The 90,348-nt window shown below is 58.9% G+C and carries 73 protein-coding genes and 1 pseudogene; 55 read left to right on the top strand and 19 right to left on the bottom strand.

Translation table 11 applies throughout. The features are described from left to right. On the bottom strand, positions 1-516 hold a 516-nt coding region (locus BQ8794_RS25005; RefSeq protein WP_210189862.1), incomplete at its 3' end, for an ABC transporter transmembrane domain-containing protein. A 149-nt stretch (positions 517-665) separates the two neighbouring features. Beyond that, the gene (locus BQ8794_RS25000) at positions 666-1,811 is read right to left on the bottom strand and encodes a nucleotidyltransferase family protein (protein ID WP_167378833.1); all 1,146 of its coding nucleotides are present in this window, start codon (positions 1,809-1,811) and stop codon (positions 666-668) included. Positions 1,812-2,129: 318 nt separating this feature from the next. Here BQ8794_RS25000 and BQ8794_RS24995 point away from each other — a divergent pair, with 318 nt between their 5' ends. From BQ8794_RS24995 to BQ8794_RS24965, 6 genes are all read left to right on the top strand, one after another. Continuing rightward, positions 2,130-2,405: a hypothetical protein gene (locus tag BQ8794_RS24995; RefSeq protein ID WP_077381270.1), complete on the top strand. Its 276-nt coding sequence runs from the start codon at positions 2,130-2,132 to the stop codon at positions 2,403-2,405. A gap of 171 nt (positions 2,406-2,576) precedes the next feature. Next, the gene (locus BQ8794_RS24990; RefSeq protein ID WP_174654535.1) at positions 2,577-3,944 is read left to right on the top strand and encodes a site-specific DNA-methyltransferase; all 1,368 of its coding nucleotides are present in this window, start codon (positions 2,577-2,579) and stop codon (positions 3,942-3,944) included. Then, positions 3,941-4,768 carry a DUF5681 domain-containing protein gene (locus BQ8794_RS24985; protein ID WP_077381268.1) on the top strand — a complete coding sequence of 276 codons (828 nt, stop codon included), beginning with the start codon at positions 3,941-3,943 and terminating at the stop codon, positions 4,766-4,768. The genes BQ8794_RS24990 and BQ8794_RS24985 overlap by 4 nt, the downstream gene beginning before the upstream one ends. Positions 4,769-5,782: 1,014 nt before the next feature. Continuing rightward, complete coding sequence (locus BQ8794_RS24980) at positions 5,783-6,871, top strand: acyltransferase family protein (RefSeq protein ID WP_167378832.1); 1,089 nt, start codon at positions 5,783-5,785, stop codon at positions 6,869-6,871. 826 nt (positions 6,872-7,697) lie between these two features. After that, complete coding sequence (locus BQ8794_RS24970) at positions 7,698-9,938, top strand: AGE family epimerase/isomerase (RefSeq protein ID WP_077381265.1); 2,241 nt, start codon at positions 7,698-7,700, stop codon at positions 9,936-9,938. A gap of 120 nt (positions 9,939-10,058) precedes the next feature. Beyond that, positions 10,059-10,517: a hypothetical protein gene (locus BQ8794_RS24965; RefSeq protein ID WP_143744678.1), complete on the top strand. Its 459-nt coding sequence runs from the start codon at positions 10,059-10,061 to the stop codon at positions 10,515-10,517. Positions 10,518-10,630: 113 nt separating this feature from the next. On the opposite strand, the gene BQ8794_RS24960 is transcribed toward BQ8794_RS24965, so the two are convergent. Further along, positions 10,631-11,539: an MBL fold metallo-hydrolase gene (locus BQ8794_RS24960; RefSeq protein ID WP_077381263.1), complete on the bottom strand. Its 909-nt coding sequence runs from the start codon at positions 11,537-11,539 to the stop codon at positions 10,631-10,633. Positions 11,540-11,664: 125 nt separating this feature from the next. Between BQ8794_RS24960 and BQ8794_RS24955 the strand changes: the two genes are divergently transcribed. The 12 genes from BQ8794_RS24955 (at position 11,665) to BQ8794_RS24900 (ending at position 24,733) form a co-directional block, all read left to right on the top strand. Further along, positions 11,665-12,249 carry a biotin transporter BioY gene (locus tag BQ8794_RS24955; RefSeq protein ID WP_077381674.1) on the top strand — a complete coding sequence of 195 codons (585 nt, stop codon included), beginning with the start codon at positions 11,665-11,667 and terminating at the stop codon, positions 12,247-12,249. Positions 12,250-12,678: 429 nt separating this feature from the next. Next, positions 12,679-13,227, top strand: coding sequence for a transcription termination/antitermination protein NusG (nusG, locus tag BQ8794_RS24950; RefSeq protein WP_167378831.1), 549 nt, complete (start codon positions 12,679-12,681; stop codon positions 13,225-13,227). 141 nt (positions 13,228-13,368) lie between these two features. Beyond that, complete coding sequence (locus BQ8794_RS24945; protein WP_077381261.1) at positions 13,369-14,688, top strand: UDP-glucose dehydrogenase family protein; 1,320 nt, start codon at positions 13,369-13,371, stop codon at positions 14,686-14,688. 39 nt (positions 14,689-14,727) lie between these two features. Beyond that, entirely contained in the window at positions 14,728-16,005 is a 1,278-nt protein-coding gene (locus BQ8794_RS24940; RefSeq protein WP_244555092.1) for a sugar transferase, read from the top strand. 335 nt (positions 16,006-16,340) lie between these two features. Further along, the gene (locus BQ8794_RS24935; RefSeq protein ID WP_167378830.1) at positions 16,341-17,243 is read left to right on the top strand and encodes an FkbM family methyltransferase; all 903 of its coding nucleotides are present in this window, start codon (positions 16,341-16,343) and stop codon (positions 17,241-17,243) included. Between the two features lie 68 nt (positions 17,244-17,311). Then, a complete protein-coding gene (locus tag BQ8794_RS24930; RefSeq protein ID WP_077381259.1) occupies positions 17,312-18,841 on the top strand; it encodes a hypothetical protein in 1,530 nt (509 codons plus the stop codon). Next, positions 18,805-19,860 carry a Gfo/Idh/MocA family protein gene (locus tag BQ8794_RS24925; RefSeq protein WP_077381258.1) on the top strand — a complete coding sequence of 352 codons (1,056 nt, stop codon included), beginning with the start codon at positions 18,805-18,807 and terminating at the stop codon, positions 19,858-19,860. Before BQ8794_RS24930 ends, BQ8794_RS24925 begins: the two co-directional genes overlap by 37 nt. A gap of 3 nt (positions 19,861-19,863) precedes the next feature. Beyond that, positions 19,864-20,946, top strand: coding sequence for an NAD-dependent epimerase/dehydratase family protein (locus BQ8794_RS24920; RefSeq protein WP_077381257.1), 1,083 nt, complete (start codon positions 19,864-19,866; stop codon positions 20,944-20,946). 122 nt (positions 20,947-21,068) lie between these two features. Continuing rightward, positions 21,069-22,214 carry a glycosyltransferase gene (locus tag BQ8794_RS24915; RefSeq protein WP_077381256.1) on the top strand — a complete coding sequence of 382 codons (1,146 nt, stop codon included), beginning with the start codon at positions 21,069-21,071 and terminating at the stop codon, positions 22,212-22,214. Continuing rightward, positions 22,211-23,152: a glycosyltransferase family 2 protein gene (locus BQ8794_RS24910; protein WP_077381255.1), complete on the top strand. Its 942-nt coding sequence runs from the start codon at positions 22,211-22,213 to the stop codon at positions 23,150-23,152. The genes BQ8794_RS24915 and BQ8794_RS24910 overlap by 4 nt, the downstream gene beginning before the upstream one ends. A gap of 13 nt (positions 23,153-23,165) precedes the next feature. Beyond that, positions 23,166-23,909, top strand: coding sequence for a class I SAM-dependent methyltransferase (locus BQ8794_RS24905; RefSeq protein ID WP_167378829.1), 744 nt, complete (start codon positions 23,166-23,168; stop codon positions 23,907-23,909). Beyond that, complete coding sequence (locus BQ8794_RS24900) at positions 23,906-24,733, top strand: FkbM family methyltransferase (RefSeq protein WP_077381253.1); 828 nt, start codon at positions 23,906-23,908, stop codon at positions 24,731-24,733. Before BQ8794_RS24905 ends, BQ8794_RS24900 begins: the two co-directional genes overlap by 4 nt. Before the next feature lie 67 nt (positions 24,734-24,800). Here BQ8794_RS24900 and BQ8794_RS24895 read toward each other — a convergent pair whose 3' ends face one another. The 3 genes from BQ8794_RS24895 to BQ8794_RS24885 all read right to left on the bottom strand — a co-directional run bounded on the left by BQ8794_RS24895 (position 24,801) and on the right by BQ8794_RS24885 (position 29,061). Then, positions 24,801-25,841, bottom strand: coding sequence for a glycosyltransferase family 4 protein (locus BQ8794_RS24895; RefSeq protein ID WP_077381252.1), 1,041 nt, complete (start codon positions 25,839-25,841; stop codon positions 24,801-24,803). A 125-nt stretch (positions 25,842-25,966) separates the two neighbouring features. Then, complete coding sequence (locus BQ8794_RS24890) at positions 25,967-27,493, bottom strand: hypothetical protein (RefSeq protein ID WP_143744676.1); 1,527 nt, start codon at positions 27,491-27,493, stop codon at positions 25,967-25,969. A gap of 378 nt (positions 27,494-27,871) precedes the next feature. Then, positions 27,872-29,061 (bottom strand): IS3 family transposase gene (locus BQ8794_RS24885; protein ID WP_143744675.1). Its coding sequence is split into 2 segments (ribosomal slippage): positions 27,872-28,812 and positions 28,812-29,061, totalling 1,191 coding nucleotides; the frame shifts between segments, so codons are not numbered across the junction. A 165-nt stretch (positions 29,062-29,226) separates the two neighbouring features. Between BQ8794_RS24885 and BQ8794_RS24880 the strand changes: the two genes are divergently transcribed. Beyond that, the gene (locus BQ8794_RS24880) at positions 29,227-29,934 is read left to right on the top strand and encodes an O-methyltransferase (RefSeq protein ID WP_167378828.1); all 708 of its coding nucleotides are present in this window, start codon (positions 29,227-29,229) and stop codon (positions 29,932-29,934) included. Between the two features lie 109 nt (positions 29,935-30,043). Here BQ8794_RS24880 and BQ8794_RS35105 read toward each other — a convergent pair whose 3' ends face one another. Then, positions 30,044-31,006, bottom strand: coding sequence for a hypothetical protein (locus BQ8794_RS35105; protein ID WP_210189861.1), 963 nt, complete (start codon positions 31,004-31,006; stop codon positions 30,044-30,046). A gap of 88 nt (positions 31,007-31,094) precedes the next feature. After that, positions 31,095-32,450 (bottom strand): hypothetical protein, encoded by a 1,356-nt coding sequence (locus BQ8794_RS35100; RefSeq protein WP_143744673.1) that lies wholly within the window; start codon positions 32,448-32,450, stop codon positions 31,095-31,097. Between the two features lie 399 nt (positions 32,451-32,849). Here BQ8794_RS35100 and BQ8794_RS37455 point away from each other — a divergent pair. The 6 genes and pseudogenes from BQ8794_RS37455 to BQ8794_RS24840 form a co-directional block, all read left to right on the top strand. Then, positions 32,850-32,971: pseudogene (locus BQ8794_RS37455) on the top strand (IS630 family transposase); the annotation flags it as partial. A gap of 605 nt (positions 32,972-33,576) precedes the next feature. Then, on the top strand, positions 33,577-35,583 hold the full coding sequence (locus BQ8794_RS24860; protein ID WP_210189860.1) for a bi-domain-containing oxidoreductase: 2,007 nt from the start codon (positions 33,577-33,579) through the stop codon (positions 35,581-35,583). After that, complete coding sequence (wecB, locus tag BQ8794_RS24855; protein ID WP_077381246.1) at positions 35,580-36,683, top strand: non-hydrolyzing UDP-N-acetylglucosamine 2-epimerase; 1,104 nt, start codon at positions 35,580-35,582, stop codon at positions 36,681-36,683. Before BQ8794_RS24860 ends, wecB begins: the two co-directional genes overlap by 4 nt. 6 nt (positions 36,684-36,689) lie before the next feature. Next, complete coding sequence (locus BQ8794_RS24850) at positions 36,690-38,324, top strand: heparinase II/III family protein (RefSeq protein WP_077381245.1); 1,635 nt, start codon at positions 36,690-36,692, stop codon at positions 38,322-38,324. Between the two features lie 115 nt (positions 38,325-38,439). Further along, a complete protein-coding gene (locus BQ8794_RS24845; RefSeq protein ID WP_077381244.1) occupies positions 38,440-39,711 on the top strand; it encodes a glycosyltransferase family 4 protein in 1,272 nt (423 codons plus the stop codon). Beyond that, positions 39,708-41,066, top strand: a complete 1,359-nt coding sequence (locus tag BQ8794_RS24840; RefSeq protein WP_077381243.1) for a nucleotide sugar dehydrogenase — start codon at positions 39,708-39,710, stop codon at positions 41,064-41,066. Before BQ8794_RS24845 ends, BQ8794_RS24840 begins: the two co-directional genes overlap by 4 nt. Before the next feature lie 59 nt (positions 41,067-41,125). On the opposite strand, the gene BQ8794_RS24835 is transcribed toward BQ8794_RS24840, so the two are convergent. Further along, on the bottom strand, positions 41,126-41,821 hold the full coding sequence (locus tag BQ8794_RS24835; protein WP_077381242.1) for a class I SAM-dependent methyltransferase: 696 nt from the start codon (positions 41,819-41,821) through the stop codon (positions 41,126-41,128). Positions 41,822-42,992: 1,171 nt separating this feature from the next. Between BQ8794_RS24835 and BQ8794_RS24830 the strand changes: the two genes are divergently transcribed. From BQ8794_RS24830 to BQ8794_RS24760, 15 genes are all read left to right on the top strand, one after another. Further along, positions 42,993-44,171, top strand: a complete 1,179-nt coding sequence (locus BQ8794_RS24830) for a CgeB family protein (RefSeq protein ID WP_077381241.1) — start codon at positions 42,993-42,995, stop codon at positions 44,169-44,171. A gap of 94 nt (positions 44,172-44,265) precedes the next feature. After that, positions 44,266-45,087: an FkbM family methyltransferase gene (locus BQ8794_RS24825; protein ID WP_077381240.1), complete on the top strand. Its 822-nt coding sequence runs from the start codon at positions 44,266-44,268 to the stop codon at positions 45,085-45,087. Positions 45,088-45,106: 19 nt separating this feature from the next. Next, on the top strand, positions 45,107-46,297 hold the full coding sequence (locus BQ8794_RS24820) for a glycosyltransferase family 4 protein (RefSeq protein ID WP_077381239.1): 1,191 nt from the start codon (positions 45,107-45,109) through the stop codon (positions 46,295-46,297). A gap of 34 nt (positions 46,298-46,331) precedes the next feature. Continuing rightward, positions 46,332-46,694, top strand: a complete 363-nt coding sequence (locus BQ8794_RS24815; RefSeq protein ID WP_077381238.1) for a hypothetical protein — start codon at positions 46,332-46,334, stop codon at positions 46,692-46,694. 321 nt (positions 46,695-47,015) lie between these two features. After that, on the top strand, positions 47,016-47,531 hold the full coding sequence (locus BQ8794_RS24810) for a hypothetical protein (protein ID WP_077381237.1): 516 nt from the start codon (positions 47,016-47,018) through the stop codon (positions 47,529-47,531). Positions 47,532-47,910: 379 nt separating this feature from the next. Then, positions 47,911-48,720 carry a tyrosine-protein phosphatase gene (locus BQ8794_RS24805; RefSeq protein ID WP_077381236.1) on the top strand — a complete coding sequence of 270 codons (810 nt, stop codon included), beginning with the start codon at positions 47,911-47,913 and terminating at the stop codon, positions 48,718-48,720. Continuing rightward, the gene (locus BQ8794_RS24800; RefSeq protein WP_077381235.1) at positions 48,720-49,499 is read left to right on the top strand and encodes a polysaccharide biosynthesis/export family protein; all 780 of its coding nucleotides are present in this window, start codon (positions 48,720-48,722) and stop codon (positions 49,497-49,499) included. The genes BQ8794_RS24805 and BQ8794_RS24800 overlap by 1 nt, the downstream gene beginning before the upstream one ends. A gap of 51 nt (positions 49,500-49,550) precedes the next feature. Continuing rightward, positions 49,551-51,929, top strand: coding sequence for a GumC family protein (locus tag BQ8794_RS24795; RefSeq protein ID WP_077381234.1), 2,379 nt, complete (start codon positions 49,551-49,553; stop codon positions 51,927-51,929). Beyond that, complete coding sequence (locus tag BQ8794_RS24790) at positions 51,817-53,073, top strand: tetratricopeptide repeat protein (RefSeq protein WP_077381233.1); 1,257 nt, start codon at positions 51,817-51,819, stop codon at positions 53,071-53,073. Before BQ8794_RS24795 ends, BQ8794_RS24790 begins: the two co-directional genes overlap by 113 nt. Further along, positions 53,070-54,383, top strand: a complete 1,314-nt coding sequence (locus BQ8794_RS24785; RefSeq protein WP_077381232.1) for an O-antigen ligase family protein — start codon at positions 53,070-53,072, stop codon at positions 54,381-54,383. The genes BQ8794_RS24790 and BQ8794_RS24785 overlap by 4 nt, the downstream gene beginning before the upstream one ends. A 245-nt stretch (positions 54,384-54,628) precedes the next feature. Continuing rightward, positions 54,629-55,534, top strand: coding sequence for a sulfate adenylyltransferase subunit CysD (gene cysD / locus BQ8794_RS24780; protein ID WP_077381231.1), 906 nt, complete (start codon positions 54,629-54,631; stop codon positions 55,532-55,534). A 2-nt stretch (positions 55,535-55,536) separates the two neighbouring features. Continuing rightward, positions 55,537-57,474, top strand: a complete 1,938-nt coding sequence (gene cysN / locus BQ8794_RS24775; RefSeq protein ID WP_167378827.1) for a sulfate adenylyltransferase subunit CysN — start codon at positions 55,537-55,539, stop codon at positions 57,472-57,474. A gap of 10 nt (positions 57,475-57,484) precedes the next feature. Further along, positions 57,485-58,273, top strand: a complete 789-nt coding sequence (gene cysQ / locus BQ8794_RS24770; RefSeq protein WP_167378852.1) for a 3'(2'),5'-bisphosphate nucleotidase CysQ — start codon at positions 57,485-57,487, stop codon at positions 58,271-58,273. Between the two features lie 123 nt (positions 58,274-58,396). Further along, positions 58,397-58,633: a type II toxin-antitoxin system VapB family antitoxin gene (locus BQ8794_RS24765; RefSeq protein ID WP_077381228.1), complete on the top strand. Its 237-nt coding sequence runs from the start codon at positions 58,397-58,399 to the stop codon at positions 58,631-58,633. Then, entirely contained in the window at positions 58,633-59,064 is a 432-nt protein-coding gene (locus BQ8794_RS24760; protein WP_244555090.1) for a type II toxin-antitoxin system VapC family toxin, read from the top strand. Before BQ8794_RS24765 ends, BQ8794_RS24760 begins: the two co-directional genes overlap by 1 nt. Before the next feature lie 140 nt (positions 59,065-59,204). Here BQ8794_RS24760 and BQ8794_RS24755 read toward each other — a convergent pair whose 3' ends face one another. The 4 genes from BQ8794_RS24755 to BQ8794_RS24740 all read right to left on the bottom strand — a co-directional run bounded on the left by BQ8794_RS24755 (position 59,205) and on the right by BQ8794_RS24740 (position 63,199). Further along, positions 59,205-60,347, bottom strand: a complete 1,143-nt coding sequence (locus BQ8794_RS24755; protein ID WP_077381227.1) for a DegT/DnrJ/EryC1/StrS family aminotransferase — start codon at positions 60,345-60,347, stop codon at positions 59,205-59,207. A 255-nt stretch (positions 60,348-60,602) separates the two neighbouring features. Further along, positions 60,603-61,526, bottom strand: a complete 924-nt coding sequence (locus BQ8794_RS24750) for a carbohydrate kinase family protein (RefSeq protein ID WP_077381226.1) — start codon at positions 61,524-61,526, stop codon at positions 60,603-60,605. After that, positions 61,523-61,969: an RbsD/FucU family protein gene (locus BQ8794_RS24745; protein WP_077381225.1), complete on the bottom strand. Its 447-nt coding sequence runs from the start codon at positions 61,967-61,969 to the stop codon at positions 61,523-61,525. The genes BQ8794_RS24750 and BQ8794_RS24745 overlap by 4 nt, the downstream gene beginning before the upstream one ends. A gap of 3 nt (positions 61,970-61,972) precedes the next feature. Next, positions 61,973-63,199, bottom strand: a complete 1,227-nt coding sequence (locus tag BQ8794_RS24740) for an ROK family transcriptional regulator (protein WP_077381224.1) — start codon at positions 63,197-63,199, stop codon at positions 61,973-61,975. A gap of 268 nt (positions 63,200-63,467) precedes the next feature. Between BQ8794_RS24740 and BQ8794_RS24735 the strand changes: the two genes are divergently transcribed. The 10 genes from BQ8794_RS24735 to bglA all read left to right on the top strand — a co-directional run bounded on the left by BQ8794_RS24735 (position 63,468) and on the right by bglA (position 79,666). Continuing rightward, complete coding sequence (locus BQ8794_RS24735; RefSeq protein ID WP_236388945.1) at positions 63,468-64,445, top strand: sugar ABC transporter substrate-binding protein; 978 nt, start codon at positions 63,468-63,470, stop codon at positions 64,443-64,445. Between the two features lie 158 nt (positions 64,446-64,603). Then, entirely contained in the window at positions 64,604-65,668 is a 1,065-nt protein-coding gene (locus tag BQ8794_RS24730; protein ID WP_023802795.1) for an ABC transporter permease, read from the top strand. Positions 65,669-65,670: 2 nt separating this feature from the next. After that, entirely contained in the window at positions 65,671-66,453 is a 783-nt protein-coding gene (locus BQ8794_RS24725; RefSeq protein ID WP_023802796.1) for an ATP-binding cassette domain-containing protein, read from the top strand. A gap of 316 nt (positions 66,454-66,769) precedes the next feature. After that, complete coding sequence (locus tag BQ8794_RS24720) at positions 66,770-69,232, top strand: glycogen/starch/alpha-glucan phosphorylase (RefSeq protein WP_077381222.1); 2,463 nt, start codon at positions 66,770-66,772, stop codon at positions 69,230-69,232. A 58-nt stretch (positions 69,233-69,290) separates the two neighbouring features. Further along, positions 69,291-71,504, top strand: a complete 2,214-nt coding sequence (gene glgB, locus BQ8794_RS24715) for a 1,4-alpha-glucan branching protein GlgB (RefSeq protein ID WP_077381221.1) — start codon at positions 69,291-69,293, stop codon at positions 71,502-71,504. Positions 71,505-71,540: 36 nt separating this feature from the next. Next, positions 71,541-72,809, top strand: coding sequence for a glucose-1-phosphate adenylyltransferase (gene glgC, locus BQ8794_RS24710; RefSeq protein WP_077381220.1), 1,269 nt, complete (start codon positions 71,541-71,543; stop codon positions 72,807-72,809). Further along, positions 72,810-74,255, top strand: a complete 1,446-nt coding sequence (gene glgA / locus BQ8794_RS24705; RefSeq protein WP_077381219.1) for a glycogen synthase GlgA — start codon at positions 72,810-72,812, stop codon at positions 74,253-74,255. A gap of 3 nt (positions 74,256-74,258) precedes the next feature. After that, a complete protein-coding gene (locus BQ8794_RS24700) occupies positions 74,259-75,887 on the top strand; it encodes an alpha-D-glucose phosphate-specific phosphoglucomutase (RefSeq protein WP_077381218.1) in 1,629 nt (542 codons plus the stop codon). A 151-nt stretch (positions 75,888-76,038) separates the two neighbouring features. Further along, entirely contained in the window at positions 76,039-78,051 is a 2,013-nt protein-coding gene (gene glgX, locus BQ8794_RS24695) for a glycogen debranching protein GlgX (protein WP_077381217.1), read from the top strand. Continuing rightward, a complete protein-coding gene (gene bglA, locus BQ8794_RS24690) occupies positions 78,041-79,666 on the top strand; it encodes a beta-galactosidase BglA (protein ID WP_077381216.1) in 1,626 nt (541 codons plus the stop codon). Before glgX ends, bglA begins: the two co-directional genes overlap by 11 nt. 10 nt (positions 79,667-79,676) lie before the next feature. On the opposite strand, the gene BQ8794_RS36750 is transcribed toward bglA, so the two are convergent. Both BQ8794_RS36750 and BQ8794_RS36745 read right to left on the bottom strand, forming a co-directional pair. Next, positions 79,677-79,889, bottom strand: coding sequence for a hypothetical protein (locus tag BQ8794_RS36750; protein ID WP_244555089.1), 213 nt, complete (start codon positions 79,887-79,889; stop codon positions 79,677-79,679). A 92-nt stretch (positions 79,890-79,981) separates the two neighbouring features. After that, positions 79,982-80,239 carry a hypothetical protein gene (locus BQ8794_RS36745; RefSeq protein WP_244555088.1) on the bottom strand — a complete coding sequence of 86 codons (258 nt, stop codon included), beginning with the start codon at positions 80,237-80,239 and terminating at the stop codon, positions 79,982-79,984. A 495-nt stretch (positions 80,240-80,734) separates the two neighbouring features. On the opposite strand from BQ8794_RS36745, the gene BQ8794_RS24680 reads away from it, so the two are divergent. From BQ8794_RS24680 to BQ8794_RS24665, 4 genes are all read left to right on the top strand, one after another. After that, positions 80,735-82,327 carry a peptide ABC transporter substrate-binding protein gene (locus BQ8794_RS24680; RefSeq protein ID WP_077381215.1) on the top strand — a complete coding sequence of 531 codons (1,593 nt, stop codon included), beginning with the start codon at positions 80,735-80,737 and terminating at the stop codon, positions 82,325-82,327. Positions 82,328-82,488: 161 nt separating this feature from the next. Beyond that, the gene (locus BQ8794_RS24675; RefSeq protein ID WP_077381214.1) at positions 82,489-83,412 is read left to right on the top strand and encodes an ABC transporter permease subunit; all 924 of its coding nucleotides are present in this window, start codon (positions 82,489-82,491) and stop codon (positions 83,410-83,412) included. After that, positions 83,405-84,526 carry an ABC transporter permease gene (locus tag BQ8794_RS24670; RefSeq protein ID WP_077381213.1) on the top strand — a complete coding sequence of 374 codons (1,122 nt, stop codon included), beginning with the start codon at positions 83,405-83,407 and terminating at the stop codon, positions 84,524-84,526. Before BQ8794_RS24675 ends, BQ8794_RS24670 begins: the two co-directional genes overlap by 8 nt. Position 84,527: 1 nt before the next feature. Further along, positions 84,528-86,147, top strand: a complete 1,620-nt coding sequence (locus BQ8794_RS24665; RefSeq protein WP_077381670.1) for an ABC transporter ATP-binding protein — start codon at positions 84,528-84,530, stop codon at positions 86,145-86,147. 178 nt (positions 86,148-86,325) lie between these two features. Here the strand turns inward: BQ8794_RS24665 and BQ8794_RS24660 are convergent, their stop codons facing one another. The 4 genes from BQ8794_RS24660 to rnk all read right to left on the bottom strand — a co-directional run bounded on the left by BQ8794_RS24660 (position 86,326) and on the right by rnk (position 88,726). Further along, positions 86,326-86,772 (bottom strand): SRPBCC family protein, encoded by a 447-nt coding sequence (locus BQ8794_RS24660; RefSeq protein WP_077381212.1) that lies wholly within the window; start codon positions 86,770-86,772, stop codon positions 86,326-86,328. 46 nt (positions 86,773-86,818) lie between these two features. Further along, positions 86,819-87,262 carry an SRPBCC family protein gene (locus tag BQ8794_RS24655; protein ID WP_077381669.1) on the bottom strand — a complete coding sequence of 148 codons (444 nt, stop codon included), beginning with the start codon at positions 87,260-87,262 and terminating at the stop codon, positions 86,819-86,821. Between the two features lie 51 nt (positions 87,263-87,313). Then, positions 87,314-87,793, bottom strand: a complete 480-nt coding sequence (locus tag BQ8794_RS24650; RefSeq protein ID WP_077381211.1) for a VOC family protein — start codon at positions 87,791-87,793, stop codon at positions 87,314-87,316. A gap of 471 nt (positions 87,794-88,264) precedes the next feature. After that, on the bottom strand, positions 88,265-88,726 hold the full coding sequence (rnk, locus tag BQ8794_RS24645) for a nucleoside diphosphate kinase regulator (protein WP_077381210.1): 462 nt from the start codon (positions 88,724-88,726) through the stop codon (positions 88,265-88,267). Positions 88,727-89,301: 575 nt separating this feature from the next. On the opposite strand from rnk, the gene BQ8794_RS24635 reads away from it, so the two are divergent. Next, positions 89,302-90,348, top strand: a 1,047-nt coding sequence (locus tag BQ8794_RS24635; RefSeq protein WP_210189859.1) for a DUF6600 domain-containing protein, incomplete at its 3' end; no start/stop codon positions are given.

Here is a 90,348-nt window from a genome sequence, read left to right as displayed (position 1 = left end):
TTTAAGCAGTAGATAGAGCAATGGAATAATGATTGCAGCGAACATGGCGAGAAGAGAATCGATTCGGAACATTAAAGCCAATGCGCCGCTGACGGTGAAGAAGAGCGGCAAGGCCGCAAGTGCGGTGACGCTGATGTAGTCGCTGACGACATACACATCATGAGTAAGTAACGCGAGCGTATCGCCGTGACGCCGCCGGTGGGAGAAAGCAAGCGGCAAGGCCTGAAGATGGTCGTAAACTCGGATTTTCAAGTCCGCCAGTATTCTTGTGGTCGTCCCGCCAAGCAGGTATATGTTGCTGAATTTCAAAACAGCCTGAACCGCGAACAGCGCCAATGCACCTAGAAAAAGTACCTGAATATCAATCGTGCTGCTGCCTGCGCGTTCCTGGAGGAACGTTTCAGCAAGCCTGCCACCAAGCCAGGGCATAACCAACAAAGCTGCGCTTTCGCATAGCATCAATATCAGGCCGACGGCCAACGCCAGGCGATAAGGTGCCGCTAATGTCAGCAGCATGTTTGTCTCACTAATTTTCGACAATCTGTTCATAGTTCCACAAGAGATCGATCGAGGTGATCTGCTGGAGTGAGCACCAAGATGCACGCTGCATCCTCAACCGCGGTAGAATTTCCTACGATTTCGGAATCACGCGCCCGCAGAGAGACTCAACTATCCCGGCTGCGTAAATACTTCAAAGACCCGGCCAGGGCCCGACGTACGTAGAGCCAAGGCAGCCACGATAGGTTTGCTTGGCGATATTTTTGCCGCATATAGACTGCCGGCGGGAAGAGGAGTTCGGTCAGGAAACCGGACCTGTTTCGCAAGCCTCTCGCGGCCCGGAAGTCCATCCATATTCGGTACCACCTGGGTCCGCTGAGATAGCCAGACGCGGTTTCTGTCGGTCCAGGACGGGAAAGCGCGCCAGGTACGGCTTCGGGTATAGTGGTATGAAAACGGGCTCGGGTCGCCTCGATGCCGTCCAGGCAGGTCGCCCGCAATCCTTTACGCTCGGCAAGTTCAACAAATTCTTTGCGTTGCGACGGCGATAGCATCGAAAACAGAAGCTGAATGTCGTAAAACCAGATCAGTCGATCGCCGCCATAACGGGCGACGTCATCGACGTTATACAAAGTGTGTTTGTGGACCGCTCGATGCATGCAGGCGAGCACGAGCGCGTGCACTGGATCAGCTGCGAGGGCATTCGCGCCTAGGTTCGGCAGTGGCCGGGCCTCGGAACGCAATTCTTCATACGAGAACAGATTTGACAGGACTGTGGAATTGGCGATCCGCCAATGCAAATCGAGGGTGTGTTCCTGATTGGAGGCGGGGTCGGTCCAGCTATAGCTTGTCTGACCGCTAATGACATCCGCTCTTATTCCCAGTTCACGAAACCCCAGGGTCTCTAAGGCTTTGGCTACCCGATCTCGCGTGTCCGACGGCACGAGCAGGTCCGTGTCACCTCTTGTACGCAGGAAAGGCGCCGGATAGACATCGTAGGCTAGGGCCGTGCCTTTGAACAGAATTGGATGGATGCCAATAGCCACGAGCCGGTCCAGTACTTGATTCAGCATGTACTGGTGGCGCATCTCCCACATTGCTTGAGCGGTGGCCTGCTGACGACAAGTAGCCACGATAACGTCCGGCCAACTCAGATCAACGTGATCTGCAATATAGTGATCAAGTAACGCCTGTACCCCGTGATAAGCACTTCGCTCGATGAAACGGTCCACGAACTTATTGTCGCCGTATTCCGGCCAAGGCGGATTTTCGCGACGTAGGGTAGCACAAAGCAGTTCTTCAATTCCCTGCATGACTAGAGCTCCGTTGCAGAGATCCAACCACGCCCTTGGGACCCGGCGCTCTGCTGGCAGATCGTTGTCATTCGTTCGGGCCTGGCCATCTGTTCGCTGCTGCGTTCGCCGCAAGCTTTGACATGTCTGATGGGCATTTGGGACGAGGCTGTCAAGTTGGCATCGGCGTAGCTGGGACCGCCAATATTGCATGCTGCCTCACTTGTCGACATGCTGACTGTAGCTGGTGGTAGGGCAGAGCGATAACTAGTTTGGCTACAATGAGACTGGCGGTTTTAACGAGCTTGCCAAGTGGCACCAAGGATTGCCAGAGATGTCATGGACGGCCGCGCTCCATGCGTGGAGGCGCTCGGGACTTGTGACTTTGTCATTTCTTCGAGCATCGTGCGGCTTGCCGCGCTGCATCAGATGGCGACGAAATTGCCCTTGATGGATTTTGTGAAGAACTGTGGAAGCCTCTACGCCGCGAAGCGGACGAACTGGCATCTCGGCTCGAATCAGCTTGACCGGCTGTCAAGCGAAATTAGCCTGGTCCCGCTCATCCAAACTATCCACCACGTGCGTGCCCAAGTCGCTGAACAGAAAATACGATGACGTAGACGCGGGAGAACGAATCACTACAGTTTTTAAGTCAGTTGCCCCCGCGTTGCGCGCTGTCCGCGCTTCGCGTTGGTAGTGACCAACACGTTGTGCAGGCGATCAGTTCCTGCTGAGGATTTACCGCAGACATGAACAAAAGGATTACGGATGGCGAACAAAAATAGTATGTCCAAATCGGGTCAGGATCGTGCTAGGCAAAAGTCGCCCGCTAGCGGCCGGGGCGACAACGAGGATCTGCAGATCGAATATCGCCAGGTCTCCACTCTGAAGCGTTATGCGCGCAACGCCCGAACTCACTCGCGCAAGCAGGTCAAACAGATTGCCGAAAGCATCAAGACATTCGGTTTCGCCAACCCGGTCCTTCTCGATCAGGAAGGCACCATTCTGGCCGGCCATGGCCGGGTCGAGGCGGCCAGCCTGCTCGGCATGGACCGGGTTCCCTGCGTGCGGCTGGATACGATGACCCCGCAACAGAAGCGGGCCTTCGTGCTGGCGGACAACAAGCTGGCACTCAATGCGGGCTGGGACGAAAGCCTGCTTGCTGAAGAACTGCAGGCATTGCTCGATGTCGAGGTCGATCTCGACTTCAGCGCCGAGATCACGGGTTTCTCGATCGCCGAGATCCACCATCACGTCGAAGGGCTAGTTCCGGAGGAGGAAGGCAACCCAAAATACGATGCTTTGCCGCCACTCGAAGAAGGCTCGCCGCGATGCAATCCCGGCGATGTCTGGCAGCTTGGCCGTCACCGCCTGATCTGCGGCAACGCACTCGACGCCGAGGTTGTCGCCACGGTGATGGATGACGAAATCGCAAGGATGGTATTTTCAAATCCGCCCTACAAAGTGGAGATCCAGGGGCACGTCGGCGGCTCGGGAGTAACCAGGCACCGCGAGTTCGCCATCGGCTCGGACGAGATGACCTCTTCCGAGTACACCGATTTCCTGGCCGCCTCGTTTCGCAATCTCGTGCGTCACTCGTGTGACGGCTCCATACATTTCATCTGCATGGACTGGCGCCATATGGGCGAAATGCTCAAGGCCGGCGACGGTGTCTATTCCGACCTGAAGGATCTGATCGTCTGGGCAAAGGACAATGGTGGGACGGGCACATTCTACCGCTCCCGCCACGAACTGATCTTCGCATTCAAGAATGGCGAGGCACCACATATCAACACCTTCGAAGTTGGCCAGCATGGGCACCGCCGCACCAACGTTTGGCAGTACAAGAGCGTCAACACCTCGAAGGCTGGCCGAATGGGCGAGCTTTCTCTCCATCCGAGGGTCAAACCGGTTCAGATGATCGCCGACGCCATCAAGGATTGCTCTGCCCACGGCGACATCATCCTCGATATCTTCGGTGGCTCAGGCTCAACCCTCATCGCTGCAGAAAAAACAAGGCGTCGTGGCTTCCTGTGTGAACTCGACCCGATCTATTGCGATCGCATCATCCGACGCTGGGAGACGTACGCCAGGGACGAAGCGAACCGCATCGTTGAAGGCATCACTTCGAAATTCCAGGAGGCAGCACAATGAGTAAATCACGCAGTGGAGGTAGTGAACCGCCTTCGGACAAGCCGGAGCGGAATTATGAGGTCGGCTATGGAAAGCCGCCTGCCGAGAGAAAGTTCAGGCCCGGCCGTTCCGGCAATCCTGCCGGTCGCCCGCGTGGCTCCAAAAACAAGATCAAGGACAGCGATCTCATTTCGCTCGTCTTGAGCGAGGCTCAACGCGTCATCAAGATCAACGACGGCGAACGCTCTATCAAGACACCAGTCGCCCAGGCCGTGGTGCGCTCCATCGGCATCAATGCGATGAAGGGCGATCCGCGCTCTCAGCGCCAGTTCACGGAGATTCTATTCACCGCTGAAAGGGAACGGGCACGCATCGAACGGGAAAACATTTCAGCACTGATGGACTACAAGATTCGCGCGGAGAAAGAGCTCGAGCGGCGCGCTCGGCTGGGCATAACTGGGCTGCCTGAAATCATTCCGCATCCGGATCAAATTATCCTCGACCTGCGAAATCAGCGGAATGGGGAGGCCTGGATTGTGGGTCCGTTGACTAAGGAAGAGAAGGACAATTCGATAGCCTTTTATGAGGAATTCCGAGACGATTCTCGCCAAATGCTCCAAGTCTTCAAAAACAGACTTGCCGTATCGGAGCAAGCGCTTGCGGAGGAAACCAGGCCTGCGGTGGTGAGACGCCTCAAGAAGGCTATCGAAAGGGACAGAGATGTTATCAAATCGCACAAGAGCAAGTCCGAAGAAATGTGTGGGAAATTTCGGCCGTGGGGTTTCATAGAAACGCGCGACCTTTGGGAGGAGCCGATAGAGCTCAAGTTCCCCTGGGCACCATAACTCCTGCCGTCGAGCCGACGCCAACTTCGACAGTCACGCTACGACCGGTCGAGCGAGATTGCCAGACAGTTCGTGGCGGACCGAAGCTCGCCCTCCCGCCCGAAGGGTCTGCGGGAAGGCGGGGAGGGGAGGCGTAGAATGGTCCTCCGTGTGAAGGGCGTCTCGCGCAAGGCAACGCGTCGAAGTGGTGCGGCTGGTAGTAAACGATCCTGCAGTGCCTGCGCCGTCGGATACGTCGGACGAGCTGTCGAAGCCATTGGCTCGCATCGCCGATCTGCAACGGTCGCACAGGAGACCGTCGATCTCCATTTTTTCAGCAAGCCTTGCAGCACGCTAAGGAAGAACGCCAGCAGAGCGGCGCGCCTGGCGGGACGGCGTCTACACAGCCATTCAAGCTATGATGGCGTCCGGCTGCAAGACGGGATCGGGATCGAGCGGATGTGCCGGCTCGCGGACGTGAGCCGTGCAGGCTACTGCCGCCACTGGCAGGCTTCGTCTCCAGGCCGTGAGGAGGCAGGTCTGCCTGATGTGATCCAGCGCCTGGGCCATCGAGGAGACATGTCCTGCCGGCGTGCTGCCGAGCGAGGAAGCTGTTATTAAGCTCTATGGCCGTGCTCACCCCGGAGGTGCTCTACGCGCAGCGTCACTACTCCCGGCTTTACCCATTGGGTCGCAGTTTTTTTCTTCAATTCTTTGGGCGGTGGTCCGGCGTTTTCCCGGACACGTTTCCACTGCCTGTCTTTGATGTCGTGGCCCACGGTGATGAAGGCCGAGCCACGATACTTGCCCGTTCTCGGATCGGCCAAATAGGCGAATGCCGCCCTGCCATGCTCACGCTTGACACCGAGGAGGTTGAATGGTGCGGCCGCGTCCCGGCCAAAACCCGAAAATGAGAGCCGCAGCTTTCGGCACAACTGGCTATCAGGTTTTCATATTATGGCGGCTGGGTTCTTTTGCCTTTGCACTGAAACCCTGTAAGAAAGGGCGATGGAGACTAGGCTCGAAGGAATCGCAATGCTGGGAAACGAACAACAGATCAAACCCCTCACAAGTCTGCGATTCTTCGCTGCAACGGCAGTCGTATTGCTCCATGTAGGCTCATCTTACATCCGATCAATCGAAGCAATCCCCTCTGCATTTAAAAATATACTTCTAAATGGTGGGACTGCCGTATCATTTTTCTTTACACTTTCTGGCTTCATATTGACCGTTGTCTACTATAATAACTCGTTCAGTGGACGTGAGATATCACAGTTTTTTATCGCTCGTTTCTCACGTATTTACCCGGTGTATTTTTTATGCATATTCGTTTTCATACCTACCGTTAGTAGTTTGGGGTACTTGGACATCCCGCAATTACTTCTTCTGCAGGCGTGGATCCCACTACACTACAATGACGGGATATTTGTTCATAACTGGAACGGGCCGGCCTGGACGCTTTCGGCTGAGATGTTCTTCTACTTAGCGTTCCCATTTTTATTATCCGCGTTGGCTAGATGTTCCATTCGAACACTGGTGGCCCTGTTAATATCAATTGCCGCTATAATCGTAGGCTTCAAGTTACCCGCGTTGACCAATGAACGATTCGTCGTCTATCCAATTTTTGCAATGGTGCCTGTACCAATACTGCGCTTTCCCGAGTTTGCTTATGGCGCCGTATTTGGAATGTTTTACATGCGGAGTTGCCTGAAACCATCTCAGGCTTGGCTTGCTGCCTGCACTTTAGGCGTTATCGCGGTGTCGGCATGTTCAACTTCGTCCTGGGTGCCTCCAGTTCTGTCCATATTATTTGGCCCGATCATCGCATTGACCGCTGTGATGCCTCCAGACTCACTCTTGTCGAGGCTCCTTTGCCGCCGCTGGCTGGTGCATCTGGGAGGAGCAAGCTACGCCCTTTATCTGCTTCACATTCCCGTCCATGGCTTCATACGCATGCTCCTCGGAGACGGCATGGCAGCGCGATTGATCTTCTTTCCGGTCGTTCTGGGGCTCTCCATCGCAGTGTTCCGGTTTTACGAGGAACCAACGAGACGTTGGCTGCGGAGAACTCTGACACCGAGCCATGCCCGCTTCCCGACTAGAGAACAAAGTCAAGCAACCTAGGTGTCGAGCACCTGGTGCCTATGCCCAGACGAATGGCATGACGGTCCCCGTAAATCAAAAAAAGCCCGCCGCACCCTTCGGCGCGGCGGCTCCCCATGTGAGGTTAATCAGGTGGCAGCCTTTCGCCGCCCCGATCTCCTCGCCCGTGGCCGAGCCGCTCGAAGACTTCGAACACGGAAGGGCCGCCGTTGTTGTGCGGAAGGCCGAAAGACTTCTCGACCATCGTGCCGGGGCCGACAGTGCCCGCCTCGACACCCTTGATCTTGATGGTCGAAACATAGTTGCCGTTGGTGTTTAACTTTGATCGTGGTGGTCAGGTGCGGTGTTTCCTTTGGGAGTTTGCCCGGAACCGCCGGGCGCGGATTTAAGGCGCTTCCGGTCCGCATTACGGCTAGCCGCTCGGCCACTTTGAAACCTCGCGTAGGTGGAACGTCACTGTGGCATCCGCCCGTTCGTTTACCGCAGCTTCCAGCACGATTGCGTTCGGTCGCGAGCGGCGGGCGCCAGAGAAAGAGAAGGCGAATCGCCAAGGGGCGAGGACGCTTCGTCACTGTTGGTTCGAGCACTCCGTTGACCGCCGGCCAGATACGCGGCAGCACTCCTTGCATTGTTGAGATTGAACGTTTTAAAAAGCTTCGCCCATTGACCGCGGTTAACAGTGTGGGAATCGTTGCGGAAAACGGCGCGCCTCAGGTAATTAAGCTGGCGTCATCGGACAAACAGGAGCTTGTATTGGGGACTAACGCTGGCAGAGCTTCGAAAGCGTCGATGCGGTGCTGCGCGGCACTGAAGTTGGCACCCCAGACCTTTTGAGCGCGAGAGCCCAATGACCGAGCGGATCGTCAGTTTTGTAATGAGTGGCGGTATTGGCTCACGGCTGTGGCCGCTGTCGCGCGAGGACAATCCCAAGCAGTTCCATGATTTTTCCGGCGATGGCTCGATGCTGGTCAAGACGTTGCGCCGGCTGACGGCGCGGCCGAAGGGCGAAACGCCGATTTTCCTGATTGCATCGGAGCGGCACGCCGACCGCGTTCACGCCGATCTCGCCGGCATCGACCTTTCCGGCGGCGGCCCCTTGTTCGAGCCGACCGGACGCAACACCGCCGCCGCAGTCGCCCTGGCGACGCTGCGCACCCTCTCCGAATTTGGCGACAGCCTGGTGCTGGTGGTGCCATCCGATCATGAGATCACGACGGCTCGGCAATTCTGGCAGAGCGTGGAAAATGGCGCCGGCGCGGCGCGTGCCGGCCGGCTGGTGGTGTTCGGCATCAAGCCCGGCCACCCCGAAACCGGTTATGGCTATATCGAGATCGCCGGCGAGACCGATGGCATCTGCGATGTCTCGCGTTTCGTCGAAAAACCGGACCTCGCGACCGCACAGAATTACCTGGCGGCCGGCAACTTCTACTGGAACACTGGCATCTTCCTGTTTCGCGCCAGCGCCATGCGCGACGCCTTCACGGCTTTTGAGCCTGAGATCTGGAAGGCCACTGAGATTGCCTACCATGCAGCGACATCGGATCTTTCCGGTCTCTATATGCCTCTGGAGCTCTACGCCGCGATTCCCTCGACGTCGATCGACTATGCGATCATGGAGCGCGCCAGCCACATTGCCATGGTGCCGGCCGGCTTCCGCTGGAACGATCTTGGCTCCTGGCAGTCGCTGCTCGATGTCGGTCCCTCCGACAATGACGGCAATGTCATCGTCGGCGATGTCGTCGCCATCGACTGCGAGAACTCCTACATCCGCAGCGACAGTCGCCTGCTCTCTGCCATCGGCTTGAGGGACATTGCCATCGTCTCGACCGCCGATGCCACCTTCGTCGCCCCGGTCAGCCGCAGCCAGAACGTCAAGAAGATCGTCGAGCAGCTCGAAAAGAGCGGCCGGCTGGAAACCAGGTTCACGCCCGCCGGTGACCGCGTCATCGAAAGCGGCGCCTGGCGGCGGCGTGTTCATCACTGGCTGTTTGAAGAGACGGTGCCGCTGTGGTCGACGGTCGGGGTCGATGAGCGCCATGGCGGTTTCCACGAGGCGCTCGGCTTTGACGCCACACCGTTGAAGAAGCCCAAGCGCATGCGCACCATGGCCAGGCAGGTCTACGCCTTCGCTGTCGCCAGGGCGCGCGGCTGGGACGGGCCCGCCGACCGGTTGATCGGCCACGGCCTCGAATTCATGGCCAGGAACGGCCGCACCGACAATGGCGGCTGGGTGCGCACGCTCAATGTCGACGGCACGGTCGCCGACGCAGCCGAGGATGCCTATGATCATTCCTGCGTGCTGCTGGCGCTGGCGCATGCCCATATGGTCGGCAACCCTGATGCGTTGCGGCTTGCCGAAGAAACATTTTCGTTCCTCGACGCGCATCTCGAGGATCACCGCATGACCGGCTTTCTCGAAACGTCGAGCGGCGAGGGCGGACGCCGCTCCAACCCGCACATGCATCTGCTCGAGGCTTTCCTGGCCTGGCATCAGGCGACCGGCGAGCTCGCCTATCTTCGTCGCGCCGCGCGCATCGTCGATCTGTTTCGCAGCCATTTCTTCGATCCGGAAAGCTGGACGCTGGGCGAATATTTCGATGCCGAGTGGAGGCCGGCGGATGGCGAGAAAGGTACATGGACGGAACCCGGCCACCATTTCGAATGGGCCTCGCTGCTGGTCGACTTCACCGGGCGCAGCGGCCAAAGTGACCTGACCGGCTTTGCCAGAAAGCTCTATGCCTCGGCCATCGCCAATGGCCTCAATCGCGCAACCGGCCTTGCCTATGGCGCCGTCTCGCGGCAAGGCCTGCCACTCGACCTTGTCTCGCGCAGTTGGCCGCAGGCCGAAGCGATCAAGGCGGCGATTGCACTGGATGGTTCAGGCGGCCCCGATCTCAAGCCCGAAATCGAAGCGCGTGTGGGCCGCCTCTTCCGTTGGCACATCAATCCGGCACCGCTCGGCCTGTGGATAGACCGGATCGACGAGCGCGGCCGCTCGCTGGCGACCGATGTACCGACAAGCATTTTTTATCATCTGGTTTGCGCGCTGACCCAATATCTCGACAGCACCGTCGGCGAAGCTCGATAGAGAAGTTGACGGAATAGAGGTTTCTTCGATTGAAATGGATGCGACCAGGACGGCGGTGAGTCGTCCGGACGTCTCCGCCAGAGGTAATAGAGACACGTGCTTGGCCGGGAGTGAGGATTTTTGTCGTTCAAGAAACTAAGCTTATTGGCACTCCTTGCCCTGGCGTTTGCGGTTGGCTTCCTTGCCATTGTCGTGAAAAAAGGGACGCCTGTTCGTCCGCCAAAGCCGCAAGCGGCACTTGAGCCGTTTGACGGCAAGCTGACCATCCAGGCAGTCGATGATCTTCGCGTCGCCGGCCGCAAGATCGTGTTGTGCGGCGTGGCGTTTACCAAGCCGCGATCCATGCGCGCCATGGTAACGGACGCGGCGCGCCGGGACTACCAAGGGCTCGCCCTGACCTGCAAGCCGGTCGGCAAGGGGACGCCTTGCGACGGCAATATCGCCTCAAAGCTTGGTGATGCCATCGTTGTGCAATGCCTCACGTCCGATGGCGCGGATTTGGCCGCCAAACTTGCCGAGAATGGCATCTTGTGCGGACAGCCGGCGCAGGCAGGTTCGACCTACAAATCTTGCTTATAAGCTCTCAGGGAATGAACCTACAACCTTGGCGACAATTCGGCCCGCATCGTGGGACTTGCCGAACTGGATCAGAAGTCGCTGGCCAGGTCGGCACGGCCCTGGCCGAGTAGCCCCTACGCGACCGGCGCGAAAATGCCGTCGATCGCCGGGTCGCCGTCGGTGCTCACCAGGCCGCGGGCCACCAGGTCCTCGAGATGGGCAAGCACCGACAGCCCGGCCGCACCGTGCAGGCGCGGGTCGGTATCCCTGTAGATCGCCCGGACCATCTCCTTTATCGTCCGGTCGCCGCTTCTGTTCCGCTCCAGGATCGCTTGCTCGCGCATCCTGCGATGCGTCTTCAACTCGCGCATGAAACTGCGCGGCGCTGTCACCGGCCCGCCATGGCCGGGCAGCAGCAGGCGGTCGTCGCGCTCGATCAGCCGATCCAGCGAGGCCATATAGTCGGCCATGGCGCCGTCCGGCGGCGCGACGATGGAGGTCGCCCAAGCCATGACGTGATCGGCCGAGAACAGGATACCGGTTCCTTCCAGCGCAAAGGCTGCATGATTGGCGGCATGGCCCGGCGTCAGCACCGTTCTGATCACCCAACCGTCGCCGTCGACTATCGTGTCGTCGGGAAGCGCGGTATCCGGATTGAAGGCGGTGTCGGCGCTGGCGTCGAGCGGATTGATTTCGCCCGTGCGTAGCGGCCTCGCCGGCCGATGCCGACCCTCGGCCAGGACAATTGCACCGGTGTGCTGCTTCAGCCGCGCTGCCAGCGGAGAATGGTCGCGATGCGTGTGGCTGACGAAAATGTGGCTGACCGGCCTGTCTGCGATCACCTCGAGCAGTGTCTTGAGATGCGCGTCGTCATCCGGCCCCGGATCGATCACCGCCAGCGTCTCGCGCCCGACGATGTAGCTGTTGGTGCCGTAGAATGTGAACGGGCTGGGATTTTCCGCGGTGATCCGAACCACGTCGGGCGCAACGGTCACGCCCTGGCCGTAGGCCGGATCGAAGTCGGTGTCGAATTTCAGCGCCATGGCAGTTCAGCCCTGTTCCAGAGGCGGCAAAACCGATGTCGGCAAAACCGATTGCCGCATAGCACGGAAGCCAATATAGGAAAACGCAAGGCCGCGATCTGCGGCAGTCCGCAATGAGGAAGACCATGGCAATTGCAACGACGCCGCTTGTTTCTCTCGCTCTGCCTGAAAAGGGCGCGGCCCGCCTGGCGACGCAGCTTTTGCTGGCGATCGGTGGAACGCTGCTGCTGACCTTGTCGGCCAAGACCAGGGTCTTGCTCGGACCGGTCGACATCTCGATGCAGACCTTGGCCGTGTTCCTGATATCAGCTGCATTCGGCATGCGCCTCGGCGTCGCCACGCTGCTTCTCTACATGGCGGAGGGCGCCATGGGCTTGCCGGTCTTCCAGGGCACGCCGGAAAAGGGCATCGGCATTGCCTACATGCTCGGCTCGACCGGCGGCTATCTTGCCGGCTTCGTCGTCATGGCGGCGATCGTCGGCTGGGCCGCCGATCGCGGCTGGGATCGCCATCCGGTCAAGCTCTTCAACGCGATTCTGGTTGCCGAAATCGTCATGATGGCGATGGGCTTTGCCTGGCTCGCGCTGCTCATCGGCCCGGAAAAGTCATGGCAGTTCGGCGTCGTGCCCTTCATCGTCGGCGACCTGATCAAGGTCGGCCTGGCGGCGAGCCTTGTGCCAGCCGTCTGGTCGCTGCTCAAACGTTCCTGAACCCTGGTCGATAGATCGGGCGCAGCACTGATCGAGTCCACGCAACCACAGGACGTGATCGTGGTCCCGTTCAGCGACGGCCTGCCGCGAGTTCTCATCGAAGCAGGCCACCGCCAAGCGGTCGGTAACACTTTGCTAACGATAATCGTCACACAATGTTCAAATCGACCGATTAAGGACCAGAAGAGCCGGCGGTTCGTCGCGAGTCAGCGTAACCAGGCAGCTACATATCGACACAATTGCTCGATACCGCTGCTGGATAGCTGAAAAAGAAAGCGGCGCGATGACTTTAGCTGTAGCTAAAGTAGTGGACAATTAACAGGATTTTTTCGACCAAGCTTGATTCTCGCGAGATGGTTGCTTGCTGGTATCTTCGCGCCGTCGTAACCCTTGCCGTCAACCATGCCGAAAACCGCCGAGAGGGGACGCGTGACCAGCCCGGAAAAAACAACTGTTAAGGCGACTGTAGCGTTGCAGCGGCCCGCGGTCGGCGCCGCAGCGCGCTGGTATGCCGCCAGCGTATTTCCGGGAAAAGAAGACGTCGCCGAACGGCACCTCCGGTTACAGGGGTTTCACCCGTTTATTCCTCGCTGCGAGAAGACCATTCGTCATGCCCGGCGCATCGAGACGCGACCGGCGGCCTATTTTCCAGGTTACATGTTCATCGCCCTCGATGTCGCGCTGCAGCGGTGGCGCTCGGTCAATGGAACGTTCGGTGTGCGCTCCCTCGTCATGCAGGGCGAGCGGCCATTGCCGGTCCCCTCGGGGCTGGTGGAGCGGTTCATTGCCCTGACCGGCAGGGACGGCTTGCTTGATTTCAGCGGAGGCCTCGCTGCGGGCGCATCGGTTCGGATTCTTTCAGGTCCTTTCGCGGAGATGATCGGTCGCCTTGACCGGCTCGATCGGGTTTTGGTTGCCATCATGAATGGCGAGATCCCTGTCGACATGGATTCAAGGGAACTCGTCGCGATCGCGTAGCGCCACCATCAAGGCGGCGCCGTGATGTATATTGTTGTGGTATCCGCTCTCGGGATTCACCCTGGAGTGCGGCGCCGTCGGTTGGTAAGACTTGCGCTCTCTGCGAGATCGTCTCATCGGCGCTGATTGGGAGTACGTGGCATGCGAATAACAATGATTGGTGCCGGCTATGTTGGGCTTGTCTCGGGCGCCTGTTTCGCCGACTTTGGCCATCAGGTCTGCTGCATTGATCGCGATCCAGAAAAGCTTGCCATGCTCAAGGGCGGCAAGATACCAATCTATGAGCCAGGGCTCGAGGAACTCGTCACGACCAACGCTTTGCAAGGTCGCTTGCGTTTCGACGACAATCTGGCGGACGCGGTTTCTCAATCGGATGTCGTCTTCATCGCCGTGGGCACGCCGTCGCGACGTGGCGACGGTTTTGCCGATCTATCATTTGTTTATGACGCGGCGGCCGAAGTAGGCCGGGCGCTGAAGGGATTTACGGTCGTTGTGACGAAATCAACGGTGCCTGTTGGTACTGGTGACGAGGTCGAGCGAATTATCCGCGAGCAGAATCCAGCGGCCGATTTTGCGGTGGTCTCCAATCCGGAATTTCTTCGCGAGGGATCGGCGATCGACGATTTCAAGCGACCTGACCGCATCATCGTCGGGACCGACGCCACAGGGGCAAAGGCAGTGATGGGCGAGGTCTACCGTCCGCTCTCGCTGAATGCCGCGCCGATTTTCTATACGAGCCGACGTACGGCGGAGCTTACCAAATATGCAGGGAATGCATTTCTGGCGATGAAGATCACCTTCATCAACGAAATTGCCGATCTCTGCGAGCGGTTGGGAGCCGATGTGCAGGACGTCGCGCGGGGCATCGGCATGGACAATCGCATCGGCGCAAAGTTTCTTCACGCGGGGCCGGGCTACGGCGGCTCCTGTTTCCCGAAAGATACGCTGGCGCTAGTCAAGACCGCGCAGGACGCGGCAAGCCCCATCCGGCTTATTGAAACGACGGTCTCGATAAACGACCAGCGTAAACGGGCGATGGCGCGCAAAGTGGTCGATGCCTGCGGGGGCTCGGTTCGCGGCAAGACCATTGGTGTCCTCGGCCTTACGTTCAAGCCAAACACCGACGATATGCGCGACGCCCCCTCATTAGCCATCATTCAGGCGCTGAAGGATGCGGGCGCTTCGATCAAGGCGTATGATCCGGTTGGCATGGAGCAGGCGCGCAAGTTGATCGAGGGCATTGAATTCGGGGACAGCGCCTACGCGGTAGCCGACGGCTCCCATGCGATAGTGATCGTCACCGAGTGGAATGCCTTTCGGTCATTGGATCTCAAACGGCTCCGTGCACTCATGGCAATGCCAGTGATGGTTGATCTTCGAAACGTTTACCGAGGTGAGGATGTCGTGAAGGAAGGCATAGCCTATTCGAGCGTTGGCCGAGAGCGGCATCTTGTTAAGTGAACGTCAGGTTTTCGTGGGACCCGGTTTGCGAGCGGCAATTTGAACACCTCCACTATCAACCTGCCCAACCAGAGGCATCTTCTGCTTCGGATGCGCTTTCAGTTGCTTGGCGGATTGACGTTCGCGATTCTGCTCCCCGCGATGGTCCGCATGTCGTTCGATCAACAAGTAATCTGGTCAACGAATATGCAAGCTACGATCTTTGCTGCCTTCATCGCTCACACGTCGGGTTACCTGCTTTACAAGCGCATCGGCAATTTTCCGGGTGTGGCGGCGGCTGGTTACATCCTGCCCACCTTCGCCCTGAGTTACGGCCTCGTATTCATGGCCATCTTCTTTTTCAGGTTCGACTATAGCCGCTTCCAGGCTGCGGCGTCTCTCTTTCAGTCGACATTGTGGTATTTTGGTCTGAGCTTGGCCACGCGACGGCTCGACCCGTACCGGTTGGCAGTAATCCCCGGTGGAGATGTCGATAGGCTGCAAACCATACCAGGCGTTAGTTGGCACCGGATTCATTCGCCCAAGACGATTGTCGAACATGCAAGCGGTGTCGTTGCCGATCTTCGTTCCGATCTTTCGGATGAATGGGAGCGGTATATTGCCGATCGCGCGCTCTCGGGAACGCCGGTCTATCATGTCAAACAGATCAGTGAGTCGCTTACAGGTCGAGTAGAAATAGAGCATCTTTCCGAAAATACCTTAGGATCGTTGAATCCAAACCAGGCTTATTTAAAGGTTAAACAAGCAGTTGACTGGACCGCGGCGCTGCTTATTCTCGTAGCTTTTTCGCCGTTGCTCTTGTTCGTTGCGGCAGCGATAAAATTTGACTCAGCTGGTCCGGCCTTATTCAGGCAAAAAAGAATGGGGTACAGAGGAAAGATTTACGAAGTTTACAAATTTCGAACGATGAAACTCGGCGCGCCGGTTGGCGATGACAAGGAAGAGGCCATCACAAAGGCTGGCGATGCGCGCATTACGCGCGTTGGGCAGTTCTTGAGAAAATCCAGAATTGATGAATTGCCGCAGGCCTTCAACATCCTGCGCGGCGAGATGAGCTGGATCGGACCGCGCCCGGAAGCACTCGTGCTCTCCAAGTGGTACGAGGCCGAGCTGCCATTCTATCGATACCGCCACATCGTTAGGCCCGGCATTACGGGGTGGGCGCAAGTCAATCAGGGCCACGTTGCGGCCGTGGACGATGTTCTGGAAAAACTTCACTACGACTTTTACTACATCAAGAATTTCTCCCCTTGGCTCGACGTGCTGATTGTGTTTCGTACCGTCCGAACCATGCTGACAGGGTTTGGCGCGCGTTGAATCAGGCGGTGAAGATCGTTGATCGTAGTATCAAAGCGAGTCCAGAGGCCGTCATGGCGCAAGGGAAGCCCGCGCTCATTACCGCCATCGCTGATCAAAATCGAGGTTGTCCGGCAAAATTTCCTCGGGCAAAAGCTAATTGGTGTTTCTTGTCATTCAATACCGGTGGCATCGAGGATGCCCCGCGGCTGATCCTCGCGAATGCACCTCATTTAAAGTGCGTACGTGTAGTTCGATGCCTCATCGCTGAACGATGGTGCTTGTTTATTGCAGTTTGATAGCGCAGGCACTAATCAAGCCGCGTGCTATCGCGAGCTCTCATGGAGAACACGTGGATGGATCTCGTTCGCAATGTGCCGCGGTTTCGCGGCCTAGCATGGCGCCTTGGTCGGCGTCTTTACATGCATGCGCGAGGCGAGCAGAAGTCCGGCGATATGCTGTCGAATGGTGAAGCCTGGCTCCAGCGCTCCGTGGTGGGCGCGGTGCCTGTGAATGTGCCCCTTCAGGTCATCGATATAGGCGCAAATCACGGCGAGTGGACTTTCAATCTGACCGACGGTCTGCCTGCCGAACGACGACGGATGGGCAATTGGTGTGTTGAACTTTTCGAACCGGTCCCGTCGACAGCCGACATCCTATCGAAGCGCATTGCCGCGAGTACTGACAAGGGCCACCTTTCGCTCAATCGCATAGCGGTTTCGAGTGGGCCCGGGACCGCTCGTATGGCGGTGATGTCGAGCACAGGCGGCACGAACACGATCCACTTTGACGGACGTGAAGGTGCAGTGCCGCCAGGGGGATGGGTCGACGTTCCCACACGCTCGCTCTCGGATTTCGCCTTTGAGAAAGGTATCGGTCATATCCATCTCGCTAAATGTGATACCGAAGGCCATGACGCCAACGTGCTTGCTGGCGCGAAGGCGCTGCTGGAAAAGGGCGCGATTGACGTAATTCAGTTTGAGTATAATCAACGCTGGGTATTTGCGCGCTCGTTCTTGCGCGATGTCTTCGATCTTGTCGACGGCCTGCCATACCGCGTCGTTCGCGTTGATACGAGGTCTGTGGAAGTTTTCGATGCTTGGCACAGTGAGTTGGAGCGTTTTTTCCAGTCGAACTACGCTCTGGTGCGAGAACCGATCTTAGCTTGGCTTCCATGCAGTCGTGGCAGCTTTGGAGGGAGCAACACCTTCGAACCCGGTGCTGGGGCAAACGCGCACGAGCACACCAGCAACGGTTGATTGCACATCGTTTCAGTCTTCGGTGCCAGCATGTGCACAGATTTTCGAATGTGACGCAGACAAGAACGATGTCTCAACTCAATCGGGTCATGGGGGAACAAGCACTGCAAGTGCTGGCTATAGCAGTCAGCATGTTCGACCGCCTAGTGCTGACCGCGATCCTATACCGTGTCTGGGGGGCGGAGAACTTCGAAGCTTGGACAATCGCTGCGTCGATCGCCGGCATGTCCACCCTTCTGGAGCTTGGGTTCTCGCTCTACATGGCCAACAAGCTGGTTCGGGACGTCGAAACCGGGCAGGACAGGGCCGCCGATCGAACGATCGCGATCGCGAACGTCACGTCGTTGATTTCCGGCATCCTCATGGCGCTGGGTGCGGCGACGCTGCTGCTGTTCTGGACTCTCCCCGAAGAGACCAAGGTACTGCGATCTGAAATCACATGGGGTGCGATTTTGCTGGGTTTGCAGTCTGGGTTACGCGTAACCTCAGCGCCGTCGGGTGCGGTCTATCGCGCTTATCGACAATACAGCCGGTACATCTCACTGATGATGTGCGGGGACTTGATGCGTGTGCTTGTCACTGCGATTGTGGTGATGGCCGGCGGCGGTATCGTCCTAGCAGCACTTTCCGCGACGATGACCGCACTCCTCATCCATGTCGTGGCAGTCAGGGTCGACGCTTATCGACGATTTGGATCGAGGTCGATTGTCTTCGCAATTCCTACGGGAAGCGAGTTCAGGCAGTCGCTCGCGGTATCTGCGGCAATCGGTGCTCAAACAGTGCCTCTGAACACGCTGGCTTATTTGCCTGTACTGGTCCTGAACTCACGTGTGGCAACTGCCGGCGTGATTTCGGCATTCGTGCTTCAGCGCACCTTATCAGGATTGCCGCGAAGTCTCCTGCAATCGTTGGGCACCATTGTGGGTCAAGAGTGTGCGCGGTCGATCGCAGCAAACGACATCCCGGCTGCCATCAATACTCTGCGTCTGGCCTGCAACGCGTTTTCGGTCATGAGCGGACTCGCAGTCGGCATACTTCTAGCGGGCGGGCGGGAATTGATGATCGCATGGACTAATGACGCTTCGATCTTCAATTTCAAGTACATGCTGGTCGCAGCCGCACCCATGTTGTTGGCCTCCGCTTCGGTCGTAATGCACAACGTGCTCGCGTGCACCAACAAGGCGTATTTGCCGGCAGCAGGGCGCATGCTGCAATTGGCGCTTACACTGATGATAGTAGGAATCGCGCCGACCAGATCGCCGACACTCGACATGTTCTTAGCGCTTTCGCTAGCCGAACTGATCGGATATGTGCCGATTGCCTACTACGCTGGAGCAAGACTGCTCCCGGATGCAGGCTTCATGTTTCATCTGAGGCAGGTACTTTTGACAATTATGTCAGCCGTGATTGGAGCTGTCATTACCTTAGCGAGCATTCGTGTGATCGAGCCACAATCAACCCTGGCTATCTTCACAGCCTTTGTGCTCGTTGCTATAGGTTGCGCCGCTTCGTTCTGGGGCTTGGCCCTCACCCCAGCAATCCGCAGGGAAGCCAATAGAAAATGGATCAATCCGATGCTGCGGGCATTCAAGTCTTGAGACTAGACACTGGCAGAACAGTGGTCTCGGGCGCTCAATCCACCGTTGGCGTAGTCGGGGCCGGCAGCATAGCCAACTCCATGCATATCCCCGTCCTGCGCGCGATGCAGAACGTTGAGATCGCCTGGATTTCGGATGCAAATGCAGGGCGCGCTGCTGCGACGGCCGATGCGAACCGCTTGAAGTCGATCGCACTGGACCAGATCGGGAAATCGATTCCGATTCCGGATTTCGTGCTGCTCGCGATTCCTCTGCCGGCGCGCCCAGCGTATTTTGACAAGTTTCAGCTAGGCCGCAGCGCAATAATGGCGGAAAAGCCGTTCGCGCTGGATGGTGCTGAACATAAGCGGCTGTTGGCGAATTTTCCCGTTTGGCGATTGGCCTGTGGTTATCAGCGCCGGTTCTATGCCACAATGATCTGTTTGAGGAATATCGTGCGATCCGGGATTTTCGGAGAGTTGCGCGGCATCAACGTTCAGGAAGGTGGCCGGCTCACGCGTGCGGGCGTTCAAGGTTATATTGATGCCTCGACCATGGACGGCGGGGGTCTGGTCAAGAATCTCGGCTGCCATTCTCTGGATTCGATTCTGTGGATCACCGGCGCCAGCCGATATGAGCTGACCGTCCGGAGCATCGAATGGGATGGCGGGACGGATCGACACGCTTCCGCCAGGTTCCGGCTGGACGATCTGGAAAGCCCATTCGCTGAAAGCTGTGACGTCACCTGGAGGGTGAGCTGGCTCGAGCAGCAGAGCAATCTCTTCCGATTGAACTTTGAAAACGCGAGCTTGAGTTGCCCGATTCGCCCGTCGGAAAGCATCGATCTCAGCGATGGGCAGGGTAACAAGATTGGCGCATTATCCGTGTCAGGTACGGGTGCTGCCTTGACAGCGACTCAGGCATTCTACCTTGAGTGGTTGAACTTCATCGAGTGCGCGGGCCAAGAGAAGGAATCGCTTCTCTCGGCCGCATCCTGCTTGGGGGTGTCCGAATTGATGGACGAATTGCTCCAGAGGTAATCAATGACGAAGCGCATCGTAATTTTGGGAGCGAATGGCCAGGTCGGCAACGAGGTCACACTTCAACTCGCGAACCAGCGAGCGATCGAAGTGGTGCCGGTCGTGCGATCACCGAGCGGATCGGCAGTGCTGCGATACAATGGCGTGGCGGTTCTTCACGGAAGCATCGATGACCCCGCGCAAGCGCGCCGCCTGCAGCAAGGTGCTGACGTCGTCGCTAATTTTGCGCTTCCGGTGGGTACACCCTCTGCGATGATCGAGGAGAGCGCCGCCATCATCGATAACACGATAGCCTGTTCGCCCCCCGGCGCGGTGGTCGTATTCTTCTCCACTTTGGCGGTGCTTGGCGTTCAGGACACGTCGGGACGCAAGCATCGGTCCCTATATGGTAACGTGAAACTGCGCAATGAACAGCAGATCCTCGCTCTGGCGAAGAAGAATGGACGGCGTGCATATGTGCTGCGGCTGGGGCATGTCGCCGGGGTTTTCCAGACGATAACTGGCGGGATCCGCGCCGAGATCGCGGCTGGACCGGTAAGTTTCATAGAAGCCGATCGTCGTTCAAACCTTGTCTACACTGCGACAATCGCGGACGCTCTCTGCGCAATCGCTGAAGGGCGAGCCGGAGAGCCGGGGCTCTACGATCTGGTCAATGAGCCGCAGTGGACTTGGCGGGAAATCTATGAGTTCGAGGCGGCTCGGATTGGCAGTCCACTCCAAGAGGCCGCTCCGATAAGCGTAACTCCCATGCGCCAGACAAGCCATCTGTCGGTGAGCGGTTTGCGCCAGGCCGGGGTGACTGCAGTGCAGCGGCTAGGCTTGAAGCAGGTCGCCATGCGGTTCGCCTCCGCACTTCCCCGCTCCTTAAATGAGAAGATCCAGGCCGACTATAACATGGCCCGCGCGCGTAGCGAGATTGCCGCGCTGGCAGTTGCACAACCGGTGCTCAATCCAGCGCAGAATTGGCCGGGTCTGCAGACGCGCGGCTTACCGGGATTGCGTGCGACACGTGAACTGTTGGATAGTCAGGTCTTTGAACCTAGCGGGCATGTAGACAATCGGTGGCCGAAGAACCTCCACCGTTAGACCCGTTTGAGCCTATTGCGGGCCGCCGGGCGCCATTTCGTACGAAACTTCACCCGGCACGAAGCTCTATTAGCAATTAAGAAACCTTTGGAAAAACCGCCCCGATCTAGATAAGGCGCGCGATGAGATCACTGCATGTCGTCCCACACATTTCCGCTGAGGCGAGCGGTCCGTCTTATTCGGTCCCCGCGCTTTGTGCTGCACTGAGCCAACGCGGCGATGATGTGGCGCTTGCCAGCCTCGGCGGCGATCGAGATCGCAAGGAAGTGCGCTTCAAGCACTACCTTTTCCCACAAACGGCATTCGGCTCGACGCTCGCCGTCTCCCGTCGAATGGCGTCCGAACTGCCGGTGATCGCTCGTGGAATGGATGTCGTTCACAACAACAACCTGTGGGGTATGCCCCCCATCTATGCGGCGCGCGCCGCGCGTGCGGCCGGTGTGCCCCTCGTCGTGTCTCCCCGTGGGACCCTCAATCCGCATGCGCTGTCACATTCCAAGTGGAAGAAAAGGCTGTTCTGGAGTCTGTTGCAGAAGCGCTCGATCTCCGGTGCCGCAGCCTTTCATGCAACCAGCGAAGCCGAATACCAGGACATCAGGACGTTCGGATTTCGTGCCCCCGTCGCGGTCGTGCCCAACGGTGTCGATGTTCCCGAATTTTGGCCCAGGGCGTCACGGTCGCGCGGCGGGTCACCTCGCCGGCTCCTTTATCTCGGCCGAATCCATCCCATCAAGGGGCTGGACACGCTGATTTCGGCCTGGAGTCGGGTCGCCGGGACCTTTCCGGATTGGGAGCTGAAACTTGTCGGGCCTGACGAGGACAGCTATCAATCGACATTGCAGGCGCTGGTACAGCGCTTGGCGACGCCACGCATCAGTTTTGCCGGGCCGGTCTCGTCCGACGAGAAATGGGATGAGTATGCGGCTGCTGACCTTTACGTGCTGCCGAGCTTGTCAGAAAACTTCGCGATCTCGGTCGCCGAGGCGCTGGCCGGCGGATGTCCTGCCATTGTCACACGCGGCGCGCCTTGGTCCGGGCTTGCGTCGGAAAGAGCAGGGTGGTGGGTCGACACTTCGGCGGAGGGGTTGGAGGGCGCACTGCGCGATGCAATGGTTCGACCTCGGGAGGAGCTTGCTGAAATGGGATCAAACGGGCGCAACTGGATGGTAAGGGAATTCGGCTGGAGCGGCATCGCACAGAAGATGCATCAGACATACGGATGGTTGAGGACTGGTGGCGCAGCCCCGGAATGGGTTCGTCTGTCATGACGGAAGCTGCCGCAGATAATCCAAAAGAAATCGTGCAGTGGCGCCCCGGTGCGGTGCCGATTGCGGTGGTGATGATCTCTTTGAACGAAGCACATCACATGAGTGCCGTTCTCGATAATCTTGAGGGCTTTGCGTCGGAGGTGTTTCTGGTCGATAGCTTCAGTTCGGATGCCACAGTCGAGATCGCCGTGTCGCGAGGAGTGAACGTTGTGCAACGCCGTTTCCGAAACTTTGGCGATCAATGGAACTTCGCTGTCAGGGCACTACCCATAACGTCGCCGTGGACCATGAAACTTGATCCCGATGAGCGGCTCACCGATGAACTGAAGAGTTCGATCGCTTCGAGAATTGAAGGCGGAAAGGTGCAGGGCTTAACCCTGAATAGAAGGCTGCATTTTCTTGGACGGAAGCTGCCCGCACGTCAGAAAGTCGCTCGAGTCTGGAGGACCGGAAGATGTCGGTTCTCCGATGTGGTCGTCAACGAACATGCGATCATAGAGGGCAAGGTAGAGACTGCGGATGGTGAGTTGGAGCATCATGACAGCCCAAACCTTCATCATTGGTACCAAAAGCAGAACAATTACACGACGGCGGAGGCGACGAGCTTCTACGAGAAGCTCGCACTCGCTGATAAGCCAAAGTTGTTTGGGTCATCGATGCAGCGGCGTATGTTGCTCAAGAAGCACCTTCGCAACATACCGTTTCGTTATCAACTGCTGTTCCTGCATCACTATTTTGCTCAGGGAGCATGGCGTGGGGGCCGCGCTGGGTATATCTGGGCGCGTCTTCGCGTAGACGTGTTCCGCATGATCGAGGTTAAGCTGATAGAAATGCGAAGATTGGGGACAACGTACAGGTCAACCCCACCCGTCCTGGGAGCGCCTCATCCGCGCGCGATCCAGGTCGACGGCAAAGACCGGCTGATCGCTTCAGATTGAAAGGTTTGAGAGTTTGAGCTCGGCAATAGACTATCACAACAAGATAGCCAACGAGTGGGAGGCCCGCTATCTCAGCGGATCTTTTGCTCGTCGCTCGCGCTTCTTTGAGGAGCGCATTCTTTCGGCCATCAAAATTTCGGGCGCCTGGGCAGATATCGGATGTGGAAGCGGCCATTTCGCGCGCAAACTGGCCGATCACGGTGCCGCCGTCGTCGGTTATGATGGCTCGGCCGAAATGGTTTCGGCCGCGTGGCACTCCGCCGAAAGCGGGCGTGGTTCCGGTGGGTCCCTTCACTTCGAACAGATTGGCTCTGTGGAACAACTTCCCGTCGCTGATGGCAGCCTCGATGGATGCATTTGTCTGAGCGTACTTGAGTATTTGCCTAACATCTCAGTGGGGCTCGGCGAAATCGCCAGGGTGGTGAAGCCGGGCGGCGTGGTAGTGCTTTCCATCCCGTACCGGTTCTCGCTGGTACGCCTAGCACAAGCGATGCGAACGCGCCTGTCAGGGCGAGCAGTGAATGCCGGCTCGCAATACATCGCGTTCTCGCGTCATGCGGTGACGAAGCGGCAGCTTGTCGAGCTTCTGGCGGCACACGGTTTGGCGACGGAGAATGTTGCGGGATTCGATCCGTTCATTCCACGGTCTCTGCTTCAATTGACAGGACCAAGCCTGTTCTTCGCGACCGCCAGACGGGTAGACCTCGCCGGGTGCAAGGATACAAGCGTGGCAAGCAAATCCAGGAGCTGCAATTGACAGTAGGCCCGATCACCCGGCTACGCAGCGAGCTTTCGGCGCTCTTCAAGGTTGTGCCGTTCACCGAACGGCTCCGCTATCTCGCAAGCATCCTACGCGCACTACCTTCGGTTCTCGGCAGGCGCACCCTCGCCCCCGCAGATGCCCTCATGCGGCACGATGTGAAGATGTATTTGAACGGCCAAGTGGTCACGATACCCGTCGGCGACGTATCGCGACTGCTCGCCGGGAAGGACTACACGCCAACATTCGGTGGAATTCGCGAGATGTATGCCTCAAACGTCTATCTGCGAGCATTTCGGCCAGGTATTGTTCTGCGGAACGTGGTCGATCTCGGAGGAAATCGGGGGCTCTTCTCGCTGCTCGCTGTGAAGGCCTATGGCGCGGATCTCGCCGTCAGCGTCGAGCCGGTGCCCCATTTCGGACCCGTGCTGAAACGGCTGGCGGAAGCAAACCAAATTGCCTTGACACGCCTCCCACGTGAGGAGAAGTTCGCCTCCGCGACAGCGGGCGACGATCGCGTTACCATACCCGACCTGATGGAGCGGTACGGCCTGAAGGAGATAGATTTCATCAAATGCGACATCGAGGGGGGTGAATTCGACGTGTTCGCCGGCGATCCCGCATGGTTGCGTAAGGTGCGCAACATCGCCTTGGAGATGCATCCCGCCAAAGGATCATGCGCCAAGCTCATCGAAACACTTGAGCGTGCAGGATACAGCGTCCTTCCCACTGATCAGTTTGGTGCCCGCGTCGGAACGGACGGCCCCCACTATCTCTATGCTTCCCGTACCGGCGATCTTGTGGATGCCATTCCAGCTTAGATGTGATGTCAGGATGCGAGCTTGGCGCTTTGGCCGAGCATTGCACGCGCAATACAATAGCTCACGTCTAGCGCGATGCTGCCAACTCACGATAGATCTCGGCATACTGCGCGGCAACTGTCTCGGGCAAAAAGCGTTTGGCGTTATCGAAGCCCTTCCCCACAAGCGTTTCGCGATATGCCGGATCGGCTATGATCCTCTCAATACCGGCGCGCACTGACTTGACGTCGTATGGGTCTACAAGGCAGGCCGCATTGCCTGCGACCTCCGGCATGGATGAGATATTGCTGGTGATGACGGGACGTCCCACTGCGTTTGCCTCCACGATAGGCAGGCCGAAGCCTTCGTAGCGAGAGGCGAACACCAGCATGTCAGCCAGCTTATATTGGCCGACAAGCTCCGCGTCCGAGAGCCCCACCATGTTCTCGTATTCGATGCCGGAAGCGGCAAGCATTGCTCGCTGCACGTTCGAGAGGGGGCCGACTATGGCGAGCGTACAGGACATGTCACGAATGGCCGCGACAACCGTCTCAAGATTCTTGTTCCATCCAGTTCCGACCTGCAGGATGCGCGGGCGTGCGCTGTTGAAAGTTGCGGGCGCGCGCGTGAAGGCCGGAGACAGCGTCGCTGGCACAAGGCGAATGCGCGAGGGATCAATCCGAACATTCGCCATCAGGTCGGAGCGGCCCGATATGGAAACGACCGTGACCAGTGCTGAACGCTTCAACGGTAGCCAGTACCAAAGCAGCCACATCAAGAAGCGCGCAATGCCCTTCTTTCGGGTCAATGGGCTGCAATCATGGACAGTCAGAACCGTGCGGCGACGATTCAGAAAATAGGTGAGATAGTGCACGTCGCCGGTGACATGGTTCGCTTCGCCTTGAAAGGAGCGAGCTCGCCATGCGTCCCTGACACGGCCGGCGATTCCAAGCGAAGGGTACTTGCAGTTTACCAGGGATACATCGCAATCCGAAGGCATGTACTTGCGGGCGTCCTCGAATATGCGCTCGACGCTATAGGCGTGAACGACAGGCCGGCGCATGAACTGCGTGACGGCGATGCGCTTGCCGGTCGGATGCTGCGGCGCTTCAGAGGGGCTTGAAGACATTCTCTGCGGGGTCCTTCTTTCCGAATACGCTATCGGAGCCGCTCACCTCTGCCGTTCCGTACTTACAGAACCGATCTCGAACGGCTTGCACCAAAAGGTGCGGAGTTGAAAAATACGGCAGAACGCTATGAGCTCGGGTAGCGTGCGCGCCAACGCTGTGCAAGAGGTTTGTAGAACATTCTGTAAGCGCTTGCGAGCACAAACATGTATATCATCGAGACAACAGGTCCGGTAATGGCATATATAAGCGACATGTCCTCAAACTTTACCGCGTTAAACATGAATGATACCAGTGCAATTCCCATTATGGGATTTCTCAACGACATCGTACGGATAAACCGCCATATGAGAGCATAATACAGCCCGAGTGCCGCCATTCCGAATGGGATAGTCAACCATCCGCTCATCATATACAACTCCGTCGCCAACATGGTCGCAGTTGATGTCGTCGCTTCAACGGGAGTGGCCGCGTACCCGAGATGCCAGGTGAACCATGCGCCGGGCGCAACAGGCGGCTTCTCGGGCCACAAAAAGCGCGGAACAAACACAATGAAAACGTCCTTGACTGTCTCCAAGCCGGTGTGACCCAGCCTGTCGGTGGCTCCCACCACAATCGCGCCAGAAATCGACGAAGACGTCCGGTTTGCGAATTCGACCATACCCTCTGAGACGATATTGGAGGCGCCCATCTGCTGGTAAGCATCCACCAGTCGGGAGAAGAGTTCGGTCAAGCCAACGTTTTCCTTCGCAGACCAGTTGGCTTGCCTGTAGAGCTGCGTAATTGGAACGACGACTATTATAACCATCAGCCCGGCTAGAATTGTTACCCCAATGCGCCTAAGGTTGGGACGCAGAACGTACACCAACAGTACTGGAGCGACGGCGGTTAAGACCAATTCCTTCGTCCCACTTGTTAGCCCGCTCAACAAAGCCGGAACGATAAGAACTATTACCACCCAACTTCGCGACCCCTCCGACCCATATCTGCTTTTGCCCGCGAATATAACGAACAGCAATGCAAGATAAATCTCATGGAACATGAAACCGATCTGCTGGGCAAAGGAATTGGGCAAGTGAGCCAGGCCTAACCACCCAACAAGAACAAAAGGCACAAGCCGAATGGCAAGGCCCTCGGGAACTGTACTGTAAAACGTCGATCCCCCAGCAATGCGCAGAGAATGCCATCCTAAGGTAAAACAGACAAGTCCCAACCCCAGTATTAACTCGGCTGCGATTCTGTTTTCGATGGTCGTGTAATAATACAAACTGTCATACTCAGTAGGCCCAACGATCAATGAAACAATATTGAAACCCTTCAGAACGACCAGGGTCGTTAGGAAGATGGCGAGAAAATCGGGCATTCCACGCCGCGCTTGACGAAGCGCTCGGATGTAGCCGTAACGCAGGCAGAAGGCTTGCTCGATGAAAACAATTCCGATCAGCGCCTGAGGGCCGGAAAGCAGCGCTGACAGGCATAGTAGGGCGCCGACACCGACCAGTATCCAGGACAGCACTGAAACGGTGGGTTCGAACGGATGGTGCGTGCTAGGCGGACACGTCGCGTTGAATTGACCGCTATAATGGGGAGAAGCCGTGTACACTAGGTCGACTACGCTGGAATTGTCGGAGCGTGCATGGTCGATAAAAGCCAAGCGAGGGTCTGGCCACAGACGCGGAATGCGAAAGCGAGTACTGCCGAATAGCTCACTTTACTTCTTCCGGTTTTGCAAGCGGCTCCCAAAAAAAGAATGAGCCATAGCTGGAATTAGTTCGTCCCACCCTACACCGCATCCCACTTCGATCGAAAGATGCGCATGCGCTATGACACAAATATGCGCGCTTGTCACTAATCCACGATATCCCACACGGCTCAACAAAAACCAGCCGGTTAGCTTAGACTCTGCTCTCCAATCGGGACACGCGCCCGGCCGGAGCTAGAACGCTCCGTAGCCTTCGCCCAGCGCACAGATGCGGCCGTATTGTGAGCGTGCCTCATTGCCGCCAAGCAACGCTGACGTTGCCCCCAGTTTTTATCCAGTTTTGAGTTCGTTTCCGGCGTGGGTTGTGCCCTGCTGGGCGGGTGAAGCGACGGGCGCTGGCGCGGAGCCTTTGGCATAGCGCAGCGCGAGCGACCGTCGCGGATTGAAGGTGCTGGCGAACTCGGCCGGTGTCTGCCAGGCGATTTGGGAGTGCGGCCGCGCGGTGTTGTAGTCGGCGCGCCACAAGGCGATGGCTACGCGCGCCTGAGCCAGCGAGGTAAACAGCGTCTCGTTGAGCAGTTCATCGCGCAGTCGGCCGTTGAAGCTCTCGATGAAGCCATTCTGCATCGGCTTGCCGGGCGCAATGTAATGCCATTCGACGCGGTTCTGATCCGCCCAGGAGAGGATGGCGTTCGAGGTGAACTCGCTGCCATTGTCGCTGACGATCATCCTCGGCCGGCCGCGCTCGGTGATGAGCCGGTCCAATTCGCGGGCAACCCGCATGCCCGAGAGAGACGTATCAACGATGAGTGCCAGGCACTCTCTCGTGCAGTCGTCGACGACGGCCATGATGCGGAAGCGGCGCCCGTCGGTGAGTTGGTCGGAGACGAAGTCAAGCGACCAGCGCTCGTCGGGCCTCAGCGGCACCAGCATCGGCGCCCTGGTCCCGATCGCCCGCTTGCGGCCGCCACGGCGGCGAACGGCGAGCTTCTCCTCCCGATAGAGCCGGAACAGCTTCTTGTGGTTCACAACCAGGCCCTCCCGCCTCAGCATCACGAGAAGACGCCGGTAGCCGAACCGGCGACGCTCCTGCGCGATCGCCTTCATCCGTTCGCGAACCTCGCGGTCGTCCGGCCTGCTGGTCTCGTAGCGAACCGTCATGCGGCAACAGCCGATGGCTTTACACGCCCGCCGTTCGCTCATCCCGAAGCCTTCCTTCAGGCGGGCGACAGCTTTCCGCTTGGCCGCGGGCGTCACCATTTCTTTCCCACAAGATCCTTCAACGCGGCATTGTCGAGCATGGCGTCGGCCAGAAGCCGCTTCAGCCGCGTGTTCTCGTCCTCCAGCGCCTTCAGCCGCCGAGCCTCGGACACATCCATCCCGCCGAAGCGGGCCTTCCTGTTGTAGATCGAGGCGTCGCTGACCCCGTGCTTGCGGCACAGATCGGCAACCGATACCCCGGCCTCGTGTTCCTTCAAAATTCCGATGATCTGCTCTTCAGAGAAGCGGCTACGTTTCATGTCCTGGTCCTCTCGATGGGCCAGAACGAACTTCAAACCGGATTAGATCAGAGGGGCAAGGTCAGTCCCCAGCGTAGTTGATGTTTACTTCAATGCTAACTAGAACGCTCTCTCGGAGCAATCTGACGCATGAACGTGCGTCGGTGCCAGAACAGGGACAGCAGAATGACCAATGCGCGGTGGATGCAACGCGGTTTTACACCTCTCAAGCGTTATCTTCCCCGCGCGGTATGGCAATCCGTGCGCGCCCTCGCGACAGGGATCGTCACACCCCTACGCTTCAGTTTGGCTACCGGGCACTTTCGAAGCAGCCTAAGCATGGTTGCCAAGGCATCAAACGGTTCACCGCTCCCTTGGTACACATACCCCGCAATCGATTTTCTTGCGGCCCGTAATTTCGACGGAAAAACGATTCTGGAATTCGGTGGTGGCCAATCCACGCTCTGGTGGAGCGCCCACGCCAAATCCGTTCTCACGATCGAACAAGACGCCGAATGGACGGCGCTGTTGAAGGACAAGATTGGTTCGAACGTAACCCTTCATCATGTCCCGATTGACAAAAAAAATCTTTCCTTTGAGGGCGTCAGGGCGCTTATTCCCGCACACCAGAAGTTCGATGTCATTGTCGTTGACGGGCATCTGAGAAGGGAAGCAACCGCCCTGGCCTTCAACCATCTTGCCGACGATGGCGCGATTATCCATGACAATTCAGAGGGCTACGAATTTTTCGAGGAGACTCAGAACCGGGAGTGCAAGCGGATCGATTTCTTTGGCTTTTGCCCCGGTGTATCGACGCGGAGCTGCACATCCTTGGTTTATCGCGACGACTGCTTTCTACTGAAGCCGGATATCCCCATCCCTGTGATACGCTAGATTACGATGTTCAATGGTTCCGGTCTTGGCTGCAGCATCGCGTTCATGCCTACCACGGAACGCGAGGCATTGCCCGTCAATGTCACGGTCTTGGTTGTTGCATCAACGGCTAGCGAATATCAACGGTTGACACAGGAAACCGACCGGTGAGTATCGCCTCGGTCGTCAGTGTCAGCGAGGCTGGGTTTCCGGGCGTAATCGTAGCTATTTTGGTATCCGGGCCAACCGGAAACCTAAGATAGCTGTCAGCGTCCTTCGGGCCATGCAGACAGTCGCCGACAGCCAAATGGCTTTCGATATCTGATCCAGTCGTGGCATGAGCGGACACGTTCGCAACTGTTGCTGAACCAGTCCTAAAGTCGCCAAAGAACACTTTTGATGAGATCATCACGCCCGTCTTGAAAAGCCTCAAATTGCCGCCCAGCATAAGCACGTCATGCAACGGCGTGAAAACCGTGCCTTCAATCCAATCGTAGGCATTTTGCTGCGCACAATCAACTTGATAACTATCAAAAACCATCGTTACCATTTCTACGAGGAAGATCGTTCCGCTCGCCAGATGGACAAGGATGTCACCTGGCTCGATCTCGTAAAGGTTACTATTTGGACCAGATTGAAGACTCGCTGGATACGTAAATCTAAATGTCTCTGGCGTCGGTTTTGACCTTGTCGATGTATGGCTAGCGCCGAGTTCCGTCGGAAAAGCGCGGCAGTCTCGAATGTCCCAGCGACGCCCAAAACTATCGTGCACCTCTCGAATACCGATCCGCCAAGGCAGTCTGTGGGAGTCATGGAAATATGCGGCCCCTCCAGTTTTCAGCATATCGCTTGAGCTTAGATCGGGTTTATAGCGTTGCTGGCTGGAACCCTGCCACTCTAAGTTTCGTTCGGGATTTGTCACTGCAGGATTGGGGAGGATACCTCCGGTATAGTTCACTGCTCTCATTTGCGCGGTCGTTGAACTGGACAGGTAGCTCAATGCGCTCTGGAATTGACAACCTGGGCCAATTGTTAGGTGCTGGCCGGCTCCCCAAACAAGATTTTGAATCCGTTCGATACCGTTGATTTCCAAGCCTTCAACATACACGTCGGCGCGTGAAAGACATTCAATGAGAGCGCGCGGCGAATGTCCATGCGTTGACCTAAGGCTGCCGCCATAATCACCAAACGAGAATTTCGCGCTCTCGAGTTTGAGACGGCTTACCGCTGCGCCGCCCCCCCCCGAAAAGCCCGATACGGACCTGCGCTTCCGAATAGATATGTCGAAATGTAATCGCCTGGGAATAAGCGTTCGATGGAATATTGAATGTTTGGTAGCTGTGGCTACCCGAAATATCAACCACATCGCCGCCGAGTGTTCCTGTCCCGTCGCCAAAGCTGCCGTTGTCGAGGAACGTCCACAGGTGGGTGTAATTTACCCTTTCGATATGGACATTCCGAGATTGTGTGTTGTTGACTGAAATGCCGATAACGCCATAATTAATCTCACAACCGATCACTGACAGAAAGTCACCCTGTGCGTTCGTGTTGATGCCCAGCGCAATCTGGACGGCAAAGCCTTCGATGCGACACTCGTGGATGAATGGCTCGCTCGTATAGGCATTCTTGTTGTATTGCCCTGTAAGCCCCGTCCATGCCGGATAGGTGACGGCCGGATAGTGGGTAGCGGGCCGGGCCTCCGCATATGCGTCGATGGTGACGCCGGCAAATGGTGCACGAAGCGCCATACCGTCAGGAGCGTTAGAGACATCGTTCCAACTCGCGGCACTCGCTGGATATTGGTACGGTTTCCCGCTTCCACTTACAAGATTAGCTACGAAAGCCTTTGCTGGACCTATAATGGATAATGTACGAAGGCCAGACCTACGTCCACCCGCAATGTTAATGCAAGGCCGGTCATATCGAGTGGGCCATATGGAGGAACCCGCATGAGTGCCGGCGTAGCTGCCATAGGCACCTTCAAGTACGATAGTCCGGAAGGTGTCGCCCCATCCAAGGTGAAGCGTGTCGGTAGTCTTGAAACGTCCAGGGGGAAGTGCTGCGACCGGATCGTTTCTTTGAAGGCAAAAATCGATCATTGCTTGAATGGCAGGGGTGTCGTCAGCAGTATTGTCGCCCACGACTCGCCACCACTCACCACGCACGGGGCCATTAAACTGCCTGACCCATGCGCCGGATGACCCGTCGGAACTAGCATTCGAGGCGATGTAGACACCTTCAGACGGATCAAGCGAAACCATTGCAGAAAGGTCTGAGGCTGTCCAATGAAATATTCCACAAGAATTGTACCTTCTAGTGGCATCCTCAACAAGGATAAGCGTACCGGCATTGGCAGCTAACAAAATCGGAATAGCCTTCATGACTTCACGCGAGACTGGAAGGACGGTACCGCTGCCGCTAGCCACCGGCGCTGCACTGGCCCCAGATAGCCCGTCAATGCGTTCCCCAGTAGCAAACGCTGCAATAGCACCAGTCTTCAAAAATAAACGGCGATTCGTTGTTGGCGTCTTCAACACAGCGACTTTTCATTTGAGGGGATATGAAAGCTTACGATATCATGTCGGTGTTGGCTATACAAAAGTCCGTGAGTAGCTTCATGAAGTTCTGGATTTAGAAAATGACAGGCGGTCCAAAAAAATCCTCGACCTGCTTGGCTTAATGTCCAAATCCTCGTCTGCATCCCGGAAGGATCGACATTCGTCACAGCACTGTTGATTTCGGACCGGTCTCGGCGGCTGCGCTTGATGATGAGGGCCGATGGCGATGCCGGCGCGACCTTGCTCTAGACCGAGATCAGATCGATCCGGATGACCCAAACATCGCCTTCGGTCTCGAAACGGCTGGCGTCGCGTCGAGTTAGTTCATCTCGGAGAACGGTGGCAGACTAGCCGTTAGCCTCAAGAAGACGCCGGCGCCAAGCAGCCAGAAACCGCTGCGTTCCCGAGCACAACCAGCAGCCCAGACCCTTCACTTGGGCCGCCGACCCGACAAGATCAATGCTGCCGTCAAACGCGGACACCAAGCGCTAGATTCGATCACCAGATCGTCATTAGCGAAAAATTTAGTTCAACCCGATGTGGGCGAAATTCGCGAAGGTCGCGTATCTCCGTTTGCTTAGCGTAGAGCTACAGGGCTGGCGATAGCCCACCCCGAGCGCTGGAAACCAGCTTCGTCGTTCGACAGCATGTCGCGCGGACTTCTGTTCGCCTCTCGCGCACGCGTAGACGCGACGACCAAGACGACATGCAAGGCCGCGAACCCGTGGCACATTACGAACGAGATCGCATATCCACGTGTTTTCCATAATATCGCGGTAGCACGAACTCGATTAAATGCCAGCGCTATCACAGTGCGATAAACGAGTCACCGCTTCCTATGGGATCTCTCAGCGACGAGGCACCGACATGCACCGCACGCACTTGAAACGAGGTGTATTCGCGAGTATCAGTCGCCGAGTTCCTTGCCACCGTTCCTCCGGACGTTCGCGCGGGTCAACGCAACCGGTTCGACAGGATGAAAACAGTCCTTCAAAGTATCAAGGACGGCAGCACGGCTGTGGTCGACGCACCTGCGCCGGTGGCCGGAAAAGGCCAAGTCCTCATTCGCACGAGCCGTACCCTTGTTTCTTCGGGAACCGAACGGATGCTGGTTGATTTCGGCCGCGCCGGCTGGATAAAGAAGGCGCGCATGCAGCCGGACAAACTTCGCGAGGCCATGGACAAGGTGAAGACTGATGGGCTGTTGCCGACCCTTGATTCCGTGCGGAATAAACTCGATAAGCCGATTGCGCTCGGCTATTGCAATGTGGGCACCGTACTCGAAGTGGGCACAGGTGTTACCCATCTTCAGCCCGGCGACCGCGTTGCGTCCAACGGTAAGCACGCCGAGATCGTCGCCGTGCCCGGCAATCTCTGTGCAAAGATACCTGATGGGGTGACCGACGAGGACGCCGCTTTCACGGTGATCGGAGCGATAGCATTGCAGTCGATCCGCCTCGTTGCGCCGACGCTTGGTGAAGCCGTTGTTGTGGTCGGGCTTGGGCTGGTCGGGTTGATGACCGTGCAACTGCTTAAAGCCCATGGCTGCCGCGTGCTGGGAATCGATTTCGACAGCTCGAAACTTGCGTTGGCGGCGGAGCTGGGCGCTGAAACCTTCGATTTGTCGTCCGGTGGAGACGCTGTTGTGGCTGGGATGATGTTCTCACGAGGTCGCGGCGTTGATGCCGTCATCATCGCAGCGTCAACTAAGTCCAACGATCCCGTCCACCATGCGGCGCGGATGTCGCGCAAGCGCGGACGCATAGTGCTCGTTGGCGTGACCGGGTTGGAGCTGTCGCGCGCGGATTTCTACGAGAAGGAACTGTCGTTCCAGGTTTCATGCTCTTATGGGCCAGGCCGTTACGATCCGACCTATGAAGAGGGCGGCCATGACTATCCGTTTGGCTTTGTGCGCTGGACCGAAGGTCGCAATCTGGAAGCGGTGCTCGACATGATGGCGGAGGCAAGGCTGCGTGTCGCACCGCTGGTGACGCACCGCTTCGATATCACCGAGGCCGAGAAGGCTTATGATGTCGTCGGTGGCTCGGAGCCGTCGCTTGGCATCCTCCTGACCTTCGATGCGCCTAGCGGCAACGCCGACTTGATGCAACGCAAAGTGACGATTGCCGGAAAACCGACGAGGTCGAAGCCCCTGGTCGGTCGGGCTTCGCTGGCTTTCATCGGCGCCGGCAACTATGCCAACGCCGTCCTCATTCCCGCATTCAGGTTAACGGGTGCCAAGCTTGGTACGGTTTCTTCCCGCGGTGGTGTCAGCAGCTTCCTAGCCGGCTCGAAATTCGGCTTCGATGAAGCAACGACGGATACGGATGCTGTTCTCGCCGATCTGAGCGTCGAGGCGCTGGTCATCAGCACACGCCATGCCAACCACGCGCGGCTGGCGGCACAGGGGCTGCGGGCCGGCAAGCACGTCTTTGTCGAAAAGCCATTGGCCACGACGAAAGCCGACTTGGCGGACGTCGAGGCAGCCTGGGCCGAAAGCCGCGACCGCGACCGTCCGCCACAACTGATGGTTGGTTTCAATCGTCGGTTTTCTCCCCATGTGGTGGCGATCAGGAAGCTGCTTGCCGCACGCATGGAACCGAAGGCGTTCGTGATGACCGTCAATGCGGGAGCCATACCCTCCAATCATTGGACGCAGGACGGCGACGAAGGTGGGGGTCGAATTGTGGGCGAAGCGTGTCACTTCATCGACCTATTGCGGCACCTTGCCGGAGCCGAGATCACCGCTGTTTCGGTCAACGGCATGGCGTCGGCCACTGGCGACACCGCCTCGATCTCGCTGAACTTTTCCGATGGATCGATCGGCGCAGTTCATTACTTCGCCAACGGGTCGAAATCATTTCCGAAGGAGCGATTGGAGATCTTCTGTGGCGGCGCCATTCTCACGCTGGACAATTTCCGGCGGATCGTCACGCATGGCTGGAAGGGGGCCAAGTCGAACCGGCTGTTGCGGCAGGACAAGGGCCAGAAGGCATGTGCGGCTGCCTTCGTCGCCGCGGTAGAAACGGGTAGCGGGTCGCCTATACCCTTCGATGAACTCGTCGAGGTCGCGCGTGTAACGATCGACGCGGCGGGGCGACTGTCATCGTGACCGTTGGTCCGCTAATCGATATCATCGCTGGCGCGCGCCCGAATTTCATGAAGGTGGCGCCTATCATTCGGGCGCTTGAAGCTCAAACCGCCGCGGGGGGACAGCTCCGCTACAGGCTCGTCCACACTGGACAGCACTACGACGCTGCCATGTCGAAAAGCTTCTTCCAGCAGTTGGGCATACCGCATCCCTGCGTCAACCTCGAGGTCGGCTCCGGAACCCAGGCCGAGCAGACTGGGGCGATCATGGTGCGCTACGAGGCTCTACTTATAAGTGCACCCGCACAGCTTTGCCTGGTTGTTGGCGATGTCACATCGACGATGGCCTGCGCCATCAGCGCCCAGAAGCTGCATGTCCCTGTGGCTCACGTGGAAGCCGGCATCCGTTCCGGCGACTGGACGATGCCGGAGGAGATCAATCGCCTCGTCACCGACGCCATCACGAACTGGTTCTTCACCACCAGCGATATCGCCAACCGCAACCTAACCGCATGCGGGGTGGCTGCGGACCGTATACTTTTTGTCGGCAACACAATGATCGACACGCTTCTGGCCAATATGGATCGTCTGCGGCCCCCGGATTTCGCGGCTGAACGGAAGTTGACCCCTGGCGCCTATTTCGTCACCACGCTGCACCGGCCGGCCAATGTCGATCAGCCCGCCACCTTGTCGAGGCTGTTGGAAGCAATCGGCAACGGTGCTCGCGGTATGCCTATCGTTTTTCCAGCGCATCCGCGAACGCAGAAGGTCATCCAGAACCTCGCTCACCTTCCCGCCAACCTTCTGCTCGTCGGCCCGCAGCCCTATTTAGAATTTAACTGGCTCGTCCAAAACTCCAAGGCCGTGATCACCGATTCCGGCGGAGTGACCGAAGAAACGACGGTCATGGGCATTCCATGCATGACGCTGCGCGACTCCACGGAGCGGCCAGAGACAGTGGAGATCGGCACCAACGAAATCCTGGGCACAGATCCGGCGGCCCTTTCAGGCGCGATGGAAAAACTGTTCGCCGGCAGGTGGAAGCGCGGCGCCGTGCCGCCACTGTGGGATGGACGCACTGGCGAACGAATCGTGGCGCATCTCTCACGGCTGCTGAGCTGACCGGCCATGGGTGGCATCGGACGCTATTTTCACACGTTAAAGCACTTGCGGCTGATCCAGATCTACGGTCGGGTGCTATTCCGGATGCACCATCCCAAACCCGATCTTGCACGGGCACCACAACTGCGCGCCCATGAAGGCAGCTTTGCCGAGCCAGCGCATCGGCGTCCAAGCATGACGGCACCAAACGAGTTCATTTTTCTCAATCGTCCAGGTTCATTGGCATTCGGCTGGGATGCACCGTGTCTGGCAAAGCTCTGGCGCTATAATCTGCATTATTTCGACGATCTTAGTGCTGTGGCAAGCGGAGAGCGAAAGGAGTGGCATAAGGCCCTCATCGAGCGCTGGATTGCTGGCAACCCGCCAAGCGCGGGTTCGGGGTGGGAGCCTTATCCCGTATCATTGCGCATCGTGAACTGGATTAAGTGGGCGCTTGCGGGCAACGACCTATCGCCTGCGGCGATCCACAGCCTGGCTGTGCAGGTGCGTTGGCTCACGAAACGCTTAGAGTACCATCTTCTTGGCAACCATCTTTTCGCCAACGCCAAGGCGCTGGTATTTGCCGGAGCCTTCTTTGAGGGCGCGGAAGCGAATGCCTGGCTTGAACGCGGCCTCTCGATTCTCGAGCGCGTGATCGACGAACAGATTCTGAGCGATGGGGGACATTTCGAGCTCAGCACCATGTACCACGCTTTGGCGCTGGAGGACGTTCTCGATCTCGTCAACATCACTCGCGCATTCAACGTCGGCGATGATGTCTCAAAAGAATTGGTATTGCGCGTTCCGGCGATGCGGCGTTGGCTTGCCGCAATGTGTCACCCTGACGGTGACATCGCATTCTTTAACGACGCGGCGAAGGGCATCGCGCCATTGCCGGCAGAATTGAACGCCTATGCCGAAAGATTGGGGTTTGGCGCAGTGCAGGACCCTGGTCGCGGCCTCGTTCGTCTCGATCGAAGCGGCTATGCGCGGTTTGCCGACGATCGCATGACGACGATCATCGATGTCGCGCGAATCGGACCTGACTATCTGCCCGGCCACGCGCATGCCGATACACTCTCCTTCGAGATGTCGCTCGATGGGCATCGTATCCTGGTCAATTCCGGCACTTCCGAATACGGCGCCGGCCCGGAACGGCTCAGGCAAAGGGGAACCCCCGCGCACAACACCGTTACGGTTGATAATGCTGACTCTTCGGAAGTGTGGGGGGGGTTTCGTGTCGCGCAACGCGCGAGGCCGATTGCGATCGATATCGTTGAAGCGGGTGCCTCTGTGAGCATTCGCGCCAGCCATGACGGATATCGCAGGCTCGCGGGTCGCCCGGTCCACGTCCGGCATTTCGAAGCCGGCACGGCACACCTCCGTATCAATGACAAGATCACGGGCCCCGTGCGGGAGGCGCAGGCACGCTATCACTTCGTGCCGGGGGTGGAGCTACGTCCCAATGGCGTCGGGGGGCAGGCGATCGTGAAGGGGCGATCAGTGCTCAACTGGGTGCTGGAAAAAGGCGAAGGAGATATCGTGTCCGCGACATACCACCCGGAGTTCGGTATATCTCAGCCTTCATTCTGCCTAGTCGTCAAGGCGGTTGAAAATTGCGCGATCATTCGTTTCGAGGGCATCCCTTTAAGCACCTCATAGTAAGAGGCATCAATAGTCGCGGGGTCTCGGCCGGCCGCGGTCATCCGCTTGAAGGTTTATCTTCAAGCCATCCACCGAACCGCATGATTTCCGTTTTCTCAACCGGAGAAGCGACTTGCATATTCTTTTCCTATCCGACAATTTCCCGCCCGAGGTGAACGCGCCCGCAAGCCGCACCTTCGAGCATTGCCGCGAATGGGTCGCAGCAGGGCATCAAGTGACCGTTGTCACGTGCGCGCCAAATTTTCCGCGGGGCAAGGTGTTCGGCGGATACAAGAACAGATTGTGGCAGACAGAGACCATGGAAGGCATCAAGGTGGTGCGCGTCTGGACCCTGATCTCGGCGAATGAAGGGTTTCTGTGGCGCACGCTCGACTATGTGAGTTTTCTGATCGCCGCGATCCTGGCTGCTCCGTTCACGCACAAGGCGGACGTGGTTGTGGCGACATCACCCCAATTCTTCACTGCCTTTGCAGGATATGTCGTCGGACTGTTGAAGCGTGCGCCCTTTGTCTTCGAACTGAGGGATCTCTGGCCGGAATCGATACGGGCCGTAGGTGCTCTGCGCGAGGGTAGATTGCTTTCGATGCTGGAACGTATCGAGATGTTCCTCTATCGTAAGGCAGCAGCAATCGTCTGCGTGACCCACTCGTTTCGTCGCATTCTCGCAGAGCGAGGAATCGACCCCGCAAAGGTTGAGATCGTGACCAACGGTGCGGATCTCGCCAATTTTCGACCACGCCCGAAAGACGCCGAACTGGAGGGCGAACTCGGACTTCAGGGAAAATTCGTCTGCGGCTACATCGGCACGCACGGCATGGCTCACGGTCTGCATACGCTTTTGGAGGCAGGTGCGAAAATCGCTGCACGAGGCGAAACCGAGCTATGCATCCTGATGCTCGGAGACGGAGCCTTAAAGACCCAGCTCAAAGTGCGGGCCGCTGAGCTTGGGCTTTCGAACGTCGTCTTTCTCGACACGGTGCCAAAGGCAGAGGTCGGCCGCTATTGGTCACTGCTCGATCTGTCGATCATTCATTTGAAGAAGGACAATCTGTTTCAGTCGGTCATTCCTTCCAAGATGTTTGAGTCAATGGCGATGGGCATTCCCATTATCATGGGAGTCAAGGGAGAGGCGGCCGATATCATCAACTTCACACAAACAGGCGTCGTGATAGAGCCGGAGGACGCGGAAGCGCTTGCCCTGGCTATCCTGCGTCTGCGCGATGATCCGCGGAATTATCGGCGTATGCATCAGAACTGCTCGATCGCAGCGGAGCGCTATTCACGACCCGCTCTGGCTGCGAACATGCTGGCAATCCTCGAATCCATTGCTAAGGCAAACGGTTCCCGCACCGCAACCGATCAACAGAGAGCAGATGGAAAATGAACATAAACAAGACGAAGCAAGGTGTTGGCATAGACGTTGGGGAAGCGCTGCGCCAAAAACTCCTGAATAAGTCGGCGACCGTCGGCGTGATCGGATTGGGCTATGTCGGCCTGCCCCTGGCAGCGGCGAGTGTCCGCGGCGGCTACCTTGTCCTTGGTTTTGACGTCGATCCGTCCAAGATCGCAACCTTGAACTCTGGAAAGTCCTACATCGATGCCGTCAGCTCCGTAGAACTGGCGGAGCATGTTAGGGGAAAGCGTATGCGCGCTACTGCCGATTTCGATGAGCTCACCTCGTGCGATGTGATCGTCATCTGCGTGCCTACGCCACTTTCGCGCTACCGTGAGCCCGACCTGCACTACGTGGAAGCGACGTCCCAAGCCATCGCCGAAAGGCTAAGGGAAGGACAGTTGGTGGTTCTGGAATCGACCACCTATCCCGGCACTACGGATGAGGTCGTGAAACCAATCCTCGAAGCGACAGGGCTGGTTTCAGGCAGCGATTTTTTCATCGGCTTCTCGCCGGAGCGCGAAGATCCGGGCAGCCTGCGCTTCTCGACGACGACCATCCCCAAGGTTGTTTCGGGAGACGGCGCGTTGGCGGCTGAAATCGTCGACACGTTCTACAGCGCAGTGGTAGAGAAGACCGTCCGCGTCTCTTCGCTCAAGGTCGCTGAGGCCACCAAGATCACTGAGAACGTGTTTAGGTCCGTGAACATCGCATTGGTCAATGAATTGAAGATCATCTACGACGCGATGGGAATCAACGTCTGGGAAGTCATCGACGCCGCGGCCACCAAGCCGTTCGGCTTCATGCCCTTCTATCCCGGGCCCGGCCTCGGCGGCCACTGTATCCCGATCGATCCGTTCTATCTCACCTGGAAGTCCCGCGGCTACGGGCTAAATACGAAGTTCATCGAACTGGCAGGCGAGATAAATTCGGCGATGCCCTCGTATGTCATTGCGCGCCTTGAGCTCGAACTCGACAAGCGGCTCGGCAAGTCGCTGAGCCGTTCCAAGCTGCTGCTGATAGGCCTCGCTTACAAGAAGAATGTCTCCGACATCCGTGAAAGCCCATCGCTTGAGATCATGGAGGCGCTCCTAAAACGCGGTGCAGATGTCGCCTATCACGACCCACATGTCGCTGAGATTCCTCCGACACGAGAGCACGCATCTCTCGTCGGAATGTGTTCCGTGGATGTGGACCACGCCGAAGCTGTAGATGCCGTCTTGATCATTACAGATCACGACGCAATTGACTTCGGACGGATCAGCCAGTCAGCTCAGCTCATCATCGACACGAGAAACGTCATGGCCCGAAAGGGATTCAGCGGCGAAACCGTCGTTCGCGCCTGAGCGAAGCGACAGATGCGGCTCCCACCGTGATCGAAGTGGGCTTACTCGAGCGGCGCGTCCTATGTCGTGAGCGATTCCGGCTTTACAGCCTCGATATACATCGACATCAACTCGCGACCGGGCGCGTCATGATCAAGTGCAAGCTCAGGGCCAGCCCTGCTTTCACGATAAGAACATTTCTCGATACTTATGAAGCCGGCGCGCTCGAGCAACATCTTGAACGTCTCGAAATCATACAGGAATTGATGAAAGTCGTTGAAGCGAAACAGCAGATTCACTGATTCAGCCATGGTCGACAGTGTGATCCCGCTTTCGGTGAAGTAGCGCTGGTCACGATTCAGATAGGCTTTGGCGAGGCCCTCCATGTCGTGCATCACGAGACGCACCCGGCCGCCTGGCTCAAGCACGCGGAAGCTTTCCTTAAGGAAGTTGCCGATCGCGATTGGAAACTGCAAGTGGTCACAGAAGTGTTCGCAGAAAATGTGCTGCACGCAGTTGTCAGGCAATGGAATGCGCCGCCGAAGATCCATCCGGATATCAGCCTGTGCGATAACGTCGACGTTGACCCATCGCGCGCGCGGGACGACGCCGCTGGCGAAATTGAGCTTCAAATGGCGTTGTTTGGCGAGTTCAGAAAGCTTACGCCTCTGTTTTAGAGAGAGCTTCCCGAGAACATGTGCAAATAGGCCTTCCGCCTCATACTTCACCAGGCGGAGAATGCGGATCAAATCCGGGTTTCGTCTCAACCAGTTCATGTGGTCGGGTCATCTCCGGAAGCGTTGCCGCGCGATCGGTAGGCGCACCGAAACATGCAAGGAAGAGCGGCAGCCCAAATTGGCAGTCGCTGTGATCTAACCTAACTCAAACGCCAAAGCCACTACAAATACGCGGGGTGCGCAAGGCCCCTGATTATCATTGCGCGAGGGTGTAGCCGGCTTCTTCGCGGTCATATCGCATTGACAGTCGCGTCGATGGTGACGACGGTATATCTAGATTGGCATTACGTCGAGCAAGGCCGGGATAAACGCGCCGCTAAGAACGAGGCCAGTTGAACGGGACCTTAGAGTCTTAATTCGCGCCTGAGCGGCGCAGACGACAATAAGCTGATCCGTTTGTGTGGCGGAGCGCGCCATTGGCAAAGGCGGCACCAACGTGGCAGAGCGAGCGAGCTTCCTTTCGCCCAACAAGACGATATTGAGGAAGCTTTCCGCCTGGCGAGCAACGCAAGAAGCGACAGCAACAGGATTCCGATGAGCGGAAAATCCGTCTACCGGCCTGGCGCTGTCTGACTAGGCACTTGAAACACTTTTAAATTCCCGTCCCCTAATCCAATCCATCCGAGGCCGTAGTGTCACTGCCCCATCCCAGCGCCGGCACCGATGCCTTCTCCGAGCGCTGATACCGCTCAAACTCCGTCAAGAACCGGCCGGCCCGATCTTGCGAAGCCTTGGTCATGGCACTTACCCACGGGAATCGATGATCGCAACGTCAGGACGCTATCCGCTGGCTGCAAGTTCGATCCATTGAGATTAAGCGACGAGTTGAGTGAGGCGCGGGGCAAGGTCATTGCTAAAACGCGTCCGTGGATCCAACACACGACTCGGACGATTCTCGGCAAATTCCGCTGAGCGAAAAAGCACAGGCTCATGACTCACATTTGCGCTGGGGTTTGTCCGGATGAGCTGGATCGGACCCATCCAGAAGCGGTAGTGCTCGCAGCGGTATAAAGGCGAGCTGCCGCTCCATCGTCAAATTCTGAGGTGCGGCGTAATCGGTTGGGCTCAGGTCAATCAAGCGCACGTTGCGGGTTGACGACGTGCCCAAGAATCTGCACTACGACTTCTTCTACATCACCGTCGCTTAACCTGTTTATCATAGTCAGGACCATCAAGACCCGTTCTGACTGGCTTTGGAGCTCAATAGCGCTTGGCCGACATACTGAAGCAAGTTGTTGTGCCGGACCTGGCAAATCCGATCTCGTCGTCTCAGCGAACTGACAGCACGCGCACCAAGTGCATGCTGTTTGGCGGCAATTTCTGGACAGGATCGACCGACCAAGGCCTTCGCGATGGGTTTCGTGAGACGGGCTGGCTTGTTCAGGATGTCGATTACGGCTACATCGTCGGTGGACCCGTGCAGTCGCGACTCTCCAAGGTGGTCAGCCGCGTCTCATTTCGGGCGCGCATCAGGGACTATCATCGGCGGCTGATCGAGGATTGCGAAAGCCTGAAGCCCGATGTGCTGTTCACAGTCAAGGGATGGTCGCTGACGCCCGAGCTGCTCGCTCGGTTCAAAGGCATGGGCACCAAAATCATCTGCTTCTATCCCGACTTCCACTTCAATCATCAGGGCATCGACGTCCAATCCTTGAAACAATTCGATATGTTCGTGTCCAGCAAGTCATTTCATATGGCCTATCTTACGGAACTCGGGATGGGAGATCGGGCCCACTTCGTTCCACATGGCTATTGTAGCGCTGCGCACCTCCCACTGTCGCGAGAGATACGGGAACAGGACTATGATGCCGATATCGGCTATATCGGTAACCACTCTCCCGCTAAGCAGCGATGGCTGGTCGGCCTGAAGCATGCGGCACCAGAGCTCGACATCAAGATCATGGGCCACCGATGGGAGAGTGAACTCTCCGGCGCGGATCGCGATCTGGTCAAAGCCGGCATTCCGATGTCGTTGCGCTACAGCGACGCCATCCAGAAGGCGCGGATCAACGTTGCCGTTCATCTCGGGCGGACCGCGGGGTCTGGCGAATGGGAAGATCTTGTTTCAACCCGGTCATTCGAAATCCCGGCTTGCGGCGGTTTCATGCTGCATGTCGACAACCCGGAGATACGTGAATATTTCACGCCGGGGCGTGAGATCGACGTATTCTCCACAGTCGAGGAACTTGCCGACAAGTGCCGGTTTTACCTTCATCGGCCGGAATTGCGCCGGGAGATGATTGGACGGGCATATCAACGCTGTGTGCCGGCCTATTCCTACGCGAGGCGCGCTGCCGAGATTTCGGACTTGATAGAACACGCATTTCCGCTGGGACCGAAGGCGAGCACCGAAACCGACCAACGCGGCATTGCCATCAGGGAATTCTAGATTGGGTATTATACACAGCTTCCGCACGACCGCACGATTCCTCAACACTCACCCGCTCTCCCGTCGCAGCCGTACGGCGGCCTGGTCACGCTATTTGCGCTGGCAGATCGGCGCACGCTTGCTTGGACAGCCGGTCATCATGCCATTTGCCAATGGCGCACGGTTCATAGCTGAGCCCGGCGCCGTAGGGCTGACGGGCAACATCTATTGCGGCCTGCATGAGTTCCACGACATGGCGTTTCTGCTGCATTTCCTGCGCTCTGGAGACGTGTTCTATGATGTCGGCGCCAATGTTGGTTCCTACACGCTGCTGGCTTCGGCAGCCGCCGGCGCCAAGACCATCTGTTTCGAGCCGATTCCGTCGACATTTGCGAAGCTGATCGCAAACGTCAGGGTCAACAATGCGGAAGGCCTGGTGAACGCGCAGAATATCGGCGTGGGCAATCGCGACGAGACTAAATACTTCACCAGCAATCTCGACACTGTCAATCGCGTGGCGCTTGACACCGACAGCTCGGATGCCGGCCGGCTGGAGGTCAAAGTGCGGACACTTGACAGTTTCAGCGCGACGACCCCCCCGACCTTGATTAAGATTGATGTCGAGGGCTTTGAAACCGAAGTGCTCGATGGGGCACGGCAGACGCTTTCGCATCCGGAACTAAGGGGTATGATCGTCGAGTTGAACGAGGGCGGCAAGACCTTTGGTCACGACAATGCTGACATCGAAGCTTTCATTCGCGAACGTGGCTTTGCACCCTATTCATACGATCCGTTCACGCGGAAGCTCACCCCCTATATAGAGGCGCGTGCGCAAGATGCCGTTGCCGACAACAAGCTGTTTCTTCGGGACGTAAATTTCGTCTCGGAACGTGTGTCCCAAGCGGCTGCAATCTCGGTGGTCGGGTTTCATATATAATTAGCCGGTCGAAATACTGATGCGCGTCGCTATTGTTGCTTCTCATCCAATTCAGCATTTTGTGCCCTTTTATCGAGCAATCGCACAGATTGAGGGTATCGACTCCAAGGTCATGTTTTGTTCAACCGCAGGGCTGAAGCCTTACTACGATACTGTTATGGGAACAGAAATCTCCTGGGCCATGGATCTCACCTCGGGTTATGCACACGAGTTTCTTCCCGAGGCGGACCGAATGCGGGAATCGGGTCGATCTCATGTCCGCAACCCGAGCGTATTCGCCGCGCTGTCGCGATTTAGGCCGGATGCAGTTGTGCTTTACGGCTATGCGCAACCGACACAGAGGTTTGCGTTGCTCTGGTCGAAGCTGCATCACAAACCATCGCTGATGATCTCGGATAGTTTCGACAGCCCGCGTCCGGCCTCCGTGTCGCAGACACTGCGCCGCGGCTTGCTGAGGGTCGCTTTCAAAGCATATTCGAGAATGCTGACCGTCGGAGACAGGAGCGAAGCCATGTATCGCTCCTATGGTGTGCCTAGCGACAAGCTTTTCCGCACGCCATTCACGATTGACGAGCAAGCGCATCTGGCCGCAAGAGAGGGTCGGAAGGCGGCGAACTCGAAGCTGCGCACGCAGTGGGGTGTCTCTCAGGATGCCGTATGTTTCCTTGCAGTCGGCAAACTGACGGAACGCAAGCGGCCTATGATAATTATCGATGCGTTGAAGGCCGCGCTGGCACAAAGACCAGACTTGCAGGGGAGGCTGTCTGTGGTTGTTGCTGGCAACGGCGATCAACACGACGCGATTGCCAAAATCGCGTCAAACAACAAACTTCCTGTCACATTGGCTGGTTTCGTCAATGTCGACAGGTTGCCGGAGTTCTATGCAGCGGCTGACGTTCTTGTGCACGCTGCCGGCTATGATCCGCATCCACTGACTTTGTCAGAGGCAGCAGCAGTTGGACTGCCGCTGCTGGTGTCTGACTCCGTAGGTGCTATTGGGCCAACAGACATCGCCCAGCCAGGGCGCAATACACTTCCCTTCGCAGCCGGCGACAGTACGGACCTGGCAGAGAAAATGATACGCTTGGTCGATGACGCGGATTTGCGCCGAGAGATGAGTGAGGCTTCGATGACTATCTTCGATACCGGCCAGAACACGGCTGCGTCCGTGCGCGGGCTACGGGCAGCGCTAAAGTCCCTGACGCGCTGACGCATAGAATATTCAGACGAAGAAAGTGCCTCGCTTGTCGGTTCGATCGGGCAAACGGCTAGCACCTCTCTCAAAGATCGAAGTCTACGATCTCCGCGTCGCCGGCCGCAAAATTGTGCTATGCGGCGTGGCGTTTACCAAGCCTCAATCCCTGCGTGCCATCGTAACGGACGCGGCGCGCCGGGACTACCAAGGGCTCGCCCTGACCTGCAAGCCGGTCGGCAAGGGGACGCCTTGCGACGGCAATATCGCCTCAAAGCTTGGTGATGCCATCGTTGTGCAATGCCTCACGCCCGATGGCGCGGATTTGGCCGCCAAACTTGCCGAGAATGGCATCTTGTGCGGACAGCCGGCGCAAGCAGGTTCGACCTACAAATCCTGCTTGTCAGGTTCGTAGTTCACAGCTTAGCCAAGTGCCTGTCATAAAACGAAAGACAGAATGTGCGATCGCCGACGTTAAACAGACTCGACCATAGTTCGTCTACCAAGAATCGCTGCGATGGCGGCCATTAAGGCCATGAAATAAACTTGCCTTTGCACGAAACATTAGATTCAAATCTGCCAAGTGAGTGTGTCCAATGAAACACAGCAGAAACCAAAAAATCATCTCGCATAAGCGCAGCAGGTTGGAATCAACGCAAAAAGCTGTTACGCGCTTGTTCAATATCTCGGTGCCTGGGCGGGCCGAGGTGCGGCGGGACAAAAAGGATCGAAACGAATGAACCTCACTGTAAAAGTTGCGTTGGCCGGATTTGTCGCCTCGATCGGTTTCGGCCCGGTTTCGTCGTTCGCTCAGGATGCGTCTTGCACCTGTACGACTCCCTACCAGGCAGCTGCGAATTCGATTGGTTCCATCGGGCGCGCCAATGGCGACGTCATGGTTTCGCAGGCCGCTGGCTATGGTCCTGCCAAGGCGGGAAATGCTCTGGATTTCGGCAGCCGCATAGTGGTCGGTGCCAAGGGGGCGGCCTCCGTTAATGTTGGTGGCTGCAACCTGGATGTGCCGGCGAATTCAAGCCTCGACATTTCCCGTATCGAGAACAACATCTGCCTGAAAGTTGTGGGCTCCGAGCAGACGGCTGCCGCCGTTAGTTCTGAGCATACGGGTCAGATTCCCCCGGGCGGCAACCGGTCCAACACCCCGCTCTTTATTTTTGGGGGCATGGCCGGTGCGGCCGGTATTCTTGCTGCAACGCAGGATGACGGCGACGACGGTGGCGCTGTCAGCCGTTAGGCGCGGTTAACACAATACAGCAGAGGCATGTGACTGCATCTGCTGTATTGTATTGCCGGTGCCTCCATGCCTTGGCCTTGGCGCGCCGGCTGGAGTCGGGATATTGATCGAATTCGTCAACCATACCGCTCTATCACTTGAGTTGGAGCTGGATGCGCTTCGGCCCAGGTGGATTCGTCTCACCCGGCCAGGTGGCGCTGTGACAGGTGGCGCGGCAACGCTGATCATTAGCTTGCACGCTGTCAGCGAATAGCTTGAGTCTGGCATCTACCGCATTGCATGAACTTGATGAATGCGTCATTCGCTATCGTGCGGGCGGTGCATTTACCTGTTGTTTGGGAGAAGTCGTTACGTTGCTTGGGTGCGGCCACAAACGTCAATGATCGACCTGCATTCCCATATCTTGCCTGGTCTTGACGACGGCTCGTCCAGTCTTGCCGAATCGCTGGAAATGGCGCGGCTGGCGGTGGCCGACGGAACGACCCATATGGCGTGTACACCGCATATCGTGCCTGGTATGTATGAAAACGGATCGGCAAATATTGCCCGAGCGGTTAAAGAGTTCGAGCAGGCGCTACGCCGCGCCGCAATACCGCTTGCTCTTTATGTTGGCGCCGACGTGCATATAGCGCCGGATCTTCCGGAGCAATTGGCGCTGGGTAGCGTGCCGACCTTGAACAGATCTCGTTATTTTCTTTTCGAACCGCCGCATCACGTTTTACCGCCAAGACTGGAAGATCTGGCTCTGCGCCTCATTAACGCCGGGTTCGTTCCGATTCTTACCCATCCTGAGCGGTTAACTTGGATCAAAGCAAATTACGATATTGTCGAGAGGTTGAATGCAATCGGCTGCCTTGTTCAGCTTACGGCAGACTCGATTGTTGGTGCTTTTGGACGCACGGCGCTTTACTATTCGGAAAAGCTGATTGACGAGGGCAGGGTGGATATAATCGCATCGGACACCCATGGCGCCACCCGCCGGCGTCCTGGGCTTTCGCAGGCCGTCGCCGCGGCGGCGAAGCGATGTGGGGAAGATGAGGCCCGCAACATGGTGTTGAAACGTCCAGGCGAAATATTGGCGAACCGGCCGCTCGAGCCGGTCGGAAAGGCACGCTCGAAAAAGCCAAGTCCCGGCAACGCCGGTCGCTTTGCAGGATTGGGTCGCTTGTTGAAGGGTGGGACAGCGTAATGGACGTTTTTCATTTCGCAAAAAGCCATACAGGGGCGATGATTGTCTTGCTCGCTTCGCTCTCTGCCTGCACGAGCACGTCGTCGACATCGTCTTCGCCGGCTGCCGTCGATGCGCTGCAACTGACGGCATCGTCGGCGCCGCTCTCGGGCGGTGGCGCCTTGCAGGTCGTAAAAGAGCTGCCTGCGCCGCAGAACACCCAGAACGGCAACGAGCAGCCTTTGTCGCCGAACGATGTGCTGGAGGTGAATGTGTTCCAGGTCGACAATCTGAACAGAACCGTGCAAGTCGACGCCGGCGGGCAAATTTCGCTTCCACTTATCGGGACCGTCACCGCGGCAGGGAAGACCGTTCGTCAGCTTGAGCAGGAAATCGAAACGGCCTACGGCACCAACTATTTGCAGTCGCCCGATGTATCGGTCTATATCAAGGAATCGATCGGACAGCGCGTTACCGTCGATGGCGAAGTCACCAGGGCCGGTATTTTTCCGGTGTCGAGCAATTCCTCCCTCATCGACGCGGTCGCCCTCGCCGGGGGGTTCAATGCCGTTGGCGATGCAAAAAAAGTGTTTGTCTACCGCAATATCGGCCCAAACACATTGGTCGCAAATTACGATGTGGAACAGATTCGCGCCGGCAAGAGCCGCAATCCACGCATCTATGGTGGCGACAAGATTGTCGTCTTCGCCTCGAAATCGAAAATTGCGATGAACAATCTCAAGGATGCTCTCGGAGTTGCATCAAGCGCAGCGAGACTTGCCGTAGTCCCCGGATTGTAAATCATGGCCGGTCAAAATTAAGCCCAGAGACAAACCTAAGGTTGTCACGCAATGCTCGACCGTAACAGACAGCATCAAATTGCAGGCCCAGGGCATGGCCAGGCCTTGTCTGCGGACCTGTATTATGACGGTGCGCAAAACTACAGCCCGTATGGTCACGATTATTCCGAGAGAGAAGAGGGCTTCAACCCGCTCAAGCTGATTTTCTATGTTGCCCAGTATCGGTGGCTGATCGTCATGATGATAGCGGGCGGGCTTGTCGCCGGCATCGTTGTTACGATGATGCAGACCCCAAAATATCGGGCCACTACAAAATTGGAAGTTCTTGTTCCCTCGGCAAAAGTCTTCCAAGATATCGAGGTGATTTCTGAAAACAGCGACGTGCGGGCATTTTTAACCACACGAGAAAAGCTGAAAAGCCGCTCATTGGCGCAACGTGTGGTGTTTCAACTAGGGCTTAGCGAAAAGGCCGACTTCCTGTTTCCGAAACCCGACTTCTCGCTCAGCAATATCTTCTATCGTGCCTTCGGCATATCCAAAGCGCCTTCGATTCAGGAAAGAACTCCGGAGGAGCGCGAGGCAATTGCGATTGGGCGCGTTCTGAATAATCTAACCGTGACTCTGGTCACCAACACGAGCCTGCTGTCGATTGCTTATGCCGATCAGCAACCGAAATATGCAAGTGATATAGCCAATCAGGTTGCGCAAAGCTTCATCGATCAACGCCTCGACCAAACCAGCGAGACATCCGATCTAGCAAGGCAGTTCATCCAGGAACAGGTGTTGCAGGTAAAGCAAAAGCTTCAGAAATCCGAAGAGGAACTTGTCGCTTACGCAAAGGACGCAGGCATCACAATAACCGGCGACGACAAATCGCTGATTGGATCGAATATCGAGGCCCTGAACACAGCACTCGCGACAGCAATCCAGGATCGGCTCGATGCTGGACGGATGGTGGACCAGATAGACAAAGGTCGCGGGGCGAGCCTCGGCCCAGTCTTGGAAAGCGAAGGTCTGCAGAAGATCACCGAAAAGCTGTCGGAATTGACCAGCCAATACCAGCAGAAACTGGGCATATTGAAGCCTGGCTTTCCAGAGATGCAGCAGCTTCAGGCGCAGATCAAAGAGCTGCAAAGGCTTTATGACAACGGCGTTATGACCATAACCGATTCACTGCGGCAAAAATATCAAGAAGCGCAGAATAAGGAAGCCGATCTTAGGTCGAAACTTGGGGAAATGGAAAATCAACAAGTCGTATTTAATGACAAGAATATCAAATACACGATCCTTAAGCGAGAGGTCGATTCGAACCGATCGCAGTATGATAGTCTTATTGCTAAGCTAAATGAGGTCGGTGTGAGCTCCGAACTCAAGACGCAAAGTGCGGCGGTTGTCGATTTCGCAATGCCGCCAAGAGCGCCGTATTCTCCGCGCCTAATTATAAATCTTGCAATTACGCTGACGCTTTTTATGGCTCTGACCGCATCGATTATTTACGTCATCGAGTTGTTAAACAACACCTTTACCAATCCTGAGCAGATCGAAAAGGAACTAGGATTGGTGATGCTCGGCATCCTGCCGCTTGTCGACGACCGAGAACTTATTGCCAGCATCTCCGATCAAAAATCCGGGTTGTCAGAGGCCTATCGCTCACTTCGAACATCGCTACAGTTCTCCGGTGCTGAGGGCGCGCCGCGTTCGCTGCTTGTCACGAGTGCGGAACCCTCGGAGGGCAAGTCGACCACATCGTTCAAGCTGGGGCAGGATTTTGCAGCACTCGGCGCAAGGGTCCTCATTGTTGACGGTGATCTGCGAAAGCCGAACCTTCATCGGCTGTTTGGTCTCGACAACACAATTGGATTGAGCAATCTTCTTACGAACACCGTTCGCAAGGACGATCTGGCGAGTATTTTCAGGCCAACGAAGTATCCGAACGTAACCGTTCTGACCTCTGGAACACTCCCGCCGAACCCAGCGGATTTGCTCTCGTCTCCAAAGATGGCGTTGATCTTGACCAATCTTGGCAAGCGCTTTGATCTTGTCATAATCGATGCTCCGCCGATCGTCGGCCTTTCAGATGCACCCATCCTCAGCAGGCTTGCCGAGGGAACGTTGATGGTCATTTCCACCAATCAGGTGACACGCAAATCGGCGAAGACGGCGCTGAAACGCCTGCGGGCCGCCGGCGCAAACATGGTCGGAGCAGCAATGACAAAGTTTGCCGTGAACAAGTTCGACTACAATTACGCGTACAAATATATGAACTACCAATACTACGATTATGGCGCGAATACCCCGAAACTGGAGGGCAGGGTCGATGACGGAGCAGGCCAACCCGTTTACGCAAAATCTCCAGCGTTCAAGCGTTTGGTTCGCCGCATCCGTTCTAGTGTTGGCGGCTTCATCGATCGGGCTAAGTCGGTTTCTTGAGACCGAAACGCCGGCCGTTTCCCTCGTACTGGATCCGTTGAACGTCGATGCCCTGATAGGCGGAATCACCGGCGACCTGAACGATACGAGCAACACTCCCGATTTCGATGCATTGCTTGCCAAGGCCGAAAGCGCGCTCCGCTTTGATCTTGCGGACGCACGTCTCTACAGCCTGATCGGCGAAATCAAGTACCGACAGGGCGCAAAAGACCAGGCCTACGAATTTTTCGATCAAGCTCGAAAATTATCCAAGACCGAGATCCTCTCGCTCCAGAGGTCGATAGGCCGCTCCATCGGAATAGGCGATCTGTCCGGGGCAGTCCGCGACATCGATATTTTGCTGCGGCGATGGCCAGATCAATTATCGGCGATCGCCGAGGGGCTGCCGACAATCCTCTCAAACCCCGATGGATACCACGCTGTGCTGGCAGCCATCAGAGCCGCGGCGCCCTGGAGGTCCAATCTGTTGATCACTCTGGCTAAAACCCCCGACGGGCTCGATTTCGCAAATCGGCTGCTGCTCGATTTGACTGGGACAAGTGCGCCGCCGAACTCGAGCGAATTGTCCTATGTGATCAAAGGGTACATTGGTCAAAAGGAATATGAACGGGCGTATCGGTTGTTCCTTTTCAGCCTGTCCGATCAGGAACGGAAATTGGGCGGGTATGTTTTCAACAGTACCTTTGAACCGGTGCGGAGCGGCAAGCCTTTCGATTGGCACGTCGGTGATCAGTCGGGCCTGGAAGTTACGTTTGCAACATCCCAGGATGCGGTCGAAGGTGAGGGGGGGGCGACGGTCCGCTTCCTCAATACGCCCGTCAAGAACACGGCTCTCCAGCAGTATGTCCAACTGCCGCCAGGCTCCTACAAGATTTCTCTGGCTGCGTCTGCAAGAAACCTGAAGCTTCCTAAAGAGTTGTTCTGGTCGATCAGATGCGTGGCGCCTGCTGGCGAAATAGCGCGGTTCAATATTCCGGAGGGTACATACAATCGTCAGGCCCTCAGTCAGGATTTTTCGGTTGGACCTGGGTGCTCCATGCAATTATTGAAGCTGGAAACTGCCGCCATTGCCGAGAGCTGGCGCTTTCGATATGTCGGCACATTGGTAATGCACAAATTGAGCATCGAGAGACTTTCATCTTGAGCGACCGGCCATCGGAATGGGATAAATATCTCCTCGGATCGGTTCTGTTCATATCGCTGCTGATCGGCGGTGGCACTGCGAGCGGCCTTTACACGGACACGCTGATTGAGGTCGCGGCAATCATCTCGGCGGCGGCGGTCTTTTCACAAAGCTCTGGTCAGAGAATCCCCCGTTCTGTTCTGTGGCTGCTTATCTTTGCTGTGGCGCTGGTGGTTTTGCAAATCGTCCCGCTGCCTGCGGCGATATTCAGCGGATTGCGACCGGAGCTGTTGCTCGCAGATTCCGGGCTGGTTGGAGAAACCCGATTTCGCTTCGTCAGCGTCGGTGTCGGACGGACGATCGAATCTCTGTTGTATCTGGTGGCCTTGGCGGCGTTTTTTTTGAGTGTATTGCGTTTGCGTGTCGCGCAGGTCCATGCACTTCTGCCGTTCTTCTTTATGGGTGTTATCTGCAACGGCCTGGCAGGCGCGATTCAATATTCGCTCTCGAATGACATCGCCATAGAGGGATTGTTGCCTTTCACGATCAACGCCGGGCTTTTCGCCAACCAGAATCATTTTGCGGCGTTACTTTTTGTTTCTATCCCCTTCGTCGTTTATTACGGTCTGTTCCGCGGACATCTTTTGTCCGGATCGCTCGGGCTGGCCACGCTTTTGCTGCTCCTTTTGGCCGCCGGTTCGCGTGCCGGCGTTCTGATCGGGTTGGCGATCACCGTCCTGTCCATAGTCTTTCTTTCAGCCCGTTCCAGGGTGAGTGGACTCGGCATCCTTGCAGTTTTCATAGGCCTTTCAGCCTATACGATAGGCGCATGGACGAAGATCGAAGCCGACGCGATTGATCCAGCTTTCGGGCGAGGAGAGTTTGCTCGCACCACCATTGAGGGGATCAAAGAGAATTGGGCAACCGGCGTCGGGTTTGGAAATTTCCAAAGGGCCTACCAGATATATGAAAAGGAAGGGATGATTTTCAAGCAATATGTAAATCATGCTCACAATGAGTATCTTGAAATAGCTTTCGAAGGCGGAGTTCTTGCTGTTCTGTTAATGGCGCTTTATTTCGTAATGCTTTCTATGGCGCTTGCCAGAGTTCGTCGCGATCCCCTTCAAAAGGCGGCGTTTCTCTCCGTGTCGTTTCTTCTCATCCATTCGCTCGTCGATTATCCCTTGCGGACCGAGGCGCTTGCAATGACGTTTGCCTTCATGAACGCCATTATCTTCCACAAAGGATTTGCAGCCCGCCAGAAGAGGGAATTGATCGAGATCGACCACAACGGTGAAAAATTACTTGTTCCCATCGGAACGCCGTCCTAGCGCCTCCTGGCGACGGCCTAGCGATCTGGGGCAGGAATTTCCGGGTTCTGGTCCTTGCGTGGAAAATTCATTCTCGAACCACGCCAGGGCAGGCCTGTCTTGCATTGTTATAGATAATGGCGATCTGCTAGAACGCCTGCACGAAAAGAACATCGCCAGAAGTGAAGCTTGAACCGGGCCGCTGAGAAATTGCGCCTGATGCATCGAAGCAAGATCCGGGCGGCACGAGAGAACGCTTAAAGTCCATGAACATCGCGCTTACGCATCTGCAACGGCTTGAAGCCGAATCCATCCATATATTTCGCGAGGTTGCGGCGACCTTCGCCAAGCCGGTCATGCTCTATTCGGTCGGCAAGGATTCCTCCGTGCTGATGCATCTTGCGATGAAGGCGTTTTATCCGGCCAAGCCGCCCTTTCCCTTTCTCCACGTCGACACGACCTGGAAATTCCGCGAGATGATCGCCTTTCGCGATCAGATGGCGCAAAAGCTCGGCTTCGATCTCCTCGTCCATGTCAACAGCGATGGTGTGCGCGATAATATCAATCCCTTCGACCATGGCTCCAACACCCATACGCATGTGATGAAGACCGTGGCGCTGCGCCAGGCGCTCGACAAATATGGCTTCGATGCAGCCTTCGGCGGGGCGCGGCGCGACGAGGAGAAATCGCGCGCCAAGGAGCGGATCTTCTCTTTCCGCAACGCCCAGCACGTCTGGGATCCGAAAAACCAGCGGCCGGAGATGTGGAAGATATTCAACACCCGCATCGCGACCGGTGAGTCTATCCGGGTCTTTCCGTTGTCGAACTGGACCGAACTCGATATCTGGCAGTACATCCTCCAGGAAGACATCCCGATCGTGCCGCTCTATTTCGCCAAGGAGCGGCCGGTCGTCGAACGTGACGGCATGCTCATTCTGAGGGATGACGATCGCATGGAGTTGCGTCCCGGCGAGACGGTGGAGAACCGGCTGGTGCGGTTCCGCACGCTCGGCTGCTATCCGCTGACCGGCGCGATCGAGTCCAACGCCGACACGCTGGAGGCCATTGTCGGCGAAATGCTCACGGCGCGCACCTCCGAACGGCAGGGCCGCCTGATCGACCGCGATGAAGCCGGCTCGATGGAAAAGAAGAAGCGCGAGGGGTATTTCTGAGCATGCGCCACATCACGGCCGAGAGCCTCGCCCCCACCGACGGCATTCGCGACTATCTGGCGGTGCAGGAACAAAAATCGCTGCTGCGCTTCCTGACCTGCGGTTCCGTGGACGACGGCAAGTCGACGCTGATCGGGCGCCTGCTTTCGGACACCAAGCAGATTTTCGAGGACCAGCTTGCTGCACTCGAGCGTGATTCGCGCAAGCACGGGACGACGGGCGACGACGTCGATTTCGCCCTGCTGGTCGATGGCCTAGAGGCCGAGCGCGAGCAGGGCATCACCATCGATGTCGCCTATCGCTTTTTCGCCACGCCAAAACGCAAATTCATCGTTGCCGATACGCCTGGCCACGAACAATACACGCGCAACATGGCGACGGGCGCGTCGACCGCCGATCTGGCCATCGTTCTGATCGACGCCCGGCAAGGCGTGCTGCGCCAGACAAGGCGCCACTCTATCATCGCCTCGCTGCTGGGCATCCGGCACATTGCGCTCGCCGTCAACAAGATCGATCTCGTCGGCTTCGACAAGGCGGTGTTCGAACGGATCGTCGAGGACTATCGGCAATTTTCGCACAAGCTTGGCTTCGAGACGATCGTGCCCATCCCGATGTCTGCCCGTTACGGCGACAACGTCACCAGCCGCTCGGATAAGACGACGTGGTATTCCGGCCCGACGCTGATCGAACATCTGGAAGCCGTGTCAGTCGATGAAGCCGTCGTCGAACTGCCGTTTCGTTTTCCGGTGCAGTATGTGAATCGCCCCAATCTCGATTTTCGCGGTTTTGCCGGCACGATTGCGTCCGGCTCGGTCTCACCAGGCGACGAGGTCGTTGTCGCCAAATCCGGCAAGTCCGCTCATGTCAGGCGCATCGTCTCGCATGGCGGCGATCTGAGCCAGGCGGTGTCAGGCCAGGCCATCACCCTTGTTCTCGACGACGAGGTCGAGGTCTCGCGCGGAAACATGCTGGTGTCACCTGCGGCGCGCCCGCAGGTCGCCGACCAGTTCGCCGCCAACATCGTCTGGTTCGACGAGCACGCGCTGCTGCCGGGCCGCTCCTATATCCTGCGGACGGAGACCGATCAGACCAGCGCTACTGTCACCGACCTGAAATACCGCGTCAACGTCAACGATTTTGCCCATGAGGCGGCCAAGTCGCTCGAAATGAACGAGGTCGGCATTTGCAACATCTCGACGCGGGCGCCGATCGCCTTCGATACGTTCGCCGAGAACCGCACGACCGGCGCCTTTATCCTGATCGACCGCATTACCAACGCCACGGTCGGCGCCGGCATGATCCTGCATTCGCTGCGCCGCGCCGAAAACATCCACTGGCAATCGCTCGATGTCGGCAAGCACGGCCGCGCCGATCTGAAGAACCAGCGGCCTGCCGTGTTCTGGTTCACCGGGCTCTCGGGGTCGGGCAAGTCGACCATCGCCAATCTTTTCGAGAAGAAGCTGTTCGCCACGGGCCGCCACACCTACATCCTGGATGGCGATAATGTCCGCCACGGGCTCAATCGCGATCTCGGCTTCACTGACGCCGACCGCGTCGAAAACATTCGCCGCGTGGCCGAAGTGGCGCGCCTGATGGCCGATGCCGGGCTGATCGTCATTGTTTCCTTTATTTCGCCATTCAGCGCCGAGCGGCGCATGGCCAGGGAATTGATGGCCAGCGGTGAATTCGTCGAGGTGTTTGTCGACACACCCTTTGAGGAATGCGCCAGACGCGATCCGAAGGGCCTCTATGCGCGGGCGTTGAATGGCGAAATCAAGAATTTCACCGGCGTCGATTCACCGTATGAAGCCCCGGAAAATCCCGAAATCCATCTCAAGACACTCGGCAAGTCCGCCGAGGAGATGGTAGAGGCCCTGGAACTCTGGCTGAACGAGCGCGACATTGCCGAAAACCAATATGATAGCGGCGGCGGCATCTGACGACGAAGCGATGCTCGGGGTGTTCGAGCGCCTTGCCCTGGCGGCGGGGCGAGAGGTGATGCGAGTTTTTGATGCCGGCTGCGCGGTCGGCCAGAAATCAGACAACTCGCCAGTGACCGAAGCCGATCGCGAGAGCGAAAAGATCATTCTCGCCGGGCTGCGCGCCGCCTTCCCCGATATCCCTTGCGTGGCTGAGGAAGAGGCATCGGCCGGCATCGTGCCGCCCGACCTCGACGACGCCTTCTTCCTGGTGGATCCACTCGACGGCACCAAGGAATTCGTCAACCGCAGGACCGACTTCACCGTCAACATCGCGCTCGTTCGCCACGGCGTGCCGGAGATCGGTGTGGTCTTTGCGCCATGCACCGGACGCTTCTTTTCCGGTCGGCCGGGCAGGGCGGAAGCAATCGATATCAATGGCGATTACCAGATCATCGGCCGTCGGCCGATTTCGGCCAGAACGGGTGTGGCGCCACTGACCGTCGTCGCCAGCCGGTCCCACAATACGCCCGAGACCGAAGCCTATATCCGCACAGTGGGCGCTGCCGAGATCGTCTCGGTCGGCTCGTCGCTGAAATTCTGTCTTGTCGCCAGCGCCGAGGCCGACGTCTACCCGCGCTTCGGCCGCACCATGGAATGGGACACTGCGGCGGGTGACGCGGTGCTGCGCGCTGCCGGCGGGATAACGCGCACACTCGATGGTCAGCCGCTGGCCTACGGCAAGCGCGACCAGAGCGATGACGAGGACTTCGCCAATCCGCATTTCATCGCCAGCGGCAAGGTGGCCGGGCCAACCTGACGCCATGCGAGCGCGTCCTCGAAATTGACGGAAGCGCTCCCACAAAACCTTATGCTCTCCTGATGGAAGTTGCCATCGCGTGTTGGCGTTGTTATATTTACGTCTACACAGGAGAATTGGCTAGTGCCGCTCAACATTCGCAGTGAAGAGGTAAACAGGCTTGCCGAAAAGCTGGCGGCGCGCACGCGCTTGAACAAGACGGCTGCCGTGAAGCTGGCCCTGGAGAACGAATTGCGCCGTGTCGAGGAGGCGATCCCTCTGTGGGAGCGGCTGAAGCCTTTGCGCGCGAAGATCGCGGCCTATCCGGACACCGGCCTTGCGGCAGACAAGACATTTTTCGATGACCTCAGTGGTGACTAATGATGTTCGTCGATGCGTCTGCAATCATCGCCATTATGACGGAAGAGCCTGAGGCCGAGGACCTTGCGGCGGCGCTCGATGCCGCGCGCTCGCCGCGGCCGATTACATCGGTCGTGGCTGCATGGGAGGCGACAGTTGGGCTGTTTCGCAAAAAGCGGATTCCCATGGCAGAAGCTGAAGCACGGGTGCAGGAGTTCCTTGAAGTGGCTGGGGTCCAGCTTATGGCGATCTCGAGCCGTGAGTTGACCGCCGCGCTGCAAGCCTTCGATCGCTATGGACGGCACCGCTATCCGGACGCTGAGCGGAATAGTGCGCTCAATCTTGCCGACTGCTTCCATTACGCCACTGCGAAATCCTACCAGGCGCCGATCCTGACCATAGATGCGGGATTTGCGCTCACCGATGTAGCGACTGTGGGTGTCAAGATCTGACGTCCCGGAAGGGATCTGGTGGCCGAACTCGCGGAAACCAGATGGCCGTCATTGTCTTCTTTTCCCGCTTCGACGCTCTCTTACGCGCGCGATACCAAATCGGCGTATTGCTGGAGGTATACCGGTGCTCGCGCGTGGCTCTACGCGGCGGCGTTTTGCGCCGAATTCGAGCCGATATAGTTACGGATCGTTTCGATGATCCGGTCCTGGTCGGCTTCGCTCAGATAGGGATGCATCGGTAGGCACAGGATACGCTTCGGCAGTTCCTCCGAGACGGAAAGGCCGGTCGGCGTGCGCGGATAGTCGCGGTAGGCGATCTGGCTGTGCAGCGGCTTCACGTAATAGATCACCGACGGGATGCCTTTTTCCCCGAGATGCGCCTTCAGCCCGTCGCGCTTCGGCGTTTCGATGGCATATTGCGCCCAGGCCGAACGGCCGCCGTCCAGGTTGCGCGCCGCCTTGACGATATCGCCGAGGCCTTCGGCATACCGATTGGCGACCGCTTGCCGGGCAACCATCTCGTCTTTAAGAATGGCCAGCTTCTCGATCAGGATCGCCGCCTGCAGAGTGTCGAGTCGCGAATTGATGCCGACGCGGACATTGTCATATTGGGTTTCGCCCTTGCCGTGGAAGGCGAACGAGCGAAGTTGCTCGGCCAGCGCATCGTCATTGGTGAACATCGCGCCGCCGTCGCCGTAGCAGCCGAGCGGCTTTGCCGGGTAGAAGCTGGTCGAGCCGACCGCGCCGAACGAACCCAGCATCTTGCCGTCGCTCGAGCCGCCGATCGCCTGGGCGGCATCTTCGATCACCATCAGCCCTTCGCGGTCGGCGATGGCCATGATCGCCTCGTAGTCGGCAGCGAGCCCGAACAGGTCGACGGGGATGATCGCCCTTGGCTTCAGTCGGCCCTCCGCCTTGATCATGGCGACGGCGGCTTCGAGGCTGGCGATGTCGATATTGTAGGTCTGCGGATCGACATCGACGAAAACCGGCTCGGCCTTGGCCAGCGCCACCACTTCCGCCGTGGCGGCGAAGGTGAAGCTCGGCACGAACACCGCGTCACCTGGACCGATGCCGGCCGCAAACAGCGGCAGCAGCAGTGCGTCGGTGCCGTTGGCGCAGGCGACAACATGCTTGGTGCCGATATAGGCGGCGAGCTTGTTTTCGAATTCGGTGACCTCAGGTCCGAGAATATAGCGCCCCTCGTCGACGACGCGGTCGATGGCGGCTTTCAGCCTGTCGCGGATTCGTTCGCGCTGCGCGCCTAGATCGATGAACTGCATGTCGGCCTCAAAACGGTATTAGCCAGATAACCGGCCGCTGGTAGCAGAGTTGCGCCAGCCGAGAAAGCTGCACGAACAAAACGACGAATTGCTCAAATGTCGCAGCCTGTTACCTCTCAGTCCGACAGGTCCCCATCAGACGCCGGAAATCCGGGCCTTTGTTGCGCACGACACGGCCTTTGTGTCGCACGCGCGCGGCTGGGCGAAACATAAAGTGATTGACGTCCTGCGCGTCTTCAGCGCGCCGCCGTCCAATCAGGCGATTTCATGCCGCCAGGGCGGATTGGCGCCGGCCCGCGACACGGTTACCGCCGCAGCCTTGGCGCCAAGCGCTAGCGCCTTGTGGATGGCGTCTTCCGACAGATTGGCGATCGCCTCCTTCGACAGCAGGCCTTGCTCGTGCAGCGAGGCCAGGACGCCGGCGTTGAACGTGTCGCCGGCGCCGACCGTATCGACCACCTCGACCTTGTCCGGTACGACCGTGACCTTGTGATCCCTGGTGTAGCCGACGGCGCCTTCGCTGCCATGGGTAACGACGATCAGCGTCGGGCCGCGCTCCAGCCAGTTGCGGACGACGTCCTCGTGCGAGCCGTCTTCGCCAAACCAGTTGAGGTCCTCGTCCGACAGCTTCACGATGTCGGCCATGGCCATCATCGAGCGGATACGCCTGAGATGCTTGGCCTTGTCCGGTATGAAATTCGGCCGGATGTTGGGGTCGAGCATCATGACGCGGTGGCTGTGCTCGCGCCGCATGAATTCCTCGTAGGCGGATCCGGCCGGCTCCGAGATCAGGCTGATGGCGCCGAACAGCATGGCTTCGATCTCGCTGCCGAGTTTCGGCAGATCGTCGATGGTCAGCATCCGTCCGGCTGTGTTTTCATCGTAGAACGTGTAGGTCGCCTGGCCGTTGTCCAGCCGCACGAAGGCGAGCGTGGTCGGCCGGGGCGATGTGTGCGCATAGGTGGAACTGACTTGGCTTGCCCTCAGCGCGTCCTTGAACTGGCTGCCGAACAGATCCGTCGACAGGCCGGAAAAGAAACCGGCGGGCGCTCCCAGCCGGCCAAGCGCTATTGCCGTGTTGAACACCGCGCCACCGACATAGGGGGCAAAGGCCGGCTCGCCCTCAGTCGTGGTACGTGGCAGCATGTCGATCAGGGCTTCGCCGCAACAGAGGATCATGATTTCCCGTTCTCCGGCGGATAGATCACACCCTTGCGGATGATGATGTTGGCGTAGAGCCGCGGCTCGCTTGTCGCGACGATCGCGTGCGCGGACCTGACCCGTTGATAGAAGTCGGCGCCGGCAAGCGCAACCACCTTGCGGCCCGGAGCACGCCTGGCGCAGATCGCCTCCATCTCGTGATGAACGGGATCGGCAATCAGGGGATCGCCTTTGACCGAGGCGCGAAACAGCGCCTCCGGCACTGCGTCATCGACAGGCAATACGCTGAGGATGGCGTCGAGCATCGGAACAAGATGATGACCGTCGGCGCGGATGAGCCGGTGTGCCTGTTCCTTCGCCGGGTAGTTTCCGTCGACAAGGGCGATCTCGTCGCCATGACCCATGGCACGCAGTGTCGCCAGCAGCTGTGGACCGAGCAGCACCGGGATTCCGATCAGCATCGCTCAGGCACTCCTGGAAATCGTGGTCGAGCCGATGAGGAAGCGCTCGGAAAGCGGCAGGCTGGCACCGCCCAGGGCACGTGCATGAATGCCGACAGTCCCCTCGCGCACGGCCGGAACCTTTAGGCCTTCACCGTCGATCTTGCCGATAGCATCGATAACGGCATCGACGAGCCGGCGCCGCACGGCCTTCGGCATCCATCCGTCGATCACCGCCGCCTCGAAATCGATAACCGATGACGCCGCCACAATGGCATAGGCGAGCGCCTGCGAGGCGCAGGCGATCCAATCGTCGAGCTCGACGCCGATTTCGCCCCAATCCTCCGGTGACGTCCACAGATGTGAGGCTTCGACGCCGCGCGCGTTGAGTGCCTTTTCCAGCATGGCGATCGACGCCACGTCGATCAATTGGGCAGGCTTGCCGTCCGGTCCAGGCACCGGCATCGAACCCAGCGCGCCGGCATTGCCGGTCGGTCCGCCGAAAAGGTGACCGTTCAGCACGATGCCGCCGCCGGCGAAGGCGCCGATGTAGAAATAGACGAAGTCGCGTGGCGTGCCCGCTTTGCCGAACACCAGTTCGGCGCCGCAGGCAGAGGTGGCGTCATTTTGCAGGTAGACCGGGAATTCGCACTGTGCCTGGATGTCGGCGCGGATGTCTCGGTGGCGCCATTCGTCCATGACGTCGCGCGGCGCACCTGCCGTATCGGCCCAGCTCCACAATTCGAACGGCATGGCGATGCCAAGTCCGGCAATGCGCTTGTCCTGCGCCGGGGTGAGTTCGCCGCGCATCGTCTTCATGCCGGAGGTGACGAACTCGACCGTCTCGCGCGGTGCCGGATAGCGGTAGGAATGCTGCAGCATCGAGCGCACATTGCCGAGAAAATCGATCAGCACGAGTTCGGCGCTACGACGGCCGATCTTCAGGCCGATGAAATAGGCTCCATCGGGATTGAGCGCCATCGGAATGGAAGGTTGGCCGATCTTGCCGCGCAGCGGCGCCTGGCGGACAAGAAGGTTGTCCTCCTCGAGCTCGCGCATGATGACCGAAACCGTCTGGGCCGAAAGTCCGGTCACGCGCGCAATGTCGGACTTCGCCAGGCTGCCGTGCTGGCGCACCAGTGACAGCACCAGCCGCTCATTGTGGTCCCGCATGCCGCTCTGGTTGGTGCCGCGGTGAATGCGGCTTTTGGCTGCCTCGGGCGAACCGTGCCTTGTGATGCCGGTCTCCACCCCTTTTCCTCCCGTCGTTTTCCTCAATGCTTTTGGCCAGAATGGGTGACCGACGCCACGCTGTCAATAATAAATAAGAGTGATTTAATTATTGACAGAAACCTCAGTCTGGTATTCTCTTGGGGCAAGCGTCCACGCTGGGAGAAGTCGCTGGATGCTCATGCGATGCCGGTTGGCCGGCATCCAAACTGGATCCACTGGGAGGAAAATCGTGACCAAAACAGCACTGCTAAGATCCACCGTTTTTGCCGCGGCCGGGCTGGGACTCATGGCCTTCACCTCGGCTGCGTCCGCCGCCGATGTCGGCGCCTGCCTGATCACCAAGACCGACACCAACCCGTTCTTCGTCAAGATGAAGGAAGGCGCGTCGGCCAAAGCTAAAGAACTTGGCGTCGAGCTCAAAGCTTACGCGGGCAAGATCGACGGCGACAGCGAAAGCCAGGTGGCGGCGATCGAAAGCTGCATCGCCGACGGCGCCAAGGGTATCCTGATCACCGCATCGGACACCAAGGGCATCGTCCCGGCGGTGAAGAAGGCACGTGACGCCGGTCTGCTGGTGATCGCGCTGGACACGCCGCTTGATCCGCTCGACGCCGCTGACGCGACCTTTGCGACCGACAATCTGGAGGCCGGCAAGCTGATTGGCGCGTGGGCCGCAGCCACCCTCGGCGACAAGGCGAAGGATGCCAGGATCGGCTTCCTCGACCTGACGCCCTCGCAGCCGACGGTCGACGTGCTGCGCGACCAGGGCTTCATGATGGGCTACGGCATCGACGTGAAGGACCCCAACAAGATCGGCGACGAGGATGATCCGCGTATCGTCGGCCACGACGTCACCAACGGCAACGAGGAAGGCGGCCGCAAGGCGATGGAGAACCTCCTCCAGAAGGACCCCGGCATCAACGTGATTCACACCATCAACGAGCCGGCAGCCGTCGGCGCCTACCAGGCGCTCAAGGCCGTGGGTCTCGAAGGCAATGTGCTGATCGTGTCGGTCGATGGCGGCTGCCCCGGCGTGAAGTCGGTCGCCGAGGGCGTGATCGGTGCGACCTCACAGCAATATCCGCTGCAGATGGCGGCACTCGGCATCGAAGCGATCGCCGCTTACGCCAAGGACGGGACGAAGCCCAAGCCGACCGAAGGCAAGGATTTCTTCGACACCGGCGTCAACCTCGTGACCGACAAGCCCGCGGAGGGGGTGAAGTCCATCGACACCAAGGAAGGCCTCGCCAAGTGCTGGGGCTGATGCCGGTCTGACAGGCAACAGACCGAAGCGGCCAGGGGCTTGATCCCCGGCCGCTTCGGGTGGACGATGCGGAAATCGCAAGCGCGAACAATTCCGGCGGCAGATCGGGAACGGTTGGACGGGCGTCGGCGCGTGGCTGAAGCCTCACGGGAGGAAACATGTCTCAGGTTCAGGAATTCGAAAAGGCTCTCGCGAACAGCGAGACAAGCGTTGCTGCTTTTGACGAGCACGGCACTTCGCTCGTCAAGCGCATCCAGCATTTCCTGCATTCCACTCCGGCTGCGGTGCCGCTGATCGTGCTGGTCCTGTCGATCGCTGTCTTTGGCGTCACGATCGGAGGACGGTTCTTTTCGTCCTACACGCTGACGCTGATCCTCCAGCAGATCGCCATCGTTGGTATTCTAGGAGCTGCGCAGACGCTGGTCATCCTGACAGCCGGCATCGACCTGTCAATCGGCGTGATCATGGTGATTTCGGCCGTGATCATGGGCAATTGCGCGGTCACTTATGGTCTGCCGACCTTGCTTGCCGTGGTGATCGGGCTTGCCGCCGGCGCGGCCTGCGGGCTGCTCAACGGGCTGCTGGTCGCCTATATGAAGCTGCCGCCGTTCATCGTCACGCTCGGCACCTGGAACATCGTCATGGCCACGAACTTCATCTATTCGGCCAATGAGACGATCCGTGACGCCGACGTCGACGTCCAGGCGCCATTGCTGCATCTGTTTGGCCTGAACTTCAAGGTCGGCACGGCGGTGCTGACGTTCGGCGTCATTGCCATGGTCGTGCTGGTGCTGTTCTTGTGGTACGTGCTCAATCACACGGCATGGGGCCGTCATGTCTACGCTGTCGGCGACGATCCGGAGGCGGCGAAGCTGTCGGGCATCCAGACCAAGAAGGTGCTGATCTCGGTCTACACGCTTGCCGGGCTGATCGCCGCTTTCGCTGCCTGGGTCTCCATCGGCCGCAACGGCTCGATCTCGCCATCCGCCGCCGTCACCGACTATAATTTGCAGGCAATCACCGCGACGGTGATCGGCGGCATTTCCCTCTTCGGCGGGCGCGGCTCGATTCTGGGCACGCTGTTCGGCGCGATGATCGTCGGCGTCGTGTCGATGGGGCTCAACATGCTGGGCGCCGATCCGCAATGGAAAGTGCTGCTCACCGGTGTGCTGATCATCGGCGCCGTGGCGATCGACCAGTGGATCAGAAAGGTTTCGGTGTAACCATGACCCAGGAGCCCATCCTCACCGCGCGCGGTCTCGTCAAGCGGTACGGCCGCGTTACCGCACTGAACAGCTGCGACTTCGATCTCTATCCGGGAGAGATCCTGGCCGTGATCGGCGACAATGGCGCCGGCAAGTCGACGCTGATCAAGGCGATCTCTGGCGCCGTTGTCCCGGACGAGGGGATCATCGAGTTGGACGGCAAGCAGGTGCTCTTCAAGTCGCCCATCGAAGCCCGCGAAGCTGGCATCGAAACCGTCTACCAGAACCTGGCGCTGTCGCCAGCGCTGTCGATCGCAGACAACATGTTCCTCGGTCGCGAGATCCGCAAACCGGGTTTTCTGGGCGACTGGCTGCGCATGCTCGACCGCCCGGCAATGGAAAAGCGCGCCCGCGACAAACTTACCGAACTTGGCCTGATGACCATCCAGAACATCAGCCAGGCCGTGGAAACGCTCTCGGGCGGCCAACGCCAGGGCGTGGCGGTGGCGCGCGCCGCCGCCTTCGGCTCGAAGATGGTCATCATGGATGAGCCGACGGCGGCGTTAGGCGTCAAGGAGAGCCGCCGCGTGCTCGAACTGATCCTCGACGTGAAGAAGCGCGGCCTGCCGATCGTGCTGATTTCGCACAACATGCCGCATGTCTTCGAGGTGGCCGACCGCATTCACATCCATCGGCTCGGCCGTCGCCTCTGTGTCATCGATCCCAAGCAATATACGATGTCGGACGCCGTCGCCTTCATGACCGGAGCGAAGCTTCCGCCGGAGGCGGCACTGGCGGCCTGATGCATGTCGCCCAAAAGCGTGCAGCGGTTTTGGGACGACGACATGCATCGAACAAGAAATTACGTGTCGCCCAAGAGCATGCCCTCGGGCGCGAACCGAGGGTGCGCAGCGGTTTTGGAACGATATGGACATGGCTAGAACTTAAGGTGCGTCGCAGAGGCCGCCCAAACGCGACGCACTTCAAGTTGCTAAACTGCCGCAGGGTAAGCTGCTCCGCGGCAATGTAACTCGATTGAACGCTTAACAATATGCGCTAGCATGGGCTGGGAGGAATGGTGAAAGCCGGTATGATCATGGCAACCGCACGAGAGGCAGCATGACGCGCGCGATGACAACCGAAGCTCCCATTCTCGAAAACTCCGATCCCAAGGCGCTTGCCGACGAAGTCTTGAAGGCCCTCAAATACAGGCTCGGCAAGGGGACCAGCGTCGCGACGCAATACGACTGGCTCACCGCCTCGATCAAGGTCGTGCGCGACCATATCGTCGATCATTGGATGCAGGCGACGCAAGAGGCCTACGCCCATCAGGAAAAGCGCGTCTATTACCTATCACTGGAATTCCTCATCGGCCGCCTGATGCGCGACGCCTTCTCCAATCTCGGCCTGATGGACAATATGCGCGAAGCGCTGCGGTCTCTCGGCGTCGACCTTGACCTCATCGCCGCCCTCGAACCAGATGCAGCGCTTGGCAATGGCGGTCTCGGCCGGCTCGCCGCCTGCTTCATGGAAAGCATGGCCACCGTCGACATCCCCGCGCATGGCTATGGCATTCGCTACGCCAATGGCATGTTCCGGCAGGAAATCCATGGCGGCTGGCAGGTTGAGCTGCCCGAGACCTGGCTCGATCACGGCAACCCCTGGGAGTTCGAGCGGCGCGAACGCTCATTCGAGGTCGGTTTCGGCGGCTCGGTGGAATCGATCACCTCGAACGACGGCAGGCTTGAGCGCCACGTCTGGAAGCCGATCGAACATGTTCTGGCGGTTGCCTACGATACGCCGGTGGTTGGCTGGCGAGCCAACCGCGTCAACACGCTGCGGCTCTGGTCCGGTATGCCGATCGATCCGATCCTGCTCGACAAGTTCAACGCCGGCGACCACATCGGTGCGCTCGCCGAAAGCAACAAGGCCGATGCCTTGTCGCGCGTCCTTTACCCTGCTGATTCCCACAAGGCCGGTCAGGAGCTGCGGCTCAGGCAAGAGTATTTCTTTTCCACCGCATCGTTGCAGGATATCATTCAGCGTCATCTCAGCCAGTATGGCGACCTGCAGTCGCTGCCCGACAAGGCGGCGATCCATCTGAACGACACCCATCCGGCCATTGCCGTGCCCGAGCTAATGCGCCTGTTGATGGATGTCCACGGCATGGATTTCGACCAGGCCTGGAGCATCACCAAACGCACTTTCGGCTACACCAACCACACGCTGCTTCCAGAAGCGCTCGAAAGCTGGCCGGTGCCGCTGTTCGAGCGGCTGTTACCGCGCCATATGCAAATCGTCTACGCCATCAACGCCGAAGTGCTGCTGGAGGCGCGCGCCTCCGACCAGTTTTCTGACGAGCAGATCAGCCAAATCTCGCTGATACAGGAAAACGGCGAGCGCCGGGTGCGCATGGGCAATCTGGCCTTTGTCGGCTCGCACTCGATCAACGGCGTCTCTGCCCTTCACACCGAGTTGATGAAGGAAACGGTGTTTGCCGAGCTCCACAGGCTCTACCCCGACCGCATCAACAACAAGACCAACGGCATCACACCGCGGCGCTGGCTGATCCAGTGCAATCCCGGTCTTACCGCTCTCACCCGCGAGGCGATCGGCGACCGCTTCCTCGACGATATAGACGCGATCAAGGAACTCGATGTCTTTGCTGACGACGCCGCCTTCCGCGACAAGTTCGCCGCAGTCAAGCGGGCGAACAAGGCCAAGCTTGCCAATCTCGTCGCCGACCGCCTCGGCATCAGGATCGATCCCTCGGCGCTGTTCGATATCCAGATCAAGCGCATCCACGAATACAAGCGCCAACTCCTCAACATCCTCGAAACAGTCGCGCTCTACGACCAGATCCGCTCCCATCCCGAGCGCAACTGGATGCCACGCGTCAAGTTCTTCGGCGGCAAGGCGGCGCCCAGCTATCACAACGCCAAGCTGATCATCAAACTCGCCAACGACGTCGCCAAAGTCATCAACCGCGACCCGGCCGTTCGCGGCTTGCTCAAAGTGGTGTTCGTACCGAACTACAATGTCAGCCTGGCCGAGATCATGATGCCGGCCGCCGATCTTTCGGAGCAGATATCGACCGCCGGGATGGAAGCCTCCGGCACCGGCAACATGAAGTTCGCGCTGAACGGTGCGCTGACCATCGGCACGCTCGACGGCGCCAATGTCGAGATCAAGGAATGCGTCGGCGACGACAACATCTTCATTTTCGGCCTGACCACCGAAGAGGTCGCCGACCGGCGCAGCAACGGCTACGATCCGCGAACGGTGATCGAAGCCTCTCCCGAACTGGCGCAGGCCGTGGCTGCCGTTTCGACGGGCGTCTTTTCGCCTGACGATCCGGAACGCTATCGCGACCTGATGAACGGCCTCTATCAGAGCGACTGGTTCATGGTCGCCGCGGATTTCGATGCCTACGCCTCAACCCAGCGCGATGTCGACGCCGTCTGGCGCGACAGCCCGGATTGGTACGCCAAGGCAATTCGCAATGTCGCCCGCGTCGGCTGGTTCTCGTCTGATCGCACGATCCGCCAATATGCGAAAGAAATCTGGAACGTGCCCGTCTGATATGATTGCATGAGGCCACGAACAATGTGGTCCGGGTGCCGGGGAGGGTCACTGCCTGATGAGGAAGCCGCGCGCGACCGCTGCGACAAGCGGGCCGGATGGACTGGCGTCAGCCGGTGATGTCGCGGCAATTGTCGCCGGCACGCATGGTGATCCTTTCGCTGTGCTCGGTGTACACGAGGTTGACAAGGGCTTTGTCGCCCGCTGCTTCGTCCCTCATGCCGAGTTCGTCACTGCCTATACGCTGACTGGCAAGAAAGCGGGCGAACTCTCCAGGCGCGACGAAGGCGGCTTCTTCGAGGGCAGCCTGTCGCTCAAAAAGCGTCAGCCGCTGCGCTATCACGCGCGCAATGCCGGCGGTGACTGGTGGCTGACCGATCCCTATTCGTTCGGTTCGGTACTGGGTCCGCTGGACGACTATTACATCGCAGAAGGTTCGCACCTCAGGCTGTTTGACAAGCTCGGTGCGCATCTCATCGATCACGAGGGTGCATCCGGCGTGCATTTCGCCGTCTGGGCGCCCAATGCAAGGCGCGTTTCGGTGGTCGGCGACTTCAACGAATGGGACGGCCGCAGGCATACGATGCGCGTCCGCCGCGACACCGGCATCTGGGAGTTGTTCATCCCCGACATCGGCGCGGGACGGCCATACAAATACGAGATCATCGGGCCCGATGGCGTGAGGCTGCCGCTGAAGGCCGATCCGTTCGCTTTCAAGTCCGAACTGCGCCCGGCCACCGCTTCGGTGACGGCGCTTCCGCCGGCGCATCAATGGGGTGACGAGGCGCACCGCAATTTCTGGCGCAATGCCGATCCCAGGCGCGAGGCGGTGTCGACCTATGAGGTCCATGCCGGCTCCTGGCAGCTTCACGACGACGGCAGCTTCCTGTCATGGGACGAGCTAGCCGACCGGCTGATCCCGTATGTCGTCGACACGGGTTTCACCCATATCGAATTCATGCCGATCTCCGAACATCCCTATGACCCGTCCTGGGGTTACCAGACGACGGGGCTCTACGCGCCGTCGGCCCGCTTCGGCGATCCGGACGGTTTTGCCCGGTTCGTCGACGGCGCCCACCGCGCCGGCATCGGCGTCATCCTCGACTGGGTGCCAGCGCATTTTCCGGTGGACGCGCATGGCCTGGCCAATTTCGACGGCACCGCGCTCTATGAGCATGCCGACCCGCGCAAGGGCTTCCATCCCGACTGGAACACCGCGATCTACAATTTCGGCCGGCGCGAGGTGGTCTCGTTCCTGGTCAACAACGCACTGTTTTGGGCCGAAAAATACCATGTCGACGGTTTGCGCGTCGATGCCGTCGCCTCGATGCTCTACCTCGATTACTCGCGCAAGGCCGGCGAATGGATCCCTAACGAAAAAGGTGGGCGCGAAAACCTCGAGGCGGTCAGCTTCCTTCAGAGGATGAACAAGGAAGTCTATGGCCATCATCCGGGTGTGATGACGATCGCCGAGGAATCGACCTCATGGCCAAAAGTTTCGCAGCCGGTGCATGAGGGCGGGCTGGGTTTCGGCTTCAAGTGGAACATGGGCTTCATGCACGACACGCTGGAGTATTTCTCCAAAGAGCCGATTTTTCGCAAGCATCACCACGGCGACATCACCTTCGGCCTGGTCTACGCCTTCTCAGAGAATTTCGTGCTGCCGCTCTCCCATGACGAGGTCGTGCACGGCAAGGGGACGCTGCTTGGCAAGATGGCCGGCGACGATTGGCAGAAATTCGCAACATTGCGCGCCTACTACGCCTTCATGTGGGGCTATCCCGGCAAGAAGCTGTTGTTCATGGGGCAGGAATTCGCCCAGCGCCGCGAGTGGAGCGAGGCGCGCGCGCTCGACTGGAACCTGCTCGATCAACCGGCCCACCGCGGCGTCTGGCAGACGGTGCGCGATCTCAACTACCTCTACCGCTCGCGCCCGGCCCTGCATGCGCGCGATTGCGAGCCAGAAGGCTTTTCCTGGCTGATCGTCGACGACAGCGCCAACTCGGTCTTTGCCTGGCTGCGCAGCGCGCCGGGCGGAAACCCGGTCGCCGTCATCTCTAATTTTACGCCGGTGCCGCGCGACGATTACCGCGTGCCGTTGCCAATGGCTGGAGGATGGCGCGAGATCATCAACACCGACGCCTCCGACTATGGCGGTTCCGGCAAGGGCAATGGCGGTGCCGTCGAGGCTCGGGCGGAAGCAGGAGGCATCTCGGCGACGGTGCTGTTGCCGCCGCTGTCGACGATCATGCTCGAATTTGCTCCGGACTAGGCGATGTCTCGCAGCGCGTAACTTGGGAGGATAAAAATGGCAGAGATAAAACGGACCCAGCCGCTGGCGCGCGATGCCATGGCCTATGTTCTGGCCGGCGGCCGTGGCAGCCGCCTCAAGGAATTGACCGACCGGCGCGCCAAGCCCGCGGTCTATTTCGGCGGCAAGACGCGCATCATCGATTTTGCGCTGTCCAATGCGCTCAATTCCGGTATTCGCCGCCTCGGCGTTGCCACCCAGTACAAGGCGCATTCGCTGATCCGTCACCTGCAGCGCGGCTGGAACTTCCTGCGGCCCGAGCGTAATGAGAGCTTCGATATCCTGCCGGCCAGCCAACGCGTATCGGAAACGCAATGGTATGAGGGCACGGCCGATGCCGTCTACCAGAACATCGACATCATCGAGGCCTACGGGCCCGAATACATGGTCATCCTGGCCGGCGATCACGTCTACAAGATGGACTACGAGCTGATGCTTCGCCAGCATGTCGACGCCGGCGCCGACGTCACCGTCGGCTGCCTCGAAGTGCCGCGCATGGAGGCGACCGGCTTCGGCGTCATGCATGTCGACAAGAAGGACACCATCATCTCCTTCATCGAGAAACCCGCCGATCCGCCCGGCATTCCCGACAAGCCGGATTTTGCCCTGGCCTCGATGGGCATCTACGTGTTCAAGACCAAGTTCCTGATGGAGCAACTGCGCCGCGACGCGGCCGAACCGGGCTCAAGCCGTGACTTCGGCAAGGACATCATCCCCTATGTCGTCGAGCACGGGAAGGCGATCGCCCATCGCTTCGCCAAATCCTGCGTGCGCTCGACCGCCGAGAACGAAGCCTACTGGCGCGATGTCGGGACAGTCGACGCCTATTGGGAAGCCAATATCGACCTCACCGACATCACCCCCGAGCTCGACCTCTACGACCGCGACTGGCCGATCTGGACCTATGCCGAGCTGAAGCCGCCGGCAAAGTTCGTGCATGACGAGGATGGCCGCCGTGGCTCGGCGGTATCCTCGCTGGTCTCGGGCGATTGCATCGTCTCAGGCGCGTCGCTGAAGCGAAGCCTGATCTTCACCGGCGCGCGCATCAACTCCTATTCGACGCTCGAGGACGTCGTCATGCTGCCCGACTGCCAGGTCGGCCGCAGCGCGAGATTGAAGCGCGTGGTGATCGATCATGGCGTCAGGATTCCCGAAGGGCTCGTGGTCGGCGAGGATCCCGTCCTCGACGCCAAGCGCTTCCGCGTTTCCGAAAAGGGCATCTGCCTCGTCACGCAGGCCATGATCGACAAACTGGGATTGTCGTGAATGCAGGTCCTGTCGGTCACGCCCGAAATATTCCCTCTGATCAAGACTGGCGGGCTTGCCGACGTGACCGGCGCGTTGCCCATCGCGCTCGCCGGCAAGGGCGTGGCGATGCGCTCGCTTGTTCCCGGCTATCCCCAGATCATGGATGCCTTCAAGAAGAAAAAACCCGTTCACCACTATCCGTTGCTGCAAGGCGGCAAGGCTTCGGTCCATGCCGTCCAGATCGCCGGGCTCGACCTGTTCGTGCTCGACGCGCCGCATCTGTTCGATCGCCCCGGCGGCCCCTATGGCAATGCCACCGGCGCCGACTGGCCGGACAATTGGCGGCGTTTCGCGGCCCTGAGCCAGGTTGGCGGCGACATCGCCGGCGGCGCCGTCTCGGGTTACCAGCCGGACATCGTCCATGCCCATGACTGGCAATCGGCGATGACGCTGGCCTATATGCGCTACGGCAAAGCGGTCGGCACGCCGTCGATGATCACCGTCCACAATCTCGCTTTCCAGGGCCAGTTCGGCGCCGGAATCTTTGGCGAACTCGGCTTGCCGGCGGCGGCCATGGCGCTCGACGGCGTCGAATATTATGGCGGCGTCGGTTTCCTCAAGGCTGGCCTGCAAGCCGCCTGGGCCATCACCACAGTCAGCCCGACCTATGCGCAGGAGATCCGCTCGCCGGAATTCGGCATGGGGCTCGATGGCCTCATCAACATGCGGTCCGTCGATCTCTATGGCATCGTCAACGGCATCGACACCGAGATATGGAACCCTGAAACCGACAAGCATCTGGTCTCCAACTACACGGCCAAGACATTGAAGGCGCGACACCCAAACCGGACCGCCGTCGAGGATCGTTTCAACCTTGACCGCGACGACAGTCCGATTGTCTGCGTGATCAGCCGGCTCACCTGGCAGAAGGGAATGGACATACTGGCAACGGTCGTCGACGGGATTGTTGCGAGGGGTGCCCGCTTGGCGATCCTGGGGTCCGGCGACGCCGGCCTCGAAGGCGCGCTGCTGGCCGCCGCCGCCCGCCATCGCGGTCGCATCGGCGTCGTCGTCGGTTATGACGAGGCGCTTTCCCACACCATGCAGGGCGGCTGTGACGCAATCGTCATCCCGTCGCGCTTCGAGCCTTGCGGACTGACGCAGCTTTACGGCCTGCGCTATGGCTGCGTGCCGGTCGTCGCCCGCACCGGCGGTCTTGCCGACACGGTCATCGACGCCAATGAAGCGGCGATTTCGGCAGGTGTGGCGACCGGCTTCCAGTTCGCACCCGCCGATGCCGGCGCCTTGCTGCACGCCATCCGCCGGCTGGTCGCGGCGCACGCCCACCCTACGATCTGGACGTCGATGCAGCGGCAAGGCATGAAGGCGGATGTGTCATGGGATAAAAGCGCAGAAAAATACCTCGAACTCTATCGCTTGCTGCTTTCGAAAAGGGCTGTCTGACGCATGATACGCACCGTCGCCACCAAACCTTATCTCGACCAGAAGCCCGGCACGTCCGGGCTGCGCAAGAAAGTGCCGGTGTTCCAGCAGGAGCACTATGCCGAGAACTTCATCCAGTCGATTTTCGATGCGCTGCACGGGTTCGAGGGCAAGACGCTGGTGATCGGCGGCGACGGCCGCTTTTACAACCGCGAGGTCATCCAGAAGGCCATTGCCATGGCGGCGGCAAACGGTTTCGGCAAGGTGATGGTCGGGCAGGGCGGCATCCTGTCGACGCCGGCCGCTTCGAATATCATTCGCAAATACAAAACCTTCGGCGGCATCATCCTGTCGGCCAGCCACAATCCGGGCGGCCCGCACGAGGATTTTGGCATCAAATACAATGCCGGCAATGGCGGCCCGGCACCGGAAAAGCTGACCGACGCGATCTTCGCCAAGACCAAGGTGATTTCGAGCTTCAAGATCGCCGATATCGGCACGGTCGACCTCGACACGATCGGTACCGTCGAGGCGGGCGGCATGACCGTCGAGGTGATCGATCCGGTCGCCGACTATGCCGAGCTGATGGAAAATCTGTTCGATTTCGATGCCTTGCGCGGGCTGTTCAAGTCAGGCTTCCGCATGCGCTTCGACGCCATGCATGCCGTGACCGGTCCCTATGCCAAGGAGATCCTGGAAAACCGGCTCGGCGCGCCGAAAGGCACCGCCCGCAACTTCATTCCGCTGCCGGATTTCGGCGGCCACCACCCAGACCCGAACCTGGTCCACGCAAAGCACCTCTATGACGAGATGATGGGACCGGAAGCGCCGGATTTCGGCGCCGCTTCCGACGGCGACGGCGACCGCAACCTGATCATCGGCAAGGGCATTTTCGTCACCCCGTCGGATTCGGTGGCTATCCTCGCCGCCAATGCCCATCTGGCGCCGGGCTACAAGGCCGGCCTGAAAGGCATCGCCCGCTCGATGCCGACCAGCGCTGCAGCCGACCGCGTCGCCGAAAAGCTCGGCATCGGCATCTATGAAACGCCGACCGGCTGGAAATTCTTTGGCAATCTGCTCGATGCCGACATGGCAACGATCTGCGGCGAGGAAAGTGCCGGAACCGGCTCCAATCATGTCCGCGAAAAGGACGGGCTGTGGGCCGTGCTTTTGTGGCTCAATATCCTCGCGGCCCGCGGCGAAAGCACCAAGCAGATCGTCACCGAGCACTGGGCCGCCTATGGCCGCAATTACTACTCACGCCATGACTACGAGGAGGTCGAAACCGACCGGGCCAATGCGCTGGTCGACGAACTGCGGGCCAAGCTCGCTTCCTTGCCCGGCACCAGCGTGCGCGGCATGAAGATCGCCAGCGCCGATGATTTCGCCTACCACGACCCGGTCGACGGCTCGATAGCCAGGAACCAGGGCATCAGGGTGCTGTTCGAAGGCGGATCGCGCGTCGTCTTCCGTCTCTCCGGCACCGGTACCTCGGGGGCGACGCTGCGCGTATATATCGAGCGCTACGAGCCGGACCAGTCCAGGCACGATCTCGACACGCAGGAGGCGCTTGCCGACCTGATTGCGGCAGCCGATGATATTGCCGGCATCAAGAGCCACACAGGCCGCAACAAGCCGAGCGTCATTACTTGAGGCTTTGGAGATTGGCCAAAACGCCTATCGCTTCGTCATCCTGGGGTCTGCGCCGCGTCGCTTCGCTCCTGCTTCGTCCTGGGATGACGAAGTGGGGGCGGCCTCGGTCAATCCCGAACGTTTGCGGCAATGCACTGCAAGGTTGGTTTGCGTGACCTCGCTCGGCGCAACCATCACCTATGAAGGTATCCGTTTTGCCGCGTGGTCGTCCTCGGCGCGGCGTCTCTGGGTGTCGATCTTCGATGACACCGGCGCGCGCGAGATCGATCGGCTCGAGTTGATATCGGAAGGCGAGGGCGTTCACGCGCTTTTCGTTGCCGGCCTCGCCGCCGGCACCCGATACGGGCTTCGCGCCGATGGCGACTATGCGCCCGAGAAAGGGCTTTGGTTCGATCCCGACAAGCTGCTGGTCGACCCCTATGCCGTCGAAATCGACAGGCCCTATGTCTATGACCGCAGGCTCGCCGCGCGCCGGGGCGAGGGCACGGACACTGCGCTGCTGCTGCCGAAGGCGGTTGCCGCCACCCTGCCGCAGCCGGTGCCTGCCTTGCCGCCGCCGTTCCAGCCCGGTGGCCTGATCTATGAAGTGCCGGTGCGCGCCTTCACCATGCTGCATCCGGACATCCCGAAGCACCAGCGCGGGACGATTTCAGCGCTTGCCCATCCGGCTATCGTCGAGCACCTGAAAAAACTCGGGGTCGGGACGGTCGAACTGATGCCGGTGACGGCATCGATCGACGAGCGGCATTTGCCGCCGCTCGGGCTGCGCAATGCCTGGGGCTACAATCCCGTGACCTTCATGGCGCTCGATCCGCGCCTCGCGCCCGGCGGTCTCGCGGAATTGCGGCAGACGGCTGCCACGCTGCGTGGGGCCGGCATCGGCGTCATCCTCGATCTTGTCTTCAACCACACCGGCGAAAGCGACAGGCTTGGGCCGACGCTGTCGCTGCGCGGCCTCGACAGCCGCGCCTACTACCGGCATCGGCCGGACGGCAGCTTGATCAACGACACCGGCACCGGCAACACCGTCGCTTGTGATCACCCGGTCGTCCGGGAAATGGTCCTCGACACGCTTCGTCACTTTGTCTGCCATGCCGGCGTCGACGGTTTCCGCTTCGATCTGGCGCCCATTCTGGGGCGGGTCGATGGCGCGTTCGACGCCGCTGCGCCACTGCTCACGGCTATTCGGGACGATCCGGTCCTTGGCGACCGGGTGCTGGTCGCCGAGCCTTGGGACATCGGCCCAGACGGCTATCAGCTTGGCAATTTTCCGCCGCCCTTCCTCGAATGGAACGACAGATATCGCGACGATATTCGCCGCTTCTGGCGCGGCGATAGCGGCATGGTCGGCACGCTCGCCACCCGCCTTGCCGGCTCGTCCGACGTGTTTGCCAAGGCAGGCCAGCAGACGAGCCGCAGCGTCAATTTCATCGCCGCGCATGACGGCATGACGCTGGCCGACATTGTTGCCTATGAGCACAAGCACAATGAGGCCAATGGCGAGCAGAACCGCGATGGCCACGACGACAATCTGTCCTGGAACAATGGCGTCGAGGGTGAGACCGGCGACCGGGCAATCGTTACGGAACGTTTCGATGACCGATGTGCGCTGCTGGCCACGCTGTTTGCCTCGCGCGGCACGATCATGCTGACCGCCGGAGACGAATTCGGCCGCACCCAGAAGGGCAACAACAACGCCTATGCGCAGGACAATGAGATCACCTGGCTCGACTGGGCCGGGCGCGACCAGGCGCTGGAACAATACGCGGTTTTGCTCGCCACGTTGCGTCGTTCCGTGCCGGCGCTTTCCGACACGCGCTTCCTGACCGGAGAGCCGCCGCCCGGATCAGAGAAACCGGACGCGGTCTGGCTCACTGAAACCGGCACGCCGCTCGACGAGGCAGGCTGGCACGATCCGGGGCGGTACCGCCTGGTCATGATGCTCGGCAGCGATGATTGCCGCCTTGCCGTGGTCATCAATGGCGATCGCCGGGCGTGTATGTTCACGCTGCCGGAGCGCGACGGATTTCGCTGGGAGCCAGCCATCGAAACACCGGACGGCGCAGCCGGAATTTCACGGCCGGTGCCGGGGCGAACGGTGATCTTCATGATCGAACACGAAGCCGCGCAGGCTCAGATAAAGGAGAACCCGAGTGGCAAGTGACCACGCCGAATGGTGGCGCGGCTGCGTCATCTACCAGATCTACCCGCGCTCCTTCCAGGACACGACGGCGGACGGCAGTGGCGATCTGCGTGGTATCACATCGAGGCTGGCGCATGTCGCATCGCTTGGCGCCGACGCCGTCTGGCTGTCGCCCTTCTTCAAGTCGCCGATGGTCGATATGGGCTACGACGTCTCCGATTATACAGCCGTCGATCCGATGTTCGGCACATCAGAGGATTTCGACGCAGTGGTCGCCGAGGCGCACCGTCTCGGCCTGAAAGTCATTATTGACCAGGTTCTGTCGCATTCGTCCGACCGGCACGAATGGTTCGTCGAAAGCCGCGCGAGCCGCGATAATCCCAAGGCGGACTGGTATGTCTGGGCCGATCCAAAGCCAGATGGCACCGCGCCCAACAACTGGTTGTCGGTCTTCGGCGGCCCCGCCTGGGAGTGGGACGCGATCCGCAGGCAATATTACATGCACAATTTTCTCGCCTCGCAGCCGGACCTCAATTTCCACAATCCGGAGGTTCAGGACGCCTTGCTGGAAACGGTCCGGTTTTGGCTGGAGCGCGGCGTCGACGGGTTTCGCCTCGATACGGTCAACTACTATGTCCATGACCGCTGGCTGCGCAACAACCCGCCCCTGGCGTCAAGCGTCGCAGGAACCAACACCGAAACCAATCCCTACCTCTATCAAGAGCATTTGTTTGACAAGACGCAGCCCGAAAACCTTGCTTTCCTCAAACGTTTTCGGGCGCTGCTCGACGAATATGAGGGCCGCGCCGCTGTCGGCGAGGTCGGCGACGAAGCCCGTTCGTTGCAGACGCTCGCCGCCTACACCGGCGGCGGCGACAAGCTCGACATGTGCTACACTTTCGACCTGCTCGGTCCGCAATTCTCGGCGGCGCATGTGCGTGGATGCGTCGAAGCGTTCGAGAGTGCTGTCTCCGACGGCTGGGTCTGCTGGGCGTTTTCCAACCACGATGTCGTTCGCCATGTGACGCGATGGACAAGGCCCGGCGGCGATCCGGAAAGGATGGCGAAGTTCTCCATCGCGCTGCTGTCATGCCTGCGTGGATCGATCTGCCTCTATCAGGGTGAGGAACTCGGGCTGGAGGAGGCGGAATTGGCGTTCGAGGATCTGCGCGATCCTTATGGCATCCGCTTCTGGCCGGGGTTCAAGGGCAGGGATGGCTGCCGCACGCCGATGGTCTGGGAGAAAGGCGCCAACAATGCCGGTTTTTCAATCGGCAGGCCGTGGCTTCCAATCCCGGAAAGCCATCGCGCCCGCGCGGTCGATATCCAGAACGGCGAGGAAAAGTCAGTTCTGGCCAGCTATCGGGCGATGCTGGCGTTGCGCAAGCGGCATGCGGCGCTGGTACAAGGTTCGATCCGCTTTCTCGATGCCGAGAGCGATGTGCTTGCCTTCATTCGCGACGGCGGCGGCGAGAAGCTGCTGTGCGTTTTCAACTTCGCCGAGGAGCCGGCCAACTGGCCGTTGCCGCAGGGTATCGATGTCGCAGAGACGATCGACCTTGGCGCAGGTGCCGCCTTGCAGGAAAAAATCCTGTCGCTGCCGCCTTTGGGCTGCTTTCTCGGACGAGCCGGCTGATCTCTCTAGCTCATTGAACAAGCACAGAGCGCCCGCAAGTCGCCCCCATGACCCGGACATCGGCTTCGCCGACGCGCACGCCCAGCGCCCCAAGCACATTGTAAACCAAGTCGTCGACAGGCGCCGTCACGCCGTTCAGTAGCGCCACCACTGCCGGCCTCACGGTTCCAAGCAAGGCGGTTACATCAAGCCCGAGGCTCAGCGCACTGACCGAAAGCGACAAATCGTTGACCAGCGATGTGGTGAGGGATTGCGTCAGGGTTTTCGTAGGAGCGGTCTTTATCGTCTTGTTGGCGATTTCGGTGCTATTGAAGGTTAAAGTCGTCGGGTCGTTGTCGGTGATATCGAGCGCTGCAGAACCTTCACTGACAGCAATGGAATGAGCAAAAGCTTCACTGCCGCGATCTGGGCTTTAGAGAACGACTGTGGGTTGCTGAAATCGGCGAAGGCGGTAGGGCTGCTGTCGGCATCGCTGGCGCCAAGATGCAGCGAGGCAACGCCCGGACGTGCAGCGATGGAAACCTCCAAACTGTCCGGGCGTCCCGTCGGACCAGGCCAAACCTTGAACGACATCCTGCTGCGCGCTGATCAGAATCTCTATGTGGCAAAGAACAGGGGCCGCGACTGCATCGTCGCAACCACCGGGTTCGGACCGGTATTCGCATGATCGTGACTGGCACGATAGCTCCACCGCGTCGAAGGGCGTCTACGCATAGGCTGGACTCACAATTATTGATATCCACGCCATCGTCCCGTTTGCCGAAGAGAGTTCCGGCCTGACGAACAGCGATCCGCCAAGAGCGAAAGCATCCGCAACATTGACAGCAGCAGCTGAAAGGCTCGGTCCATGGTTTCGACTGCTGATCTGGCGCCCGCGAAGTGACTTCGCTGCGCCTTACTTAGGGTGACCTCACGAGTCTGTTGAAATAAAAAATCACCACGTTACTGTTTGGCCACCAGCCGCCGGAAAGGGAACCGGCGGCGCGCTCAAAGGGGCCAGCGAATCGGTTTCGGGGCGTCAACACTCAAGAGGCGCAGCTGTAGGGCCGCCTCGACAGGGAGAACTTCATGCTGAAAAACATGCTGAAGGCGACGGTGTTCGCCACAACCATGGCTTTGGCCGCCGGGACGTTCTACACGCCAGCCTTCGCCGAGGTCGTCTACAACAGAGGCACGGCTGCCGAATCGGAGTCGCTCGACCCGCACAAGACCTCGACAATATACGAAGCCGCTGTTTTGCGTGACCTGTTCCAGGGGCTGGTCATGCAAGACCAGAAGGCGAACGTCATTCCGGGCGCTGCCGAAAGCTGGACTGTATCGGACGACGGCACCGTCTACACCTTCAAGCTGCGCAAGGACGCCGTCTGGTCGGATGGTAGCCCGGTCACGGCAGATGACTTCGTCTACGCTTTCCATCGGCTGGAAGATCCGGCCACCGGCGCCGAATACGCTTCGATGCTCTATCCCGTGAAGAACGCCGAGGAGGTGAACACCAAGAAGGCGAAGCCCGAGGAGATGGGCGTCAAGGCAATCGACGCAAATACTCTTGAAGTAACGCTGAAGGCGCCGACGCCCTATTTCCTCGAAATGCTGACCCACCAGGCGACCTATCCGGTCAGCAAGGCCTCCATCGAAAAGCTCGGCGACGATTGGATCAAGCCGGGCAATTTGGTCTCCAACGGCGCCTATACGCTGGCGGAGTGGGTTCCTAACGACCACATGAAACTGGTCAAGAATCCGAAATTCTGGGATGCTGCGACGGTCAAGATCGACACCGTCAACTACATCCCGACGGAGGATCGTTCGTCGGCGATGAAGCGGTTCGAGGCCGGCGAACTCGACAGCTATGAGGACCTCCCGACCGAACAGCTCGCCGACCTCAAGGCCAAGTTTGGCGATCAGATTCACATCGGGCCATACCTCGGCACGTTCTATTTCGCGATCAAGACCGACAAGGCGCCGTGGGACAACGTCGAACTGCGCAACGCCATTTCCATGGCGATCGACCGCGAGTTCATAGCCGAAAAGGTCTGGCAGAACGCAATGCTGCCCGGCTATTCGATGGTGCCTCCAGGCATCGAGGGCTACACGCCGGCAATGGCCAAATACGCGGACATGTCGCAGATCGACCGCGAGGATGAGGCCAAGAAGGTACTCGAGAAGCTTGGCTATACGCCCGAAAAACCGCTGAAGATGGAAATCCGCTACAACACCTCGGAGAACAACAAGAACACCGCGGTGGCCGTTCAGGAGCAGTTGAAGCCGCTCGGCGTCGACGTCTCACTGATCAACACCGACACCAAGACCCACTACTCCTTCCTCGAGCAGAAGGGCGATTATGACCTGGCGCGTGCCGGCTGGATTGCGGACTACAAGGATCCGGAAACCTTCCTCGGCATCTCCCGCAAGGCCAGTGGCAACAACTATTCGGCCTATAACAGCCCGAAATTCGAGGAGGCCATGGACGAAGCGGCGGCCGCCGGCGGCAAGCCCGAAGAGCGCATGAAGGAACTCGCTGAGGCCGAGCGCATCCTCATCGACGAGGTCGGCAACATCCCGCTTCTCTACTATAGCTACAAGGATATCGTTTCTCCGAAGCTTCATGGCTTCGAGGATAACGTCATGGATGTGCATCCGTCCCGCTTCATCTCCAAGGACTGATCTCCTTGGCCGGACTGCCGCTCCTTTACAGCGCCGCGCGTCCTTTGGACGCGCAAAGGGCGCTGTAACGCCTTGATTTTGCGCGTGATCCTTTCCGAACCTTCGGTTCGGGTCATGCGTTAGGGGCGGCGGCTCCGGTTTGCTAGCAAAGCGGGGAACCGATGCTACGATACGTATTCCGGCGGCTCCTGACCGCCATCCCGACGCTGTTCGTCATCGTGACCATGGCGTTCTTCCTGATACGGCTCGCGCCTGGCGGCCCGTTCAATCAGGAGCGGGGCCTGAGCCCCGAGATCAAGGCCAATCTTGAAGCGCAGTTCGGCCTCAACGACCCGCTCTGGCTGCAATATGTCCACTATCTCGGCAATCTGCTGCGCGGCAATTTCGGTCCGAGCTACAACATGCCGGATTTCACTGTGGGCGAATTGTTCAGGGAAGGTCTGCCGATCTCGGTCCAGCTCGGCGCTTCGGCGCTCATCCTGGCGCTGTTGCTCGGCAGCGTGCTCGGCACCGTTGCCGCGCTCAACCAGAACAAGCTTGCCGATTACTCGGTGATCGCGCTGGCGACGGCCGGCAGCACCATCCCGACCTTCGTCATCGCGCCGGTGATTCAGCTCTTGTTCGGTCTGACCTGGAAACTGCTGCCGATCGGCGGCTGGGGCGACGGCGCCTTGATCAACAAGATCGGCCCGGTGCTGACGCTCGCCCTGCCGCAGATCGCTATCGTTGCCCGCCTGATGCGCGGCTCGATGATCGAATCGCTGCGTTCGCACCACATCCGCACCGCCCGCGCGCTCGGTCTGTCCGACTGGTCGGTGGTGGTGAAACATGCGCTGCGCGGCGCCATCCTGCCGATCGTCTCCTTCACCGGCCCGGCCGCGGCAGCGCTTCTCACCGGCTCGATCATCGTCGAGACCATCTTCTCCATTCCAGGCATCGGCCGCCATTTTGTCGTTGCTGCGCTCAACCGCGACTACACGTTGGTCATGGGAACGGTGGTGGTAATCGCGCTGTTCACCATCATCTTCAATCTGATCGTCGACGTCATGTATGCCGTCATCGATCCGAGGGTGCGCTATGACTGACATCGCAGCCACCGCTCCGGTCATCGTCGGCCGCTCCCTGTGGGGCGATGCCTGGGCGCGCCTCAAGGCCAACCGCGCCGCCATGTTCAGCCTCTACTATCTTGCTTTCATCGCGGCCATCAGTGTCTTCGGCCCTTGGTTCGTGCCGCATCAATACACCACCATCTACGCCGACTATGTGCGCATGCCGCCGAGCTTCTCGGCCTATCCGAAGGCCGACATGATCGAAGGCGCTCTCGATGAGGCGATCAAGCGTATGCGCGTCGACATCAAGGAGTGGCGGCAGGAAGGCAACCGTGTGTTCGTTACCGTCAGATCGTCCAAGCCGGTCGACGACCGCAACATTCGCTACCTTGATCGTTCCGATACCTTCGATGACACAAAGATCGAGAGCAAATCGCCGGACGGTCTCGAAATGGTGATGAGTGCGTCGATCAAGCAGCAATATTTTCTGTTCGGCACTGACAATACCGGCCGCGATCTCCTGTCCCGGACGCTGATGGCCGGGCGCATATCGCTGGCCATCGGCCTGCTTGCCGGCGTTGTGGCGGTGGTCATCGGCGTGCTCTATGGCGCCACCGCGGGCTTTGCCGGCGGCAGGGTCGACGAGGTGATGATGCGCATCGTCGACGTGCTCTATTCTTTGCCGTTCATCTTCTTCGTCATCATGCTGGTGGTGTTCTTCGGCAGGAACTTCGTGCTGATGTTCCTGGCCGTCGGCGCCGTGCTGTGGCTCGACATGGCGCGGATTGTGCGCGGACAGGCGCTGTCGATACGCCGGCAGGAATATGTCCAGGCGGCGGAGGCGATGGGCGTCGGCCAGCGCGGCATCCTGATCCGCCACGTCATCCCCAATTTGCTCGGACCGGTGGTGATCTACATGACGCTGCTGGTGCCGCAGGTCATCATCCTGGAAAGCTTCCTGTCGTTCCTCGGGCTTGGCGTCCAGGAGCCGATGACCAGCTGGGGCGTGCTGATTTCGGTCGGCGCCCAGAACATCGGCTCGGCCAACTGGCTGCTTTTGTTCCCGGCCTTCTTTCTCGTCTCCACGCTGTTCGCGCTGAATTTCGTCGGCGATGGGCTGCGCGACGCGCTCGACCCGAGGGATCGTTGAGATGGCTGCTTCCGAAACCATCCTCAGCGTCAAGGACCTCCGCGTCCGCTTCCGCACCCTCGACGGCGTGGTCGAGGCGGTGAAGGGCATCAACATCCACGTTAATGCAGGCGAAACCGTTGCCGTTGTCGGCGAATCCGGTTCCGGCAAAAGCCAGACGATGATGGCGGCGATGAGCCTGCTGGCCTCGAACGGCGAGGCGACGGGCGTCGTCGACTATCGCGGCCGCAACCTTTTGACCCTGAGCAAGTCCGAACTCAACCAAGTCCGCGGCCGCAAGATCAGCATGATCTTCCAGGAGCCGATGACCTCGCTCGATCCGCTTTATTCGATCGGCAACCAGCTGATCGAGCCGATCCGCCGGCATCGTGGGCTTGGCGCGGCGCAAGCACGCGAAGAGGCGCTCAAGCTCTTGCGGCTGGTCCATATTCCCGATCCCGAGCGGCGGATGAAATCCTATCCGCACGAATTGTCGGGTGGCCAGCGACAGCGGGTCATGATCGCCATGGCGCTGGCCAACGACCCCGACATACTGATTGCAGACGAACCGACGACGGCGCTCGACGTGACGATCCAGGCTCAGATTCTCATGCTGCTCGCCGAGCTGCAGCGCAAGCTCGGCATGGCGATTGTCTTCATCACCCACGATCTCGGCATTGTCCGACGCTTTGCCGACCGCGTCTATGTCATGCGCTACGGCGAAGTCGTCGAGGAGGGCGAGGCGGAAGCGATCTTCGTCAATCCACAGCATGCCTATACCAAGATGCTGTTGGCCGCCGAGCCGACCGGAACCAAGGCGCCGCCACTGCCAAATGCGCCCGTTCTGCTCGAAGGCAGGAATGTCGAAGTGACCTTCAAGATCGGCGGCGGGTTTCTCGCCGGAGAGCCGCTGATCCTGCGCGCAGTCGATCACATTTCGATCAGGCTGCAGCGGAACCAGACCATCGGCATCGTCGGCGAATCGGGTTCGGGAAAATCGACGCTCGGCCGGGCCTTGCTGCGGCTGCTGCCAAGCGATGGCCTCATCCGCTTTGGCGATCGCGATATTTCCGCCGCCGACCGTCAGGCCATGCGGCCGCTGCGGCGCGAATTGCAGCTGGTCTTCCAGGACCCGTTCGGTTCGCTGTCACCGCGCATGACGATCGGCCAGGTCATCACCGAAGGGCTTCTGGTGCATGAGCCGACCCTGTCGGGCAGGCAACGCGATCTGCGCGCCGTCGAGGCCTTGCGTGAGGTCGGGCTCGATCCGAATGCGCGCAATCGCTACCCGCACGAATTCTCCGGCGGCCAGCGCCAGCGCATCGCCATCGCGCGGGCGATGATCCTCAAGCCCAAAGTGGTCGTCCTCGACGAGCCGACGTCGGCGCTCGACCGCTCCGTCCAGAAGCAGATCGTCGAATTGCTGCGCAAGCTGCAGGCCGACCATGAACTGTCATACCTGTTCATCAGCCACGATCTTGCCGTCGTGCGCGCCATGGCCGATTACATCATCGTCATGAAGCAGGGCAAGATCGTCGAGGAAGGGCCGACCGAGACGATCTTCAGCAATCCGCAAGCTACCTACACGCAGACGCTGATGGCCGCAGCCATCGACGTCACACGGTTTCGCTTGAGCGCATAGCGCGACCGGCCAGGACTGCAGCGGGTGGTGGTTGAAAGGTCCCGAGGCGAATAGACCGTCGTCTGCAGCCACGGCTGCTATGGCTTCGATCTCGATCATCGCCTCGGGCCTTTAGAGCGCTTTGATCTCGACGATCGTCTCAGCCGATAGGGCTTGGAAAAACTGCTTCCGGCGGAGTTCAACGACCTCCTTGAAGTTGCTCATGTCCCGCGCTGGATTCAACATAACGCCCGAAGTTGTCCAGGATCGCCTGCCAGCCGTCGCGCTGCATGTCGATGGAGTTCTGCGTCTCGGCATCGAATATGGTCGTCACCTTCGTACCTTTCCCTGCGGCTTCGAAGGTCGTACGCGCCTTGCGCCCGTCGCTCATGGCGAATGCGATCGCCTTGTACGGCTCGACCTCTTCGTACACCGCCTCGAAATCGAAGCCGAAACTGCCGTCCTTGGCTTCCATGCGCGCCTTGTAGCCGCCGCCCACCTTTAGGTCGACTTCCGCGCTTGGGCAGCACCAGTCGTCGGAAGCGAAGTTCCACCGCGTGATATCGCCGGGCGTCGTGTAGGCCTCCCAGACGCGTTCGATCGGCGCGGCGATCGTGGTCGCAATGGTGATCTGCTGGTTGGTCATTTTTGGTTTCCTTGTTGTCGCAGTCGGATGAGATCACGCAGACGGTTTATTGCGTGATTTCGGGCTCGACGAGGTTAGCAAGCTTGCGCAGCGACTCTTGCCAACCGAGATAACATGCCTCTACGGGGATCAGATCGGGCACGTTCTCCTGAACCACCGTCATCTCCGTTCCGACTGAAACGGCCGTCAGCGTGACGGTCACTTTCATCTCGCCCGGGAGGTTCGGATCATCGAACACATCGCTGTAGACGAGCGTCTCGCCGGGGACGAGTTTCAGATAGGTGCCGCCGAAGGAATGGCTGTGCCCGGTCGTGAAGTTTCGAAAGGACATTCTGTGCTTGCCGCCTTCCTTCGCCTCAAGTTCATGGACCGTACAGGTAAAACCGAAGGGCGGGAGCCAACTCGCGACCGCGTCAGGTTCCAGAAATGCGCGGTAGACCTTTTCGGGCTTCGTGGCGAAAACCCGGTGCAGTTTAACGGTGTTGGGCATGATCATCTCCATTCGTTGAGTTTCACCAGGGCGTCGGTGCCTTGGATCGGGTTAGCCTGCTGCTGCGGCTTCCAGTGCCGCGATATCGATTTTCTTCATCGTCATCATCGCCTCCATCGCGCGCTTGGCCTTGGCGCGGTCGGGGCTCGTCGTCAGTTCCATCAGCCGCTTCGGCGTGATCTGCCAGGAGAAGCCCCACCGGTCCTTGCACCATCCGCAGGCGCTCTCGCTGCCGCCGTTTCCAACGATCGCCTTCCAGTAGCGGTCGGTCTCTTCCTGATCCTCGGTCAGCACCATTAGGCTGACGGATTCGTTCGCCTTGAAATTCGGGCCGCCGTTCAGGCCTAGAAAAGACTGGCCGAGCACTGTGAACTCGACTGTCAGTTCGTTGCCTTCCCTGCCGCCAGGATAGTCGGATGCGGCCGCATTCAGCCGATCCACATGACTATCGGGAAAGGTGGCGGCATAGAACTCTGCCGCCTTGCGTGCTTCGCCGTGGTCGAACCACAGGCAGGTCACGAGTTTCGTCATATCTAATCTCCTCGGTTCTTGGGGGTATTTGTTCGCGCCGCGACTGCCAGACCTCAGTCGAGCCAGCCCTTGGGCGCCTCGCCGGCCGGAACGGGACCGATGAACGCCATCATAAGGTCGGCCTGGATCACATCGTCCGCAGATGTGTTCTATGATCTAAACTCTCTCACGGGTCTTTCACCTGGTTTCGTTGCTTCCTGTCCAAAGGACGAACAAGTGGCGCGCCTCCCGACAGCCAACCTTACTTTTTTGCCACGCGGCAGGCCCACCTAACCCGAGTCGATCCCTCCAACCGCCGGTTGGTAACGGCGGGTCGGCGTAGGGCCGGGCCGTTTGCTTCAGCACCGGTTGTCCATATCACGAGGTGTTCGTGGTGAAGGCGCTTGAGGTCCTCGTTGATGCCCGCAGTTTTCGCGGAAACAAACAACAACCTAAAGCGCGCCGCATGAGGCCGGTCAAACGCGACGCGCTTTAGTCGCCCGCCGTCGTCGAAGGTGCTGGTGCACGCTGATCGGCTGCATCGCCTTCTCGAGCAGGCCGGTTAACGGCAAGCACCGACAATTCATGCCGGCGCCCATCTCGCGCGGTCCACATGATCGACTGTCCGGCCGAGAGGCCGATCAGGGCCGTGCCGATCGGCGTAAGGATTGAAACCCTGCCTTCGGTGATGTCCGCATCGCCAGGAAAAACCAGCGTAACCGTTTTCGCGTCACCGGTATCGGGCTTGAACGTCACCTTCGAACCCATCTGGACGGCGCCGGCGGAGATCAGACCATCGGAAACGATGCGCGCTCGCTCGAGTTCGGCGAGCAGTTCATCGGAAGCCTGCGGATTTCGTGCGGCCACGGTGCTCGCAAGCGCCGATAAACGCGCATGGTCCGATTTCGAGATGCGGATGGTCGGCTTGCGCCCGGCCTTCATTTTATCTGGCATTTTCAGGTACTCGTATTCTCAGTTGCGCGGGCTGCCTCAAGCATGGTGGAACCGGCCAATTCGAGGCAGATCTTGCTCAAAGCCGATGCCCCAGAGCCGGTGCTGGCCTGCATACGTTCGATGTCGATTTTATGTGCTTGCCCCTCGGCCCGGGGCGCATGGCAGCCGACCCGGGGGTTACGATCCCGCAATGGGGCAAACCCGGAAAAGAAAATCGCGACGGATCTTTTTTGTGGCGTTCATATAACCGTAGTTGGTGCCGAGATCGGGGAAGTCAAGTCGACCCTGTAGCAAGGCGCGGCCGCGCCTGTGCGTCGCCTTTGACGAATCCGCGCCACATAAATTTGAATCCGCGCCACATAATTTTAGAGCTGGCTTCGACCGACCGCTGCGCAAAGGCCTCCGTAGCATTGGTACTTCCGCGCAGGTTGTGACGGCGGTCGTGATCTGGTTCGCCGACCTCACGAAGCAACTCTGATATTGATCCCGGTATCATCGTGTGATGCCAAGCCGGAACAATTCGACAGCCGGTGAGTTTCCACGATGAAGGGCGATCTGTTTCGGAGGAAACTGCGATGAAACGCGTCCTTGCCCAAAACGTTGTACGGCTGATGCTGGGCGGCGTAACCGCCGGCTTGCTCACGGTGGTCGAGATTCCCAACCCGGTGGCGCCATTGTCGCTTGTGTCCGAGGCGAGGGCTGCCACCGACGTTTCCATTTCTATCAGCACATTTTACGATGGACTGTCTTCCCATGGTGATTGGGTTTCGTACCGGGGAGCGACCGTTTTCGTCCCGGTTGATGTCCCTGACGATTGGCGTCCGTATACCCTTGGACATTGGGTCTATACCGAGCAGTATGGCTGGCTCTGGGTGTCCGACGAGCCGTTCGGGTGGGCGACCTACCATTACGGCCGCTGGGGCTACGCCGACGACATCGGCTGGTACTGGGTTCCCGGCACTCGTTGGGCGCCAGCATGGGTGAGTTGGCGGCGCGAAAGGGAGCACGTCATCTGGGCTCCGCTGCCGCCGCGCCGCGATCCCGATTTGATTTCAATCGAGGTGACCTTCGACACCACGCCGGATTTTTACTGGGTCGTGGTCCCCACCCGCGAATTCCTTGCTGACGACATTTCTGTCGTCGTTATCCGTGATGAGCCGGAGTTTGTGCGCATTGTCGAGGCGGCCGAGCCGGCCGGCGACGTGACGATCCAGAACAACGTGGTGATCAACAAAGTCGTTGATGTTGATGTGATCGAGAAGGAGACGAACGAGCAGGTGACTGTCGTCGAGGTCAGCGAGACCGAGACGCCCGAGCAGGCCGGCAAAGTGGAAAACAATACGGTCACGGTCTTTGAAGGTGAAGTGAAAGCCGATCCCGAGGCCAAACCAGCTGAGCTCAAAGACATCGAGGAGGTGAAGCAGGTTCAGGCTGGCCGGAAATCGAAGCCGGCCGAAGGCGCAGCAACGACCGAACAGGCGCCGGATGAAGAGGTCAAGCCGGAAGAGACCGCCAAGCCTGAGAAGCCGACGACCGAGGAGCAACCGGCCGCCGAGCAGGAGCAGGCCGAGCCCGAACAGGCGGCCAAGCCTGAGAAGCCGAAGGCCGAGGAGCAGCCCGCC

It is taken from the genome of Mesorhizobium prunaredense (assembly GCF_900156895.1).
Classification (GTDB): domain Bacteria; phylum Pseudomonadota; class Alphaproteobacteria; order Rhizobiales; family Rhizobiaceae; genus Mesorhizobium; species Mesorhizobium prunaredense.
This window is presented reverse-complemented; position numbering and strand designations above follow the sequence as displayed.

Excerpts from the sequence above, each read along its gene's own strand:
- BQ8794_RS24935 (WP_167378830.1), top strand. The coding sequence starts at position 16,341 with ATGGATCTCGTTCGCAATGTGCCGCGGTTTCGCGGCCTAGCATGGCGC.
- BQ8794_RS25000 (WP_167378833.1), bottom strand. The coding sequence starts at position 1,811 with ATGCAGGGAATTGAAGAACTGCTTTGTGCTACCCTACGTCGCGAAAAT.
- BQ8794_RS24805 (WP_077381236.1), top strand. The coding sequence starts at position 47,911 with ATGATCGACCTGCATTCCCATATCTTGCCTGGTCTTGACGACGGCTCG.
- BQ8794_RS24925 (WP_077381258.1), top strand. The coding sequence starts at position 18,805 with ATGGATCAATCCGATGCTGCGGGCATTCAAGTCTTGAGACTAGACACT.
- BQ8794_RS24945 (WP_077381261.1), top strand. The coding sequence starts at position 13,369 with ATGCGAATAACAATGATTGGTGCCGGCTATGTTGGGCTTGTCTCGGGC.
- glgC (WP_077381220.1), top strand. The coding sequence starts at position 71,541 with ATGGCAGAGATAAAACGGACCCAGCCGCTGGCGCGCGATGCCATGGCC.
- BQ8794_RS24730 (WP_023802795.1), top strand. The coding sequence starts at position 64,604 with ATGTCTCAGGTTCAGGAATTCGAAAAGGCTCTCGCGAACAGCGAGACA.
- BQ8794_RS24655 (WP_077381669.1), bottom strand. The coding sequence starts at position 87,262 with ATGCCCAACACCGTTAAACTGCACCGGGTTTTCGCCACGAAGCCCGAA.
- cysN (WP_167378827.1), top strand. The coding sequence starts at position 55,537 with ATGCGCCACATCACGGCCGAGAGCCTCGCCCCCACCGACGGCATTCGC.
- BQ8794_RS24895 (WP_077381252.1), bottom strand. The coding sequence starts at position 25,841 with ATGTCTTCAAGCCCCTCTGAAGCGCCGCAGCATCCGACCGGCAAGCGC.
- BQ8794_RS24800 (WP_077381235.1), top strand. The coding sequence starts at position 48,720 with ATGGACGTTTTTCATTTCGCAAAAAGCCATACAGGGGCGATGATTGTC.
- BQ8794_RS24995 (WP_077381270.1), top strand. The coding sequence starts at position 2,130 with ATGGACGGCCGCGCTCCATGCGTGGAGGCGCTCGGGACTTGTGACTTT.
- BQ8794_RS24930 (WP_077381259.1), top strand. The coding sequence starts at position 17,312 with ATGTCTCAACTCAATCGGGTCATGGGGGAACAAGCACTGCAAGTGCTG.
- BQ8794_RS24955 (WP_077381674.1), top strand. The coding sequence starts at position 11,665 with ATGGCAATTGCAACGACGCCGCTTGTTTCTCTCGCTCTGCCTGAAAAG.
- glgA (WP_077381219.1), top strand. The coding sequence starts at position 72,810 with ATGCAGGTCCTGTCGGTCACGCCCGAAATATTCCCTCTGATCAAGACT.
- BQ8794_RS24760 (WP_244555090.1), top strand. The coding sequence starts at position 58,633 with ATGATGTTCGTCGATGCGTCTGCAATCATCGCCATTATGACGGAAGAG.
- BQ8794_RS24660 (WP_077381212.1), bottom strand. The coding sequence starts at position 86,772 with ATGACCAACCAGCAGATCACCATTGCGACCACGATCGCCGCGCCGATC.
- BQ8794_RS24650 (WP_077381211.1), bottom strand. The coding sequence starts at position 87,793 with ATGACGAAACTCGTGACCTGCCTGTGGTTCGACCACGGCGAAGCACGC.
- cysQ (WP_167378852.1), top strand. The coding sequence starts at position 57,485 with ATGCTCGGGGTGTTCGAGCGCCTTGCCCTGGCGGCGGGGCGAGAGGTG.
- BQ8794_RS24750 (WP_077381226.1), bottom strand. The coding sequence starts at position 61,526 with ATGATCCTCTGTTGCGGCGAAGCCCTGATCGACATGCTGCCACGTACC.
- BQ8794_RS24915 (WP_077381256.1), top strand. The coding sequence starts at position 21,069 with ATGAGATCACTGCATGTCGTCCCACACATTTCCGCTGAGGCGAGCGGT.
- BQ8794_RS24920 (WP_077381257.1), top strand. The coding sequence starts at position 19,864 with ATGACGAAGCGCATCGTAATTTTGGGAGCGAATGGCCAGGTCGGCAAC.
- BQ8794_RS24680 (WP_077381215.1), top strand. The coding sequence starts at position 80,735 with ATGCTGAAAAACATGCTGAAGGCGACGGTGTTCGCCACAACCATGGCT.
- BQ8794_RS24755 (WP_077381227.1), bottom strand. The coding sequence starts at position 60,347 with ATGCAGTTCATCGATCTAGGCGCGCAGCGCGAACGAATCCGCGACAGG.
- BQ8794_RS24735 (WP_236388945.1), top strand. The coding sequence starts at position 63,468 with ATGGCCTTCACCTCGGCTGCGTCCGCCGCCGATGTCGGCGCCTGCCTG.
- cysD (WP_077381231.1), top strand. The coding sequence starts at position 54,629 with ATGAACATCGCGCTTACGCATCTGCAACGGCTTGAAGCCGAATCCATC.
- BQ8794_RS24980 (WP_167378832.1), top strand. The coding sequence starts at position 5,783 with ATGCTGGGAAACGAACAACAGATCAAACCCCTCACAAGTCTGCGATTC.
- BQ8794_RS24725 (WP_023802796.1), top strand. The coding sequence starts at position 65,671 with ATGACCCAGGAGCCCATCCTCACCGCGCGCGGTCTCGTCAAGCGGTAC.
- BQ8794_RS24835 (WP_077381242.1), bottom strand. The coding sequence starts at position 41,821 with ATGAACTGGTTGAGACGAAACCCGGATTTGATCCGCATTCTCCGCCTG.
- BQ8794_RS24985 (WP_077381268.1), top strand. The coding sequence starts at position 3,941 with ATGAGTAAATCACGCAGTGGAGGTAGTGAACCGCCTTCGGACAAGCCG.
- BQ8794_RS24795 (WP_077381234.1), top strand. The coding sequence starts at position 49,551 with ATGCTCGACCGTAACAGACAGCATCAAATTGCAGGCCCAGGGCATGGC.
- BQ8794_RS24960 (WP_077381263.1), bottom strand. The coding sequence starts at position 11,539 with ATGGCGCTGAAATTCGACACCGACTTCGATCCGGCCTACGGCCAGGGC.
- glgB (WP_077381221.1), top strand. The coding sequence starts at position 69,291 with ATGAGGAAGCCGCGCGCGACCGCTGCGACAAGCGGGCCGGATGGACTG.
- BQ8794_RS24745 (WP_077381225.1), bottom strand. The coding sequence starts at position 61,969 with ATGCTGATCGGAATCCCGGTGCTGCTCGGTCCACAGCTGCTGGCGACA.
- BQ8794_RS24670 (WP_077381213.1), top strand. The coding sequence starts at position 83,405 with ATGACTGACATCGCAGCCACCGCTCCGGTCATCGTCGGCCGCTCCCTG.
- rnk (WP_077381210.1), bottom strand. The coding sequence starts at position 88,726 with ATGCCAGATAAAATGAAGGCCGGGCGCAAGCCGACCATCCGCATCTCG.
- BQ8794_RS24700 (WP_077381218.1), top strand. The coding sequence starts at position 74,259 with ATGATACGCACCGTCGCCACCAAACCTTATCTCGACCAGAAGCCCGGC.
- BQ8794_RS24970 (WP_077381265.1), top strand. The coding sequence starts at position 7,698 with ATGACCGAGCGGATCGTCAGTTTTGTAATGAGTGGCGGTATTGGCTCA.
- BQ8794_RS24820 (WP_077381239.1), top strand. The coding sequence starts at position 45,107 with ATGCGCGTCGCTATTGTTGCTTCTCATCCAATTCAGCATTTTGTGCCC.
- BQ8794_RS24665 (WP_077381670.1), top strand. The coding sequence starts at position 84,528 with ATGGCTGCTTCCGAAACCATCCTCAGCGTCAAGGACCTCCGCGTCCGC.
- BQ8794_RS24675 (WP_077381214.1), top strand. The coding sequence starts at position 82,489 with ATGCTACGATACGTATTCCGGCGGCTCCTGACCGCCATCCCGACGCTG.
- BQ8794_RS24790 (WP_077381233.1), top strand. The coding sequence starts at position 51,817 with ATGACGGAGCAGGCCAACCCGTTTACGCAAAATCTCCAGCGTTCAAGC.
- BQ8794_RS36745 (WP_244555088.1), bottom strand. The coding sequence starts at position 80,239 with ATGTCGTTCAAGGTTTGGCCTGGTCCGACGGGACGCCCGGACAGTTTG.
- BQ8794_RS24810 (WP_077381237.1), top strand. The coding sequence starts at position 47,016 with ATGAACCTCACTGTAAAAGTTGCGTTGGCCGGATTTGTCGCCTCGATC.
- BQ8794_RS24880 (WP_167378828.1), top strand. The coding sequence starts at position 29,227 with ATGACCAATGCGCGGTGGATGCAACGCGGTTTTACACCTCTCAAGCGT.
- BQ8794_RS24840 (WP_077381243.1), top strand. The coding sequence starts at position 39,708 with ATGAACATAAACAAGACGAAGCAAGGTGTTGGCATAGACGTTGGGGAA.
- BQ8794_RS24860 (WP_210189860.1), top strand. The coding sequence starts at position 33,577 with ATGCTGGTTGATTTCGGCCGCGCCGGCTGGATAAAGAAGGCGCGCATG.
- BQ8794_RS24850 (WP_077381245.1), top strand. The coding sequence starts at position 36,690 with ATGGGTGGCATCGGACGCTATTTTCACACGTTAAAGCACTTGCGGCTG.
- BQ8794_RS24990 (WP_174654535.1), top strand. The coding sequence starts at position 2,577 with ATGTCCAAATCGGGTCAGGATCGTGCTAGGCAAAAGTCGCCCGCTAGC.
- BQ8794_RS24720 (WP_077381222.1), top strand. The coding sequence starts at position 66,770 with ATGACGCGCGCGATGACAACCGAAGCTCCCATTCTCGAAAACTCCGAT.
- BQ8794_RS24910 (WP_077381255.1), top strand. The coding sequence starts at position 22,211 with ATGACGGAAGCTGCCGCAGATAATCCAAAAGAAATCGTGCAGTGGCGC.